This is a genomic window from Clostridium sp. E02 (assembly GCF_003833015.1).
Classification (GTDB): domain Bacteria; phylum Bacillota; class Clostridia; order Lachnospirales; family Lachnospiraceae; genus Lacrimispora.
On record NZ_RJLQ01000016.1, the window covers coordinates 1 to 115,343 of the forward strand.

The 115,343-nt window shown below is 40.6% G+C and carries 122 protein-coding genes and 1 pseudogene (1 of these 123 running past the window's edge); 20 read left to right on the plus strand and 103 right to left on the minus strand.

Features of this window, described 5'->3' with window-relative positions; genetic code table 11:
* Positions 1 to 224: 224 nt before the first annotated feature.
* The 9 genes from EFT72_RS12725 to EFT72_RS12765 form a co-directional block, all read right to left on the minus strand.
* Positions 225 to 2,429: a DNA topoisomerase III gene (locus EFT72_RS12725; protein ID WP_124067304.1), complete on the minus strand. Its 2,205-nt coding sequence runs from the start codon at positions 2,427 to 2,429 to the stop codon at positions 225 to 227.
* Positions 2,430 to 2,460: 31 nt separating this feature from the next.
* A complete protein-coding gene (locus tag EFT72_RS12730) occupies positions 2,461 to 3,435 on the minus strand; it encodes a M14 family metallopeptidase (RefSeq protein WP_124067305.1) in 975 nt (324 codons plus the stop codon).
* 20 nt (positions 3,436 to 3,455) lie between these two features.
* Positions 3,456 to 4,241, minus strand: coding sequence for a dipeptide/oligopeptide/nickel ABC transporter ATP-binding protein (locus EFT72_RS12735; protein ID WP_124067306.1), 786 nt, complete (start codon positions 4,239 to 4,241; stop codon positions 3,456 to 3,458).
* Entirely contained in the window at positions 4,238 to 5,068 is an 831-nt protein-coding gene (locus EFT72_RS12740) for an ABC transporter ATP-binding protein (RefSeq protein ID WP_124067307.1), read from the minus strand. The genes EFT72_RS12735 and EFT72_RS12740 overlap by 4 nt, the downstream gene beginning before the upstream one ends.
* Complete coding sequence (opp1C, locus tag EFT72_RS12745; RefSeq protein WP_124067308.1) at positions 5,065 to 5,892, minus strand: nickel/cobalt ABC transporter permease; 828 nt, start codon at positions 5,890 to 5,892, stop codon at positions 5,065 to 5,067. The genes EFT72_RS12740 and opp1C overlap by 4 nt, the downstream gene beginning before the upstream one ends.
* Before the next feature lies 1 nt (position 5,893).
* Positions 5,894 to 6,835, minus strand: a complete 942-nt coding sequence (opp1B, locus tag EFT72_RS12750) for a nickel/cobalt ABC transporter permease (RefSeq protein ID WP_124067309.1) — start codon at positions 6,833 to 6,835, stop codon at positions 5,894 to 5,896.
* A gap of 109 nt (positions 6,836 to 6,944) precedes the next feature.
* Positions 6,945 to 8,582 (minus strand): nickel ABC transporter substrate-binding protein, encoded by a 1,638-nt coding sequence (gene nikA / locus EFT72_RS12755; RefSeq protein WP_243110010.1) that lies wholly within the window; start codon positions 8,580 to 8,582, stop codon positions 6,945 to 6,947.
* A 79-nt stretch (positions 8,583 to 8,661) separates the two neighbouring features.
* Positions 8,662 to 9,588, minus strand: coding sequence for a LysR family transcriptional regulator (locus EFT72_RS12760; RefSeq protein ID WP_124067310.1), 927 nt, complete (start codon positions 9,586 to 9,588; stop codon positions 8,662 to 8,664).
* 258 nt (positions 9,589 to 9,846) lie between these two features.
* On the minus strand, positions 9,847 to 10,647 hold the full coding sequence (locus EFT72_RS12765) for an alpha/beta hydrolase family protein (RefSeq protein ID WP_124067311.1): 801 nt from the start codon (positions 10,645 to 10,647) through the stop codon (positions 9,847 to 9,849).
* A gap of 293 nt (positions 10,648 to 10,940) precedes the next feature.
* Here EFT72_RS12765 and EFT72_RS19910 point away from each other — a divergent pair, with 293 nt between their 5' ends.
* The 3 genes and pseudogenes from EFT72_RS19910 to EFT72_RS19920 all read left to right on the plus strand — a co-directional run bounded on the left by EFT72_RS19910 (position 10,941) and on the right by EFT72_RS19920 (position 13,097).
* Positions 10,941 to 11,912, plus strand: coding sequence for a hypothetical protein (locus EFT72_RS19910; RefSeq protein WP_347561882.1), 972 nt, complete (start codon positions 10,941 to 10,943; stop codon positions 11,910 to 11,912).
* Positions 11,833 to 12,647: pseudogene (locus tag EFT72_RS19915) on the plus strand (TIM-barrel domain-containing protein); the annotation flags it as partial. The gene EFT72_RS19910 and the pseudogene EFT72_RS19915, both read left to right, overlap by 80 nt.
* 102 nt (positions 12,648 to 12,749) lie before the next feature.
* Positions 12,750 to 13,097: a hypothetical protein gene (locus EFT72_RS19920; protein ID WP_347561885.1), complete on the plus strand. Its 348-nt coding sequence runs from the start codon at positions 12,750 to 12,752 to the stop codon at positions 13,095 to 13,097.
* A 49-nt stretch (positions 13,098 to 13,146) separates the two neighbouring features.
* On the opposite strand, the gene gltS is transcribed toward EFT72_RS19920, so the two are convergent.
* Together gltS and EFT72_RS12780 are read right to left on the minus strand one after the other, a co-directional pair.
* Positions 13,147 to 14,328, minus strand: a complete 1,182-nt coding sequence (gene gltS, locus EFT72_RS12775) for a sodium/glutamate symporter (protein ID WP_124067312.1) — start codon at positions 14,326 to 14,328, stop codon at positions 13,147 to 13,149.
* A gap of 12 nt (positions 14,329 to 14,340) precedes the next feature.
* The gene (locus EFT72_RS12780; protein ID WP_124067313.1) at positions 14,341 to 15,030 is read right to left on the minus strand and encodes an RraA family protein; all 690 of its coding nucleotides are present in this window, start codon (positions 15,028 to 15,030) and stop codon (positions 14,341 to 14,343) included.
* A gap of 138 nt (positions 15,031 to 15,168) precedes the next feature.
* On the opposite strand from EFT72_RS12780, the gene EFT72_RS12785 reads away from it, so the two are divergent.
* Positions 15,169 to 16,089 (plus strand): LysR family transcriptional regulator, encoded by a 921-nt coding sequence (locus tag EFT72_RS12785; RefSeq protein ID WP_124067314.1) that lies wholly within the window; start codon positions 15,169 to 15,171, stop codon positions 16,087 to 16,089.
* Positions 16,090 to 16,350: 261 nt separating this feature from the next.
* Here the strand turns inward: EFT72_RS12785 and EFT72_RS12790 are convergent, their stop codons facing one another.
* The 12 genes from EFT72_RS12790 to EFT72_RS12845 all read right to left on the minus strand — a co-directional run bounded on the left by EFT72_RS12790 (position 16,351) and on the right by EFT72_RS12845 (position 32,438).
* Entirely contained in the window at positions 16,351 to 17,385 is a 1,035-nt protein-coding gene (locus EFT72_RS12790) for a sugar ABC transporter permease YjfF (protein WP_124067315.1), read from the minus strand.
* Complete coding sequence (locus EFT72_RS12795) at positions 17,386 to 18,441, minus strand: ABC transporter permease (protein ID WP_124067316.1); 1,056 nt, start codon at positions 18,439 to 18,441, stop codon at positions 17,386 to 17,388.
* Complete coding sequence (locus EFT72_RS12800; RefSeq protein ID WP_124067317.1) at positions 18,434 to 19,954, minus strand: sugar ABC transporter ATP-binding protein; 1,521 nt, start codon at positions 19,952 to 19,954, stop codon at positions 18,434 to 18,436. Before EFT72_RS12800 ends, EFT72_RS12795 begins: the two co-directional genes overlap by 8 nt.
* Positions 19,955 to 20,105: 151 nt before the next feature.
* Positions 20,106 to 21,191 carry an ABC transporter substrate-binding protein gene (locus EFT72_RS12805; RefSeq protein WP_124067318.1) on the minus strand — a complete coding sequence of 362 codons (1,086 nt, stop codon included), beginning with the start codon at positions 21,189 to 21,191 and terminating at the stop codon, positions 20,106 to 20,108.
* Positions 21,192 to 21,361: 170 nt separating this feature from the next.
* Complete coding sequence (locus EFT72_RS12810) at positions 21,362 to 22,804, minus strand: sensor histidine kinase (protein WP_243110011.1); 1,443 nt, start codon at positions 22,802 to 22,804, stop codon at positions 21,362 to 21,364.
* Positions 22,788 to 24,416: a response regulator gene (locus EFT72_RS12815; RefSeq protein ID WP_164473154.1), complete on the minus strand. Its 1,629-nt coding sequence runs from the start codon at positions 24,414 to 24,416 to the stop codon at positions 22,788 to 22,790. The genes EFT72_RS12810 and EFT72_RS12815 overlap by 17 nt, the downstream gene beginning before the upstream one ends.
* A 190-nt stretch (positions 24,417 to 24,606) precedes the next feature.
* Positions 24,607 to 25,899, minus strand: coding sequence for a prolyl oligopeptidase family serine peptidase (locus EFT72_RS12820; RefSeq protein WP_124067320.1), 1,293 nt, complete (start codon positions 25,897 to 25,899; stop codon positions 24,607 to 24,609).
* 46 nt (positions 25,900 to 25,945) lie between these two features.
* A complete protein-coding gene (locus EFT72_RS12825) occupies positions 25,946 to 27,391 on the minus strand; it encodes a glycoside hydrolase family 1 protein (RefSeq protein WP_124067321.1) in 1,446 nt (481 codons plus the stop codon).
* Between the two features lie 19 nt (positions 27,392 to 27,410).
* Positions 27,411 to 29,288 (minus strand): beta-glucoside-specific PTS transporter subunit IIABC, encoded by a 1,878-nt coding sequence (locus EFT72_RS12830; protein ID WP_124067322.1) that lies wholly within the window; start codon positions 29,286 to 29,288, stop codon positions 27,411 to 27,413.
* 210 nt (positions 29,289 to 29,498) lie between these two features.
* Positions 29,499 to 30,338 (minus strand): PRD domain-containing protein, encoded by an 840-nt coding sequence (locus EFT72_RS12835; protein ID WP_124067323.1) that lies wholly within the window; start codon positions 30,336 to 30,338, stop codon positions 29,499 to 29,501.
* A gap of 225 nt (positions 30,339 to 30,563) precedes the next feature.
* A complete protein-coding gene (locus EFT72_RS12840; RefSeq protein WP_124067324.1) occupies positions 30,564 to 31,016 on the minus strand; it encodes a GNAT family N-acetyltransferase in 453 nt (150 codons plus the stop codon).
* A gap of 63 nt (positions 31,017 to 31,079) precedes the next feature.
* Positions 31,080 to 32,438 carry a PTS transporter subunit EIIC gene (locus EFT72_RS12845; RefSeq protein ID WP_124067325.1) on the minus strand — a complete coding sequence of 453 codons (1,359 nt, stop codon included), beginning with the start codon at positions 32,436 to 32,438 and terminating at the stop codon, positions 31,080 to 31,082.
* A gap of 284 nt (positions 32,439 to 32,722) precedes the next feature.
* Here EFT72_RS12845 and EFT72_RS12850 point away from each other — a divergent pair, with 284 nt between their 5' ends.
* Complete coding sequence (locus EFT72_RS12850; protein ID WP_124067326.1) at positions 32,723 to 33,922, plus strand: enolase C-terminal domain-like protein; 1,200 nt, start codon at positions 32,723 to 32,725, stop codon at positions 33,920 to 33,922.
* A gap of 36 nt (positions 33,923 to 33,958) precedes the next feature.
* A complete protein-coding gene (locus EFT72_RS12855; protein ID WP_124067327.1) occupies positions 33,959 to 34,696 on the plus strand; it encodes a GntR family transcriptional regulator in 738 nt (245 codons plus the stop codon).
* A 14-nt stretch (positions 34,697 to 34,710) separates the two neighbouring features.
* On the opposite strand, the gene EFT72_RS12860 is transcribed toward EFT72_RS12855, so the two are convergent.
* The 10 genes from EFT72_RS12860 to EFT72_RS12905 form a co-directional block, all read right to left on the minus strand.
* Positions 34,711 to 35,469, minus strand: coding sequence for a ChbG/HpnK family deacetylase (locus EFT72_RS12860; RefSeq protein WP_124067328.1), 759 nt, complete (start codon positions 35,467 to 35,469; stop codon positions 34,711 to 34,713).
* Positions 35,470 to 35,489: 20 nt separating this feature from the next.
* Positions 35,490 to 36,905 (minus strand): PTS transporter subunit EIIC, encoded by a 1,416-nt coding sequence (locus EFT72_RS12865; protein WP_206426651.1) that lies wholly within the window; start codon positions 36,903 to 36,905, stop codon positions 35,490 to 35,492.
* A gap of 2 nt (positions 36,906 to 36,907) precedes the next feature.
* Positions 36,908 to 37,750, minus strand: coding sequence for a PRD domain-containing protein (locus EFT72_RS12870; RefSeq protein ID WP_124067330.1), 843 nt, complete (start codon positions 37,748 to 37,750; stop codon positions 36,908 to 36,910).
* A 14-nt stretch (positions 37,751 to 37,764) separates the two neighbouring features.
* Positions 37,765 to 38,292: a PTS glucose transporter subunit IIA gene (locus EFT72_RS12875; RefSeq protein ID WP_206426652.1), complete on the minus strand. Its 528-nt coding sequence runs from the start codon at positions 38,290 to 38,292 to the stop codon at positions 37,765 to 37,767.
* A gap of 136 nt (positions 38,293 to 38,428) precedes the next feature.
* On the minus strand, positions 38,429 to 39,163 hold the full coding sequence (locus EFT72_RS12880; protein ID WP_124067331.1) for a KDGP aldolase: 735 nt from the start codon (positions 39,161 to 39,163) through the stop codon (positions 38,429 to 38,431).
* Positions 39,160 to 40,296 carry a DgaE family pyridoxal phosphate-dependent ammonia lyase gene (locus tag EFT72_RS12885; protein ID WP_124067332.1) on the minus strand — a complete coding sequence of 379 codons (1,137 nt, stop codon included), beginning with the start codon at positions 40,294 to 40,296 and terminating at the stop codon, positions 39,160 to 39,162. Before EFT72_RS12885 ends, EFT72_RS12880 begins: the two co-directional genes overlap by 4 nt.
* 15 nt (positions 40,297 to 40,311) lie before the next feature.
* A complete protein-coding gene (locus EFT72_RS12890) occupies positions 40,312 to 41,139 on the minus strand; it encodes a PTS system mannose/fructose/sorbose family transporter subunit IID (RefSeq protein WP_124067333.1) in 828 nt (275 codons plus the stop codon).
* A 1-nt stretch (position 41,140) separates the two neighbouring features.
* Positions 41,141 to 41,890, minus strand: coding sequence for a PTS sugar transporter subunit IIC (locus tag EFT72_RS12895; RefSeq protein WP_124067334.1), 750 nt, complete (start codon positions 41,888 to 41,890; stop codon positions 41,141 to 41,143).
* Positions 41,891 to 41,901: 11 nt separating this feature from the next.
* Entirely contained in the window at positions 41,902 to 42,393 is a 492-nt protein-coding gene (locus tag EFT72_RS12900; protein WP_124067335.1) for a PTS sugar transporter subunit IIB, read from the minus strand.
* Positions 42,394 to 42,405: 12 nt separating this feature from the next.
* Positions 42,406 to 42,813 carry a PTS fructose transporter subunit IIA gene (locus EFT72_RS12905; protein ID WP_124067336.1) on the minus strand — a complete coding sequence of 136 codons (408 nt, stop codon included), beginning with the start codon at positions 42,811 to 42,813 and terminating at the stop codon, positions 42,406 to 42,408.
* 266 nt (positions 42,814 to 43,079) lie between these two features.
* On the opposite strand from EFT72_RS12905, the gene EFT72_RS12910 reads away from it, so the two are divergent.
* The gene (locus EFT72_RS12910) at positions 43,080 to 43,952 is read left to right on the plus strand and encodes a MurR/RpiR family transcriptional regulator (RefSeq protein WP_124067337.1); all 873 of its coding nucleotides are present in this window, start codon (positions 43,080 to 43,082) and stop codon (positions 43,950 to 43,952) included.
* Positions 43,953 to 44,159: 207 nt separating this feature from the next.
* A complete protein-coding gene (locus tag EFT72_RS19800; RefSeq protein ID WP_279221997.1) occupies positions 44,160 to 44,285 on the plus strand; it encodes a hypothetical protein in 126 nt (41 codons plus the stop codon).
* 18 nt (positions 44,286 to 44,303) lie between these two features.
* Here EFT72_RS19800 and EFT72_RS12915 read toward each other — a convergent pair whose 3' ends face one another.
* The 14 genes from EFT72_RS12915 to EFT72_RS12985 form a co-directional block, all read right to left on the minus strand.
* Positions 44,304 to 44,819 (minus strand): GNAT family N-acetyltransferase, encoded by a 516-nt coding sequence (locus EFT72_RS12915; RefSeq protein ID WP_124067338.1) that lies wholly within the window; start codon positions 44,817 to 44,819, stop codon positions 44,304 to 44,306.
* Complete coding sequence (locus EFT72_RS12920; RefSeq protein ID WP_124067339.1) at positions 44,803 to 45,585, minus strand: sugar phosphate isomerase/epimerase family protein; 783 nt, start codon at positions 45,583 to 45,585, stop codon at positions 44,803 to 44,805. Before EFT72_RS12920 ends, EFT72_RS12915 begins: the two co-directional genes overlap by 17 nt.
* Before the next feature lie 510 nt (positions 45,586 to 46,095).
* The gene (locus EFT72_RS12925; protein WP_124067340.1) at positions 46,096 to 46,560 is read right to left on the minus strand and encodes a hypothetical protein; all 465 of its coding nucleotides are present in this window, start codon (positions 46,558 to 46,560) and stop codon (positions 46,096 to 46,098) included.
* Between the two features lie 362 nt (positions 46,561 to 46,922).
* Positions 46,923 to 47,729 (minus strand): hypothetical protein, encoded by an 807-nt coding sequence (locus EFT72_RS12935; protein WP_124067341.1) that lies wholly within the window; start codon positions 47,727 to 47,729, stop codon positions 46,923 to 46,925.
* 208 nt (positions 47,730 to 47,937) lie between these two features.
* Positions 47,938 to 48,204 carry a 30S ribosomal protein S18 gene (gene rpsR / locus EFT72_RS12940; protein ID WP_124067342.1) on the minus strand — a complete coding sequence of 89 codons (267 nt, stop codon included), beginning with the start codon at positions 48,202 to 48,204 and terminating at the stop codon, positions 47,938 to 47,940.
* 21 nt (positions 48,205 to 48,225) lie between these two features.
* Positions 48,226 to 48,678: a single-stranded DNA-binding protein gene (locus EFT72_RS12945; RefSeq protein ID WP_124067343.1), complete on the minus strand. Its 453-nt coding sequence runs from the start codon at positions 48,676 to 48,678 to the stop codon at positions 48,226 to 48,228.
* A 25-nt stretch (positions 48,679 to 48,703) separates the two neighbouring features.
* Positions 48,704 to 48,991 carry a 30S ribosomal protein S6 gene (gene rpsF, locus EFT72_RS12950; RefSeq protein WP_124067344.1) on the minus strand — a complete coding sequence of 96 codons (288 nt, stop codon included), beginning with the start codon at positions 48,989 to 48,991 and terminating at the stop codon, positions 48,704 to 48,706.
* A 151-nt stretch (positions 48,992 to 49,142) separates the two neighbouring features.
* Positions 49,143 to 49,340, minus strand: coding sequence for a DUF951 domain-containing protein (locus EFT72_RS12955; RefSeq protein ID WP_124067345.1), 198 nt, complete (start codon positions 49,338 to 49,340; stop codon positions 49,143 to 49,145).
* A 37-nt stretch (positions 49,341 to 49,377) separates the two neighbouring features.
* Positions 49,378 to 50,370 (minus strand): aldo/keto reductase, encoded by a 993-nt coding sequence (locus EFT72_RS12960; protein ID WP_124067346.1) that lies wholly within the window; start codon positions 50,368 to 50,370, stop codon positions 49,378 to 49,380.
* Between the two features lie 42 nt (positions 50,371 to 50,412).
* Complete coding sequence (locus tag EFT72_RS12965) at positions 50,413 to 51,150, minus strand: NAD-dependent protein deacylase (protein ID WP_124067347.1); 738 nt, start codon at positions 51,148 to 51,150, stop codon at positions 50,413 to 50,415.
* A gap of 53 nt (positions 51,151 to 51,203) precedes the next feature.
* A complete protein-coding gene (locus EFT72_RS12970) occupies positions 51,204 to 52,250 on the minus strand; it encodes a GNAT family N-acetyltransferase (protein ID WP_124067348.1) in 1,047 nt (348 codons plus the stop codon).
* A 2-nt stretch (positions 52,251 to 52,252) separates the two neighbouring features.
* Entirely contained in the window at positions 52,253 to 53,173 is a 921-nt protein-coding gene (locus tag EFT72_RS12975; RefSeq protein WP_124067349.1) for a phosphatidylglycerol lysyltransferase domain-containing protein, read from the minus strand.
* Positions 53,174 to 53,193: 20 nt separating this feature from the next.
* A complete protein-coding gene (locus EFT72_RS12980) occupies positions 53,194 to 53,598 on the minus strand; it encodes a hypothetical protein (protein WP_124067350.1) in 405 nt (134 codons plus the stop codon).
* A 94-nt stretch (positions 53,599 to 53,692) separates the two neighbouring features.
* On the minus strand, positions 53,693 to 54,628 hold the full coding sequence (locus EFT72_RS12985; RefSeq protein WP_124067351.1) for an AraC family transcriptional regulator: 936 nt from the start codon (positions 54,626 to 54,628) through the stop codon (positions 53,693 to 53,695).
* Between the two features lie 186 nt (positions 54,629 to 54,814).
* Here EFT72_RS12985 and EFT72_RS12990 point away from each other — a divergent pair, with 186 nt between their 5' ends.
* Positions 54,815 to 55,057, plus strand: coding sequence for an HPr family phosphocarrier protein (locus EFT72_RS12990; protein ID WP_164473155.1), 243 nt, complete (start codon positions 54,815 to 54,817; stop codon positions 55,055 to 55,057).
* Positions 55,058 to 55,124: 67 nt separating this feature from the next.
* Here EFT72_RS12990 and dapA read toward each other — a convergent pair whose 3' ends face one another.
* Complete coding sequence (gene dapA / locus EFT72_RS12995) at positions 55,125 to 56,021, minus strand: 4-hydroxy-tetrahydrodipicolinate synthase (RefSeq protein ID WP_124067353.1); 897 nt, start codon at positions 56,019 to 56,021, stop codon at positions 55,125 to 55,127.
* Between the two features lie 118 nt (positions 56,022 to 56,139).
* Between dapA and dpsA the strand changes: the two genes are divergently transcribed.
* Together dpsA and EFT72_RS13005 are read left to right on the plus strand one after the other, a co-directional pair.
* Positions 56,140 to 56,982 carry a dipicolinate synthase subunit DpsA gene (dpsA, locus tag EFT72_RS13000; protein ID WP_124067354.1) on the plus strand — a complete coding sequence of 281 codons (843 nt, stop codon included), beginning with the start codon at positions 56,140 to 56,142 and terminating at the stop codon, positions 56,980 to 56,982.
* Positions 56,983 to 56,999: 17 nt separating this feature from the next.
* Positions 57,000 to 57,578, plus strand: a complete 579-nt coding sequence (locus tag EFT72_RS13005; protein WP_124067355.1) for a dipicolinate synthase subunit B — start codon at positions 57,000 to 57,002, stop codon at positions 57,576 to 57,578.
* Positions 57,579 to 57,629: 51 nt separating this feature from the next.
* Here the strand turns inward: EFT72_RS13005 and EFT72_RS13010 are convergent, their stop codons facing one another.
* From EFT72_RS13010 to EFT72_RS13035, 6 genes are all read right to left on the minus strand, one after another.
* A complete protein-coding gene (locus tag EFT72_RS13010) occupies positions 57,630 to 58,163 on the minus strand; it encodes a hypothetical protein (protein WP_124067356.1) in 534 nt (177 codons plus the stop codon).
* 120 nt (positions 58,164 to 58,283) lie between these two features.
* Positions 58,284 to 59,132, minus strand: a complete 849-nt coding sequence (locus tag EFT72_RS13015; protein WP_124067357.1) for a class II fructose-bisphosphate aldolase — start codon at positions 59,130 to 59,132, stop codon at positions 58,284 to 58,286.
* A 9-nt stretch (positions 59,133 to 59,141) separates the two neighbouring features.
* Positions 59,142 to 60,989 carry a fructose-specific PTS transporter subunit EIIC gene (locus tag EFT72_RS13020; RefSeq protein WP_243110012.1) on the minus strand — a complete coding sequence of 616 codons (1,848 nt, stop codon included), beginning with the start codon at positions 60,987 to 60,989 and terminating at the stop codon, positions 59,142 to 59,144.
* Between the two features lie 2 nt (positions 60,990 to 60,991).
* A complete protein-coding gene (locus tag EFT72_RS13025; protein ID WP_124067359.1) occupies positions 60,992 to 61,912 on the minus strand; it encodes a 1-phosphofructokinase family hexose kinase in 921 nt (306 codons plus the stop codon).
* 167 nt (positions 61,913 to 62,079) lie between these two features.
* A complete protein-coding gene (locus EFT72_RS13030; protein ID WP_124067360.1) occupies positions 62,080 to 62,820 on the minus strand; it encodes a MurR/RpiR family transcriptional regulator in 741 nt (246 codons plus the stop codon).
* Between the two features lie 48 nt (positions 62,821 to 62,868).
* Entirely contained in the window at positions 62,869 to 63,075 is a 207-nt protein-coding gene (locus tag EFT72_RS13035) for an XRE family transcriptional regulator (RefSeq protein WP_206426653.1), read from the minus strand.
* A 151-nt stretch (positions 63,076 to 63,226) separates the two neighbouring features.
* Here EFT72_RS13035 and EFT72_RS13040 point away from each other — a divergent pair, with 151 nt between their 5' ends.
* From EFT72_RS13040 to EFT72_RS13055, 4 genes are all read left to right on the plus strand, one after another.
* Complete coding sequence (locus EFT72_RS13040) at positions 63,227 to 63,685, plus strand: helix-turn-helix transcriptional regulator (RefSeq protein WP_206426654.1); 459 nt, start codon at positions 63,227 to 63,229, stop codon at positions 63,683 to 63,685.
* Positions 63,686 to 63,744: 59 nt separating this feature from the next.
* Positions 63,745 to 64,224, plus strand: coding sequence for a helix-turn-helix transcriptional regulator (locus tag EFT72_RS13045; RefSeq protein ID WP_124067361.1), 480 nt, complete (start codon positions 63,745 to 63,747; stop codon positions 64,222 to 64,224).
* 178 nt (positions 64,225 to 64,402) lie between these two features.
* Entirely contained in the window at positions 64,403 to 64,603 is a 201-nt protein-coding gene (locus EFT72_RS13050; protein ID WP_124067362.1) for a cold-shock protein, read from the plus strand.
* A gap of 201 nt (positions 64,604 to 64,804) precedes the next feature.
* Complete coding sequence (locus EFT72_RS13055) at positions 64,805 to 66,148, plus strand: amino acid permease (RefSeq protein WP_124067363.1); 1,344 nt, start codon at positions 64,805 to 64,807, stop codon at positions 66,146 to 66,148.
* A 329-nt stretch (positions 66,149 to 66,477) separates the two neighbouring features.
* On the opposite strand, the gene EFT72_RS19805 is transcribed toward EFT72_RS13055, so the two are convergent.
* Positions 66,478 to 66,600, minus strand: coding sequence for a hypothetical protein (locus EFT72_RS19805; protein ID WP_279221998.1), 123 nt, complete (start codon positions 66,598 to 66,600; stop codon positions 66,478 to 66,480).
* A 391-nt stretch (positions 66,601 to 66,991) separates the two neighbouring features.
* Here EFT72_RS19805 and EFT72_RS13065 point away from each other — a divergent pair, with 391 nt between their 5' ends.
* Both EFT72_RS13065 and EFT72_RS13070 read left to right on the plus strand, forming a co-directional pair.
* Entirely contained in the window at positions 66,992 to 71,782 is a 4,791-nt protein-coding gene (locus EFT72_RS13065; protein WP_124067364.1) for an S-layer homology domain-containing protein, read from the plus strand.
* A gap of 333 nt (positions 71,783 to 72,115) precedes the next feature.
* The gene (locus EFT72_RS13070; RefSeq protein ID WP_124067365.1) at positions 72,116 to 72,748 is read left to right on the plus strand and encodes an HDIG domain-containing metalloprotein; all 633 of its coding nucleotides are present in this window, start codon (positions 72,116 to 72,118) and stop codon (positions 72,746 to 72,748) included.
* Here the strand turns inward: EFT72_RS13070 and EFT72_RS13075 are convergent.
* The 7 genes from EFT72_RS13075 to nuoE form a co-directional block, all read right to left on the minus strand.
* Positions 72,729 to 73,502: a radical SAM protein gene (locus tag EFT72_RS13075; RefSeq protein WP_124067366.1), complete on the minus strand. Its 774-nt coding sequence runs from the start codon at positions 73,500 to 73,502 to the stop codon at positions 72,729 to 72,731. The two genes, EFT72_RS13070 and EFT72_RS13075, sit on opposite strands and share 20 nt — an antisense overlap.
* A 223-nt stretch (positions 73,503 to 73,725) precedes the next feature.
* On the minus strand, positions 73,726 to 75,432 hold the full coding sequence (locus tag EFT72_RS13080; protein WP_124067367.1) for a S8 family peptidase: 1,707 nt from the start codon (positions 75,430 to 75,432) through the stop codon (positions 73,726 to 73,728).
* A gap of 21 nt (positions 75,433 to 75,453) precedes the next feature.
* Positions 75,454 to 77,148: a S8 family peptidase gene (locus EFT72_RS13085; RefSeq protein ID WP_124067368.1), complete on the minus strand. Its 1,695-nt coding sequence runs from the start codon at positions 77,146 to 77,148 to the stop codon at positions 75,454 to 75,456.
* 63 nt (positions 77,149 to 77,211) lie between these two features.
* Positions 77,212 to 78,954 (minus strand): NADH-dependent [FeFe] hydrogenase, group A6, encoded by a 1,743-nt coding sequence (locus EFT72_RS13090; RefSeq protein ID WP_124067369.1) that lies wholly within the window; start codon positions 78,952 to 78,954, stop codon positions 77,212 to 77,214.
* A gap of 15 nt (positions 78,955 to 78,969) precedes the next feature.
* Positions 78,970 to 80,763 carry an NADH-quinone oxidoreductase subunit NuoF gene (locus EFT72_RS13095; RefSeq protein ID WP_124067370.1) on the minus strand — a complete coding sequence of 598 codons (1,794 nt, stop codon included), beginning with the start codon at positions 80,761 to 80,763 and terminating at the stop codon, positions 78,970 to 78,972.
* A 13-nt stretch (positions 80,764 to 80,776) separates the two neighbouring features.
* Positions 80,777 to 81,172: a (2Fe-2S) ferredoxin domain-containing protein gene (locus EFT72_RS13100; RefSeq protein ID WP_124067371.1), complete on the minus strand. Its 396-nt coding sequence runs from the start codon at positions 81,170 to 81,172 to the stop codon at positions 80,777 to 80,779.
* Entirely contained in the window at positions 81,172 to 81,657 is a 486-nt protein-coding gene (gene nuoE, locus EFT72_RS13105) for an NADH-quinone oxidoreductase subunit NuoE (RefSeq protein WP_124067372.1), read from the minus strand. Before nuoE ends, EFT72_RS13100 begins: the two co-directional genes overlap by 1 nt.
* 244 nt (positions 81,658 to 81,901) lie before the next feature.
* On the opposite strand from nuoE, the gene EFT72_RS13110 reads away from it, so the two are divergent.
* Positions 81,902 to 82,441, plus strand: a complete 540-nt coding sequence (locus EFT72_RS13110) for a rubredoxin-like domain-containing protein (protein ID WP_124067373.1) — start codon at positions 81,902 to 81,904, stop codon at positions 82,439 to 82,441.
* A 1,063-nt stretch (positions 82,442 to 83,504) separates the two neighbouring features.
* On the opposite strand, the gene EFT72_RS19490 is transcribed toward EFT72_RS13110, so the two are convergent.
* The 30 genes from EFT72_RS19490 to EFT72_RS13260 all read right to left on the minus strand — a co-directional run bounded on the left by EFT72_RS19490 (position 83,505) and on the right by EFT72_RS13260 (position 106,586).
* Positions 83,505 to 84,602: a LamG-like jellyroll fold domain-containing protein gene (locus tag EFT72_RS19490; protein WP_124067374.1), complete on the minus strand. Its 1,098-nt coding sequence runs from the start codon at positions 84,600 to 84,602 to the stop codon at positions 83,505 to 83,507.
* 212 nt (positions 84,603 to 84,814) lie between these two features.
* The gene (locus EFT72_RS13120; protein WP_124067375.1) at positions 84,815 to 85,660 is read right to left on the minus strand and encodes a peptidoglycan recognition family protein; all 846 of its coding nucleotides are present in this window, start codon (positions 85,658 to 85,660) and stop codon (positions 84,815 to 84,817) included.
* Positions 85,661 to 85,729: 69 nt separating this feature from the next.
* Positions 85,730 to 86,149 (minus strand): phage holin family protein, encoded by a 420-nt coding sequence (locus EFT72_RS13125; RefSeq protein ID WP_124067376.1) that lies wholly within the window; start codon positions 86,147 to 86,149, stop codon positions 85,730 to 85,732.
* A gap of 11 nt (positions 86,150 to 86,160) precedes the next feature.
* Positions 86,161 to 86,304 carry an XkdX family protein gene (locus tag EFT72_RS13130; protein ID WP_124067377.1) on the minus strand — a complete coding sequence of 48 codons (144 nt, stop codon included), beginning with the start codon at positions 86,302 to 86,304 and terminating at the stop codon, positions 86,161 to 86,163.
* Positions 86,297 to 86,617, minus strand: a complete 321-nt coding sequence (locus tag EFT72_RS13135; protein WP_124067378.1) for a hypothetical protein — start codon at positions 86,615 to 86,617, stop codon at positions 86,297 to 86,299. Before EFT72_RS13135 ends, EFT72_RS13130 begins: the two co-directional genes overlap by 8 nt.
* A 10-nt stretch (positions 86,618 to 86,627) precedes the next feature.
* Complete coding sequence (locus tag EFT72_RS13140; protein ID WP_124067379.1) at positions 86,628 to 87,959, minus strand: glycine-rich domain-containing protein; 1,332 nt, start codon at positions 87,957 to 87,959, stop codon at positions 86,628 to 86,630.
* Positions 87,960 to 87,962: 3 nt separating this feature from the next.
* Positions 87,963 to 88,412, minus strand: a complete 450-nt coding sequence (locus tag EFT72_RS13145; RefSeq protein WP_124067380.1) for a hypothetical protein — start codon at positions 88,410 to 88,412, stop codon at positions 87,963 to 87,965.
* On the minus strand, positions 88,413 to 88,811 hold the full coding sequence (locus tag EFT72_RS13150) for a hypothetical protein (protein ID WP_124067381.1): 399 nt from the start codon (positions 88,809 to 88,811) through the stop codon (positions 88,413 to 88,415).
* The gene (locus EFT72_RS13155) at positions 88,789 to 91,035 is read right to left on the minus strand and encodes a hypothetical protein (RefSeq protein ID WP_124067382.1); all 2,247 of its coding nucleotides are present in this window, start codon (positions 91,033 to 91,035) and stop codon (positions 88,789 to 88,791) included. Before EFT72_RS13155 ends, EFT72_RS13150 begins: the two co-directional genes overlap by 23 nt.
* On the minus strand, positions 91,035 to 91,412 hold the full coding sequence (locus tag EFT72_RS13160; RefSeq protein ID WP_124067383.1) for a hypothetical protein: 378 nt from the start codon (positions 91,410 to 91,412) through the stop codon (positions 91,035 to 91,037). The genes EFT72_RS13155 and EFT72_RS13160 overlap by 1 nt, the downstream gene beginning before the upstream one ends.
* Positions 91,413 to 91,424: 12 nt before the next feature.
* A complete protein-coding gene (locus EFT72_RS13165) occupies positions 91,425 to 94,685 on the minus strand; it encodes a hypothetical protein (protein ID WP_124067384.1) in 3,261 nt (1,086 codons plus the stop codon).
* Between the two features lie 14 nt (positions 94,686 to 94,699).
* On the minus strand, positions 94,700 to 94,978 hold the full coding sequence (locus EFT72_RS13170) for a hypothetical protein (RefSeq protein ID WP_243110013.1): 279 nt from the start codon (positions 94,976 to 94,978) through the stop codon (positions 94,700 to 94,702).
* Positions 94,979 to 95,027: 49 nt separating this feature from the next.
* Entirely contained in the window at positions 95,028 to 95,327 is a 300-nt protein-coding gene (locus tag EFT72_RS13175; RefSeq protein WP_124067386.1) for a hypothetical protein, read from the minus strand.
* A 14-nt stretch (positions 95,328 to 95,341) separates the two neighbouring features.
* Entirely contained in the window at positions 95,342 to 95,809 is a 468-nt protein-coding gene (locus tag EFT72_RS13180) for a hypothetical protein (protein WP_124067387.1), read from the minus strand.
* A gap of 5 nt (positions 95,810 to 95,814) precedes the next feature.
* Positions 95,815 to 96,222 carry a minor capsid protein gene (locus EFT72_RS13185; protein WP_124067388.1) on the minus strand — a complete coding sequence of 136 codons (408 nt, stop codon included), beginning with the start codon at positions 96,220 to 96,222 and terminating at the stop codon, positions 95,815 to 95,817.
* Positions 96,222 to 96,602: a hypothetical protein gene (locus EFT72_RS13190; RefSeq protein ID WP_124067389.1), complete on the minus strand. Its 381-nt coding sequence runs from the start codon at positions 96,600 to 96,602 to the stop codon at positions 96,222 to 96,224. The genes EFT72_RS13185 and EFT72_RS13190 overlap by 1 nt, the downstream gene beginning before the upstream one ends.
* Positions 96,602 to 96,844 (minus strand): hypothetical protein, encoded by a 243-nt coding sequence (locus tag EFT72_RS13195; protein WP_243110014.1) that lies wholly within the window; start codon positions 96,842 to 96,844, stop codon positions 96,602 to 96,604. Before EFT72_RS13195 ends, EFT72_RS13190 begins: the two co-directional genes overlap by 1 nt.
* Before the next feature lie 95 nt (positions 96,845 to 96,939).
* Entirely contained in the window at positions 96,940 to 97,332 is a 393-nt protein-coding gene (locus tag EFT72_RS13200) for a hypothetical protein (RefSeq protein WP_124067391.1), read from the minus strand.
* Position 97,333: 1 nt separating this feature from the next.
* Entirely contained in the window at positions 97,334 to 97,612 is a 279-nt protein-coding gene (locus EFT72_RS13205) for a hypothetical protein (RefSeq protein ID WP_124067392.1), read from the minus strand.
* A gap of 11 nt (positions 97,613 to 97,623) precedes the next feature.
* Positions 97,624 to 98,583, minus strand: coding sequence for a major capsid protein (locus EFT72_RS13210; RefSeq protein ID WP_124067393.1), 960 nt, complete (start codon positions 98,581 to 98,583; stop codon positions 97,624 to 97,626).
* A 19-nt stretch (positions 98,584 to 98,602) separates the two neighbouring features.
* Positions 98,603 to 99,205 carry a phage scaffolding protein gene (locus tag EFT72_RS13215; RefSeq protein WP_124067394.1) on the minus strand — a complete coding sequence of 201 codons (603 nt, stop codon included), beginning with the start codon at positions 99,203 to 99,205 and terminating at the stop codon, positions 98,603 to 98,605.
* A 191-nt stretch (positions 99,206 to 99,396) separates the two neighbouring features.
* On the minus strand, positions 99,397 to 99,528 hold the full coding sequence (locus EFT72_RS19700; RefSeq protein ID WP_243110015.1) for a tRNA (adenine(58)-N(1))-methyltransferase non-catalytic subunit TRM6: 132 nt from the start codon (positions 99,526 to 99,528) through the stop codon (positions 99,397 to 99,399).
* Complete coding sequence (locus EFT72_RS13220) at positions 99,525 to 101,165, minus strand: phage minor capsid protein (RefSeq protein ID WP_124067395.1); 1,641 nt, start codon at positions 101,163 to 101,165, stop codon at positions 99,525 to 99,527. Before EFT72_RS13220 ends, EFT72_RS19700 begins: the two co-directional genes overlap by 4 nt.
* 152 nt (positions 101,166 to 101,317) lie before the next feature.
* Positions 101,318 to 102,874: a capsid protein gene (locus tag EFT72_RS13230; RefSeq protein WP_243110016.1), complete on the minus strand. Its 1,557-nt coding sequence runs from the start codon at positions 102,872 to 102,874 to the stop codon at positions 101,318 to 101,320.
* On the minus strand, positions 102,871 to 104,112 hold the full coding sequence (locus EFT72_RS13235; protein WP_347561884.1) for a terminase: 1,242 nt from the start codon (positions 104,110 to 104,112) through the stop codon (positions 102,871 to 102,873). The genes EFT72_RS13230 and EFT72_RS13235 overlap by 4 nt, the downstream gene beginning before the upstream one ends.
* Before the next feature lie 150 nt (positions 104,113 to 104,262).
* Complete coding sequence (locus EFT72_RS13240) at positions 104,263 to 104,715, minus strand: terminase small subunit (protein ID WP_124067397.1); 453 nt, start codon at positions 104,713 to 104,715, stop codon at positions 104,263 to 104,265.
* 83 nt (positions 104,716 to 104,798) lie between these two features.
* Positions 104,799 to 105,230 (minus strand): DUF5684 domain-containing protein, encoded by a 432-nt coding sequence (locus EFT72_RS13245; protein ID WP_124067398.1) that lies wholly within the window; start codon positions 105,228 to 105,230, stop codon positions 104,799 to 104,801.
* Positions 105,231 to 105,437: 207 nt separating this feature from the next.
* Positions 105,438 to 105,914 carry a hypothetical protein gene (locus EFT72_RS13250; RefSeq protein ID WP_206426655.1) on the minus strand — a complete coding sequence of 159 codons (477 nt, stop codon included), beginning with the start codon at positions 105,912 to 105,914 and terminating at the stop codon, positions 105,438 to 105,440.
* A gap of 6 nt (positions 105,915 to 105,920) precedes the next feature.
* A complete protein-coding gene (locus EFT72_RS13255) occupies positions 105,921 to 106,373 on the minus strand; it encodes a hypothetical protein (protein WP_124067399.1) in 453 nt (150 codons plus the stop codon).
* A gap of 3 nt (positions 106,374 to 106,376) precedes the next feature.
* Complete coding sequence (locus EFT72_RS13260; RefSeq protein ID WP_124067400.1) at positions 106,377 to 106,586, minus strand: hypothetical protein; 210 nt, start codon at positions 106,584 to 106,586, stop codon at positions 106,377 to 106,379.
* 89 nt (positions 106,587 to 106,675) lie between these two features.
* Here EFT72_RS13260 and EFT72_RS13265 point away from each other — a divergent pair, with 89 nt between their 5' ends.
* Complete coding sequence (locus EFT72_RS13265) at positions 106,676 to 107,176, plus strand: SHOCT domain-containing protein (RefSeq protein WP_124067401.1); 501 nt, start codon at positions 106,676 to 106,678, stop codon at positions 107,174 to 107,176.
* Between the two features lie 192 nt (positions 107,177 to 107,368).
* Here EFT72_RS13265 and EFT72_RS13270 read toward each other — a convergent pair whose 3' ends face one another.
* On the minus strand, positions 107,369 to 108,757 hold the full coding sequence (locus tag EFT72_RS13270) for a DNA cytosine methyltransferase (RefSeq protein WP_124067402.1): 1,389 nt from the start codon (positions 108,755 to 108,757) through the stop codon (positions 107,369 to 107,371).
* 120 nt (positions 108,758 to 108,877) lie between these two features.
* Between EFT72_RS13270 and EFT72_RS19295 the strand changes: the two genes are divergently transcribed.
* Positions 108,878 to 109,042 (plus strand): hypothetical protein, encoded by a 165-nt coding sequence (locus EFT72_RS19295; RefSeq protein WP_164473156.1) that lies wholly within the window; start codon positions 108,878 to 108,880, stop codon positions 109,040 to 109,042.
* 30 nt (positions 109,043 to 109,072) lie between these two features.
* Here the strand turns inward: EFT72_RS19295 and EFT72_RS19300 are convergent, their stop codons facing one another.
* The 10 genes from EFT72_RS19300 to EFT72_RS13310 form a co-directional block, all read right to left on the minus strand.
* A complete protein-coding gene (locus EFT72_RS19300) occupies positions 109,073 to 109,219 on the minus strand; it encodes a hypothetical protein (RefSeq protein ID WP_164473157.1) in 147 nt (48 codons plus the stop codon).
* Between the two features lie 20 nt (positions 109,220 to 109,239).
* Positions 109,240 to 109,413 carry a hypothetical protein gene (locus EFT72_RS19305; protein WP_164473158.1) on the minus strand — a complete coding sequence of 58 codons (174 nt, stop codon included), beginning with the start codon at positions 109,411 to 109,413 and terminating at the stop codon, positions 109,240 to 109,242.
* A gap of 194 nt (positions 109,414 to 109,607) precedes the next feature.
* Positions 109,608 to 109,979 carry a hypothetical protein gene (locus EFT72_RS13275; RefSeq protein WP_124067403.1) on the minus strand — a complete coding sequence of 124 codons (372 nt, stop codon included), beginning with the start codon at positions 109,977 to 109,979 and terminating at the stop codon, positions 109,608 to 109,610.
* A gap of 313 nt (positions 109,980 to 110,292) precedes the next feature.
* Entirely contained in the window at positions 110,293 to 112,125 is a 1,833-nt protein-coding gene (locus tag EFT72_RS13280) for a DUF927 domain-containing protein (RefSeq protein ID WP_124067404.1), read from the minus strand.
* Positions 112,122 to 112,643, minus strand: a complete 522-nt coding sequence (locus EFT72_RS13285; RefSeq protein ID WP_124067405.1) for a CHC2 zinc finger domain-containing protein — start codon at positions 112,641 to 112,643, stop codon at positions 112,122 to 112,124. Before EFT72_RS13285 ends, EFT72_RS13280 begins: the two co-directional genes overlap by 4 nt.
* Complete coding sequence (locus EFT72_RS13290) at positions 112,630 to 113,109, minus strand: ERCC4 domain-containing protein (RefSeq protein ID WP_124067406.1); 480 nt, start codon at positions 113,107 to 113,109, stop codon at positions 112,630 to 112,632. Before EFT72_RS13290 ends, EFT72_RS13285 begins: the two co-directional genes overlap by 14 nt.
* Positions 113,106 to 113,552 (minus strand): hypothetical protein, encoded by a 447-nt coding sequence (locus EFT72_RS13295; protein ID WP_124067407.1) that lies wholly within the window; start codon positions 113,550 to 113,552, stop codon positions 113,106 to 113,108. The genes EFT72_RS13290 and EFT72_RS13295 overlap by 4 nt, the downstream gene beginning before the upstream one ends.
* A 15-nt stretch (positions 113,553 to 113,567) precedes the next feature.
* Positions 113,568 to 113,990, minus strand: coding sequence for a single-stranded DNA-binding protein (locus tag EFT72_RS13300; protein WP_124067408.1), 423 nt, complete (start codon positions 113,988 to 113,990; stop codon positions 113,568 to 113,570).
* A 14-nt stretch (positions 113,991 to 114,004) separates the two neighbouring features.
* A complete protein-coding gene (locus tag EFT72_RS13305; protein ID WP_164473159.1) occupies positions 114,005 to 114,679 on the minus strand; it encodes an MBL fold metallo-hydrolase in 675 nt (224 codons plus the stop codon).
* Positions 114,676 to 115,343: the 3' portion of a recombinase RecT gene (locus tag EFT72_RS13310; protein ID WP_124067410.1), read on the minus strand. The gene runs 250 nt beyond the window's last position; the window shows 668 of its 918 coding nt (coding positions 251–918); the start codon falls outside the window, past its right edge; its stop codon occupies positions 114,676 to 114,678. Before EFT72_RS13310 ends, EFT72_RS13305 begins: the two co-directional genes overlap by 4 nt.

The following is a 115,343-nucleotide window of genomic DNA, read 5'->3' on the forward strand; positions in this document are numbered from 1 at the left end:
AACCATCCATGGAGGCAGGCATCATTTGAAAAATATGCAAAAGGACAACGACACAGAAAAGAAATAGCCTAATTTACAAGCAGGTAACTGTAGTTTTATTAAAGTTACCCAAAAACTAATAGTACCTGGTTAAATCAAGCACCAGAAAACTGGTGCTTATGTTAAAACTTTTTCGGGACATTTTCAAAAACGGTTGACAGTTATTTATTATGCTCCATTAAGGTTTATTCCTCGTTATTTTTAAAATTCAGCTTCGCAAGTGCATCTGCAAATGGAGAATTAATGGGTTCATCGGCCTCCTTTTTCTGCTTGTTTAAATATTTTGCCACATCTTTTTTGGAGACCCCTGCCCCTTCTTTTGCCCGACGTTCTTTAAAGGCCGACAGCTTTTCTTTATATCCGCATCTGCAGACAAAAATTTGACCGTCTCCTTTTCCTTTCAACTCCAGTTTTTTGTGACAGACTGGGCATCTGGCGTTACTGGTTCTTGAAACCACCTCGCGGTGTCCACATTCTCGGTCCTGACAAACTAACATCTCACTGGTTTTCCCCTTGACCGAAAGCATCTTTTTCCCACATACCGGGCAAGGAGTATTGGTAAGATTGTCATGCCGGAATTTCCCATTGGAGGTTTTGATCTCCCGGATTAAACCCTCTGAATAGGATCGGATCTCTTTCATAAATGCGCCGCGTTTTAGCTTTCCCTCTGCTATGGCGGATAACTGCATCTCCCAATTCGCCGTCAGCTCCGGTTTCTTTAAATCCTCAGGAACCAGGTTTAACAACTGTTTTGCTTTGGAAGTAAGGTAGATATCCTTCCCCTTCTTTTCAAGGAGAAAACTAGAGAAAAGCTTTTCAATGATATCGGCTCTTGTGGCAACCGTTCCAAGTCCCCCCGTCTCTCCAAGAGCCTTTTTCATATTCCGGTCCTTGGTCTCCATATAAGAGACTGGATTTTCCATAGCAGACAAAAGCGTTGCTTCATTAAATGGAGCAGGTGGCTTTGTTTTTCCTTCGGTCATAGAAATTAAAAGCCCCGTCAGAATATCGCCTTTTTTAAGATCGGGAAGCGTTTGTTCCTTTAACTCCTCGTCTCCTTCCTCCTCATCAAACGTCTCATACACCTCTTTCCATCCAGGAGTCTTTACCGTCTTTCCTCTGGCAAGCAACGTCTCTCCGGAAACAGATATGGTTAGTTCCGTCTGATCATATTCATAAGGCGGATAAAGAACTGCAATAAATCGGCGAACCACAAGATCATAGATTCTTCTTTCCTCAACACTCATGTGATCGAGTTGGACAAACTGCTCCGTAGGAATGATGGCATGATGATCTGTCACCTTCTTATTATCTACAAAATACGGTTTTCCTTCTATGGTTTTGTTGCTTAACTTTCCAGCTGGCTTTCGGTATGGCCCCACACCACAGGCTTCTAGTCTTTCTTTCAAAGACGGAACGATATCCGTACTCAAATACCTGGAATCTGTTCTTGGATAGGTTAACACCTTATGATTTTCATATAATCGCTGCATAATATTAAGCGTCTCTTTCGCCGAATAATTAAATCGTCGGTTGGCATCTCTTTGTAGTTCTGTCAAATCATAAAGCTGGGGGGAGTATGATTTTTTTGGCGTGCGTTTTACTTCTAAAACCTCTCCCTTTGGCTCTGCCTTTAATTGATTTAGCAAACGTTCCACCCGTTTTTTATCAAAAGAACGGTAACTTTTAGAGGTTTCCTCTCTCCAGGTAAAACGAAGCACCGGATCCGCCGAAGTTGCTATGATCCCATAATAGGATTTTGGCACAAAGCTTTTGATCTCTTCTTCCCTTGTGGCAATGATTGCAACCGTTGGTGTTTGAACTCTCCCACAGCTTAACTGGGCGTTGTATTTACAAGTCAAGGCTCTGGTTGCATTGATTCCCACCAACCAGTCGGCTTCCGCCCGGCACATTGCTGCATCGTATAAGGTATCATACGCATGACCGTCTTTTAAATTCGCAAATCCTTCTTTGATTGCTTTATCCGTAACCGAAGAAATCCAGAGTCTTTTTATGGGTTTCTGATTTCCGGCCTTTAGAAGGATCAATCTGGCAACCAGTTCTCCTTCACGTCCAGCATCGGTTGCAATGATGATTTCTCCTACATCTTTTCGATGAATCTGGGACTTTACCTCACGGTACTGCTTCCCTGTCTGTTTGATCACTTCCAGTTTAAATTGCTCCGGCATCATAGGAAGGTTTTCCATCTTCCATTCTTTATATTTGGGATCATAATCCTCTGGATCCGCCAGAGTTACTAAGTGTCCCAGCCCCCAGGTAACCACGTAGGAACTTCCTTCCAAACTTCCTCCCTGTCCCTTTTTGCAATGAAGAACCCGGGCGATATCCCGGGCCACTGACGGTTTTTCCGCTATAATTAAAGATTTCATGTTATTCCTCCAAATTACAATTCTTCTTTTATTATAGCGTATTGATGGAGGTATGACAACTAGATAGATCCCCATAAGCAATCAGACTATCGCCTTGGCTCACTCCCATCACAACCGTTTCATATAGAACAATACCGTCAAATTCTCCATAACACTCCTGAATCCGATTTCCCCAAACGTCTTCTATAACACCTAGAAGCTCACCTTCTAAAAATGTTTCTCCCGGTTCTTTTTGGGGATACCAAAATCCCTCTGTTTCAGAATCCACATAGACGGCTTTTTTCACTTCTTTTTGACTGTCTCCTTCTTCTGCGTGATCCATTGTTTTTATGAATCCCAGATAAGACAATACCCGCTTTACTTCTATCTTATAATTTATTATTTCCTCTTTGGAAAAGATTCCTCCGCCTCCCCGTTCCATAAGAATCGAAGGGGTGCCTTGTATGGCTGCATAGCTATAAGAACCAGTGGTAGCAGAAGATTCCGCCCGCACCTGCATACCGGTGGCGATTGCCATTTCCTCTGATTTCTTTCTCACCTCTTCTTTGGCTACCCCTGAATAGTACACAAAAGGCATAACCCGTTCATGGGTATCCCCCCCATGCAGATCTAGATAATAATCTGCCTGATTTTGAAGTTCATGCTCTATGGTATATGCGATCTTCTGGGAAAGGCTTCCTTCCTTTTCCCCTGGAAATACGCGGTTTAAATTTTTCCCATCTTCTGGCACAAACAGTCTGGTATAAGAATAAGACGCCTGAGGATTTGCCATCAGTAAAAATACAATGGTTCCTGTTACGTCACATGGTTCTAATTCTCTGGAAAGTTCCAACACCGTCTGTATCCCGATATATTCTGCTCCATGTATTCCTGCGGTGATCAAGGTAACTTCTCCCTCCTCCTCCCCACATATGGCGGTGTAGGGAAGTTTTAGATTGTGATTTTTCACTCCCAGCATTCCACTTGTCCTTCCCTGTTCCAGTTTGACATTTTCTAGTTGCAACATATGTATCTCTCCTCTATTCATTAAGAAACCGCTTGCTCTGGTTTCGTTTTTAAATTTACATCTCCCAAATCAAAAATTGAGTGTAATAGCTTTAAGGCATAGGGATGTTCTACCTCACTGATATCCCCCACCGATTTCCATTCTACCACAGATCCCTTGTAAAGAAACAGGACATGGCTGCATAAATAAGTAACCGAAGTTAAATCATGCGTAATAAACACATAGGTAAGCTCCCTTTCCTTTTGCAGCCTTTTTAACAGGTCCATTACTTGTACCTGGGTATGGGCATCCAAAGAACTGATCGCTTCATCAAATAATATCACATCAGGGTTTACTGCCAAGGCACGAGCAATACAAACCCGTTGCAGCTGACCGCCACTTAATTCATGGGGCAGACGGTCCTTATATCCCTCATCTAACCCGACCAGATGCAAAAGTTCATCGATCCGCTCTTCCCTGTTTCTTTTGGTTCGTTCTCTTCTTTCCCTTGCACGCAGCCCCTCGCTGATTAGATTTCGTACGGTAAACCTAGGATTGGCTGACGTGGTATAATCTTGGAACACCACACTAATCACTGGTTTTTTCTTTCCTTCAAACGAGATGGTTCCACGATCTGGCTTTAACAAGCCACAAAGCACCCGGCCAAGCGTACTCTTGCCACTCCCACTTTCCCCCAAAATCCCCAGACATTCCCCTTTTTTCACCTGAAAGGAAACATCAAAAAGCACCTGCTGACGTTCCGTACCAAATAGCCGGGTCTGGTTTTCCTTTCGAAAACTCACATCCATATGTTCTGCCTTTATCATACATAACTCCCTTCCTTTTTTTCTATGGCTTTGTGATATTGTTCCATGACTGCTTTTTTCTTTTCTACCAAAAGCTTGGTAAACGAATCCACCGGATGATCGTAAATTTGACGGAAGGTTCCACGGTCTACAATATGTCCTTCATTCATAATCAGAACTTCATCCGAGATGGCTGATATTACCCCTAGATCATGGCTGATAAATATCATAGCGGTATTGGACTCTTTTTTGATTCTCATAAATTCCTTCATGATCTCATACTGGGTAATGGCATCTATGGCCGTTGTCGGTTCATCGGCAATGATCAAATCCGGTTCCATGGAGACCGCTAGCCCAATCATAATCCGTTGCAGCATTCCTCCGCTTAATTGATGAGGATACTTTTTAAGTACCTCCTCACTCTCACGAATCTGCATCGTATTAAGAACATTGACTGATTTTTCATAAATTTCCTGCCTGGTTAAGTCTGTATGTTCTCTTAATGTCTCAAATAACTGGTCCCCAATCCGGTACAAGGGATCAAAGCAGGTCATGGGATTTTGAAGAATCATGGAGATCTTTTTTCCTCGGATTACCCGTAACTGCTCTTTGGATTTTTCAATCAGATTTTCTCCTTGATAACAGGCTTCTCCACTGACTGAAAAGTCCCTTCCAAGCAGGCCCATAATCGCTTTTAGTGTCATGCTCTTTCCACTCCCGCTTTCCCCTAAGATCCCAAGGCATTTTCCTTGATATACTTGAAAATTAATCCCTTCTACGATCGTCCGTGTCCTGTTTTTGACACAATGTTTCACGCATAAGTTGTTCACTTCTAAGACAGGTTTCATTCCCCCTGCACCTCCTTTGGATCCAGTGTATCTCTTAACGCATCACCTAAAAGATGAAAGGCAGCAACCACCACAACGATCGCCAGTCCTGGAGCTATCATCTGAACTGGGTTGGTGGTCATTACATTCTTCGCTTCATTTAACATGGCTCCCCATTCCGGGATAGGGGCCTGTACCCCAAGTCCCAGAAATGAAAGGGTTGATATATTTAAGATGGCCCAGCCAATATCCAACGTTGCCAAAACTGCCATCTCGGATGCAATGCTAGGAAGCATGTGACGGAGCAGGATAAATGGTTCCCCACTCCCAATGCATCTGGAAAAGAGAACAAAGTTTTTATCCCTGTATTTCATAACATTGGTCCGGATCATCCGGGCATACCAGGCCCATTTAATGAATATATTGGCTAGAATCACATTCCGCACATCAATTCCAAGAAGTGCGACCACTGCAAATACCATAATCTGACTGGGAAATGACATCATTACATCAACTGCACGCATGATGATTTCTTCCACCACTCCCCGAAAATAACCAGCCAAAAGTCCCATCGTACAGCCTAGCCCAATGGTACCAATCATGGTAATGAGAGAAAGAAACAAAGTAGGACGGATCCCGTAGATCATTCTGGATAGAATGCAACGTCCAAGCTGATCTGTCCCAAGAGGATACGTTAGGCTAAATCCTGCAAATTTATGAAAGATGTCATTTTCATAGGGATCATTGGGTGCCAAAAGGGGAGCAAATATACCAATGAGTGCAATGGTGATTAATAATCCCATGGTAAGGACTGCCATTTTATTTTTCAAAAAACGCTTCCACATATTACGATGTCTCCCTTCGAAGTCTAGGATCTGCAATGCTTTGAATGATATCAAATAAAAGATTGAACACCACAAATAACGTGCCGATTAAAAGAACATAAGTCTGGATTACCGGATAATCCCGATTAAAAATAGAAGCAATGCAAAGCTTCCCAAGCCCAGGCCAGGCAAACACATTCTCCACTACAATGGTTCCTGCCATTAGTTGGGGAATGCTCATCCCAATGGCAACGATACAGGTATGCAGGGAATTCTTTAAAATATGCCTTACCAGAATGGTTCTCTGCTTTAACCCCCGTACGTTAGCATAGAGCACGTAATCTTCCTTCATGTTCTCTAGCATATTGTTACGGATCAGTCGGATATAGGTGGATATGTAAGTAAGAGATACCGTAAAAGCTGGAAGAATCAGGTGTTTGACACTTCCGCTTCCACTAGTGGGAAGCAAATCCCATTTAATACTGACCAGCCAGATTAACAACAGTCCGATCCAATACGCCGGCATGGCTGTCGTCATAAATACAATTCCTCTGACCATACGATCAAACAGACTATCCTTATAGACTGCGCAAAAAAAACCAATGGGTAGACTTAGTAAAATTACAAACACTAAGGATGCCATAGAGAGAACGAATGTTGCTGGAAGACAGCGGGTAATTTCTCCAAGTACGGTTCTTTGCGGATTGGTGTAACTGACTCCGAAATCCAGATGCAGACAGTCTATCACCCAATTTACATACCGAACGAGGTAGGGATCATTTAGCCCCATTTCTTCCCGCATATCTGCAATCGCCTGTTCTGTAATCACAGGCGTCTGGCGAACCCGAAGAGCCACTTCCGCCGGATCCGATGGTATGATGTTGATAAATACAAAACATAAAAATGAAATCATTAAAAGCAACGGAATTGCTGACAAGGTACGTTTTAAAATATACGTTTTCATTGTTTCCTCCCTATGAAACAGTTTATAAATAAAAGGCTTAAAACGTGGGAAAGCGTCGGCTTGCTAAGCCCACGCCATTTATTTTCCCTGTTTTTTCCTCTCTATGCTATTATTCAAAATACATTTGCAAAAAAGGTACTTCATATTGGGTCTGAGTAAATGTAACTCCCTTTAAATTTGATGTGTAGATAGCTTTGTTGCATTCATAGGTAAGTGGTATGTATACAGCATCTTCGTGAAGTCTTGTTAAAACAAACTGATACAACTCTTTTCTCCTTATTTCATCTGTAGATACCAGAACCTCTGTAATTGCTTCATCTATTTCTGCCTTATCCAAAAGACCAAGCTGTGCTGCATAATCGCCGTATACCCTTTGTCTCATTGCAGATAGGGAGGACTGTGGATCATACGGAGTTCCCCAGCAGATATTAAATACCATATCAAAATTTCCTGCCTTCATATTGTCCCGATAAGACTGTTCCTCTTCTCCTTTGATCTCCAGACGTATTCCTATTTTTAAAAACTCAGACTGAAGATACTCGGCAATTGTCTTTTCAGTTACACTGTCACTGTTATAAAGCAAAGATAACTCCATAACTTTTCCGTCTTTTTCTCTTATATCGGAATCTCCAAGCGTCCAACCGGCCTGCTCAAGCATGTCTACGGCTGTGTCGAGGCTAAACTCATACGGAGTTAAACCAATGTTACAGTAGGGCGTGGATTCTGAAAACAATGTTTCCGCCGGAGCTTCCATACCATAAAATACACCATCGGAGATTGCCTGACGGTTCGTGGCATGCTGAAGTGCCTGACGCACTGTTTTTTCTTTTAGAATTTCGTTTGTAGTGTTTAATACAATCTGTCTTGTGGAGGTTGGATCTGACAGGGAAACCGAGAATTTATCACTGTCTTTATATTTCGTTACCGCCTCTGCATCTATCATATTTTTTCCAAAAATTAGATCAATTTCTCCCTTTTCCATTGCCAGAATTCTTGTCTGATTATCCGGAATTACTTTAACGGTTATTTTTTTCACCGATGGCTTATCTCCCCAATACGTTTCATTGGCTTCAAACACTGCATACTCATCCGTTACCGATTCCGTAAGTACATAAGGACCTGTCCCAACATAGGACTCCACCCCGTCCTTTGTACTTCCATTCTTCATGGATTTAGGCGATATCATGGCAAATGGCCTTGTCACTCCAAGCTCTGTTAACATGGGGTAATACGGTTTTTTCATTTTAATTACAAATGTTTCATCATCTGGCGCAGACACGCTTTCCATAAGATTCATCATCTCAAGCCAGGTGTGACGCTCCTTATTCTCTATAATTGCATCGAAGTTTGCCTTCACTGCATTGGCGTCGCAAACCTCTCCGTCGGAAAAGGTGACTCCTTTTCTAATCTTAAACGTATAAACTTTCCCATCTTCGCTGATTTTCCAGCTTTCCGCAAGGCATGGCTCATATCCATCTTCTGTAATGGTAACCAACGTTTCATAAAGCATCTCCTGGGCATACATCTCCCCAGCATAAAGGTGTGGATTTAAATCCCTGATATCCCGGTAATTGACAAAGACCAATTCAGCCTTTGCCTTTCCTTCTGTATCATTCTCCTGATTTGCCTGGGAATGACTGGTAACTTCAGTTGTCTTTTGTTCTTCCCCGGCGTTAGAACAACCTGCGAGCAAAGTTATGCTCATCATACCTGCCATACAGGTATATAATAAACGTTTTTTCATCATACGTTCCTCCTCTTGTGCTATATTTTCTAATATAACACAGTTAGTCGAGACTTACTAATGCCGATTCAGACAGGTCTGGTTATAACAAATCGTGATAAGCGGTTATTTGTTTTTTCAGTTCTTCTATATAAATGCAGGCTTCTTGAGACATTTCCTTTTTCTTCTGTTTCACATAACCAAGCGATAAAAACGATTCCGTGTCCCGCACCTTTAAAGCCCGTATTTTCTGAGCTTCGTACTCTTTGGATACAAAATCAATTCCCATACAGCAGACATCGGTGTGTTTTAGCATGCTGTTTACCAAGTAATCACTGTTTGATGAGACCACATAGTTTAACGGCCCCACCTCCTTTGCCGCCACAATCACTTTCCGAATATGTTGCTCCATGGCAAAAAAATCTCTGGTACCCTCCATAAATTTCAATTGGGGCAATTCGGAAAGTTCGATCCATTCCCGATGAAACCAGGGATGATGGCAGCCCAAATAAACGCAGATTCCAAGATCAGAAAGCGGTACAAACTCCAATTTCTTATGCCATATTATATGATGAAAGCAAGAAAGCTGGGTTTTGGCCAGATAGACTATACCAATTTCCGAGGTATGCTCTGACACATCATCGGTAATCTCTTCTACCGTTCCTTCCCGAAACCCAAACTTTATATCCTTATCTCTATATGTTTTATAGACATCTGCCATAAGCTTTGCCAGGATGCTGCTCTGGTATCCAGACACCAAAAATTGATTGTCCTGCTTTTTCTGAACCAATGATTGAATCAAATTGGCATTGGTAAGAATGGTATGGGCATGACCATAAAGCATGTTTCCCTGTTCTGTCATACGAATTCCACGGCTGCTTCGCTCAAACAAAAGAACTCCCAGTTCTTTTTCCAGGTTAGCAATCACTTTGCTCACATTGGGCTGAGACGTGTATAGATGTTCCGCTGCCTTATTCAGACTTCCATGATCCGCTGTTGTTACAAAATATTCCAGTTGCTTGATTTCCATTTGTTTTCCTCCGATTTACGGCATTCACTTTCTAATGGTATCATTCGCCTGCCTATAAAATAAAAAAACCGCCCTGTCATGCGGTACAGGAACGGTTTTTTTATAGGAGTCATGATCCTTCACGGGTCAAATGAAGGATAAAATCAGAGAGTTATTCTGATGTTAGTATATTCACACGCAGTTAGCATCAACTAACTATCTATAGTTTAACATAATGATTGAGAAAAAACAAGCTATCTTATTGAAAAGAATTCTCAACTATACCGGAAGCATCCACTGGAGTACATCCTGAATGTATTTGTCCCAGAAATCCCAATTGTGCCCGCCTTTCCCTTCTATATAAGTAATATTGGCACCCTTTTCTTTCATCTTATCTCTCACTTTAACGTTCATCTCATATAAGAAGTCTTCCGTACCACAAGCCTGATAAAGATCCGGAACAACTCCTTCTTTTACGCATCTGTCATAGAGAACCATAAGATCTGCATCGCTCCCAGCTAATTTTTCTGGATCCTGAAACACTGCATTCCACGGAAATGGCCCGTCAATGGTTTCACTTTTGATTCCCTCATAGGTCTCTGCAATATTCACAGCTCCAGATAAACTTGCCGCCTTACTATACTGTTCTGGTTTGGATAGACCAAGAAACCATGCACCATATCCCCCCATAGAAAGTCCGGCTATATAAGTGTCTTCTCTTTTCTTTGATACCGGATATAGACTTTTTACCAGTTCTGGAAGTTCTTCTGTGAAGAAGGTAAAAAATTTGTTCCCCTGGTACATGTCCTGATACAAGCTGTTTTCAGCAGAAGCCATCACAACCGCACAACGATGTTTTTGTGCATATCGTTCAATATTAGAAAACCGCATCCAAGAACTGTAATCCCCAAATGCACCATGGAGTAAGTAAAGTACGGGGAGCCCTTCTTCATAGGGATAAGCCTCTTTTGATGATGTACTGGTAATCTGCTCATTTCCTTCCGGAGTTGGGATAATTACATTGATATCAACGGTGTGCTTTAAACAAAAGCTATAATAATGACAATTCATACTGGCCATACTATGGACCTCCTCTTTCTTTGGTGGAAAGTAATATGCACTTCCTTTGTCCTTCATTATACGGATTTTACAGATTGAGGACTAGACAAAAATTGCACTATTTTTATTTATCTTATACTTATTTTGCTATTTTATACCCATTATTTTGTCTAAATCCAGCATATTTAATATTGAAAGAGTGCAAGATATGTATAGTTTTAGCAATCAGACTGCAATTTTTGTCTAGTTTTTTATTGCAGTTTTCATTATGATAATATAACGACTTTTTTTATTCAATAAAGGAGAATGAACGTATGAAACTATGTACAAGCGTAAATGAAGTAACACAAAACAATCATTCCTTCCGCATTATGACCAATTCCATTGAAATTCGGATCCAGTTTCTTACCGATACCATTTTGCGTATCCGGGCTGGTTTTGACGGTGATTTTGCAGAAGAATCTTATAGTCTTGTTATGACTGCTTGGGAAGACCGAATGGATGAACTGATGAAAGGATTCCGCAGACGGATTGAGCCTGCTGCCGCATCTCTTTCTCAAACAGAGGATCAGGCAATTCTAAAAGGAGCGCAGCTTAAGGTCGTTGTGGAAAAGAATCCATTCCGAATCTGTGTTTATGATCAGGAAGGAACCTGCATCCATTCCGATATTGTGGATCTAGGATACATGGAAGATAGCAATCATAGACGGATTCACACCAGTGAGATTGCCCCTGATGACTGCTTCTATGGGTTTGGTGAAAAGACCGGGGAGTGGAACAAAGCCCAGAAGTTTTTAACCATGAGCCCGAAAGATGCCATGGGTTATAACCCAAAGGAAACCGACTCTCTATATAAGCACATTCCTTTTTATGTTAAGTTAAACCGAGGGACAAAAAAGGCAGTCGGTTACTTCTATCACAATACCTATGAATGTGATTTCGATATGGGAAGAGAAAAGAGTAATTATTGGAAACCTCACAGCCGATACCGGTCCGACGGTGGAGATATCGACTTATTTTTGATTGCAGGTCCTTCCATTCGTGAAGTGGTAACCCGGTATACAGACCTTACCGGTAAATCAGCGATGCTTCCCCGTTATGCACTTGGATATCTTGGTTCCTCCATGTACTATCCTGAGCTGGAATCAGACTGTGACGATACCATCGTTGAATTTGTTGATACCACGATTGAGGAAGAAATCCCCGTTGACGGGTTCCAGCTTTCCTCCGGTTACGTCTCAGGAAACAGTAGAAGGCATCAAGCGTTGTGTCTTTACCTGGAATAAGAAACGGTTTAAGAATCCAAAAGATTTCTTCCAGAAGATGAAAGACAGAGGAATTACCGTTTCTCCAAACGTGAAACCTGGCATTTTACTGTCTCATCCCGATCTTGAGACGATGAAAGCAAAAGAAATTTTTGTAAAAGACAGCCAAAGCGAAGAACCGGGTGTGGGAACCTGGTGAGGTGGCAAAGGCGTTTTTGCTGACTTTACAAAACCAGAAACCCGAAAAGTCTGGAAGGAAATGTTAAAGAAAAACGTTTTGGAGATGGGAACCAGTTCCATCTGGAATGACAACTGTGAGTATGACAGTATGGTAGACAAGGACTGCCGCTGCGATTACGAAGGAAAAGGCGGTACCATTGGCCAGTTGAAATCTGTAATGTCAAACATTATGTGTCACATTACGGACGAAGCCATCCATGAAACCTATAAAAGCACCCGTCCATTTATCGTATGCCGTTCCGGTCACAGCGGAATTCAACGTTATTCCAGACCTGGGCCGGTGATAATTTAACCTGTTGGGATGCATTAAAATATAACATTTCCACCATTTTGGGCATGAGTCTATCTGGAGTTGCCAACCAAGGATGCGACATTGGAGGTTTTTATGGACCTTCCCCAGAAGCAGAATTAATGGTCCGCTGGATTCAAAACGGAATCTTCCAGCCTCGTTTCTCTATTCACTCGGTAAACATTGACAATACAGTTACCGAACCCTGGATGTATGGAACTTGCACCGAATATATCCGTAATGCCATGAAATTCCGTTATCGTTTGATCCCTTATTATTATTCCTTAATGGAACGGGCACACGAAACTGGGCTCCCCATTATGGAACCCATGTGCAGTGTATTCCAAAACGATCCAAACTGCTACGAAGAAGGCGTTGATTTTATGATTGGAGACTCTCTTTTGGTTGCTAATGTGGTGGAAAAAGGAGCAAAAACCAGAACGGTTTATCTGCCAGAAGGTGATGTTTTCTACGATTTCTACACAAGAGAAGCCTATGAGGGCGGACAGACCATTGAAATTCCAGTGACTTTAGAAAGCATTCCCTTGTTTGTCCGCAGTGGCTGCATCCTCCCTATGGCTTCCAATCAGATGAACAATTTAACAACCGAAGAAACCATGGCCTGTGATGCAGTCAGCAGAGCAAAATTACGAAAAAAATTTCATAACTCAGCATAAAAAAACAGGGGATTTAGTAATCTCCCTGTTTTTTTATAAGACCAGTTTTCTATTTTACTAAATTGATAAAAGCAGTAATTACAATAGGATTAAAGATATTTATAAATACCACTGTAATAACTGGCAGTACAAACCAAGCATTGGGTGCCGGACCATTTTCCTCGATAACGGAAGACATATTCGCAATCGCATTGGGAGTTTGACCCAATCCTACCCCACAATGTCCTGCAGCCATAACTGCGGCATCATAATTTCCTCCCATAGATTTGAATGTAACTGTTGAAGCATAGATAGCCATAACAATTGTCTGCGCTAATAGTATTACCAACATAGGAAGGGCAAGTCCCACTAACTTTGCTATATTAAGGGACATCAATGTCATAGAAAGGAAAAGGTTAAGGGATATATTTCCAAAAATATCAACTTCCTCCATCCGAAATTCTTTATGACATGCTTCCGCAATATTCCGGAATATTGTACCCGCAAACAAACAGCCCACATAATAAGGAAATGTAAGACCAGTGGAATTAAGCCCCCAGGAAATAACAGATCCCACACCAGCTGCAAGAAGTACGTACAATACAGTATTCAAAAGATTTTTTTCGATAAGCGGTATATGACTCTTCTCTTTTGTTACCATCTTTGTATTGGTATCCGCTTTTAAATGGTGCTTATCAATCAGTCGCTTTGCAACTGGGCCTCCAACCAGACTTCCTGCCAACAGGCCAAATGTCGCTGCCGCAACTCCTACTGTTGTTCCTCCATCTGCCCCAAGCATTTCCAATGTTGGTCCAAAGGCTGCTCCTGATCCTACTCCTCCTGACATGGATATAGAGCTCATCGCAACCCCAAGCAGTTTATTTATCCCCAGAAGCTGAGCAAGACTAATTCCTACCAGATTCTGTATTACAAGAAAGAATACTGCGATTACTGCAAGGATGGCACCTTGCTTCCCGCTTTTTTTTATGACAGGTATACTGACAGTGAAACCAGTGCATGTAAAGAAAATATTCATAAAGAAATTCTGAAGGGTGTTCGTCATCTTAATTTCCACAAGATTTGCCTTTAATAAAGCGAAAACTAAAAAGCTGCAGAGCAGACCCCCTATCACCGGTGCTGGTATAAAATACTTCTGAAATAACGGAACGCGGTTTTTAATATTCCCCCCAATAACATATACAATTGCCCCTAAAGCAACGGTTTGTATTACATCAAGCGTTACTGTAAACATAGAGAACCCCCCTTATTTTTGTGCATGAATTATCTGACAATGATCCTCTTCCAGTTTCCGATATAACCAGCTTAAATCCAGAGTCCCCTTCTCCTCAATGGATTTCATCATTTCTGCTTCTTTTTCTTTTACTTTTAGTGACTTTTCATATAATGCTTCTGCATCCTCAGGTCTAATAGCAACGATACCCGTATCATCACCCAAAATAATATCTCCTGGAAATATAACCTGATTTCCTATACTGACCGGAATATTTACACTGCCCGGTCCATTTTTATAAGGTCCATTGCAGATGGAACTGACCGCATACACTGGAAAATCCAACTCTGAAAGCTGTTTTTTATCCCGGATAGCGCCATCAACCACGAAGCCCGCTATTCCTCTTTTTTTTGCATAGGCAGCCATGATTTCACCGCAAAGTGCTCGTTCCGTATACCCACCTCCTGCAACCACAATTACATCTCCTGGCTTTGCATTATCGATGGCATAATAAAATAAAAGGTTGTCTCCTCCCGCAGCTGTTAAGGTGTATGCAGTCCCAAGAAGAATACTGTCATTCACCGGCTCCAATGCAGATGACAGAGAAGCCGTCCGGTTCATGCAATCATCTATATTTGCTACCGGAATACTACGGAATTTTTCTACCAAAGTCTTTGATGGTCTTTTAAAGTTCTGATAAATTCTATAACCTACATTATCCATGTTTTAAAACCTCCAATTACCGGATGGTCATGCGCATGTACCTAATCCTATTATTATCATAACAAGTAATATAATCATTGTAAAACAAATATTTTTTATATATAATATTCATAATCATAATATTTCGAAAGGAGAGGCATGACAATAGAAGAAATCAAAGCCTTTATGGCAGTTGTAGAATATAAAACCTTAACACAGGCTGCAGAAAAGCTATATATCAGTCAGAGCACTATAAGCCAACGTATTAAGCGTCTGGAGAATGAGTTGGGGGTAAAACTCTTTATGAGACAGCCCGGACAGCGGACAGCAGAACTTACCTCTCACGGCTCTAATCTGGTACCGATTGCCCAGCAGTGGGCCAGCCTTTGGGGAGACATGTATTCTCTTCATACATCTTCAGTAAAAACTCTGATCTCCATTGGGAGCGTAGATTTGATAAACAACTTCACTTTTGTACCTTTATATAAAAAAATACTTCAAAACTTTCCAAATATTGAACTCTCAATTCAGACATTCCACTCCCCGGAAATACACAGTCTGCTGGAAAACCGCATTGTTGACATCGGATTCGTCTTCAGTCAGATTAAATATCCTGATATCATATCTAGACCTGTATACCGTGAAAAGATGTATCTGATCACTCATGCTGAAAGTAATTACCATAGCGGAATCAGCACTTCACAGCTAGATCCGAGCAAAGAGGCATATCTACGCTGGGGGGCAGACTATGACTTATGGCATAGCAGCAATTGGAGCAATTGGAGCAGTTCACAGCATATGGTAACAGTCAACACTGGGTCTACTCTAACCCATTATCTGGATAAACCGGGAAACTGGGCAATTGGTCCGATCTCATTAATACGTTCCATGCAGAAAACGGACAAAATCACCTGCTATGAGTTAAAAGAATCACCACCTCCAAGAATATGCCACCAATTAACACACCGATACCCAAAACCCAGTAAACTGAATGCCCTGAAATTAATCGAGCAGCAAGTGGAGGTTTTTGTATCGTCGAACGAAAACATATGCAGGTTTGAGCCTTGGATGCTTGAATAGAAAGAATGTAATTTCTTATGAGACAAAAAACGTCCCTGTCATGCGGTAACAGGGGCGTTTTTTATAGGAGTCATGATCCTTCTCGGGTCAAAGAAGGATATCTCAGAGGGTTAGTCTGATGTATAGAATATTCACAAGCAGTTAGTGTAAGCTAACTAAGCATATAATACCATAAGGACAAAAAAAGCACAAGGGAAATAATTGATACGATTTCTCATTTTTTTATGAATCCAATATTACAAATGCTTTAAATTCTATTACTTATCGACCCGAATTATTTGATTTTTTCTCTTTGGCCTTTGCAAACAAACTCTGAAGAATGATGAAAAATGCGAGAAGTGCTGCAATGGTAATTTTCGTCCACCAGGAAGAAAGAGTTCCCTGAAAGGTGATAAATGTTTCAATGGTTCCTTTGATTAGTACGCCAAACAGACTGCCAAATACATTGCCGACTCCTCCGGTCAGGAGGGTACCGCCGATGACTGCCGATGCAATAGCCTCCATCTCAAATCCTTTTGCCTGTTCCACGAATCCGGCACAAGTATTGAGACAGAATAAAAATCCTCCCAGTGCACACAAAAATCCATTGATCACATAAACTAGAAGTTTGGTTCTCCTTACATTTAGTCCCATCATCAATGCAGACTGTTCATTCCCCCCTACCGCATAGATGGACCGCCCAAACTTACTGTACTTCAGCAAGATAAATACAAGAATCAGAGTTGTAAGCGCAATCAATACACTTGGATATAGAAATGGATAATTGATAATTCCCTTTTTATTCACTGCGCCCCCCAGAAACGGAAGGTTAATCTTACTCTTTGCCCAGGATAAAAACATCTCATTTTTTACACTGATCATTTCCTGGCTTATGATTGCCGTCATCCCCCTTGCAAAAAACATCCCCGCCAATGTAACGATAAACGGCTGAAGTTTTAAATACGCAATCAAATACCCCTGCACAAGTCCAAACACGATTCCCATCATAAGAACAATAATCAGTGCCGGAACAGCCCCAATCCCCTTGTTCTCCATCATCCAGGCAAGCATCATACAGGTTAACGCTACAACCGATCCTACCGAGATATCGATTCCACCAGTGATCATGACCATTGTCATCCCAGCTGCAATTACAATCAGACCTGCATTGGAGATAAACAAGTTCAAAAATACCTGAGGTTTTGCAAACCCTCTGCTTTTAAAAACAAGGATTCCCACCACATACATCACCACAAAAAGAACGATGGTAATCATCAACAAATACGTTTTTCCATCTATTTTTCCTCTGTTTTTCATCTATGCCACCTTCTTTCCGGCTTCACGGGATGCCAACAGCTTATTCCCCATCTTCTTAAGTTCCGGAGACTGCAATGCAACAATGACGATAACCACAATTGCCTTGTAAACCGGAATCTGATCCGGAGATACGCCCATGGCATACAAGGTGGTACTAAGTGCCTGTATGGTATAGGCTCCGATCACACTTCCCAAAAGAGAAAATTTACCTCCTGCCAAGCTATTCCCCCCAAGTGCCACTGCCAAAATCGCATCCAGCTCCAGATTCAGACCAATATTATTGGCATCGGCAGAGTAGATTCTTGAGGATGCAACAAGTCCCGAAATCCCAGCACAAAGTCCGCAAAAAACATAAGATAAAAATATGATCCAGGTTGCTTTAATTCCCATTAATCTAGAAGCCTTTGCATTAATTCCAACTGTTTGGAGATAGACACCAAGTGTGGTTTTTTTTAGAAGAAGATACGTCAGTAACACCACAAAGAGAGCAACAAACACAGGGGTCGGAATCGGTATTCCCGGAATACTTGCACCTAACATCTTATACGAATCCACCCGAATATAAGTGATCTGTCCCTTGGTGAATAACTGTGCGATTCCTCTCCCCGCTGTAAATAAGATAAGCGTCGCTACCATGGGCTGAATGTTTAACTTTGCTACCAAAAATCCGTTAAAACAGCCACAAAGAATTCCTACGATAATTGCAGCCAGTACCCCTACAATATAGGGATTCTGAAATGCATTCACAGTCTGCTGTCCTCCTGCTAGAATGTAGCAGCATGCAGCGCCTGCAACTGACATTACGGCACCCACGGAGATATCCGTCCCCCCGGAAGCAGCAACCACCAGTGTCATTCCCACAGACAGAATAACCAAATCACTGGCACGGTTGATTACATCAATGATATATCCGTACAATACCCCATTTTTTATGGTCACCTCAAAAAACCCGGGTGTCTTGATTAAATTGGAAAACAGAACCAAAACCAAGCAGAATATAGGGAGAAACAAACGGTAGCTGGTTATTTTTTTAGTAAATACCGTAATCTTATTCATTCTTCTCACCTCCTGCAATGGCTTTCATGATGTGATTCTGATCCAAATCCTGTTCCGTAAGCTCCGCTACCTTTTCCCCGTCTCTTAGCACTGCCATACGGCTGCAGGTACGGATCATCTCTTCGATTTCCGAAGAGATGAACATAATTGCCATCCCATCTTTTGCTAGTTTTACCACAAGTTTCTGAATCTCTGTCTTGGTCCCCACATCAATCCCTCTGGTGGGTTCATCAAGTATCAGAAAATCGGGATTGGTTAACAGCCATCTTGCTAAGACTACTTTCTGTTGGTTACCACCACTTAAACTTTTGATTGGTGTTTCCCGACTTGCCGTTTTTATCTGCAGGAGCTTGATATACTCATCCGTCAGTGCCTCCTGTTCCTTTCTGCTAATTGGATGAAAGGTACCTTTTTTTGCCTGAAGGGCCAGAATGATATTCTCCCGAACCGATAAATCTCCCACAATTCCTTCTTCCTTCCTGTTTTCTGGAAGATAGGCCATTCCTGCCATCATTGCATCCAAGGGGGTATGAACCGTAACCTGCTGGTCTTTCACCCTTAATACCCCACAATCAGGCTTATCCGCCGCATAAAGACTTCTTGCCAGTTCGGAACGACCAGAACCCAAAAGCCCAGTTAATCCTATCACCTCTCCTTTTTGTATCTGTAAATCAAACGGTTTTATGGTTCCATGCTTTCCAATCCCTTTCGCATCAATGATTACCTCGTCAGATGCTTTTTTTGATCCCTCATCTTTTTTAATGGCTGCCAGATCATCAAAATCTTTTCCCATCATTTTGGCAACCAATTGGACCCTTGGAAGTTTTTCCGTCTCATACTCTCCCACAAGCGCCCCATTTCTTAACACGGTGATTCTGTCACAAACCTCATATACCTGTTCCAAAAAATGAGTAACAAAGATAATGCCCACGCCCTCTGCTTTTAACTTCCTCATTAGCTTAAATAGCTTTTCTACTTCTAGATCATCAAGAGATGACGTCGGTTCATCAAGAATCAGAACCTGAGCAGACATATCAACCGCCCTTGCAATGGCAAACATCTGCTGCAGGGCAATGGAATAATTCTCAAGTGCCTTTGTAACGTCAATTTGTATATTTAAACTTTCTAACAGTTCCTTTGCTTTGCGGTTCATGGTCTTCCAGTCTATAAATCCAGCCTTCTTTGGTTCTCTTCCTATGTATAGGTTTTCTGCTACGGATAAGTTGGGGCAAAGATTTACTTCCTGATACACAGTACTGATTCCATGTTCCTGCGCCTCCTGTGGAGAATGATTGATCATCGGATCTTTTCCCTCTCCCATGCGGATTTCCCCTGTTTCAAACTCTTCTACTCCGGTTAAAACTTTGATAAGTGTTGATTTTCCTGCACCATTTTCTCCCATTAATGCATGAATCTCTCCCTTTCTCAAAGTAAAGTCCACATGATCCAAGGCGCGCACACCTGGAAATGTCTTTGATATATTACCCATCGTCAATACGGTCTCAATCGACATAGCTGCCCCTCCTTTTTCATTTCCCCAAATGCCTTTTTTTGACATAGAAGGGATTAAAAAAGGTGCCTAGGGAGGAGGACATACCCCGTCCTCCCTTCCCTGCACCTGTTTATGGATTCTGTTTATACATCACATCTTGGAATCCAAACCATTAATATGCCCGTTTGGGTTTCTCTTCTTCTGCTGTGTCTGCCGGGAATACACCTTCCTTAACATAGGCAATCTTATCTACACTTTCGTCTTTTTCAAGTTTCTGAATAATCTCAGCCACTCTAGGTCCATGAAGAGGATTACACTCGATAGAAACGTTCATATCACCAGCGATCATGGAATCAAAAGCTGCAGAAACAGCATCAAATGAAATAATCACGATATCGCCTTTTGGACCACAAGTCTTACCTGCTGCCTTGATGGCATCAATGGCACCAAATGCCATATTGTCATTCTCTGCAATTACTACATCAATTTTATCATAAGTTTTTAAGAAGGATTCCATTACCTCCTGCCCTCTCGCCTGAGTAAATTCTCCTGTCTGACGCTCTAACATCTTCCAATTGGAATGATCCTTCATCTTCTCTTCTACGCCTTCGGTACGACCGATCTGAGCAGAGGAACCAATGGTACCCTGTAATGTTACAATATTAACTTCATCTTTATCTCTATTATTACTCTTTAAGTACTCATCAAGCCATGAAACTGCATCATACCCTTCCTGAAGGAAGTTTGATCCAACCCATGCTGTATATAAAGAATCATCGGATACATCAATCATACGGTCAACGATAATTACAGGAATCCCTGCATCTTTTGCTTCCTGTAACACGGTATCCCAGCCTGTCTCCGTAACTGGTGCAATTACAATATAATCCACATCCTGCTGAATAAAGTTTCTAACTGCCTTTAACTGGTTTTCCTGTTTCTGCTGCGCATCATCAAAGATCAGCTTATAACCATTCTCTGCTGTAAAAGTAGATTTCATGGATTCTGTATTGGCAGTTCTCCAATCTGATTCCGCACCAACCTGTGAAAATCCCACTACAATTTCACCCTTTGCATCCTCTGTCTTGGCTTCCGTTGTATCTGCATCGCTCTTTGCTTCTGCTGTTGTCTCTGCTTTCGTCTCCCCACTGTCCGGTGCCCCTGTTGTCACAGCCGTCTGCGATCCACCACAACCAGTTAAAACCATTGCTGCTGTCATAAAAGCAGCTGCCATAACACTTACGAATCTTTTTTTCATTACATACCCTCCAATTAGAATATTGACTTGCTACAAATACCTTCCCTTGTATCATAGCGATTTCTCAGAGATTTCTCAATGCATTATCTTTTGCAAACAGTTAAGTTTCTTACGGATTGTTCGTTTATACCAGTACAAAGTTGGTTTTTTTTGGAAAAAAGTTGATTTTTTTATTTATTTTCTTTGAGTACTGCTGGAATTCGGATGGTCACCGAAGTTCCCACCCCGTACGTACTTTGTATCAAAAGACCATATTCCGTACCAAAATTTAGCCGGATGCGCTCCGCTACATTCCCAATCCCAAACCCGTCTCTATGTTTGGCATCTTCTCCTTCTCCCTGTTGCACCAGTGTCTGCATCTGTATTAAATCTTCTGGTTTCATTCCAATCCCATTGTCTTCTACTTTTAAGAAAATCTCATCTTTTTCCTTCCAGCCACTGATTTTTAAAATGCCTTTCTTTCTACAATTTTTTATCCCATGATACAGCGCATTCTCCACAATCGGCTGAAGGGTTAGTTTTAATATGGAATATTCCTTAATGTCCTCGTCAAAATTAATCTCGTAGTCCATGATATCCTCATATCGAAAATGCTGAATCATAAGATAGCTCCTTACATGTTCTGCCTCTCCCCGTATGGTTATAAAATCCTTTCCATTGTTTAAACCAATCCGCAGAAACGAAGAAAGAGCCGTAATCATATCCACCACTTCCTGATGCCGTTTTCCTTCTGCCAGCCAGACGATGGTATCTAATGTGTTATATAGAAAATGAGGATTGATTTGTGCCTGGAGAAGCTTTAGTTCTGTTTTTCTCTTTAATTCCTGCTCCTCTTTGATATGTTCAATCAACTCGCTGATCCGAATTACCATCTGGTCATACTGATCTCCAAGCATCTGTATTTCTGTGATGTTGCTTTTGGGACTCTGCATCTTTAAATTCCCGTCAGCCAGCTTTTTGGTGTACCTGCATAATGCTTCGATTGGTTCTGTAATTTTCTTACCAAAAGAAGTAAAAGAAGCCATTAAAAATAAAATGATAAAGACAGATACCACCACGCAAAGGGCTATGAGCTGTCTGGTCTTTGCATCCAGCTTCTGCCGCGTTATTTCCAGGGTCTTCGTCTCATTGTAGATGTAATCTGACATGGCTTCCTCTATCAGATCTGTAATTACATAAATATCATTGTTTAACCGACTCATATTCTTATCATAATCTCCGATGATATTACTGGTCTGAATGTCCCCAATTCTTTTTTCAAGCATTCCAAGCAAAATCAAAAGACCATCAAGCCCCTTGTTTCCAGCCTTCTGAGGTGTGGAATTTTTAAGTTCTGTAAATATCTTTCTGGACTTATTAAGATCTTCATATGGACTCAAAGATTCAAAGGTATCCGCACCAATCACAATCCGATACATCTTATAATCAATATTTGATTTAAAGTCAAAGTTAAATTCCGTGGCCATGGTTAGATTGCGAATGCTTTGCCGGTACTGACTATTCTGCCACACCATCATATACAGCAATATCCCAATCATAATAATGACCGGGATAAATACAACCGCCTGCATGGTACGGATCTTTGCCTTAATGGAATCACTTTTGTACTTCATGTTCCCCTCCTGCCCGAAATGCCCTTGGTGTAATTCCGTGAAGTTTCTTAAACAGATAACTAAAATAATGAGGATCCTTATATCCCACTTGATAACCAATCTCAGAAGTCCTTAGATCAGTTTTTAAAATTAGCTCTTTGGCCGCTTCCATCCGCACTTTTGTTAGATATTCCACAAATGTAATGCCCATCTCCTGACTAAATATAGTGCTGAAATGATTTGGGCTTATGTTAACCTCTGAGGAAACAGTATTGAGAGAAATCTCCTCATCCTTATAATGATTCCCAATAAATTCCACCGCTTTTTCAAGTACCAGTCGGTATTTTTTCTGAGAACATGTCGTTCGAAAGGAGATGGCTTTTGTCAGAATATCTCTGGCATACCGGACCGCTTCTTCCATGGTGGCAACACAGGGCTGAAGCGTCTTGGCATCCCCGAACTCCTTTAATACATGATCCGGTTCAAACCCAAGCTGAGTAACGAATCCAATTACCGCCAGATATACATCCATTAAAATATACTGGCGAAAAATAAGTGAGTTGAAGTTGTTCCCACAAGCCTCGAAATATTCGTCTACAAAATAGTTTACCTCTGAAACGGAACCATTCTTAAGAAAATTCGGGACAATCTCCCGGCTTAATTTGGTAAGATCCATTCCCTCCAGTGTGATATTCCCACCATCATCATGCATCCGAACCGCCTCTTGTGAGGTAACAATCTGGTTGTGTTTCATCATATAACGGCAGGCAAAAGCCCTGCTAGCTGCCTGAAATGATATTTTCAGTTCACTAAGACGCTGCACCGGGACCCCAATTCCACCAAAATACTCCATTTCACAGAAGGATTTGGAAATTTGAACCAGCAATTGAGAATATTCGGCAACCTTTTGCTTCATATCGGAACTATCATTGCCCATAATCAAAACTGCGTACCCCTCAGACAATCGATTGAATCCTATTATGTCTGTTTTTCCTTCCAGTTCCTCCTTTAGCTTTCGGTCAAACTGAACATTTTCATCGGAATAATGGTTTTTTTGATCCCCTGCTTTTATCTGAAACAGAATCAGATTATACAGGGGGGCCGATAACGTTAAGTGATGCTCTCTTCCCTTTTTTAGTACCTCTTTTAACGTCATCTTTCCTGATACCATGATGTCGAATAACCGATCCCTTTCCATCTGCATTCTTTCTTCCTGAAGTTTTAAAAACTCACTCTTATAATCCTTCTCACTTCTTTCCTGCAATATGGTTTCACTCATATGTTCCAGTGCCGTCAAAAGCTGACTGCTGTTAACTGGTTTTAGCAAATAGTCCGAAGCCCCAATCTTAATCGCACGTTTTGCATATTCAAAATCATCATAGCCACTAAAAAACATGATATGGATATTTGGAAGTTCCCGCTTTGTCATCTCCGCAAGCTCCAATCCATCCATAAAAGGCATTCGAATATCCGTCAGCAGAATATCCGGCTTTGATTCTATAATAAGCGGATAGGCCAGTTCCCCATCCGGTGCCTCTCCGGCAAACTCAAATCCATACTTTTCCCATGAAATTCCATTCTTAATTCCTTCTCGTACTATTTTTTCATCCTCTGCAAGAAATATTTTAATCATGTCTGCCCCCCCTGACCATAATACTTGTCTGATTTGATTATATAAAATTTTAGGGGAAAATATAAGAGAATAATTTCCGTTTCTGGTATTTCTTTCGTAAAAAATTGTACCTGCCTTATAAAATAAGCAAAAAGACTTCTCAACTTCGGTTCGAAACATCGAACCGAAATCAAAAAGTCTTGTCATCTCTTTATTTGTTTTGGCTATAGATCCAGTCCATCATTTCCTTGTCCTTTAAAGCAAGAACCCAGGAAGAATGATAAATTGTTTGACCAGCTGCTTTCATTTCCTCATCTGTGTATAAGGTCAGTTTATTGTTTTTTGCCCCCATTTCCTTTAACACTTGATCAAGAATTTTAGAGGTATAGCTGGTACAGATCGGATCATTCTCTGCCTGAACAAACCAAATGGGTACCTGCGTGATATCATTCTCTTTCATTAGGCTTTTTGTGCCTTCATAGCATTTTTGATACTCTTCCTCACTGATTTCCAATGATCCCTCCAACTTATAGGCCAGATTGTAAGGCTTAGAAATTGGAATTAACGTATCTTTGGCACAGATCGGAAATGCCGCCGCAAAAAGATCGGGATACTGCATCAAAAAACGTAAGGTAGCTCCGCCGCCAGAAGAAGCCCCTGAGATATAAACCCGGCTGGCATCTATCTGACCTTTTTTTATCAAATCTTGAATGCATTCATAAATAACATCATTATAATCCTGCATCATTTTTAATTGTTCTGGATTTTCTGAAATTCCAAACTCATAGTTTTCTGGAAATTGAAAGGAGAGTACAGCAGTATCGTAACCATTCTCAATCCAGGTCACAGCGCCTCTATTATTCATAATGTTGGCACCTTCAAAGGAAGTGCTTAATACCTCGCCTCCCCCATGCTCCCATAACATAAGGGGCAGATTGGAAGCGTTTTCCGGCATATAAAGCCAATACGGCAGTTCTATTCCATTGCTCCCCGTAAATTTCCCCTTAATGAAGTCATCCGCGGTTTTTGTCTGAACCGTTGAATCTGTGGATTTATCAAAATCCAAAGCATCTTCCGTACAATCCACAGAAAAATCATAATGGGTCGACTTCATATCCTTTCCATACACATTTTTTCCAAGAAAGCGGAATGGTTCTGTTTTTAATATCAAACGATGATTCTCTGTTTTCATGTCTAATACCTTATAAATTTCCTTTTCCAGAGTAATCGTAAAATCCTTTGGGGTAATTTGATCCAGATCTGGAAGTTCATCAAATTCATACTCGATGGATTCCACCATCTGACCATCATCTCCAACAAACGTATTTAAGGTAATGTTTTTCACATTAATATTTTGTAAAGATGAGTCAGCCGTAATACTTTCTGAAACCGTCGTCTGCTGAGCCTCTGAGTTTTTCACATGATCAGGCTCTTTTTTAGAACACCCCATCAGTGCAACTGCACTCGCAAATAGAACCATAAATGCTACCATACTTTTTTTCATATGAAGCCCCCTCCTAAATCCAATTATATCCCACTATCTTATTCTTTTATTCATTCTCCAGTTTTTCTCCGTTCGACTGGATCACGCTTTTGTACCACTCAAACGATTTCTTTTTCTTTCTGGTTAAATCTCCGGTTCCATCATCGTACTTTTCTACATAGATAAACCCATATCTCTTTGCCATCTCACCAGTAGAAGCACTCACTAGATCAATGCATCCCCATGGAGTATATCCCATTAACTCCACACCATCTTCTACTGCTTCCCTCATCTGTTCTATGTGCTTTTTCAGATAATCAATGCGGTAATTATCCTGTATACTTCCATCTTCTTCTTTCTTATCATAAGCACCCAGGCCATTTTCAACCACCATAAGAGGGATCTGGTAACGTCCATAAAGTTCATTTAAGGTGTAGCGAAGTCCTTTTGGATCAATCTGCCAGCCCCAATCACTGGATTCCAAATATGGATTCTTCGTTCCTCCCATTAGGTTACCTGAGGATGTTGCCTGATCTGGGGATGCTGTCACACAATTAGACATGTAGTAGCTAAACGTATAGTAATCCACACACCCCTCTTTGATTGTCTCAAGATCACCTGGTTTCATCTCTATGTTGATCCCATTCTCCTTGAAATACCGTTCCATAAAGCTTGGATATTCTCCCCTAACCTGTACATCCCCACAGAACTGATTTAAGATCTGATTCTGACTCTGAGCTTTTAAGACATCATCTGGATTGCAGGTCAATGGATACGTGGTAATGTGGCAGATCATACAGCCAATTTTACAATCCGGATCAATTTCATGCCCCGCCTTAACAGCCATGGCACTGGCTACAAATTGATGGTGCAGTCCCTGAAAACGAAGTTCTGGAATGTCCACCTGATTCATAAAATCAGTGGTTCCTTCATTTAAGATGCCCAAGGATAGAAATCCTCCCATTGGCATAGCTCCTGCATTGATTTCATTAAACGTAAGCCAGTATTTTACCTTTCCCTTATAGCGTTTGAATAGTACCTTCGCATAATTTACAAACAAATCAACGCATTCTCTAGATGCCCAGCCGTTATATTTCTCCGTGAGTGCAAAAGGCATTTCATAGTGGGATATTGTAATCAGTGGCTCAATGTTGTGGTTTCGGCATTCCTCAATCACCTGATCATAAAACTTAAGTCCAGCTTCATTTGGTTCTGTCTCCATGCCTGTTGGGAAAATCCTGGTCCAGGCTATGGAAAAACGAAATACTTTAAATCCCATTTCCGCAAACAAAGCAATATCTTCCTTATAGTGATGATAGAAATCAATGGCTTCGTGACTTGGATAAAACGTATCTGATTCTATCGTTCTTGTAATCCGCTTGGATTTGGTATGGGAGCCTCCCGTACATACATCAGAAGCAGAGACCCCTTTTCCATCTTTGTTCCAAGCACCCTCGCATTGGTTTGCAGCGACTGCACCGCCCCACAAAAAATTCTCAGAAAATATTGACATACCGCACCTCTTTCTAGTCTTATACAATTGTTAATAAGTTATCTCCTACTAAAACCTGACTTATATCACATACTTTTAGACTCACAAAATGATTCATGTTAGATATCAACACTGGAGTGGTTAATGATAATCCAGCTTTCTTTAATTTATCCTGATCAAATTCCAACAATAAGCTTCCTTCTTTGACCTTATCTCCCTCTTTGCAATGAAGGGTAAACCCTTCTCCACCTAACTTTACGGTATCCATACCCACATGGATCAGGACTTCCGCTCCTGTATCTGTTTTCATACCAATGGCATGTTTTGTATCTGCAACTGCGCTGATGATCCCATCCGCTGGCGCATATACTTTTCCTTCGGTTGGAATGATCGCAGCCCCTTCTCCCAATACTCCGCCTGAAAAAACAGCATCCTCTACCTGAGATAAGGGAATCACCGCACCTTTTATCGGGCTCTTTATAGAAATAGTCGTTACAAGTGGTTGATCCGATTCTAATTCATCCTGTGACTGGGAAAGAGATTCTTTCTCATCTGGAGTCGGCTTATTCTTATAAAGAACTAGGGTCATAACAAAAGATACCCCAAGGGAAATAACCATAGCAATAGCACCATTGATAATATTCCCAAATCCCTCTCCTCCAATCATCTGGATCAGGGAAAGTCCAGAGGGAGAACCGCCCATGGTATAAGCGACGATATGGGTAATTCCTGCATAAAGACCGGAAGCTCCTGCACCAATCACCGCTGCAATCATAGGGGTTTTATATTTAAGCGTAACTCCGTACATTGCCGGTTCCGTTACCCCTGCCACAATGGCAGAGACCCCGGAAGCAAATGCCGTTGATTTTACTTCTTTCTCTTTGTTTTTAAATCCAACAGCCATTGCTGCACCACCCTGAGCCAAATTGGAACAGAACATGGCAATCACTACGATGGCATCAAATCCCAAACTTGCCAATCCAATGGTAGCAAGTGGCACAAGTGCATAATGCATTCCGGTCATAACGATAAACGGCATGCCTGCAGATAAGATCATGATCGTCAGCCATCCTGCTTTGCTATATAAGAAATTAATTCCGTCTGCCAGTAAATTACCCATGATACTGCCAATTGGGCCTACCACGATTAAAGCAATTGGAATCGAAATAAAAATAACAATCAGTGGTTTTAAGAATATTTTCACCATATTCGGACAAATTTTATCCGCAAATTTCTCAATGTACTTCATAATCGGTACCATAAGCATAACCGGAAGTACGGAAGAGGAATAAACTGCTTTGGTTACCGGCAATCCAAAATAACTGCTGTTTCCCGGTAAAAGAAGAGCTGTAATTTCCGGATGAATTAAAAATGCAGCCATTACCATAGCAAGATAAATATTAGATCCAAGTCTCTTTGCCGTTGTCATTGCTAATAAAACCGGTAAGAAGTAGAAGAATGCATCCCCTGCTGCATTTAAAATCACATAGGTACTTCCACTTGTTTCAACAAGTTGAAACGTAGTCAATAGAGTAAGAACCACTTTAATCATACCACATCCAAGCATAGCTGGAAGCAACGGCGTCATACAACCGGCAATAAATCCTGCTAAGCGAGAAAATAGATTCTCATGTTCCCCGCTGCTGCCATTCCCAGTGCTCTCTTCAAAGTGACCAAGCTTTAACAGTTCATTATATACATTGGACACCTCATTTCCAATTACCACCTGATACTGTCCGCCCTGACGAACCACCCGGATTACACCTGGTATTTTCTCAATCTCAGATGCGTTTGGAATGCTCTCATCTTTTAACACGAAACGCAGTCTTGTAATACAATGGGTAAGACCTGATACATTCTTTTCACCGCCAACTTTATCTAACACGGTTTCCGCAGTCTTTTTATAATCAAATGCCATCTCTTTTTCCTCCTTAAAACAATATTTATTTTATCTATCTGATCAGGCGTCTGCCGGCCGGCATTAAAAACGCCTCTCATTCAAACAAAAAGACCCTGCAAAAAAAGCCGCCTGCAATCAAATCCATTGCGGCATACTCTCTATGCAGGGTCTTGCCCAGATTTTATTCATCTGGTAACAATCCCAGTCCTCAGTTTTAAATGATTCAGGTTATAACAAATCTCTCGTTACTTTTTCTATGTGAATCATCAGATACATCATCTCTTCCCGGTCAACCTCGTAGTGATACCGGTCATGGATGTAGTCTGCGATTTTAACGATACAGTTGTAAGCTCTGCGATACTTGTCCTTTAATATCTGATACCACTCATTCTCTGACGCTTCATACTGTTTCCCTTGAAGCATGCGCTGAGCAAAAAAGCGGATATGCGTCACGAACCGTCGGTAATCCCAGGACTCTGCGTTAAGCCTTACTTGGAAAGAGGTTTCCACAATCTCAACAATATCTTTGATAATACCAGTAATCGTTTCCAAATCCTCTGTCTCTTTTCGATTTAACTGCCCATAGACAAAATGAAACGCGATAAACATGGCTTCATCTTCTTCCATGGATACTTTAAGCCTTTTTTGTATTAATTCTATGGCATAAAGACCTACTTTAAACTCATCGGGATAAAACCGTTTTCCTTCCCATAGCATGGCATTATGAAGAATGGTACCGCTCTGGTAGCGATCCATCGCTCCTGCAATATGATCACATATCGTTAAAATGGTTCTGGGTTCCAACTGCATCCCGTATTCATTTTTCGCATAATCCACAGTCTGTTCGCTGATTTCCCAATATTCCTGGGGAAGCTTTGCAAAATATTCTTCAAAATGGCGGGCATCTTTTTTATCATTCTGGATAAATACCCGTTCCACCAGACCCCGATCCACCAAATCACCCTTTTTCCTGCCAAAACCTATGGCCTTACCTTTTAGAATGATTTCTTTTCCTTCGGTATTATGCGTTAATACCATATTATTATTCAATACCTTCTCAATCTTCATAATCCCTTTCAATGTAACAAAATAAGCAAGGTACAGGAGCCATCACATAATAATGATACGTGACGACTATACTGTAGACCTTGCCTGCTTTACCAGTCACAAACTACAAATCTATTATGCTACTAGTATAGCATATGGATTTTCTTAAATCTATTTGCAAATGCGATGATTTTTTTCATTATTTTTGTATATATTGCACAATTTTTCTTCCTTAATCAGACTCATTTATAAACCTATCTCATAGATTCTTGACTTATGCCCCCAGGGATGGTGTCCATCTCCTATGTATTTAAAATCATACCGTTCATAAAAAGCGATGTGATCGGTACAAAGGTAAAGATTGCTATATCCAAATTTTCTTGCATCGGTTTTGATTCGCTCCATTAAAAAAGAGCCATAGGAATGTCCCCGGTAATCCTTTTCAATGTACAGCGCACAAAGCCAGGGATATAAATCCATCCGACTGATAAAATCATTGGTAATAAGTCCCGCGCCACCTATAATTTTATCCTCATCAAAAAGCAGATACCATTGAGGAAGTGGGGAACCAGAATGCAGACAGCTCATAATACAATCTTCATAGACCATTTTACTATCCTCATTCGCCCAATGCTTTTGAAAATACAAGATTGCCTGTTGCGCGTAGTCCGGAAACTCTCGAATCGAAATAATTGTCATATAATTTCCCCCTTTGTTTGCTTTCTTTTATCATAACACTTAAGATCATTCCACTCAATCTTTTTATTTTTTGTCCATCTTCACCACAAACAAATAGGATAATAGAAAAGACAGTCCAAATGCAATGATCCACCCCATTGCCGCATAGATAAAATATGGTCCAATATAAGCCGGGATGCTAAATACACTGGAAGTAATATAACCATAAAGTTTTACGCCGAATGCTCCAATGAATGCACTTCCCACACAGCTTGCAATGGTCGCAGCCAGAAAGCCTTTTTTATACTTGGTCAAAACACCAAACAAAGCTGGCTCTGTGATTCCAAGGATACCAGATAAAACGGCTGAAAGAACAATTGCTTTATCCCTTTGTGTCTTTTCTTTAAAATAGCAACCGCAAGCAGCACCTACAATGGAGAGATTTGCAATAAACATCATCGGCATTAACATATCCCAGCCTTTGGTAGCAAAATTTTCCAAAGCAATGGGCGTCATTGCGTGGTGCATACCTACCAGAATAGACACTGGGCGTATGAGACCCATTACAAAACCGGCAAAAATTGGAGAAATTCCAAATAAAAAATCCAACATGCCTGCAAGCCCTTTGCCCATGTAGATGCCAACAGGACCAATCACAGTCAGTGTAAAAAATCCTGATATCAGCAACGTCAAGGTTGGGGTAACAACGGTCCTTGCTGCTTCCGGTACCGTCTTATCTACCCATTTATAGATATAGCTTAAAGCAAACACACCAAATATAATTGGTATGACCGAACCAGAATAATTAAATACCGGAATCGGAATTACGCCACCAAATAAAAAGCTGCTGATTTCCTTTGCCTTGGCTGCTTCAACCATGGTTGGATACATAATAATAGAAGCAATTGCCGTCGCCAAATATTCATTTGTTTTAAATTTCTTTGCTGCAGACACTGCAATAAAGAAAGGAAGAAACGTAAATACACCACTCGCCAACATATCAATAATTTTGTATGTGTCCGTTGTATTTGTGATAACCCCCAATGCCACCAGACCACCGATTAATCCCTTAATCATACCCGCTCCGGCAATGGCAGGAACGATTGGTCCAAATACACCAGAAACCATATCCATAAACCAGGTAATAAAGTCTTTCTTCTGGTTTTCCTCTTTCTTCGTTGCTGTTTTGTTCTCATTCAGATCTAACATCCCCATCAAGATCTCATAATACTTATGCACACTGGTTCCTATCACAACCTGAAGCTGATCCTTGGCAAACTGGACTCCCATCACTCCCTCTAACTGCTTTATTTCTTCCACCTGAATCATATTTTTGTTTTTTAAATCAAACCGAAGTCTAGTCATACAATGCCATGCATTTACTATGTTGTCTTTCCCGCCGACATATTCCACTATTTTAGTTACTACTTCCCGCTTTTCCACTTTTCAATGTTACCTCCTTCATTTTTACTCTTCTAGGCACGTGCTTTGCAGTCTCAATATAGCATAGGCATATTTTTTTGTAAACTGGTCCATTTTTAAATTGTTTTTTGTTAAAACCCTTGTAAACACGTGGTTTTTTAAACATAAATCATAAAATTGGACTGTTTATTATAGCATTTTTCCAAATCAAAAAAGCTATATTGACATCGCTCTCCGCCTATGTTTAAATTAGGTTTATCAAGTTATACTTAAAACACGCAACAAGGAACAAAGGAGTATTTGACATGAAACAAGTTCTTATTACAGACGTTCGCTGCTATATTACGAATCCAGAGCGGCATAATCTGGTAGCGGTAAAGGTTTTTACGAATAAAGGGATTTATGGTGTGGGCTGTGCAACATTTCAACAGCGTCCATTGGCAGTAAAATCTGCGATAGACGATTACTTAAAGCCTATCCTCATTGGCCGCGATGCGAGTGACATCGAAGATCTATGGAATCTAATGATGGTGAATTCCTACTGGAGAAACGGACCTGTCATTAACAATGCGGTATCCGGTGTTGACATGGCTCTTTGGGATATTAAGGGGAAGCTTGCTGATATGCCATTGTATCAGCTGTTGGGAGGTAAATCCCGTACTGCGGTACCGGCATATACCCATGCAGTGGCCGATTCTATGGAAGATCTCTATCAGGAAATTGACCAAATACTAAAGGAAGGTTATCACCACATTCGCTGCCAACTTGGATTTTACGGGGGGATTCCAGATCAATTGACAACACCTGAAAACCCAGTTTTAGGAACCTATTTTGACCAGGATGACTATATGCGCAATACCGTTAACATGTTTTCTAAAATCCGAAAAAAATATGGCAGTAAATTCCACATTCTTCACGACGTACATGAACGTTTATTTCCCAATCAAGCCATTCAGTTTGCCAAAGATCTGGAGCAATACAAGCCTTACTTTATCGAAGATCTTCTTCCTCCTGATCAAAACGAATGGTTATCCCAATTACGCAGTCAGTGTTCCGCTCCCATTGCAACCGGTGAACTGTTTAACAATCCAATGGAATGGAAACACTTGATTGTAAATCGGCAGATTGACTTCTTACGCTGCCACGTGTCACAGATTGGCGGAATCACACCTGCAATCAAAATCGCAGCACTGTGTGAATCATTTGGAATTCGGATTGCCTGGCATACCCCATCGGATATCACTCCCATCGGGATTGCAGTCAATACCCACCTAAATATTCATCTGCATAATGCTGCCATTCAGGAAGACATCGAACTGAAGGATAAAATCAAACTCATATTTCCTGGATATAATGAATCGAAAGGGGGGTACTTTTATCCAATTGACCGCCCCGGAATCGGTGTTGATATTAATGAAGAAGAAATCGTCAAATATCCGGTAATCTACCGCCCCCATGAGTGGACTCAAAGCCGGATTCCAGATGGTACAATTATCACCCCTTAAATCACTTTCTAATACAGACCAATGGAGGTGGCAACTATGAGTTCAAAAAAAACTGAATTTATTGTAATTGATTTAATTAGTAAAATCTTTCAACAAAAATTCTGGGATAACAAACTTCCAACCCAAAGAGACTTAGCTTGTGCCTATCAAGTCTCCCGTTTTACCATACAAAAAGCATTAAAGCGCCTGCAAAACATCGGACTTATCTCCGCCACTCAGGGAGATGGGAATTATATTCGCGCTCGTGCTCTTGGCAATCCCCTTGTCTATAATTCTTTGATTGAAGTTCCATATGAGGATCTTCAATCAAAGATGCTTTACTTAAAACGCGTCCGCCCCGAGCCGAACCTAATCAGTATTTTCAACTTAAACAAAGACGAAGAAGTCTGGGAATATAAACGGATTCGAATTGTATGTTACGAAATCACTCAAATCGAGACAGGCTGGATTCCTTTCCGTCTTTTTCCGGAACTCAGTCCGGAAATTATCGAGGATTCCATCCAGAATTATGCATTGAAAAATAAGTATCACATCTCTCATTTCATGACCAATTACCGAACAAAATCTTTAACGAGGGAAGAAGCGGAATTAATCGGATGCAAAAAAGGAACTCCCGCGATGGAAATCACATCACGTGGAGTTTTAAAGGATGGCACTATATTTGTCTACAGCAAGATCAGTGCAATTCATTACGAATGCACCTATATCATTCCATTTAACAAAGAAGTTTATATGTCACGAAGGAAACGGTTGAAAAAAAATAAAAAGCAGTAATCAAAAGGGACGGTTTACACCTCATCATAGGTATAAAGCTTGATTTGATTTTCAGTTAAATAATCTTTTAAGCGTTTGCTTGAGGCATATTCAACCTCTTTTGTTCTCGGAATCGTTAGGGATGAATGCGTTAAAATATAATCATCTAAATATCCTGGATGAAAAATCAATACATCAAATCCGTCATCATGACTGTTCTCCACCATGTTGAGAAACGATTTTTCGGGATCGTAATTTTCCGATGTACTGTCCATCCACATATACATCTTCTTGCTATTTGCCACAACCGGTGTTCCATCAAAGGATGTATCGATGAATTTAAGATTATGTCTGTCTGCAACAATTTCTAATCCCTTCATAAAGTTTACACTTTCAACTGCATGCCCTTCAAAATACTGGGGCTGTCTTCCTGTGATTGCCACAAACCGCTCATATTGTGCCTCAATTTCAAGTATCACCTCATCTAATACAACAAAGTCTTCCTTTTTTTTAAATGCTTCACGATATTCTCTGGAAGATTTAAACCCTCCATTTTCCTGTACGATACTTGGTATCAGCTTTGGATCCATGATTGGATCTCCCACACAAATATTGGTATGCTGTCCAAGACAGGTATCTTCATTTTTTATCAAATCAAATCCATGTTGGCTTGCTGGCATATTTACCATAAATCCAATATTTCGAACTACACCTTCCTTTACAGTTTTTTCAATTCCATAATTGATGCCTTCACTATAACCCAAATCATCTGCACGAACCATCAAACGTTTCATTGTTGTAAACCTCACTTTCCTTATACTGCCATTTTATCGTTCTTATCCAATCCAATCACGTAAGTTGCAACCGCTGCCACGACAAATGCAATTACACCCGAAATTATTGCATTTACAAAGTTCATGGTAGAACCGCCTGAATACCCCAATACACAAAGAAAGCTGGCTACTGGCACGATATTATAAGCAGTTAGCCCAACTATTGCACCGTATAAGGCACCTGCAAATCCACCGATTGCCATACCAATGAATGGTCTTTTATAGCGAAATCCAATCCCATATAAACCCGGCTCTGTGACACCACCAATTACCTGCGCTACAACATAGCTAATGGAAACTGACTTATCCCCAGCTTTCTTTTGGCGAAGAGCCGCTCCGAAACACATTCCACCAACGGAAAAACTTGCTGCTACAACTGCAGCAGATACTACACTTTCCTGTCCAGATGATGAAATGACAACTATCATAGTAGAAATTAATACCCAGTGCATACCGCTCATAACTAAGAACTCCCACAAGGCACCAATAAGCGCAATCGCCAGAAACGTAGCCACACCGCCAAAATTACCCATTGCTAATAGTCCATCACAGATATATTTCCCAACGAAAGCTCCTGCAGGTCCTAACACACATAATGTAATTGGAAGCATAACTAAAATCGTCAAAAATGGAGCGAATACAATCTTTAACATGGAAGGAATCACTTTATTAAAAAACTTCTCAACATAGGATAGCACCCATACGGATAAAAATATGGGAATAATGGTTGCAGTATAGCTTTGTACACTGCTAGGAATCCCAAAAACAGTAAATTTAGTCCCCTCTGTTGCCATATTTACAAGCGTAGGATGAATTAAAATTGCACCTAGAAACATGCTAAGAATAGGACTACAATTTAATTTCTTTGCCGCTGTATATCCGATAATAACAGGGAAGAAATAAAAAGCTGCATCTCCAACAAATGTAAATAACGTATAGAGATCACTAGTTTTACTTAATAAACCAAACATATCCGGGCCAAGAACTGCTGCCAAAGTTTTAAAAAGGGCTGCTGTAATCAATGCCGGGATCAATGGAGTTAAGCTTCCTGCCATGTAATCCAATATCCCATTTCCAATAGATTTTAATGTAACTTTTTTCTTTCCCTTTGTATTTTCCTCCAATGCAGACTCTGTACTAGAAAATCCTCCAACCTTGCAAAGTTCGTCATATACCTGATCCACCGCCTGTCCAATCACAACCTGATACTGTCCAGCGCTGTGCATGATACCAACGACACCACTAATTAATTCAACTTCCTTATCCTTTGGTATACTTTGATCTTTAAGGATAAATCTTAATCTTGTTATACAATGTGTAACGCTTAATACATTTTCTTTGCCGCCAACGGCATCTAATACGTTTTTTGCTAATTTATTATAATCTTGTTTATCCATCTCTATTCCTCCTTATTTCCTTCCCAATTTTCCCTTGAACACAAACGATTGATATGAAGCATAAAGTAAAGCAATTCTTCGTCGCTAGAATCCCAGTCGATCTCTCGTTTCAAATAATCCTTAATTTGTAATACACAGTTATAGGTTTTGGGATACTCGTCCTTCATGGTCGTAAACAATCGTACATTGCCACTTAGTAATCCCTGATCAATCTTCTGCCGTTGCAATAAATACTGCATATGAGAGACAAATCTGGAATTATTAAACCCATTTCGATCAATTGTAATTTGAAAAAAGTCTTCGATAATCGCTGTTACATCTTCAATCAATTCATGAGAGGAATCCTTTGCTTTCCTGGTAACGCTCTCCGCATTAATAAAATGCATGGCAATACTGGCTGCTTCTTCCTTCGCCAATCGAATTTTTTTGCAATCGTTAATGTACTGAAGTGCATGTTCGCCTATCTGCATCTCCTTTGGATACAAATGTTGAATATCATACATAATCGGCATATTCACAAACATTTTTTTCTGATATCTGATCATTGCAAAATGAATGTGATCTGCGAGTGTAAATACGATATTCCCATTTAACTCTGCGCATAGAATTGTTTTCGCATATTCAACTATTTTCGCAGATATTTCAAATATATCTTCTGGTATTTCATTTAACAAATCAAAATATCCCGCATCAACTCCATAAAACGTACGAGAAATTCTCCCCATATCCTGAATTTCATATGGAGTTTCAGGAAAACCGATTCCTTTACCGAAGGCAATTAATTCTTTGCCATTTCCATCGATGCAAATCGCAACATTATTATTGATTTTTTTTATTACCTCCATAAGAAATCACCCTCCTAATGAAAACGAATCACCTCGTCTTCGCCACTTTTTAACCCAGCTGTAGGTTCTTTAATCGTAAATGAATAGTCACCTCCATTTAATAGTATCATAGGTGTTGTAAGATCAACTCCCGATTCTACCAACACAGTACGATCTAACTCGATAATCGGCGTGCCTTTTTTCACTTTTTCGTTTACATCTACAAGCTTTTTAAATCCTTTCCCCTCTAATGCAACGGTATTCATTCCAATGTGAATCATAATCTCCGCACCATTATCTGCTTTGATTCCAAAAGCATGTAAGGTATCTGCAATCATAATCACAGTGCCATCGCAAGGGGAACAAACCATACTCCCCTCATAAGAAAATGCAATTCCATCTCCCAACATTTTTTCAGCGAACATTTTATCTTTAACGGTATCCAGTGAAATACTGTCCCCATCGACTGGAGCATATAAAATCACTTCTTTTTTATCTTTTTTTAAGAAACCTAACATCTCATCTCTCCTTATATCATATTGAAGGATTCTAACTGCGCACATTAAAAAACTCCTTCGTTGCAATACACAAAAAAACAGTTAAACTGTTCTTAAGGTAATGCCTCCGAAGGAGTTACAAGCCTTTTTATATCTATATTATACACTTTATTTCAATTATTAGCAATAGTTTTCGTCATTTTTATTTCACAACTTCCTCTATGATTTCATACAAACTCTTTACATCTTCAATTCTGGTACAACCAGAATCTGGATCAATAATGGATGAATAGACATGAGGGATGACGTGCTTAACGCCTGCAGATACCGCAATTTCAAGGATTTCCTTAAAATTCTCCAGATTGATCCCACCCGTTGGCTCTAATCCAAAATCCGCTTCAGCACAGGCCATTGCGACCACTTCATATTCACCCCGAACATCAAGCCCTCCCATAGGGAAGTACTTTAAAGAATCAGCTCCCTGTTCCCTTGCCATAGCGATCGCAGTTTTCACCGGCACCACCGCTGGCTCTAGTTCTTTGCTCAAAGGGCCTGTTGAAATTTTCACAAAACCCGGATACCCAGAAGGTGCAACCATGGAATTTAGAAATGGTCCTTCCCCGGTTCTGGCTCTGGTATACCCTCCAGCCGTAAATGTTTGATTGATATGCTTTGGCTTAATCTCACCGGAAATTTCCGCTACGGCCTTCCACTGTTTGGGATTTCCACCACCAAGTCCAACTGAAATGTTGTTATCCACAGCTTCCTGAAATTTTTTCATTTCTCGGACTGCGCTTTCTACATCTTTATAATTTGCTGATAAGATTCCAACCGCCACATGGCAATTTGCTGTCTCATAGATAGCTTTTGCATTTTCAATAGTATTGGTCAGACAGTTTAAGCAAACTCTTCCCTTATAAAAATTTAATCCATTCATTCTCTCATTCCCCCATCTGCTGATCTATGGATTTCTAAAACCCTTTGGTATATTTGATCCAGCTCATCCACGCATTTTAACGGCCTTGGATCGATTGCAAGCGATCCTATGTTCGCTTGATAGTCTCTGGTGAATATAGAGACCTCTCCCTCTTGCAATTTCTTCCCTACCTCATTTGCATCAAATCCATATTGCTCAGGAGAAAAACTGATTTTACAACGATAGATCTCTCTTCCAGCCTCATCTTTTATGATCGAAGTTTTACACCCTGGTATTTCTCCCACTCGCGCTGCAAACGTTTCTAGATCCTCCTTTGTTACAACCTCCTTTTTTTCTCCCATCATGTATTCTTCCAGTGCCCTTAAAAGTCCCATGGTGCATTCTTTTCCCACCTTCATGGCACGCCCAATCCCCTTATACTGCATCCGCATATGATCTGCCAGTTTACTCGTCTTGCAGGCTACAAACCCACTGGTAGGACCCTCAACTGCCTTTGCCCCACTGTAGCATACAAAATCTGCTCCCATGGAGGAATATATCTTTAAATCTTCTTCGGCTGCGGCATCTACAATGCATGGAATTCCCAATTGGTTCGCCAGTTGAATCACTGATTTTGCATCCACCATATCCTTTTGCACGCAGTGATGGGATTTGACGTAAAAAATCGCCAGCGTATGTGCTGTCACCGCCCGGCTTATGTCCTCTAGTGTGGATCCATTGGCATAACCGGCCTCTACGATTTTCCCACCTCCTAACTGGATCATCTCAGCAACCGGTGCACCAAAATCCACATGGTGCCCTTTCAAAAGGATGACTTCTCTCTTGGTGATTTCAGGAAGAATCTCATAGAGATGCTTTACCTTTTGTAAGTTCCCCTCACAGATTAAAGCAGCTACAGACAAAGCGATTCCAGCAGAAGCACTGCTTGTCACACATGCATCCTCTGTGCCTATCATACGACCTATTTTTTTTCCAGCAAAAGCATATAAATGATCAACCACCACATAGTTTTCTGCTGCTTCTACCAGAGTTTTTCCAACTCCTTCTGATATGGTTGATACCCCTAATTTTGTCATTCTACCAGACGCATTGATTACGGTTTTTAATCCATTTTTTCGATATATATTATCCATATTTTTCCTCTCGACTTATAAGATTCCCAACAGTGAAGTGATAATGGAGACTGCCACTACGGTCAGCAGGATACGGTTATAATATGGTCCCTTCTTTCTCATATAATAATAAATGATAAATACAGCCGCCAACGGAAGGAGCCCAGGTGCTATGGTATTTAATATGTCCTGTATCACGATTTCCGTCCCACTGGAAAAACCAAATTTTAATGGTGTCGTTATGGTTACATAGCTTGCCGACAATGCCCCCATCATGGTAAGTCCAATTACATTCGCCGTGAAGATGATGGACTTCATCTTTCCACCATGAAGCAGAGATACCACTGATTTTTTTCCAAGCGTATATCCGTTATGGATCAGCCCATAGGCAATTGCAATAGTAATTGCAGGATACAGAATCAGTGGTAGAATTCCTCCTAATGCAGAACCATTGCTTGCAAATGGAAGGAAAATAGAAATAATAATGGGCATAATTGCCGCCCAGACGATGGCATCCCCCATACCTGCGATAGGCCCCATCAGTCCGGTCTTAATTCCCGTGATGGCCTCATCGGTTACATTTTCCCCATTGGCTTTCTGCTCTTCCATGGATATGGCAATTCCCTGAATGATGGCACCAAAGACTCCTTCCGTATTAAAGAAAACCAGGTGACGTTTTAAAGCTGTACTTAATTCTTCATCTGTATCATAAAGTTTTTTTAGGACTGGTGTCATGGATGCGCAAAACACAAGACTCTGCAAACGCTCATAAGAGTTTGAAAGTTCTGCACCTGCGTAGTAAATCCACATGGATTTTGTAATGTCTTTTTTGTTTAACTTCTTTAACGGTGTCTGATCTGCCATCTTATATCGCCTCCTCTTTTAACTGGAACAAACCCAAAAGCAATGCCACACAGGTTGCAAAAATAGCGACTGCCATGGTGTCAAGTTTCAAATACATCACTGCAAAGAATCCCATGATGAAAAATGGAATCAGATTCTTTTTCCCGATCACGGATAGCGTAATCGCAAAACCAAGAGCAGGTAAAATTCCACCCATAATCTCAAAGGAATGCATCAGCCACTGGGGTAAAATTTTCATAAGTTTCTCTACTGCTGTGACACCAAAAAAATCAATGGCAAATACAATGGGAAACCGGATTACAAGACCTGCAATTGCTGGATATAAAAACGCCGCACGGAGAATTCCTTTCGTATCTGCATTTTCAGCGTATCGGTCAGCCATATGGACCCAAACTGCGTTGGTACTTCTTCTTAACTGATCAACAAATACTCCAAGGACACCAAACGGAATGGCAAGTGCGATGGCAACCTCCGGAGCCATATGCGACATGACACCCAAAGGAATGGCAATACAGCCAGCTAAGGCCGGATCACTGGGGACATTGCCGCCAGGTGTAGAGGTTACTCCCAGATAGACCAGCTGCAGCCCCGCTCCGATTTTCATAGCCAGTACCATATTTCCTGTTAAAAGTCCTACAAAAACCCCAATCACTACCGGTTGCAGTAACATGGCTGAAAATGTATATCCAAGCCGCAAACGGCAAAACCAATAATAAACCCCCATACATAATGATAACAACAACACGCTCATAAAAAACCTCCCTAATTATTGTATTTTTTTAGAATGGTATTTAATTCTTGAGGAACATCCTCCGGAATCGTCTGAAAAATCACCTTAACCCCTGAATTTTGTAAATAATTTAACACTTCTACATCCAAGTCATCTAACGTAATGTTTTGAAATACAACCTTACGGTTCGGTGCTCCACCCAGTCCTCCAACCTGTATGTCTGACACCTTGATTCCTTTGTCGTATACTTCTTTCATACTTTCTAGGTCAGGAAGCAGCAGAAGAACACGTCCGTCTCCAAACTGATTTTCTTTGAAGTTTAGAGCTGCTCCTTCTTTGCTATAACATTCTACTTTCACTCCTGCCGGCGCTGCCATTAAGTAGATTTCCAACATAAATTCATCTGCCGCCAGGCTGTCACTTACCACGACGATCTTGTTCGCCTGAGACTGATTGACCCACTTTGTCATTACCTGTCCATGAATCAGTCTGCTGTCAACTCTGCATAATACGATATCTGCCATTGTTTCCTCCTCCTATTGTTCCATAGAATTTAAGACTTCCTTAACTACGTCTATGATTGATTCTTGCCCCTGCTGTAATACCACATCAAAGTTACAATCCCCCGTATATTTTATCTGAGTACAAGCTTCAATCAGAAGGGGGGCATTTAGCCCTGATATCACTTTTAAATTTTGTTCTTTCCCGATTTTAGCACCTACATTGGTTGTTGTCCCTCCAAATACATCAGTCATAATCAGCGATTGCTTTGGCATACCTTTTGCATACGCATTAACAAGCGTGTAATACTCAGTTAAGGTCTGTTCTGGTGTTAGTGGAATTTCATAGACAAAATCCACACTTCCCATTATCATCTTTAAACTCTCTGTTAGTGCCTGTCCCCAGCCCCCATGGGTCAAAAGTAAAATTTGCGGTTTGCTCATTTTTTCTACCTCCTTTTTTCCTTATTCGAATCCCTATATTTCGAATTGTAGCATACTACATTTTAAGTGTCAATGTTGTATTTATACTATTTTCACAATTTTTATTATGTATTTTACTACTTTGTCTATCATAACAACCTATTTTATTCAAGGTTATTGAACTAAAGCAGAGAAACATGTTATACTGAATTGAAATTCACTACAAAAGTACTACAAAAACACGGCTTCCCCTTTTTGGGAAGAATGAAAGGAAGGCTGTACTGCACATGGCAGATCATTATGAACTATTTACACTCATGGCACGTATTGAAGGAATGTCAAACCAGTTTACCAAGACTGACTGGAAAATTGTTCAATACATTAAAAAAAATACGGAGAATTTTATTGAGATGAGTGCTCAAGAATTGGCAAAAGAAATTGGAACTTCCGATGCCAGCGTGATCCGCTTTGCCCAAAAAGTAGGGTATTCTGGGCTTAACGAGTTAAAATATACCATGCAAAAGGAGATGGATAAAAATTCATCATCCATTAATCACTCCGACTATTCCACTCTATTAAATGACAACAAAATGCTTCTAGACAGCTTGTTTCACTTAACAAATCCATCGGATATTAATCATGCCCGAAAGCTTATGCTTCGATCTCGGCGTATTTTTATCATTGGCTTAAACTTCAATCAGAATGTAGCCGAAATAATTGCTCATAAATTTATGATACTTGGTCTTACCGTTCAGGCTCTTACAAATTACGATACTTTAAAGTTGTATCAAAGCCTGTCCAAAGAAAGCGATCTTTTTATTACCATATCTCTTTCTGGCAACCATAAGCAATTGTCCACCATCTTATCCGATTTTAAAAAAAATGACAGCAGCGTACTTTTGATCTCCAATTATGAAAAGTCCCTTTGCTCTCCCTATGTAGATTTGACCCTATTGATTCCCAAAACTGATTTTCTTCACAGCAGCAACACCATATCCAGGGAAATCTTAATCTTAGTTCTTTTCGATATGCTGTTTCACAACTTTTTATGTGAAGATATGGGGGTCTTTCAAAATTTCCAAAAAGCTGCCTCTTATTCAAAACTCAGCGATCAAGATGATACCAGAGATAAACTGGACCGTCTGATGGACTTACTTTAATTTACAACCCAAAAGGGACTGGTCGCTAAGCGACCAGTCCCTTTTGGGTTTTCTATTTATTTCAATTACTACAAATGTTTTCATTTTTTATATAAAAATATCCGCACTTCATTATCCATGATAGCATAATAAATATTACAAGTCTACCATTTATTTGTTTTTTTGTTATACTTAAGAAACTGGTAATTAAAAAGGAGGAGACAAAGAATGAAAGTTAAAAATGCTGACTGGTATAAAACAATATGGAGCCTAGATATTAAAAATCAATCCTGGGTTGAAGATACAGATCCACCTTTTACGGAAAGGAAGCAAGCCCCAAAGAGATGCAGCTGATTGTTTATTCAGAAAAACTCACTTCATAGTCTCCTTTTTAAAAACTTTCTTCATGATGTCGCAGGATAAGCTCATCCCGTATTCTTCCACCTGGAAGACTTTAGTCTTTGTGAATCCATGAGATAAGTAAAACTGTATGGCACGTTTATTGGACGATAGCACTTCCAGTTCACAATACTCACACCCTCTTCCAATCATCTCTTTCTCAATTTGTTGATAAAAAGCATGTCCAACCCCGATTCCAATAAAATGAGGCAGTAGATAAAATGCATGCCACTGTGCATAGGTCTCCTGTCCATTGCAGTCGACACCAAACACAGTACTTCCGATTATGACTCCATCGCCTTCTGCAATAAGACAAATATCTCCATTATTTATACTCTCCTGCAAAATCGGTACCCAATGGTCCGACTTTAAGGAGGACAAATACTCATGGTCCATCTGTCCTTCATACGCTGCTACATAACTGACTACGATTTGTACGCTTACCTTCTCCAATTCATCCAATGATGGAACCCTATATACAATCCCCATTTTTTACTCCTTGTAATGACTCTAGCCTTTTTGCCCGTTGAAATGCTTCTTTTAGATATTCTTCTGCCGAAAGATGGTTATAATTCCAATTCATCGCCTCAATTGCCGTTGGACCGGAATAACCAGTTTTCGTAATTTTTTTCATCGCTTCAGACCAATTGATTGTACCGTCAAAGGGGAATCGGTGTATGCTATTTCCATCAAAGTCGTGTAAATGCAATGCCATCAACCGGGAACCATACATGGATAGCAAATCATAGTTAGGATAATAGTGGTAGTGATGGCAGCAATCGTAGCAGAATCCCACGCGCCGAGAATCCACTTGATCCAGCATATAAGTTAAATTGGTAAAGTTATGTAAATTCTCCAATGCAACATTGACTCCAAGCTGTTCCGCTGTTTCAGCGATTTTCTTGATTCGATTCAATCCCAATGTATTATAAGGTTTGTCATCATCTGGAAGATGCACCACCATGGTGGGAATCTCGTATTCTGCACAGTCCTTAACGCATTGCAAATAGCAATCAATGGAGGCTTCCCCGTCTAGAGTATCAAGCCAGATATTGTCCTGAACTTGGAACGGCGTATGAATATTTTCTATAACAAGACCTGCTTCCCGAGCTATTTGTGGACCATTGCGATAATCCTCTCGCCCTAACCATTCACTCCACCATAATAAAACTCCGTCAAACCCCGCTTCTTTTATCAGCCGATAACGTTCCTTTATCGGCAATTCATAGCCAAACCAATCATAAATTGTAAGCATGATCCTCTCCCCCTATGTTCAAGCGTTCCTAATCAAAAATTCAATTACTTTTCTAATTTTTAATTATAAAGTAAGTTAAAGATAAATTCCAGCCTTAGGTAGTTGTTTTTAATATATAAGTTGATTTACAACCCAAAATGGGAGTGTTGCAAAATGACTATTTTTAGTCATGGAGCAACGCCCCTTTTTCTGTTTACTGAGGAGAAGTCAAGTACTTGATTCGAAGAATTGTAGTGAACGAATACAAAGTAGTCAATCGAGAACCGATATGAATAGAGACCCTCCTGGTTGTCTCTATTATTTCATAGTTAGAGGAATTTGTGGAACGGCAGGTTATTCATCGCTTACGTTTCACCACACAAGAATATTCAAATAGTGCAAATAATAGGTGTCTTGATATACGACAAAAAGGAGCCGGATTAACCGACCCCCTATTAAGGATATTTTATCTAACTACTACTTTTATTTTTTACTTTTGCATGTAAACTTCAGTTATAAAATTCTGGAATCTCAATTATGTTTTTTTAAAAACAGTCCTTCTTGTTGAACCAACTGATTAAGTAATTGAACCACTTTATCAGGTACATTATAAATTGTTACGGCAAATTCTCCCTCAATAGTAATAAGAAAAGCAAGCTCAGTAAAAAGAATATTGATAGAGGAAAAATCTTTTAATATAATCTGACGAATAATATATGATAACTTTTTAGGTGTATTTTTTCTAATATTCTCTTCGAATGGAAAATCAAACTTTTTTGGAATTTTTTTAGTGGGTTCTATCAAATATATCTCACATTGATAATAGTATATAAGTTTTAGAATTATCCTTGAAATTTTTTTTGAAAATGACTTAAGTTCACTTTGCTCAAAATATTCTTCTAATTCTAAAAAATTTGGATTGTCAGTATTATACGGAATATAATCAATATAATAATAATTTTCAGTTTCCTGTAAAGAATTTATTAACTCATACATATTATTAACCACCTTCTATTTCGCTAATACTTCTCCATTCTCACCCAGAGATGCAACTCTTTTATTGGATTTGTCTTTTAACTTCCATTTTCTATTTCCATGACTAGCTTTATCCTGATCAATTGTCCAGCCACCTTTTTCTTTATAAGCCGTTTTACGATTAACTCTTTGATCAAATTTACCTAAATCTACATTTCCATCATCATCTAATAACCTAGAGGGAATTTTAGCTCTTATTTTTGCTATTTTACGATTATCAGAGTTTTCTAAATAATCGGATATAGTATCATAGAGCCACGTACCTGCTTTAACAGCACCATATCCTGCAATAACAATTTGTCAAACAAACTTTTTTTAAAAGGTCAGACAAACGGATTACCTTTGTTTTTAATTGAATCCAGTAATAATGCTAAGTTATCAGCAGTATTTGTGTAAGGAAGTTGGGAGTTATCAGGAGGGGATACGGTTTGATGCCTATTATACATCGTATCCCCATATCCTCTTCTCTCAAGAATATCATGAATTCGGTTAATTCCCTCATTAAGGGTTTGTGTTACATCCCTTGTTGATTTAATGACCTTGTCTATTTCAGCATAAATATCGGAAGTATTCATATCAATTTTCCAGTTTCCGCTGCTTTCAGTGAATATATTTTCACCAAATGCTGAATGAATTGTTCGATTAAAAAAATCACTCTTATATAAATCCCACTTATTTATTTTCTTTAATCCTTCCTCTAAGTATTTTTCCCGACTTTGTTTTGTTTCGGTTAATAGGCTGTTAATATCATTACTGGTAATACCCTCCGGCAGACTTACCTTCCCATCTGCAATATCCTGATAGGACTGAATTTGTTTATCATAAGAAATAAGCCGATCCTTAAAAGAACTTAGTGCTTTTTCCTGATCAGTGGATATATTAGAAAGAACTTTAAGACTCGCAGAATAATATTTTAGAACCTCCGCAGGCAATTCTTCTAACTCCCCTGTATATTGTATTTTTGAGTAAGTGTCTATATCAAAATTGTATCTATTTTTCTTCCCTTCAATTGCTTTATTCGCAACTTCATTTAATACATTATTTTTTAAAGGTAATTGTAACCCAAGTTTTCTATTAAATGGATTCTGTTTATTTAATTGAAATAAATTTGAATTTTGTAAAATATTCATCCTGTTAAACGCTCCTCTCTATTCACCAGTAAAATCATGCTCTTTCCTTTAGTATAACACAAAATATACATTTTTCAATTAACACCCCATTACTATACACATTGAATCCCACCCCAACGATTGACAAAGAGCCATTTATTTCAACAGCAAAAAAGACCCCACACTCTCATGTGAAGTCTTTCCATATCACGAAACCCTTAAAAAGGATTTAGTCCATTGTGTAAGGCATAAGAGCGATATGTCTAGCTCTCTTGATTGCAACAGTCAGTGCTCTCTGGTGCTTTGCACAGTTTCCTGTAATACGTCTCGGAAGAATTTTTCCTCTTTCAGAAACATATCTTTTTAACTTATTAACATCTTTATAATCGATAACTCCGTTCTTTTCGCCACAGAATACACAAACTTTTTTCCTTCTACGCATTCCGCCTCTTCTGAACTTTGAGCCATCTGCTCTATCATTCCTGTTATATGCCATTGGTATTACCTCCTGTCCAATTTAGTTGAATGGAAGTCCTTCGTCTTCGACTCCATCCGGAATATTCATGAATCCATCGCCGATTGCACTGGAAGGTGCAGGTCTGGAGGTCGGCTGATAACCACCGCCACCTTCGCCTGAAGATCCTTTACTGTCAGCAAATTCCTGATCTTCAATAATCACATCAGTTGTATAAACTTTAATGCCTTCTTTATTCGTATAATTTCCAGTCTGGATCCTTCCGGAAATCAGTACTCTCATACCCTGACGGAAATACTTCTCCGCAAATTCTCCTGACTTGTCAAATGCAACACAGTTGATGAAATCTGCAGTCTGTTCATTGCCGTCCTGATTCCTGCGGCCTCTTCGGTCAACAGCAAGGGTATACCTTGCTATAGCCATCGTACGCTCGCCCTGGGAATATCTTACTTCTGGATCACGGGTTAATCTACCCATAAGGATTACTTTATTCATACGATCACGCTTTCTTTATCTACTATTATGCCTCTTGTCTTACGCATAAGTATCGAATAACGGACTCCATAATACGAATGTTTTGTTCTAACTCATTCGGTGTATTGGATTCGCCATCAAATTTGATGAAGTAGTAGAATCCTTCTTTCATTTTCTGAATTTCGTAAGCTAATCTTTTCTTACCCCATTCATCAATATTGGTTACAGCTCCGCCGAAACGAGTGATATAACCAGTCACTTTTTCGATCTCTGCCGCTCTCTCTTCATCTTCGAGTTTAGCGTTAAGAACAACAGTTAACTCATATTTGTTCATGCCTTCATTACCTCCTTGTGGTCTCTGGCCCCTGCTTTCAGTTTCAGGAGCAAGGATATTATATGTCACGGAGTAGTATTATACCGGAAAAACGAGATAAAAGCAAGTCCTTTTCATCATTTTCCTCGCATTTTCCTGAAATAACCGTCCTTTATGCCTTGGGTTGTCCATTTTCTCCCTTTAAACCTCTGGTATTTTTCTCCACAAGCTTTCTAGGAACCATAATCTGGTGACCACAACCCATGCATTTTAATCGAAAATCCGCTCCAACTCTTAAAATTTCCCACTCCTGACTTCCACAAGGATGAGGCTTTTTCAGTTTCACAACATCTCCAACTTCATAATTCATTCTATACACCCATCTATCCGTTCTTTTCTTATTCCGGTCAATCTTTCTTTAAGATTGCATCCACTTCATCCAGTTCTTCCTGCGTAAAATCAAGATGATCCAAGCAGGCTATATTGTCCTCAAGCTGTTTGATACTGCTGGCTCCTACCAAAACCGAAGTAACTGCTGATTGCCGAAGGACCCAGGATAGTGCCATCTGTGCCAGCGTTTGACCTCTCTTGCCTGCCATTACGTGAAGCTTTTTAATCTGATCTAAATTGCCATTCAGATAACGTTCCTGTAACGTAGCACCTTCTCTTGCTGCCCTGGAGTCAGAGGGAATTCCCTTTAGATATCGATCTGTCAGTGCTCCCTGTGCCAGTGGGCTATAACAGATGCAGCCCACACCCATTTCCTCCATAGCAGAAAGCAATCCTTCTTCTGGTGTCCTCTCAAGCATGTTATATCTTGGCTGTTCAATGAGGCAATGAACGCCCAAATCATTTAAGACCTTTACCGCTTCCACGGCTTCATCCTTGCTATAATTGGAAATCCCCACATAAAGAGCTTTCCCCTGCTTCACAAAGTCTGCCAATGTACCCATTGTTTCAAGAAGTGGTGTATTGGGGTCTGGTCTATGGTGGTAGAATATATCCACATAGGATATCCCCATCCGCTTTAGACTCTGATCCAAACTAGCTGTGAGATATTTCCTTGATCCCCAATTCCCATAAGGTCCTGGCCACATATCAAACCCTGCTTTTGTAGAAATCAACAACTCATCCCGATATCTTCCCAGATCACTTTTTAGTATTGTTCCAAAATTCACCTCTGCCTTCCCCGCTGCTGGAGCCCCATAGTTATTGGCAAGATCAAAATGAGTGATTCCTAGATCAAAAGCTTTTAAAAGAATCTTTTGTTGTTCGTCCAACGATTTTTCCATTCCAAAATTCTGCCATAATCCCAAGGATACTCTAGGTAACATAATTCCGCTTTTCCCACAACGTTTGTACTCCATCTTGTCATATCTGTCCTTCGCTGCCTGATACATCGATGCATCCTCCTCTTTCTAAGTCAATTCTAGTTCGGATATTCATTCTAGTTCTGCAAATGCGTTTGAAAGCACCGCACCAATGCTGCCACTGATCACCAGATCTGCTCTGTGATCCATGGGAGTAACAGTCTTATTAATCAGCACCATCCGATTCCCCCTGTATTCGTTAATCAGTCCTGCTGCCGGATAGACGGTTAGAGACGTTCCTCCCACAATCAATAGATCCGCTTCCGAGATAGAAGAAATCGCCTGGCTTAATACCGTCTCATTCAGGCTCTCTTCATAAAGGACCACATCCGGTTTGATGATCCCCCCACAGCTGCACTTCGGCACTGCTTCTTTCTCCATCATCAAACAGACCTCACTTAGATTCCAGGATTTTAAACAACGCGTACAGAAATTCCTATGTACCGAACCATGAAGCTCCAGTACATTCCTGCTTCCAGCTGCTTGGTGCAAACCATCAATATTCTGGGTGACGACTGCTTTTAATTTTCCCATCTCTTCTAATTTTGCCAAAACAAGATGTGCCTGATTGGGCTGTGCATGAGGAAACAGCATCTTATTTTTATAAAACCGGTAAAATTCTTCTGGATTTTTCTTATAAAAGCTATGACTTATGATTGTCTCTGGTGGATATTTATATTGTTCCCGGTAAAGCCCCCCGACTCCTCTAAAGTCCGGTATGTCACTTTCCGTAGAGACACCAGCCCCGCCAAAGAATACAATACGACTGCTCTCCCCAATCCATTCTGCCAATTGTTTGATTTCTTCCATATGACCAGCCCATCCTTTCTTAAACCCAACTAGCAATCGATACCAGACGGACATTAAGTAATTTCATCAAAAAATACGCCTTGTAGTGAATGAATACGATCCACCATGGAGATTCTATCTTCTGGCACAGAAGGTTTCCGGTATCCAAACAACCAGTAAGTCAGCTCACCTATCCCCATGGATAGATGGGGTTTGATCCCTTCTAGCCCATCTATCGGAATCAGTTTTGATGTTTCCCGGTTAAGCTTCCATAGAAATACACCTGAATTTTGCCGGATCAAGTCATCCTTCACCTCAATAAAAAGCTCCATCTCACTGACCGGGCAGTCTTCTTCTAACCGAATTACAGAAACGAACTGCTCCAGATGAATGATACGCCCCATAACCGATGGCTTTGGCGTCCCGATTTCCTTCTCATATCCCGGCAGGCAGATCAACTCTCTTTGTGTCTCCGCTTTTTCTCCGTAATAGGCTAAGATACAACACAGACGTTCCTTCTCCTCTCTGGAAGAAAGTAAAACCATATCTCCTTTGTCGCTTCTTACTTCTCTGCACAAATTTTTGTAATACTCTTCATCTCTGTGGGCATAGACCTCATACCTTTTTTCCAGCTCTCTCCCTGCAAATCTTGCTGCTTCTCTGGCATCAGACCGTTCCATAAAAGCCCGACGGCTTAAGGAAAGTCTGCCCTTTTCACTCAGAACAACTTGGGGAAGATCGCAGATATAAGTAAAATCAAAGGGATGGTAAATTGCCGGGTCCGCAGGAACCAAAAACGTAAATCCCATCCGCTCCCTGTACATATCGGTAAAGCAGCGATCCAAAAGCCGTCTCATATATCCCTGATGCCGATGGGACGGATCTGTGGCGACTCCGGCAATATAATCCACCTTCCAGATACGGTCTTTTACCACAACCTCGTAGGGATTTCGGTGAAGCATTGCTGCCACCTTGTCCTTATCCCATGCAGTCAAAATCTTATTTTTTCGTACCCGATCTGAATAATAATAATCGAGAAAACTCTGGGTGTCCTCTGAAAAAACCATCTCCCACAGCCCCCGGCTCTGACTCTTTTCATCTTGTTTCAAATAACGTATCATCCTTACATACCCTTCTGGACCACACTATATTTCCGAGCAAAGTCAACTGGATAATAAGACATCTTTGCTCTGCGTAATCCCTCCATCCCCACATCATCTTCCCGGTTTACAAGTACCAGCTCTTCCGGATAAGCATGAATCAAAAACTGCTGATTGATAAATTGATAGAGGCCCTTAACCGTTGGGTCCGCTTTTTCTATGTGAATCACCGCCATTTTCTCAAGCGGATTGTAGGAACCAATGGTAAATGCCCTTAGTTTTCCATCAATAAAAACACCTGCCATACGAACATTTAATACCGAACAGTTTTTTAAGATCTCATGAATCCCCATCACCTCATAATCAAGCTGACGAACAAATTCAGCGGCTTCCACCTTATTCTCCCACCATTCATTTAAAAATTCCACCACACCATCCCGATCCGAACAGCAAAGAGTCCGATATTCATAACGACCTTCATATTGCTTTAAAAAAGAGTTTAAGTGGTTCTTTTTTTTGTGTAATTTCTTTCCAGAAAGTGATTTCATTTTATCTGCATCATAAAGATAATCCCTTAAATCCTCCACCTCTTTGATCTCAAATTCTTCCGGATCCAGATTTAAGTACTGAATCGCCGCCTCGTCTGCCAGATTAATACACAAAGGTTCTTTTAACACCTGATTAAAATATTGTGTAATTTCCTTGAAACAACGAGACAAATCCTCCTCTTTGCACATAGGCATCGCGGTAAAAGGTTTCCCATCCTTTTCCATTAAAAACTGCAGTGCGTTGTTGTCGCTGATGGCGTACTTCACATGATAATATTCCCTCCAGATAAAGCTGTCTAAATATACACTATCACATGTTTTATTGGGCCGTAAGGCATAAAATGGTCTCATCTTGTCAACATCAATTGCCTCAATCGGCTTAAATTGTAAATTCATAATAATTCCCTTCTATTTCACTAGCTTTTCTTTATAAAATCAGTCTTGCACTTTGGACAATGAATGCTTAATTTTCCCTTTCCTCTGGGAATCCTGATTTTCTGCCCACATTTCGGGCACTTGTATATATGATATTTTTTAAATTGTTGGAATTTAAACCGCCATTTCTTATATTTCTCCTGTCCATTAAATAAAATCCGTTCAAATCTCTGGTTTTCCCCCAGACGTTTTCCAATATTCTTAGAAAACATACGAATATAACTAACAGTCAGAACGAAAAAGGCAGCCAATTCAAACCAGTAAATTCTGGTCAAAAACCCGGCTGCTAATAGTATAAAGGCAGCCCCAATCAAAAACTGTCCCAATTTATCCGTTCCATATCTTCCGATCATAAAACGATAAAGACGCTCTTTTATTCCATTCATTCTCTGTTTATCGCCCCTTTTCTTTTTATTAACTATAATTATCTATCTATACAAAGTCAATGTTTCAAACCGATATTTCATAATCTTTTCAGAATTAATCTTTGCCTCTGTCCCGGTACTGTTTCGGAGTCAACCCGTACCGTTCTTTAAACAGCCTATGGAAGTAGCTGCTGTTTTCATATCCGATTTCTAAAATAATCTGTTCCACTGGTTTGGCGGTGGACATCAAATAATTGGCTGCCCTGCTAAGTCGAATCATTTTAAGACATTCCGTAAACGTCATCTGAAAATAACGTTTGAACAAACGACTGATGTAGTAGGAGGGATGCATTGTCATAATAGAAAATTCCTCCAGCGTGGCAGACGGATAATAATTCTCCAGATATTGAAAAGCCTTGAGTGCAATCTGTTCCTCATATTGAGCCAGATGGTGAAACTCCACATTATCGGCATCCTCAAGCAGTTCCATAATCAGTATTCCCATGGTTGCCTGATTAATCTCCTGTCGGTTCCTTTTTTTTGTCATCAGTGACCAAATCATATTTTCAAGCAGATTCTGTGCAGGCAGAATGTCTTTTAAGTGGAAATGAAGATAATCAGCAACTGAATTATTGCAAACAGCCGCCCCTGCAATGAAGTGACGCAGCACGCTTCCATCTTCCGTCATCAAGGCCGGATGGGTAAAAAATTCAGGCAGTAAAAGAAAATGAACGGCCAGATCATTCTCTCCCGGCGGTTCCATTGCATGATTGGTTCCCTGTCTTAACAACAAAAGATCATTGGTTTCTAGCTTTATCTTTCTGGTGCTGTTAATCGTGTGGACCGATTCCCCACTATACATATAGACAAGTTCTACATAATTATGCCTGTGATTTGGTAAAGCAGTATAAGCCGGCTGGCAATACAGATTCATTAACCTGCCACCTTCAATCACCAGATTTAAAAAATCCTTCTCCGAGGTCAAATGTCGAATCAAACCGTTACTTGCACTTGATGAATCTTTTAGAAACTGAAGTAGTAATTCATTCATTTCTCCCCCTCCATACCGTAATTTTCCTATCTTTTGCTTTCCTTATTCTATCATAATTTTACATCTTTTTGCAAGATAGGACGGTTTTTCTGCAAAATAAGACATAGTTTATGGAACGTCTGGTATCATATAATGAATAAGAAGTGCACAAATATAAATACAATATGTTTTAAAGAGGAGAGGATTATGAAGAAGTACCCCATACGTTTTAACAACCTTGAAGAAGTGACTACATTTGTGAAAACGGTCAGTCGTTATGACTGTGACATGGATCTGTGCAGAGGAAGTATCATCATCGATGCCAAATCAATTCTTGGAATCATGACCATATTTCCAGAAGCAGACTTAGAGCTTGTCATACATACAAACGACCAAGAATCGATTCTTAAATCCTTGTCTGCTTTTTTGATTGATAAAAAGACGGCCTGACAATTTCAATTTGTCTTGTTAATCTGGGAGATGAATCCGCTAAACACGGGCTCATCTCCCTTTTGCGTCAGGTTCTGATTGAAACAAAATAACCTTCCAGTATTTCTTTTAATTTCTTCTTTTCACTCTTATTCATGGGGACCAATGGCAACCTGTAATTTTCTTTGCACAATCCAAGTATGGATAAGGCCGCTTTTACCGGTATGGGATTTACATCCATAAACATGGCATTCATCACCTTTAACAGCTCCAACTGCATATCCCTGCTTTTCTCTATCTCCCCATCAAAAAAATAGTTGCATATCATATGCATTTCAAACGGCATTATGTTGGCAAGTACAGAAATCACACCTTTCCCACCCAGAGATAGAATGGGAACTGTCTGATCGTCATTCCCAGAGTATAGATCCAACCGATCCCCACAAAGTGCCGCCACTTTTGCAATATGGGAAATATTTCCTCCAGCTTCCTTAATTGCTTGTATATTCGGATGTTCTGATAACTTGCGATATGTTTCCGGTTCCACATTTACTCCCGTTCTCGTGGGCACATTGTACAAAATAATTGGAATTTCCACGCTATCAGCAACCTTGGTAAAATGCTCCACCAACCCTTGTTGAGATGTCTTATTATAATAGGGGGTCACCTGTAAAAGAGCGGAAGCACCAAGTGCCTGCGCTTTCCGGGAAAGACTTACTGACCGGGTAGTTGAATTACTTCCAGTTCCTATGAGCACAGGAACTCTATGATTTACATAATGTACAACGAATTCAAATAGCTCCAGCTTCTCTTTTTCTTCCAGCGTAGCAGATTCTCCTGTGGTTCCGTTAACAAGAATGGCATCGGTACCATTCTCAAGTTGAAATTTCAGTAACCGTTCCATAGCCGTAAAGTCTATATTACCCTGATGATCCATTGGCGTAACGATGGCTGCTGCCGAGCCTTTAAATATTGCATCTCTCATAGACAATCATTCCTAAAATAAAGGTTCCTACTAACAAAACTATGACAAACAAATCCGATTGGTACCATACACAAAACATTTTTTTTATCATATAAACATTATAAGGAGTGATAAACGTATGGTTAATTTTCTTCTTTTAGGCGGCGATGAGAGACAGCTTTATTTAAGCCGCATTTTAAAACAAAATGGTTATACCACGACTCTTCATTATGATCAAGAGGAGCCTGACTTTTCTTTGGAAAAAGCTATAGCTGACAGCAGTGTTATTGTATGTCCAGTTCCATTTACCAGAGATAAAATCAATTTGTATTCAAAACAAGGAATAAAAGATTTGGGGATTGGAAATCTGTTGAGTCTTATGTCCAGCAAACAAACATTATTTGGAGGGAATGTCCCAGATTATGTCAAAGAGTATGCCCTAAATCACGACATAATACTCTTTGACTACATGGACCTCTTAGCCGTCCCTTTGAAAAACACCATTGCGACCGCAGAGGGGTCTGTCGCAGAAGCCATCCGTTACAGTCCGATCTGCCTGCACCAAAGCCAGTGTTTGATTACTGGGTTTGGGAGATGTGCAAAAACCCTGGCTCTAAAACTAAAAGGACTGGATGCGCAAGTTACCATATCCGGCAGAAAAGAAAGTCAGCTGGAACTAGCAAAAGCAATGGGCTTTACCGCCCTTTCTCTGGATCATCTTAAAGATAAAATCGTAGATTTTGATTTTATCTTTAATACGGTGCCTGCGCCTATACTAGGAGAAGCACAGATACGATCCATGAATTCTAACGTAACCATTATTGATATTGCATCCGCCCCTGGCGGTGTTGACTTTGAATTTTGCAGACAACAGGGCATACGTGCCAAACTCTGTCCTGGGCTTCCTGGTATCTATGCACCAGAAACCTCTGCTCAGATACTTTATGAAGCAATTGTTACATGTCTGCCCAAAAATGTATAACAAAAAAGGAGTGTTCTATGAAACTGGAAGGAATAAAAGCAGGCCTGGCAATTACCGGGTCCTTTTGTACTTTTGACAAAATAGAAGAACAGATTAAAGCTCTGGTGAGTCTGGGTGCGAATCTCTATCCCATTTTTTCCACCAATGTGCAGACAACGGATTCCCGATTTGGCGATACCGCTCAGTATATTGAACACATTACCTCCATAACAGGCAACAAACCAATTCTTCGTCTGGAAGAGGCAGAACCAATCGGTCCAAAAGGATATCTGGATATTCTATTAATTGCTCCATGTACTGGAAATACTTTGGCAAAGCTGGCACACGGAATCACCGATTCTCCGGTGCTTATGGCAGCAAAAGCCCACTTAAGGAATGAGAAACCTCTGGTAATCTCACTCTCCACTAATGATGCTCTAGGAATTAACTTTAAGAACATTGGTACGTTATACAACATTAAAAATATTTATTTCGTCCCTTTTGGTCAGGATAACCCGATTAAAAAACCAAATTCTATGATAGCTCATACCGATCGGATTCCGGAAACACTAGAATTCGCGCTGGAAGGGAAACAGATTCAACCCGTAATCTTTTAATATCAAACATAGCCTCAGAAACCAGTTTTACGGCTTCTGAGGCTATGTTCTTTATGGATTTCTCCCTGAGTAAATCCGGTTCTTATAATCCCAAAACTCTGCAGGATTCTCCTGGTTATAGCTCATTAGATGATGGGTTCGTGATGTATCATAGATTTTAAATCCATGCTTTAAATAAGAACGAACCATAGAATCCGTTTGATAAACCATCAATAATACAGGCTTTCCTGTTATCTGTGATAAACCAGTAATCCAATCAATCAGGTAATCGATTATTTCTTGATTCTGGTCCGGTTGAAGCATAAGTATCGTAAACTCACTGATCTGATCCGGCTGTTCCTTATAGAACAAAAATCCAATGGTTGTGTCTCCTTTTAATATCTTTTGAAAACTGGCATTCATTTGCAATCTATGAAATAAATCAGTACCAATAATATCCTGAATCTGATCCAGCCAGCCCCCATTATACAAATCAATAACTTGTTTGAAGCTGGCTCTACGAATTCTTTTGAATTCTTCCAGATCCTGCCCTGTAACATTTTGAATAGAATAACCCTGATTTTTTAAGTTATCTGGTAATTCCATGTGCTCTCCTCCTGGTCTACAGCCAGCCGTCTTACAAATCGACTTATGACAGTAATTGAATGAACTGATTCTTACTATCATTCTATTCCAGGCAGATAGATAAATATTACCCCATGTCTTTTATCCCCGTCCATTGCTTTTGCAAATCAAGATTTTATTTGTTACATAACGTTTTACCAACTCTCTTCCCATTTCTCCATAAATTTTAGGATCAATGACAGACCGGTCTTCATCGAGAATCTGTCGAACCCCCTGACTGTATGCAATTCGTAAATCCGTAGCGTAGTTCACCTTACAGATTCCTTCCTCAATACAGGATCGCACCGTCTCATCATTCACCCCACTGGTACCATGAAGCACCAGCGGAACGGTAACTTTCTTTTTAATCTCTTTTAAGAGATCGATTCTTATATCCGGAGTCCCTTTGTAGATTCCATGGGCGGTTCCAATTGATACTGCAAGAGAATCAATTCCAGTTAAAATCACAAAATATTCAGCTTCCTCTGGTGAGGTAAGCCCACTGCTTCCACCTTCTAAGTGATCCTCTTTTCCTCCCACACGTCCAAGTTCCCCTTCCACGGGAATGTGACATTGCCGGCATACGCTTACCACCCGCTTTGTCATTGCCGCATTGACTTCCAGTACTTCCTGAGAGCCATCAATCATAATAGACGTGTAGCCCTCCCGTAATGCCTGAATTGCCAGTTTAAAGCTATTACCATGATCCAAATGAAGCGCCACCGGAACACTTGCCCGTTCTGCTGCTGCTTTCACACTTGCATAATATTGATTCAGCCCACCATAATCCACCGTAGATGGCGTTGTCTGTAATATAACAGGGGAGTGAAGGGTTTCCGCCGCCTCAATAACACCCATAACCATTTCCATATTTTCTACATTAAAAGCGCCAACTCCATAATGCTTTATCTGTGCATCCAGTAACATATCTTTTGTAGTAACCAACGACATAGTTCTCTCCTATTCCTGTGAAAGTAGTTTAACAACTTCTTTTTTCGACGTACATTTCTTTAGGCGCTCATACAACGCAGGTTCCATTAATTTCTGCGACAACTCAGACAATAACTTTAAATGAATCTCTTCTTCCTTTTCACTCGCAGCAATCATAAAAACCGCTGATACCGGTTCCCGATCCACAGAATCAAAGACAATTCCTCTCTTAGACAAGCCAACCGCTACTCCGGATCGAATTACAGACTTAGATTTTGCATGAGGAATGGCGATCCCACCCCCAAATGCAGTGGAAGAAATCGACTCTCGCTCTAAGATGTCTTTTTTAAATGCGGCTCTATCGTTGATGACTCCATCTGTGTAAAGCATTTGGATCATTTCGTCAATTACTTCTTCTTTTTGAGTCTTTTTAAGAGAAAGGCATACGATTTCTTCCCGATACATTGGTTCTGGCAAAGGCAGACTGCCTGCTTTCTCTGCGTTTTCCTCTTCACTTAAAACAACTGGAGTTACCATAAGATATAAGAAAGCTCCTATGAAAGAACCCAGCAGGATACAGGCAACCCATGCAATTGGTTTATTCACCAATCCCAAAATTAAAAATCCCCCATGAGGTGCCGGAACCTCAATTTTTAATAGGTAGGTAGCAACTGCTGATATGGAAGATCCCACCATTAAAATAGGAATTACCTTTAACGGATTCTTGGCTGCAAATGGTATGGCACCTTCCGTGATGTGGGTTGATCCCAGTATGTAATTAATGAGTGCCGCTGTCCGGTCCTCCTTCGAAAATCGATTTTTCTTAAGAGTAGCAGCAATTGCAAATACAAGAGGCGGAGTGATACAGGCAGCTGACACACCAGCCATAAAAAAGGCATTCCCCTGTGAAAGCAAAACTGTCCCGGTTACATAAGCGGCTTTGTTCACTGGACCACCCATATCAAACGCACTCATACAGCCAATTACAATTCCCAAAAGAACCGGACTGGTGTTTTGAATCTTTGATAACCCTGTCATCATAAATTGATTCAATGCCGCACACGGCTGGCTAAATAGCATCATTATGATACCCACCCCACCAACCGTAACAATGGGGACAATAAAAATTGATTTCAGCCCTTCTAGCTGCCTTGGCAGTCCTTTTAGCGCCTGAACTACAAAAAGCGCCAGATAACCAGCAAGAAAACCGGCAATGATTCCTCCCAAAAATCCAGAATCAGTATTTGCTGCAATCATACCACCCACCATTCCAGCGATCAGACCAGGACGTCCCCCAATCGACTGGGCAATAAATGCGCTAAGAACCGGAACCATAAGCCCCATCGAATACCCGCCCACAGATTTTAGCAGCGCCGCAATGCGGTTGTATTGTTCCGATGCCGGATCAAAAGAATAAATTCCCCAGAGAAATGAAATAGCCGTCAAAACACCTCCTGCCACAACAAAGGGCAGCATATGGGACACTCCATTCATCAAATGGGTATAAATCTGATGCACTCCATGAAGATTCTTCTGCTTCCTTTCATTTGTACTTCTAACCCCACCTCGAACCGGCACATTTCCTTCTAAACAGGTTTGAATCAGTTCTTCTGCTTTGCTGACTCCCTGAGAAACCGATACGACTAAAACCGGTTTTCCATTGAATCGGTCTAAATCCACCGATTTGTCACTGGCAACGATAACAGCATCTGCCCCTAAGATGTCCTCCTCTGTCAATGGATGTTCAACCCCTATGGCTCCATTGGTCTCAACTTTAATCTCGCATCCCAGTTTTTTGGCTGCCACCTTTAAGGCTTTTTCTGCCATAAACGTATGGGCAATCCCTGTGGGACACCCCGTTACTCCAAGTATTCTCATACTCATTCCACCTTTCGTACCAATATTTCTTTTTGATATTCATGGACCCGATCCATACGTCCCAGCCCATTGCTTTCTGCTACATTAGCCCCCACTGCAGCGGAACGTTTTAACGCTGCCTCTATGTTATCTGGTTTCTCTAGCCATACGCTTAGAAACCCCGCGAGGGAAGCATCTCCGGCACAGGCAGAGCTAATCTGGATGATTTCTTTGGTCCCTGCACCGTATATGGATTTGCCATTATAAAAATAAGAGCCACGTTCCCCAAGGGTTAAGAGAACATTCTGGGCTCCATTCTCATGGAGAAAATGCAGAGTATCTTTGATATCTTCCTCATCTCTCATAACAATCCCAAAGATATCTTGTATCTCTTCGTCGTTTGGTTTGATGAGAAAGGGACGATACTCCATCAGCTTCTTTAGATAGGAAGAACTAATATCCAAGATAACTTTGGTTTTCTTTGTCTGGCAAATCTCCATTATTTCATCGTAAAACGAATTCTCCATTCCTTTCGAAAGGCTCCCACTGACCACTAACGTATCTAGGTCATCAAGCCCATCTATCATCATACACATATCCCTTTGCTTATTGGGGGGTACATATGCCCCTTCATTTACAAATTTATATTCCTCCTTTCCATCATTTAAAAAAATATTGATTCTGGTTGTATCCTCTACCCAAATGGGATATGTTTTAATATAATTTTCTTTCGTATTCTCGATGATGTACTGTCCCGAAAAGTCTCCGAAAAAGCCTAAAACTGCAGACTCAGTGGCAAAACGTCTCAAGCAATAACTTACATTCAGTCCTTTTCCATTGGGTGTGTAAACCGCATCAAAGGTTCGGTTTACTACTCTTCCATAAATCCCATGGGAATGAAGATTCACATCAATTGCAGGGTTTGTTGTTAACGTATAGATCATGTTCCCACCTCACTTATTCATTTGCTGATTCCTATTGTTCGATTCAATTTCTATTATAGACATCCGCTGAATGAAAATCTTTTCAGAAACTGAAAACAATGGGGGTAAAGATACCTTCTAGCGCTTTTTCATTTTCAAAAAGAAACTGGTTAAGCAAACGAGTGGAGTTAAGACTCTGCTGATATGTAATCGATGATAATTCTGCAAATCATGTAAAGTGCAATTCTTGAGGAAACTTCAAATTCTTTGATGGCATGGTGCGAATGTTTGTATCCAACAAGGGTATGTCTGCTATAGGCAATTAGTTCAGAGTTTGGGTTGCAGCAACAGGTTATGACACAGTTTCCCTTCTGACTGGCAGTGATCGCCGATGTAATGAGTTCCTTCGTTTTTCCATTCAAAGACAGCAAAAACAACACATCCTGTTGTTCTAGCTTTGCCGCTTTAATCTGCATAATATTGGGGTCATCCGTGAAAAAAACATCATAATTAAGCAGCTGTAGCTTTAAAGAAAATTCCTGCCCCACATACGTCGTCAGACCTCTTGCAAAAACAGAGATCTGGCGAGCGGATTTTAAGCAATTAATTATGGTTAGAATATCAGTAAGTGATATTTGCTCCTGAACGGCCTGCGCCTCGATCAAGGTCTTATTAAAAAGTTCGTTCATATTCTGAATTTCTTTGTTCTTTACTTGGTTGCCGCACCGGTATCTTAGTTCATGGAATCCATTGAGCCCACACTTACGTATCGCTCTGGAAACGGTAGAAGGCGAGGAATACGTATCAAATGCAATGTCTACAATTGATAGCTCCGGAAGCATATCCTCATGACTGTTGATAAACTGAATAATTGACCGTTCTGTTTTTGTTAAATTCTCTATCATCTTCGTATTAATGGAAATAATCACGTAAGTCCCCCCAGGTATATGTGATGAAAAGAGTTGCATTATTGCTACTTATGTACGAAAAAAAATATTGATTGCCTCATCCTTGCTTAGTGGAATGGCTTTCACAATATTGTTCATCTCTTCTACCGTAAATGTATTCCCTTTGCGTTTCATCTTCCGATAAAAGGTACATCGGTTCATTCCTATGGCATCTGCGATTGCTTCCTGGGTGGTACCAGCCTCTACAATCTTGCCTTTTAACATTTGTGTATTCAAAGTGCCAACCTCCCGTTAGTTGCATTTATGCTATTTCATAGTATAAGGATAGCCCATGAAGGATGAAATGTCAACACTGGAATCGCAGATACGCACCTTTTGAACGTTGCAAATATGCAACATTAATGCTATGATACAGGTAGGAGGGTTTATGATGTCTAATACTGGTCAAAGAATAAAGGAAAGAAGAAAACAGTTAGCGCTAAGTGCGGATAATGTTGCAGATCTACTGGGTGTCTCTAGATCTACCATATTCCGATATGAAAGCGGACATATAGAGAAAGTCCCTGCAAACGTTTTAGAAAAATTGGCTGAAATTTTGAATACCACCCCTGCTTATCTTATGGGTTGGAAGGATGAATATAACTATCCTCATCAAACCATTTCTTCTAATGAAAGGAACGCAATGTTCTTAAGGGAATCTTTTGACGACAGTTATCACACGAAGGACTGTTTCTGTTTTCAAAACAATACGATGATGCCAAGTGACCGTACGAATATCAATGATATCATTAAACGTTATCTAAGCCTTACGGATATTGGGAAAAAGAAAGCCTCTGATTATATTACCGATTTATCAGAGCAGTCCAAATACAAGCGTCCACACTAACCTCCAATTGGTTGCAAATATGCAACGCCAATGCTATGATAGATACAGGAGGATTCATTATGTCTATTACTGGTCAAAGAATTAAAGAAAGAAGAAAACAACTCGAATTAAGTGCAGACGATGTTGCGGATCTGCTAGGAGTCTCAAGATCCACCATATTCCGATATGAAAGTGGGCATATAGAGAAGGTTCCTGCTAATGTACTAGAACGCTTGGCTGAAATTTTGAATACGACTCCCGCTTATCTTATGGGCTGGAAGGATGATGATACCTACCCTCACCATACTGCGGATTATACAAAGTGGCAGAAGGACTCTTCTGGCGAGAAGAATGGAATATTTATAAGAGAATCTTCTGACGGCTGCTATCACTCCGATGGTTGTGTCTATATCCCCGATGATAAGATGATTCCAAGTGACCGTACGAAGGTCTCTGATATCATCGATCGATACTTAAGTCTCACAGATAAAGGGAAAAAGAAAGCTTATGACTATATTACCGATTTATCGGAGCAGTCGAAATACAAGCGTCAAAATTAACATTTTATTTTCATCTTTTTCTTGACTTTTCATAAGTGTCATGTTATGATCAACTAGTATTTTAATAAAGTTATGATTTCGCATGTATACGTAAGTCATTATTCTATTGATGATTTACATATATATGCGATTTTTAGTTTTAGCATAAATATAATATTATTATTAGGAGGTATCTTTCATGACTAAAGGTACAGTAAAGTGGTTTAATCCACAAAAAGGTTTTGGTTTTATTTGCGACGAGCAGGGCAACGATGTATTCGTACATTTCTCCGGTCTCGCTATGGACGGATTTAAGACATTAGACGAAGGACAATCTGTAACATTTGATGTAACAGAAGGCAACCGCGGATTACAGGCTGTTAACGTTCAGACTGTATAAACCAGCGTTAAGAAAGACTACTTCGGTGGTCTTTTTTTTTGCTTTTTGATTCAAATATTAAACGATCAAGGAAAATTCATGCACCGCATTTGTAAAACCATGCATATGGGAATAAAAATATACTGAATTATCTATTATTCTGTGATAATATAGAATGGATTTTTAGAATAAAAAAAATACCAAAACAGAAATGGATGAACTATGGACGCTAAACTAGAAAAAAAATACGGACTTTTTACAGCCATCGCAATGGTTGTCGGCATCGTGATTGGAAGCGGTGTATTCTTTAAAGCAGAGAAAATCCTAACTGCAACAGGCGGTAATTTAAAGCAAGGCATCCTTGCATGGGTAATCGGAGGTATTATTATGATATCCTGCGCCTATACCTTCTCTGTTATGGCAACAAAATATCAGTATGTCAATGGTATCGTAGATTATGCAGAAGCTACCGTTGGAAAAACGTATGCTTACTATGTGGGCTGGTTTATGGCGATTATTTATTATCCGACGATTACCTCCGTTCTGGCCTGGGTCTCTGCCCGGTATACTTGTGTGATCTTTGGCTTCTCCATCACTGGAGGTGAGTGTATGACCATTGCCTGTTTTTATTTGATCTCCAGCTTTACCATCAACGCATTATCCCCTGTATTGGCAGGGAAATTTCAGGTAAGCACTACGATTATCAAGCTGATTCCCCTCTTTATAATGGCAATCGCAGGGACATTTGTCGGACTTCACAGTGGAATGACCTCCTATAATTTTACGCATTCTGTAACAACTGGCACTTCTTCCGGATTGTTTACGGCTGTCGTAGCCGCCAGCTTTGCCTATGAAGGTTGGATCATTGCTACCTGCATCAATGCGGAACTTAAAAATGCGAAAAAAAATCTTCCACTGGCTCTGATTGCAGGCACATTCATCACTATGGCTGTCTATATCTTTTATTATATTGGATTAGCTGGTACCGTCAAAAATGAGGTCATCATGGCAGGAGGCGAAGCCGGGGCAAAGCTGGCTTTCCAAATGCTTTTTACCTCAGTGGGCGGAAACCTACTGTTTATTTTTGTCATCATCTCCTGTCTGGGCACCTTAAATGGGCTGATGCTTGGATGTACCAGAGGAATCTACTCCCTTTCTGCTAGAGGTCTTGGTCCCAATCCAAGGATATTTAACCAGGTGGATCCTGTAACGAATATGCCTGTCAATTCCGCAATCCTGGGCTTATTCCTATGCGGTACCTGGCTATTTTATTTTTACGGAGCGAACTTAACCGCTAGTTGGTTTGGATTCTTTAGCTTTGATTCTTCTGAACTTCCAATCGTTACGGTGTATGCACTGTATATTCCTATCTTTATTATGTTAATGATAAAAGGAAAGGACCTTAACTTTGTGAATCGTTTTTTCATGCCCCTCCTCTCTCTTGCAGGCTGTGTTTTTATGATTATTGCCGCCTGGTTTGCTCACGGAATGGCTGTGGTTGCTTTTCTTATCGTCTTTTTCTTTGTTATGATATTTGGTGCTGTGCTGTTACGGAAAGCAAAATAGCTCTTCTAAAAACTCTCTTCAAATAATTTTATAGGAAATATTAATAAACCGCCTATCGTTTCTACACGATAAGCGGTTTAAACTAATATCTGTCGTTATAAGTTATTAAGGATTTTCAATTTCGTCAGCATCATAATTAACGAAAAAAATAAGATTATCGTTAAAATTATTGCTAAAGTTGTCGCTAAAGTTATCGCTTAAGTTATCATTAAAGTTTCTACTAAAGTTATCGTTTAAGTTTTTGCTAAAGTTATCGTTTAAGTTTTTGCTAAAGTTATCGTTTAAGTTATCATTTAAGTTATCATTGAAATTTTCGTTGAAGTTATCGTTTAAGTTATCGTTAAAGTTATCGTTGGAAACCGCGACTCTTCGATTACGTGCCCTACAGCAATTATAGTAACCACACTGGTATGCTTCTCTTCTTTCTCTACTGCACCGTTCGCAATTATCATAACAACAAGGCCTACAATTACACCTGCAACAATTACAATTAAAGCAACACATACGTCTCACTCCTTTTCTATTAGCGTTACTATATTTTATGCCAGAGTGAGACAAGTCGTGAAAAACGGGCATGTCTACCTACACAAAATTATATTTAAATCAAAATAAAATATTATTTTGTAACTTTAAAGAATCAGCTTTTCTATTGCAAAAGCATATGATACAATTTAAAAAATAAATTTTCGTCAATTTTTGTCGAATTTTGTTATCTGTCGTAACCATGAAAACGGTAATAATGCCATTCAATTCAGCGATGAAAGGAGTGTAGTAAATCGATTAAGACACCACTACCGGGTCTCTTGCATATTAAAAATGCATAGAAAATAGGGGATTCTACAAATGAAAGAAATGGGGAAACTACAAATGAAAAAACGCATATTAAGCATCTTACTTATCGTATGTATGATGATGGAGCTAATGCCCATATCCGCTGTGGCAGTAGAGACGACTTCATCAAGTACTAAGTCTCACGGGGGAACGTACACTACGGCAACACCGTCTGAAGCAAAGGAGGAATCTACCACTGCACAGGCAGAAGAGGAATCTACCACTGCACAAGCAGAGGAGGCGTCTACCACTGCACAGGCGGAGGAGGAGTCTACCACTGCACAGGCGGAGGAAGAATCAACCACCGCACAGGCAGAAAAAGAATCAACCACTGCAGTATCTACAAAGTATGAAACAGCTACGTCTTCACAAGCACATGGAATGCTCCGTATGGACTCAGGATCACCCTCTATTGAGTTAGTCCCCGGGCCTGAATTAACGTTCAATGACGCTATCGAAGGTTATAAAGCGCAGACTCCCTATAATGTAAGCATTCAGAATACAGGGGATGCCCCTACAGGGAATTTGACTTTAGAATTAAGTGGCTCGGATTCAAACAGTTTTTCTCTCTCAAAAGTCACGATTTCCAATATTGAAGCAAATACAGCAGTTAACTTTACCGTAGCACCAAAAACAGGATTGGCGGCAGGAACTTATGAAGCTGCCATTACAGTATCAGGCAGCAACGTTACGTCTGAAAGCTTTGACGTTCGTTTTACCGTCACTCCTTTGCAATCAAATCCAGATTATAAAATTGGTGAAACCGGCTATCAATGGACCGGCTCTGATCAGTCTATCATACTGTCCGGAAACGACGATACCCTAACAATTCTTAAATCTCCCACCGCAAACCTTAAAATTGATGTTCAATCAGAGCATCTTTCCACCGTTACCATTGAAGGAAATTCCATTTCATGTGACAACACATACATCGAGGTTCATCATAATATTACGTTGAATTTAAAGGATCTTGATATCACTGCGCCCGATAGACCAGGTATGGATTCCTCAGGCATCATACTTCATAAAGGTGATGCAGAAACAGGTCAGATGAAACTTCTTGTAAGCGGAGACTGTACGATAAAAGGTTTCAGCTATGGAAATGCCATTCATTCCATATATGGACAGAATCTTCTCATAGCCGGCGATGGTACGTTAACCGCAAGTGGTGGAAACTCCACGGACAATAATAGTAGTGGCGGGAACGGTATCTATATGGAAACCTTTACTTTAACTCAAGGGACAAAGTTAACGATTGACGGAGGCGTTACCGTAAATGCAAACGGCGGATCCACGCAGAGCCATAACGGTGGAGGCGGAATCCTGCTTGCCTGGGGAGATCTTTTCATTGGAGACGCAACGGTGAATGCATATGGCGGAGAAAACGTCTCTCCCGATTCTGGGAAGGGAGGATCTGCCATCCAAGCATATTTCCTCGGCGCTGACCATTCAAAGGGAGGTAATATTACCATTGAAAGCGGATCTGTAACAGCTGTGGGAGGAGATTCCGTTAAGAAAACCCCTGGCAGCGGACTCTATGCATTTAATGAGCTGAACATAAATGGCGGTATCGTTACTGCTGCAGGTGGCAATAGCCAAAATGGAAATGGAAGTTATGGAGTTTTTGTCTTTGAAAATGATTTAAATATTAGTGGGGGCACCATTACCGCCGCAGGCGGGAATGGCGGGACCAACGGTTCCAGCGGATTGTTCAGCTATTATGGAGATACCAAATTGTCCGGAGGTACGATCATTGCCACAGGCGGAAATAGTGATCTCAATGGTTCCTATGGAGTTTTTGCCTATTACGGCTCCATTTATATTGAAAACGATACAGAAATCACTGCAACCGGTGGCAATGGTAAAACGGGTGTTGGTGGAATCGGCCTCCGAGCATATGGAATGTCCGGGGGAACGAAACTGCATCCAGGAACTGTAAAAATATCAGATGACGCAGGTAACGTCTATATCCAGGGTGGACAAGGTGCAACCGGAGTGAATAAATCAATTACGGGAAAAAACATTTACGTTTCCACTGGGAACATTGGTTCTATTTCCATGGAAGGAAACGTCTCCCGTTCCATTAAAAATGTGGATGGCGATGATGTTTATCTTATGAAAGTATTGGCAAATCCAGCCGAAGAAATAGACTTGTCATCAGATGTCATAGGCACCCATGGAATCTATACCTATAGAGCGGTTACAAAAGCCGATGGTCTGGCCTATATATGGCTGCCCAAAGGTACCCACACCCTGTCAGCACCTGGGTATCTCGATAAAACCGCAGTTGTTTCAGAGAATGACAATTCGGTCCCGGAAGAAACCATCCAGAAAGAAATTTCTGCCAAACTACCAGGGGCACCGACTGATGTTACTGCCGTTTCCGGTGATAAAAAAGCAGTTGTAAGCTTTACTCCACCAAAAGACAACGGCGGCAGCCCAATTCTTAATTATACTGTGACTGTTAACCCAGGCGGCGAGACCTTTACGGGAACCTCCAGCCCCATCATGGTAACGGGACTTACTAATGGTACTTCCTATACCTTCACGATTACAGCTAGGAATGCAATTGGTACAGGAACTTCCTCCTCCCCTTCTAACTCTGTGTCGCCTGCTCCAGCTGAAACTTATTCCGTCTCCGGCATGGTATTGGAAGGTGAGAACAAGAAGCCGGCTGCCGAGACTAAAATGGTGTTAAAGCATGGAATTTTGCAAGTCGGCTCCGCCATTACGGATGTTAATGGGCACTTTACCATAACAGGCATACCAAATGGCTCCTATAATCTAATCATAAGCAAAGGCAACAAGGTTCTCACACTTTTAGTTCATGTTGACCATGAAGATTATGTTTTCAGCGAAGGAATTCATCTTCCTGCTGCCAATACCAACAGTGTCGTAGAGATACAGGACGAGGCACCAAATATTGTTGTTGGAAATTTAGAGAACCAATTTACGGAGAATGACAGAGTCTATGCTCAAACCACCGGAAATCAAGTGGAAATTAAACTTGTCGCCCGCTTAAAGACCAGAGATGAAATCAAGGCGGAAGCAGAGAAAATCACCCATGCAGCCAACGGCAAAAACATAGGATTTTATCTTGACCTGTCAGTCTATAAAACACAGACAGGAAGCAATACGCAGGGCGCACCGGAAAGACTGGAAACTCTGCCTGGCATCCTGAAAATTGTACTCCCTCTTCCAGAAAATCTGCAGGGAAAAACAGGACTTACGGTATACCGGGTACATAATGGCATTGTACAGACACTTCAAAGTGGTTCTGCGGATGAAAACGGCGAACATTTTGTGATCGGATCCGACGCAATCACTATTTATACCAGAAACTTTTCAACCTATGCAATCGGTTACACCGACACAAGTCAGACAGGGGGGTCTAGCCGCAACAGTAGTCACTCAGAAACGGATTCCTCAATTTACGATCAACCGGTGGGGTTGCCTACCATGGGCCAAGAAGAAATCTCTCCTGCTGCCATTGAAAACGGAAAATCATCAGGGATTATTTTAGAAAATACGATTTTAAATGCCATTACGAAGGCATGGGCAGAAGCCAAGGCCAAAGGTAGAACCGCAAATGGCATAGGTGTATCTCTTAAAGTAAAAGAGGAAGCCGGCTCCCAAACCCTTGAATTGGTACTACCTGCGCATATAATGAAACTTTTAACGGATCAGTATGTGAAACGATTTGAAATAAGCTCCAGTCGGATTTCCTTATCTCTTGACTTAGATGCATTAAAAGAAATTCGCAGCCAAAGTACAGGTGATGTGACTCTCAACGTAACACCCGAACAAAATCTTTCGGTACAAGCACGAAACTTAATGCATAACAGACCGGTATATCACGTAACCACCAGCTTTATAAAAAATGGAAAAACGGTCGAAATTTCATCCCTTGGCAATGGCCGAGTAACGATCCTGATCCCTTATAAACCTAGTCGAGATGAAGAAACAGGATATTTATATGGGGTATCATTGGATGAGGAGGGACATGCAGTCCGTATTCCCGACTCCGCCTATGATACAAACAAAAAGGGAATCCTATTCTCCACCAATCATTTTGTTACAAGCGGTGTAGGATATATCGCCCCATCAAGTAGATTCACGGATGTATCTTCTCATTGGGCAAAGGAAGCAATTGACTATGTTACCAGTCGGGGCCTGCTTACCGGAACTTCTGAAACAGTATTTTCACCGGATTCCCCGTTTACTTGGGGAGAATTAATTACCGCCCTTGGTAACCTGGCAAATGTAGACACCAAGTTAAACACCGAATGGGCATACAAAAAAGGCCTTTTGAAAGATACAAAGCAATTCTCCCCAGACCAGGTCGTAACGCGTGGGGAAATGGCGGTAATCCTTAACAATTACACAAAGATTATAGATGGAGGTACTTTGCCTGTTACCAGAGAAGTTAAAATCTATGCGGACAAAAACAGCATTGACCGAACCTATCAAACAGCTGTAAGATCCATGCAGCAAGCTGGTATTATGATGGGAGAAATCAACAATCAATTCAATCCAAACAACAACGTCACCCGAGCACAAGCCAGCATTATACTTTTCCGGTATCGAAAGCTGACCATAGATCCTGCCACCACACAAGGGTGGGTAAGAAACGACAGCGGCCAGTTTCTGTACTACCGGGATGGCAAAGCCATCACAGGATGGTTGAATACTGGCACAACGGAAAACAGCAATTGGTATTACTTCTATGCGGACGGAACCCTCGCTTTTAATACTAGCATTGATGAGTACGAGGTAGACGAAAACGGATTGCTAAAAGAATAAGATCTACCTAAAAGCCCGTATGGGTTATCCTCTTTGATCATCCAGACGGGGCTTTTTCATATCCTAACTGCCATCATAACTTTTTATTTCTTTAACTTCTTCACTATTACGCCACCCAAGGCAACCGCTACTAGAATGTAAAATATTAAATTTACCATTTTCTCTCCCCCTTTTTCATGTTTGTTACATATATTACCATATTTCTACATATTTTTCAACTTTTGTAACAAGCGAAATCACCATTGGGGCTACACTCTTTTCACCTTTTAGTCCGCATAGTTTTTACTAATGTTGAAAGACTATAAATATCTTACATTTAAAAGGAAAAATACTATGAATGCAAAACAATTCTATCAGGAAATAGAACTCCACTTATTACAAGATGAAACTCCCTCTCATTATTTAAATTCCATTTGTGATACTCCTCAATTTAGAGAATATCCATTTCGACTTATCCAGTGTTTGAAAGGGATCCCACAATCGCCCAAATATCATCCGGAAGGAGATGCCTGGGTTCATACAATGCTAGTAGTTAACCAAGCGGCACAAGTGAAACATAAAAGTACAAATCCCAAAGTCTTTATGTGGGCTGCGCTTTTACATGATATTGGAAAAGCAACCACAACAAGTACAAGAAAAGGAAAGATTACATCCTATGATCATGACCGAGCCGGTGCAAAACTTGCAGAAGAATTTCTTGATAAATTAAATCTGGAACAATCCTTTCAACAAACAATCGTCCACCTGATTTATTATCATATGCACATTCTTTATGTAACGAAAAACCTTCCATTTGCTGATATTGAAGGGTTAAAAAGAAATACCAACGTAAACGATGTAGCACTGCTTGGCTGGTGTGACCGAATGGGAAGGACAAATGCAAACCCGGAACAGGAAAGAGAAAACATTGATCAATTCCTTCATCGATTAAAGGTAAAAACCGCTCTCACACTTCCCAAATATTAGTCATAAAATAAATATTACTATCATTTCGGTAACGCTCAAAAAGATTGTTATAATAGGTTTCATCTTTTTCAAATAATATTTTTTTGTAATGGCTGCTATACTGAGGATAGCAGCTATTTATCCAATGATAAACCTTTTTATCCTGTTCTCCTTTCGTCATCACACGCAATTTGTCAAAATACACTGGTATCTTTTTATCTAAGGCTTCTATCATTTCCTCAATGTTCATTACATATGGAAGAACCGGTGTAATAAATACCCAGACATCCAGTCCTTCCATTTTTAAGATATTTGCAACTTTAATATTCATATGATTTTTTCCCTTACCGGCTTGATTTACATTTGATAAACCGAATAATACTGTAACCGGCACTTTAAAGCTTTTCAATAATTCGATGTCCTCTAATATTAATTGGTTATCTGATTTTGTAGTTATAAATACATGGGAATCACAATTCCTTAATGTTTTTAGGCATTTATGAGTAAGCCGATACTGCTTTTCTAAATCCATATAGGGATCACACATACTTCCTATATACAAATCTGATCCATGTTGTTCTTTCACTTGTAATTTTAATAGATCTGCGATATTTGTATTAATAAATATATCTTTGCTCCAATTCCTATTCCCCATTTGAAAACAATAAGGACATTGAATCTGACACCCTGTATAAGGATCAATAATATTTATACTACTTCCATCGGGCTGAATCTCATTTGTAAATGCATTTTTTATTTTTCTTTTTCTGATCATATCCATTCCTCCACCAACCTATTTATAAATATAAGTCTACTATTTTTCACAGAAAATAGTAGACTTATATTATGGATTTTGATATGATGTTGTATAGAGTGCTGAAATCTTTCGGCATTCTTTTTTTGTATAATTAACTTATTCGTTACAAACCGTTTAACCGCCTTCTTCCCTCTTCAACTATCCTTATGATAGATAATATTCGGTGCCACCTGATCAATGTTTATATAATCGATCTGAAGATATTATATGAATTATAAATATCCACTATTCCATAGCCCCAATTCTGATTGGGGTATAAAAGATCACGGTCTCTTTTCGCTCCCCGAAGAAGAAATTTTTTTACTCCTACGGTATCAAGCCTGGGGTAATTATTATTTACAATCCCCCATTCAAATATCATGGCCGCTATTCCAGCCGTATGTGCCGCCGCCGCACCCGTACCCGTTATGGTCGTAAATTCATTGTTTAAAGTCGGACAAACCACGTTAACACCTGGAGCTGTCAGATCCGGGTTTATAATGTTTGATGTTGAAAATCCTTTTCCTGACTGTGGATATAAAGCTCCCGTTGCTGCATCATATGCTGTCACAGTAATTGGTACGAGACTGTTTCCAGGTGATGTTATGGTCGTATAGGGGTTTGAATTAAAGAAAAATGTATCATTCGATATAAAATCACCAGAAGGCAGCCATATGTGGAACTCTCCAGGCAGATCCCCCCTACCGGTTACCCGAAACCTCCAGATCCCCTGTACCGGATTTTCAAAACGTAATATTATAACCTGTTTTCCAGTGTCCTGTTCAATCATAATATAATTTATATAAAGAACTGTCTGGTCAAATATAAAACGTACCACCTTGGTTTCAAACAGCCGCTGAGGAATTGATGGAACGAATTCACCCGAGGGGGATAAAACATCTAATGTATAGATCATGGGAGGATTTCCCCATAGCTCCATCGTAAACCCATATTCATCCGGTGCAACATTTAATTCTACCGTAACTGTTTTCTCAAGATCAAGAATACTATAATAATGTCTTCTTGCTTGTGCTTCATTTCCTGCAGCAACCGTAATTCCCACCTCAGGGCAGTCACCTACTATCCTTAACAATGAGGGCAGCAACCCATTATTACTATGTGAACCCTGAGACGTTCCTACGGCAATACAGACTACCAGCGGCCGTTTTAACTTATCTGCTGTATTGATTAAATACTGAACCCCCCAGGTTATGTCAGTTTCCTGATAACAGATCACATCGGGAGGAATAAAGTAGTAATCCGTTAGATTTTTTTTTGCCTGTTTCAGTTTTACGACTAACAATTCTGCGTCTGGAACAACGCCCTCAAATTGATTCCCCTTATTTTCCGAACCGGCTGCAATTCCAGCCAGCATGGTGCCATGACCATTTACATCCATACTGGGAACAACCGCCAACGGGTCCGTGCTGTTCAATGCCTGGTTAATTTGATCCGCCGTATATTCTGTCCCATAGTATGCAGGAAATCTTAATTCCGGATATGGACCACTCTCTATGGTCTGGTCCCAGATTGCCGCTATTTTTGTCGTTCCATCTTCTTTGAGAAAAACAGGATTCGTATAATCAATGCCGGTATCAACGAACCCTACGAGTACCCCCTCTCCCCTCAAATTAAGTGCTGGTATACTCCGCAAGCTTGTGACACCTGATGCAACCAGGCTTTCATAACTTTGTAGGGAATAGCATTGAGGAATTCCTGAATATCCATAATCGCTAATTAGCTGAGGCGTGACCTGAGATATTGGTAAATAAACACCCGCATAATCCGGATTTATAATATGTACAGAATTTTCTTCATGTTGCTTTAGTCTATTAAGATTCCCGTTATATTGAATAATTAAATCCATATAGTCATTGCTGGTTATCTTAAAGCTGTCTTCTGGCATCATCCGAATCACCTCCAATCAACATTAGACAATAAGTGCCCCAAAGATATTAAATACATCAAGTATTCCATACCCCCATTCATAGTTCGGATATACAAGATCCGCTTTTCTTTTGGCCCCACGTATCATAAAAACCTTTAAATCCTCCGTGCTCATTTTCGGATAATTTCCTTTCACGATTCCCCATTCAAACATGAGGGCCGCCGCTCCTGCTGCATGGGCAACTGCAGCACTTGTACCCGTCACCCGGACAAATCCTTGGTTCAATGATGGACTTAATATATTGACTCCAGGAGCGGCAATTTCCGGCTTTACTACATTGATGCGTGTGTACCCTCTCCCGGCGTTTATATAAAGACTATTATCTGCTGTATTATACGCAGTTACGGAAATAGGTGTAATGGCACAAGATAGAGAAAGTAGTGTGACATTCGGATCAGAATTAATAAAAAACGTATCCGGTCCTATAAAATCCCCCATTGGAAGCCACATATTGAAACTAATAGGAAAAATCCCTCTGCTGTATACATTAAATTTCCACCTTCCCTGGGATGGACTTGTAAATCGAAGCAGGATCAGCTGATCACCACTCTGAGATTCCACAAGCTGAGAATCCACATAAATAATTGTAGGATCAAATATAAAAGAAAATTTTCTGGTCTCATCAAACCGGAGAGTAATTGTTGGTATATATTCACCGGAAGGAGTTGTAATATCAATAAAAAAAGTATTCGGTATGGTTCCCCATAGCTCCATGGAAAATCCGCTTTCATCCGGACCAACATTCAATTCCACTGTTTTATGTCCACTCTCCTCTGTAATAATTCCCCCGTAATGCCTCCTTGCAATTCCTTCATTGCCAACTGCAATTAATATTCCTAATCTCGGCCTAGATGAAATGAACGATAACCAATTGCTTGTGGTACCTCTTCCATCATGTGCATACTGTGCCGTATCCACAGCAATACACAAGACAATCGGCTGATCTCTTGAGGCAGCATAATCGTTTAAATACTGGATACCATAAATAAGATCTGTTTCCTGATAGGCGATTGCATCTTCAGGTATCCGGAAAAATTCTTTTAAATAGGGTTTTGCCGGTTTCATTTTTACAATCACTAACTCAGAATCTGGGGCAACGCCGGAAAATCCATTTTGAAAATCTTCGTTTCCTGCTGCAATTCCTGCAAGCATGGTACCATGACCAATCTCATCCCTTGATGGTACAATCCGGTATGGATCATCCGCCTGCAAAGCTTCATTGATCTGTTCTCTCGAATATTCCGTACCATAAGGTACATTATCCTGGCCATTTTTCGGTATGATCGTCTGGTCCCAGATTCTGGCTACCTTTGTTGTTTTATCATTATACTGGAAAACAGGATTTGTATAATCGATACCGGTATCCACAATGCCGATTAATACTCCCCTTCCCCTTAAATTTAAACTGGGATTATTACGAATAGCCGGTATTCCAGATGCCTCTAGACTTATCTGACTGACCAAACCAAACAAAGATGGGATCGAAGCATATCCCATTCTCGATATCACATTATCCGTCATAATACTGACCGGAAGATGTGCAACTGCATATAAAATATTTATTACATGAATGGAACCTATTTCGTATTGTTCCAGGATAGATGTATCTGCGCAAAAATTAACAAAAAAATCTGCATACTCATTGCTGTAAATTTTTTCAATATCTACAGAATTCATGAATTACCTTATTTATTTTCTTATACTTATTGTATTAATACGTTTTCATATAATAGTACTGATTTACATATTCTCTCGTTTTACATAATAAGTATGAAGAAGTTCATGTGCTTTTTCTCCACAGGGTTCCCCAAGAAATTCTTCATAAAGTTTTTTTATAGCGGGATTTTCATGTGACTTTCTGTATTTCTTGCTTTTATCTTCTTTATATATGCCTTCCATTCGTTTTTTCAAAACATCGAAATCCCCAAAATGATAGGGCTGACCGCCGCCGCCAATACAACCTCCTGGACAGGCCATGATCTCAATGGCATGGTAATGGGATTTACCGGCTCTTATATCCTCCAGAATCTTTCTTGCATTGCCAAGACCATGGGCAACTGCAATATTGATATCCTGGTCATTAATCTTAACCACTGCCTCCTTGATTCCATCAAACCCCCTAAGCGCATGAAACTCCACCTTTTCAAGGGTTTCATTGGTAAGCCATTCATATGCAGTTCTTAATGCTGCCTCTATAACACCTCCGGTGGTTCCAAATATAACAGATGCACCCGTCGATTCTCCCAGCGGTTCATCATATTCTTCATCCGTTAAATTCATCAGATCAATATTGGCTTCTTTTAACATATCGCCCAGTTCTCTTGTCGTTAATACCGCATCCACATCCTGTATATCATCATGCATAAGCTCAGGTCTGGCTGCTTCATACTTCTTTGCCAGGCAAGGCATAATAGAGACCACAAACATATCCTTAGGATCGATCCCAATCTTTTGTGCATAATAAGTTTTCGCGATCACACCAAACATCTCATGAGGGGATTTGCAAGTAGACGGTATATCTAAGAGATCACTGAACTGATGTTCAAAAAACTTGACCCAGCCCGGGCAACAGCTTGTGAGTATAGGAAGCCTTCCCCCATGCTGCAGCCGGTGAATGAATTCCGTTGCTTCTTCCATAATGGTAAGATCTGCGGCAAAATCTGTGTCAAAAACTTTATCAAACCCCAACATTCTAAGAGCAGCCACCATTTTTCCTGTGACCACCGTTCCTGGTTCTGCACCAAATTTCTCTCCTAGAGCGACCCGCACTGCAGGTGCTGTCTGAACGATGACGAATTTGTCTTTCGCATTCAATGCTTCCCATACATTGGGAATATCGTTCGCTACGGTTAAAGCAGCGGTGGGGCATACGGAAACACACTGTCCGCAAAAGGTACAGATAGATTCATTCATGGGTAAATTAAGTGCCGGTGCTATGAACGTATCAAATCCCCGGTTTACTGCAGAATACACATTGACCGTCTGTACCTCATTGCACATAGTCTCACATCTTCTGCATAAAATACATTTATCCATATTTCGTATAATTGCCTTACTCGAGATATCCTTTTCATGCGTTGCCCTTACCCCATGAAACTTTATCCGGCGTATATCCAGCTCTGCTGCCAGCGCCTGCAATTCACAGCTTAAATTCTTTTCACAGATCAGACAGTCTGTCGGATGATTGGATAATAATAATTCCACTACCAGTCTTCTTGCTTTAATACATCTTAAGGTGTTTGTTCTGACCACCATGCCCTCTGAAACAGGAGTCGCACAGGAAGGGGCAAGATTTCTCCTTCCCTCCACTTCCACCACACAGACTCGGCAGGAAGCAGAGCCATTTACCGTTTTAACATGTTCCAGATTAAGATAGCAGAGTGTGGGTATCCGAATATCCAGTTTTTTTGCAGCTTCCAGAATGGTTGTTCCTCCCTCTACTGCAATCTTTTGATTATTGATTGTAACGTTGACCAACCCCATAATCTCACTCCTTCCTTACCCTTTTTCTATCGCATTAAATTTACATGTATTATAACATGCACTGCACTTGATACACTTTGACTGATCAATCACATGAACCTTTTTCGGTTCTCCCTCGATGCAGAGCACCGGACAGATTCTTGCACATGCCGTACAGCCTACACACTTTTCCGGTAAAATATGAAAGGAAAAAAGTGACTGGCAAACTCCGGCGGGACATCGTTTCTCCTTTACATGGGCCAGATATTCATCTTTGAAAAAATGCAATGTACTAAGTACAGGATTGGGAGATGTTTGTCCAAGTCCACACAGGGATGTATCCTTAATGACCTCCCCTAACTCTACCAGATCAGCCAAATCCTGTTCCGTACCATTTCCTTTTGTTATTTTTTCAAGTATCTCCAGCATCCTTGTATTTCCGATCCGGCAGGGGGTACATTTTCCGCAAGACTCATCCTTGGTAAATTCAAGATAAAACTTTGCAATGTCTACCATACAGTTTTCCTCATCCATAACAATCATTCCACCGGATCCCATCATAGAACCAACGCTGTTCAGTGACTCATAATCAATGGGAATATCTAAATTTTCGTTTGTGATACAGCCTCCGGAGGGACCTCCTGTCTGCACCGCTTTGAACTTTTTGTTATTCTTTATGCCTCCGCCGATATCAAAGATGACCTCTCTTAAGGTAATGCCCATCGGTACTTCTACCAGCCCCACATTATTTACCTTACCAGCCAAGGCAAAGACTTTTGTGCCTGGTGACTTCTCCGTACCGATCTTCTTAAACCAGTCCGGACCATTTAAAAAGATCGGCGATATATTGGCAAATGTCTCAACATTATTCACGCAGGAGGGTTTATCCCAAACACCTTTTTGAGCCGGAAACGGAGGTTTTGAACTGGGTTCCCCACGTTTTCCTTCGACAGAATGAATGAGGGCCGTCTCTTCTCCGCATACAAACGCACCTGCGCCATACCGTAATTCAATATTAAAATTGAATCCTGTTGAAAAAATATCCGCTCCCAAAAGCCCCAGTTTCCGTGCCTGTTTTATGGCAATTTCAAGCCGACTGATCGCAAGGGGGTATTCCGCTCTGATATAAATGTATCCATACTGGGCTCCTATGGCATAGCCTGCAATTGCCATTGCTTCAAGAACTGAATGCGGATCTCCTTCTAGTATGGACCGGTCCATAAATGCACCTGGATCTCCTTCATCTGCATTACATATAATATATTTTTCATCCGACTGATTCTGGCTTGTATAGCTCCATTTCAGACCGGTTGGGTAGCCACCGCCGCCTCTCCCCCTTAGACCTGACTGAACAACTGTATCAATTACTTCATCAGGGCTCATTTCCGTTAAGCATTTTGCCAATGCCTGGTACCCATCTACCGCAATGTATTCATTGATATCTTCTGGGTTGATAAATCCACAATTCCTAAGTGCTCTCCGGACTTGCTTTTTATAGAAAGGAATGGCGTTTTGTCCTTCTAATCTTTCTTTCGTATTTGGCTCTACATACAAAAGACGTTCCACTTTACGGCCTTTTATCACATGCTCCGTAATAATTTCCTCTGCATCCTCCGGCTTTACCGTGATATAAAATACATTATCCGGATAAACTTTTAAGATCGGACCTTTCTCACAAAACCCAAAGCATCCGGTAACGACAACTTCCACCTCATTGGTAATTTCATGTTTTTTAATGGATTCCTTTAGCATCTTTACAAGTTCCAGACTGTCGGAAGCGGTACATCCGGTCCCTCCGCAGACCAGTAAATGCATTCTGAAGTTACTCATAAGCCCTCCTCCTTCATTTCAGGTTTTCAAATGATTGATTGATGATCGCATTTTGGAGAAGGCGGCCATTCTTTATATGTTCAATCACGATTTCTCGTCCTCTTTTCTCGTCCACTTTTCCATATAGAACAGGCGGCATGCTATTGGAGACCACTTCCACCACCGGTTCCTGGGCACAATACCCCATACAGCCGGTCTGGGTTACGGAAACATTGACAAGTCCCTGTTTAGCAATTTCATCCAGTATGGCCTTCATGGTCGTTCTGGCACCGCTGGCAATCCCGCAGGTGGCCATTCCCACCCGGACTAAAACCTTATCTTCAGATTCAGCAGTGGACCTTAAGTCTAATTGATCAAGAGCTGCCTGTCTGATCTTTTTAAGATCTTCTATCGTCTTTAACTTCGCCATCACTCAGCCTCCTGATATTCTTTAAGAATTGTTTTAACCTGATTCAGTTCTACTCTTCCATAAACCTTATCATTAACCATCACGACTGGAGCAAGTCCGCAGGCACCAATGCATCTTAGTCCTGATAACGTAAATTTCTTGTCTTCGGTTGTTTCACCTGCCTTAATATTCAAGATTTTTTCAAATTCTCTCATTATCGCTTCAGAACCTCTTACAAAACAAGCGGTTCCAAGACATACGTTGATCACGTACTTTCCTCTTGGTACTGTGGTAAAGTAAGAGTAAAAACTAATCACACCGAAAACTTTCGCACTGGGGATTTCAAGTTTTTCTGCAATATAGAAAATCACATCATTTGACAAATATCCATAGAGTTTCTGCGCCTTGTGAAGTACAGCAATTAACGCTCCCCTTCTGTCTTCCATGTTGTCAATAAATATTTGCAGCTGCTTAAATTTCTCTTGGGTATTGCATTTGCTCTCCATATATTCTCTCCTTTGGGCTTGGTGAAATTCTCAAAATATGTAATTTTATCTAAATTACAAAGATTATCTTTCCTGTTTATCTTGTCTAATATACATATAAAATACAAATAGTTACTTTTGTCCACGCTCAAGCGGTTCCTCATCATAACAAGCAAACAAAAATCACTTTAATGTCATAAACAGTAATAATATAAATATTAATTAAATATCTTTTAATATATCTTATACGTGGCTAAGGAGTACAATGGAATTTGAAAAAAGCAGAACTTATACGAATTTAGGCATAGCCTATAATGAGGAAGCTATTGCCAGTACAAGAGACAGAATTTTTGCTGATATTGCAAGACAAGAAGGGTATATCGAGATAGGGAATATCTATGATGCAACCTCTATCAATAATAAAGAACATGCAAGAATCTGGTTAAGGCAACAAAATCAAGGCACACTTCCAAATACTGCGGAAGCACTTATGCAAACCAGAGAGAATGAATTCAATTTGGCAAATAATCAATATCAGGAATTTGCTAGAATTGCACGAGAAGAAGGGTATATGAATATTGCTGCACTATTTGCAGGTGTTGCCAATATAGACTACAATATTAGTAGCAGATTTTCTACCCTGTACGATAACGTCATGCAGAATGAGGTGTTTTGTAAACCAGTCGAAACGCTTTGGACCTGCATGCAGTGCGGTAATGTCATGTCCGGGAACTGTGCCCCGCTAATATGCCCAGTATGCGGTTTTCCTCAAGGCTACTACCGTTTATATAATGAAAACCTGTAAGATTCCGCCTTCATCTGGATCCTAGAGGGAAAAAGCTTGAGCAAATAAATACCAATTCCTTATAGAACAACAATAGCAGATTAGAAAAATGCGATCCGGCATTTTCTTAATCTGCTATTGTTGTTACAATTCTGATAAAGCATTGTATTTATTTCTTTTTTACAGGGATCCAGATTTCATTGATATACTCTTCAATCCTTTTACGTCTGGGAAAATACATATGATTCAGAGCATATAGAGCCTGCAGCAAATGGTCTAAAGAATTTTCCAAAACCTGGTGATAAAATAACACCTCTTTTCTCAATACCACTCGGGTTATAACAGTCTCAACATGACCCACCACTACCTCCGAAGCATCACTTCCTAGGAAAAAACAGCATCAAAAATGAGGGCTATCTTGGATTAACAGCCCTCAAAAGTACCAAAAATGTCCACGCAAACAAGCGCAAACACCAAATACACAAAGCAAAAACCCCAGAAACCCTATTGTAACAGGTTTCTGAGGCTTTATCATAGAGGCGACAACCAGATTTGAACTGGAAAAGTAAAAATCCACAAAATACCAATAAATACCGGAATCCCTTGTAGTTACAGGGTTTTCTGGTGTTTTTATTTTATCCTAAAATACAAATATTAACCCCGAAAACGAACTATTTATCTTGCTATGCAACACGAAATGCAACACGAAATGCTAAAAAAAGAGACAGGTCATTTCTTCCTCTCTCGTCTCCATTGGCGCAATATGTCTTCGACCTTTTTACCTTCTTCTCGCATTAACTGATTACTAAAGTGCTTAAAACCTTTATCTGTTAAATTCATAATCCTCTTGACCTTATCCAATACTTTTACTTCAATCTTTTCTTTCGTTGTAAATCCTATTGGCTTTATGTAGTCTACTGAAGCAACCTTTTCATTGTCCCCTACTACCCTATCCTTACTTCCTCCTCGACGTTCTGTTTTCTTTTAAGTACTCTATGTTTAAATCAGCTATGAGAACGCATGTTCTTTTTTCCATTTACATTTTATATAAAAGAAAAAGCCCCGGTTTCCCAGGGCTATTTCGTTACTCATTGTATTCGTTTACTTCAACACTTGATATCTGATCGTATGATATGTAATCTTTACGGCTTATGAATGAAGCTCTGTTGTAATCCTTATTAATCACATACGTAGGTCTTGATGTTGGTTTGTCATTATACCATGTTATGAAGTCATTAATCTTATCCATTGACATATTATACTCTTTTCTCACTCCATTTTCCATATTAATAACAAGAAGGGCTTGATTTCCAGTAGTATCTCCTGGATTCGTTGGGTCTCCTGGATTCGTTGGGTCCCCTGGATTCGTTGGGTCCCCTGGATTCGTTGGGTCCCCTGGATTTGTTGGGTCCCCTGGATTTGTTGGGTCTGTTGTATTTGGCTCTATAGCTAAATCATAAATCTGAATGTTATCTATATCTCCAATTAGCGTTTCTTTCACATTTTCAGTATAAGTGCAACAACCAATATGGGGAGATGAACCACATCTATCATATGAATAAAGAGCTGTTGTTTGCGCAACTGGAGTTGTCATATCATCTACAAACAATCTAACTGAATTAGTGTTTTTCGTTCCGTCCCAAGTAAATAAAATATCATGCCATTGTCCATCACAAATGCTTTCAGGTGATTGAATTTCAAAAGTTTTAATACTATTACCTAAATCCGAACGAACATAAAGGCTACCTTGTATTTTATTATTTGTTAGGCTTCCTATCCCCATATAAAATCCTCTTCCGTTAGAACTCATACTATTTATGATTGGTTCAGATTTACTTGAAACTGTTGAAGAATTCTTTCTAAATTTAAGCCTAATTGATTTTGCTCGATCTGATATTTTTCCGGACTTCGTAATTCGAATCCCGTCACCATTCTCAATAAAGTGTTTTGCTTTTCCCTTTCCATTATAACCAGTAATGAATTGATATTCATTGTCGTTTCCATAAGTGCCGCCTTCTTTTTCACTAGCTGAGTCATATATGATCCCACCCTTATCATTATCAAAAGTATACTCATACACAGGTTTAACTTCATCTGCGAAAACAGTAACCTGCCCTAAAAACATTACACTAATCATAAAACATATAACCATTGTTATTTGAATCAATGACCTCTTTTTCATACTATGTACCTCCAAATTTTATCTTACGTAATTATAGTTGTTATAAGCATTCTAAATAAATTATGTACCAGTAAAGAAAGCCATCTAGAAATGGCTTGATGCTGTTTATATAACCGGTTATACTTCTGGAATTATTTTCCATTTAGAATGATAGTATATTATCATCCTGTATTTATTAAAACAATTGGTAACCTTACCAAACAAATTTAGTACTATTTCACTAACCCCGGATATTGCAGCGCACCGTCCTGATCTGGAATAAGATTCACCGGCTCTGTTATCACCCTGCCTTCAGCGTCTACCGCATAGATCTTTCCGGAATTCTCTACAAGCTGTGATTTACAAATACTCCCGTCAGCATTCAGATAATACCAAGCCTGTTTATACTTGTACCAGGTATTAGTGATCATCATTCCAGCGCCATTAAACCAGTACCACAAGTCCTTTTCCTTATCATGGTACCAGTCATTTCTTATACATTCCCCCGTGTCGCCATTATAGAACCGCCAGCCCCCGTCCTCTTCCTTCCAGCCGGATTTCTTTACTTCTGTTTCTGTTAGCGCCGTTTTGAATGCTTCCCATGTATGCTGCGTATGGTTATAAACATAAGGGTTTGGGCAGATCTTTCCCGTTACATCATAATGCCGAATCACATGATCTGCAGGTATGTTATACTTTCCCATAAGCTTCTTGGTTAGTTCGGTTGCCGTCTGCACCGTTGCGTCCTCAAAGTACCAGTCCCGGCTTGTATCTGCTTTATTGCCTTTATTCCGAACACACATTTCAATACCAATGCTATTCGCATTCCTACACTCAGGATGTACATACTTCTTTGCTCCACAATGCCATGCAATGTTATTATCTTCTACGGACTGCCAGACTGATCCATCAAAATCAACGTAATAATGCGCACTGGCTCTCCGGTCAGCTCCGGCGTACCATTTGCAGTTTGCCTCAGCTCCCCCTGTTGCTCCGACATAATGAATCACAATATACTTGATACGGTCTGCTATTCCCTTATTGTGGTTATAAGGTGTGAGTCGTTTATTGATTTGCATATTATTTCCTCCAATTAAAAAAAAACCAAGATTGTCCTGGGCTTTAAGAGTTACGACGGTCGCAACTTATTATTTGGTTACTTCTGCTTTCTTTGTTAGAATGTCGATTGCTTTGGATAAAATGGCAGGAAGGGGAAGGCCCATAAGCCCAGCATTCTCCACGATGGAGATTAACTCATTTGCGATAAATCCGATAATTACTGCATTTCTTATGTAATCCGTACCAATGATCAGATCCAGTCGATAAGCAATAAGAACAAATAAAAGGGTCATGCCTTTTTTGCATAGCCCTCTCCAGCCGGCCCCGGAAGCCAACGCTCCGGAATTAGTCTTCTTGCTTTTCTTGAATACTCCTGCAACCACAAGACCTGATAAAAAATCAATGGCCATAAAAAGGACCAGAGTACCGATTCCCGTATCCCAGCCCCCAAATAAAGACGCTATAATACTTCCGACAACACCTGCGGTTGTACATAGTATATTCTTCATTTTTATTCACCTCATTCCTTCTTCTCATATTCTTTCCCGGTAATTTCCAGAAATTCGTCTGCTGTGATCCAGCGATCTACTGCGTTTTTTACCATATACTCAGACCATAACTGGCAATTGTAAAAGTCTTTTACCATTTCAAATTGTTTATTCATTGCTTACCTCCGTTTTAACTCCTGTCATCATAGAAAGATACTCTATTTTTGCAGTAAGTTCCTTTACATCATCTTCTGTTGTACTTACTTGTTCTATTGCTATCTCTGCTCCATCGTCAGAAATTGTAAAAAATTGATTGTCATGGAATTTATCTCCAATACCTACTGAATAATCATCAATACATATTGCAGTAGCAGTGTCACCATGTGTAGCCCTAGCTATTCTATTAGCCAACTCATAATCATTACATACCATTATATCAACTATTGTATTATCTACTACTTTCGCATAAACTGAATGAATATTTGCCATTATATCCTCCTTAATATCCCCATCTTACAATACATATACCAGAACCTCCATCAGAGCCATGTATCCCGTTCTCATCTCGCCAGCCACACCAGCCTCCGCCTCCGCCTCCGCCAGTATGCGCTGCACCTGGTGAGCCTGCATTCCATCCATCTCTGCCATTGCCACCACCACCGGCGCCGCCGACTCCTCTATAATTTCCTCCATTTGAACCATTGCCACCGCCTCCGCCGCCACCAGCATACAGTGTACCACTTGATTGTCCAAAAGCTCTAGTAGTTGTGTGCTGTCCTATTCCTCCCGGATAGCCGGCGCTTCCACCGTCACTACCATTAGAACCCCCAATACCACCCGGGTAGCCGGCATCTCCAGAAGTACCTCTACCACCTCCAGAACCTCCACCAGAGATGTTTTGTGCAGGCCAATACCCCCCACGCTTACCTCCTTGTGCTAAATAACTACCAAAGTTTGTATTTCCTCCATCACTAGAAGGACTATCTCCTGCAGGACCACCTGCTCCTATAGATACTGCAATTGTTTGCCCAGGGCTCACTCCTACATTCCAATATGTTTTAGTGAATCCACCACCGCCACCATCACCCGCGTGACTACTCTTATATGCGCTGCCACCGGCACCGCCTCCGCCTCCACCTACCAGAAAGACGTTAACAGCATATACTTTTGCTGGTACTGTAAATATTCCAGAACTAATAAAAGTTTGTGTACCTGTAATAGGAATATTATTAATTGCTGTTTGCACATATCCGCCGTAAAATCTGCCAGAACTCGTAGTAATGTAGTTCCACGCTCTAAAGTACCATATACCAGTTCCTAATGTGCCTATATGATATGTCCCAGAGCCTTCATAAAATAGGGTACCATCGTTTGCATTAGTAGGATAACTACCTTGTTTACACATAACACGTATACCAGACCAAGGTCCTACTGATGGTAATGCCCAGGATGCAATAATCTGCTGAGTTGCATACTGGGCTAAATTAAAAGACACAACACTTTGAATTGCTAACGTTCCATCAACCTTAATGCCATTAACATAAGCCGAGTATCCCGATATAATTCTATTAGCAGAAGCTGTTGCTGGTGTCTGGCTTGCCAGACTGTTGGCTGTCACCTTACCGCCACCGTTATGATACCCAGCAGGGATAGCATAACTTCCTCCTGCGTTTAGATTTGGTTTTACCGCTCCACGATTTGGCATGGTACCCGTCAAAGGTTCCCCTTCTTTATCAACAGTCACCTTACCAGTTAACACATCAGGTGCAGTTGCATTTATTACATCCAAATCTGCCCCTCCAACGCCTCCCGGCATCCATATCTTTCCCATTTCTTACACTCCTTTCAGTCCAATTTTTATATCTGTTGCTGGCTTTTTGTAGACCTTGAAAGTAGCCGTACCAGTTCCCAAGGAAGCCGTACCGCTGACCACCAGCCCAAAGGCTTTGCTGTAGGCTTTCTGGGCAGTTGCTGTGGCTCCGTCCTCCAAAGCACTTAGAACTATGGCTTCTGAATCTTTCGTTGCATCTTCAACCGTTACGGTCTGGTAATAGGGAGCAGAACTTCCTTTCCACTCGGAGACGGTCAAGGTTACCTCTGTTACATGGATTAGTTGGTTTACGGCTTCATTGGTTGAGTTGATGTCATTGGCCCCAAATTTATCCCCCTTCTGAGTATAGTTGGTTTCATCTGGTAAGCTGTAAGTTCCGTCCTCGTTTGGAATCAGGCGGTACCTGCGTTGCCCATCATACATGGCATCCTTATAATCTGTTTTTAAACTCATTTAAAAAGCACCTCCATTCAATATTAAAGATAATGTTTTCCTTCCACTGTACCGACTCTGGATATTACTGTAGATCAGGCGGCTGGCCGCTTCGATTCGATTCAGTTCTTTCCAGTCAATAAATGACTGATTATCATAAAAAGTCTGTCTCTCTCCAACTGGAAACGGATAGGTTCCACTGCAGATATGTTCCACATTAACTTCGAACCGGTTGATTTCATCCGCATAAAAACCATAGTCCTCATAGGTCTTATCGGATCCCATCTCTTCAAATTCAAAATCCGGCCAGAGCAAAAGTGCCTGTGACCGGATCTCATTTAAGTTTCCTTTTATGCGATTGTAATCTTCTATATTAAAGAAATCACCGGCCTGCCAGTTAGTCTTTGGCTGTTGCCACATTGCTCATATCCCTCCTTGCCTTTATGGTGCCACTTAAAGCACCGTTGAATTTTAACGTATGATCATACACCCGAAGCAGTAGATCTGGGACATACTTATTTTCCAGAAATGCAATATCATTGGCATCAAGCCGTGGTTCCCCACGATATTGCAGATCATACTCCCGGTCTGCCTTCATATAATCGCCAATCCAGTCCGCCAGATTAGCCCCATGGACCGTATCAGATACCAGGGGATTTTCCCATACTTCAAGTTTGCCAGTCGGGTTTAACTGCCTGCTTACTTTGGTCTGTACCGTAGTGTATTCCCGGCCAGTTATCGACACTTCCACGATCCCTGTAACCCCTATAAATTCCACCGTAGCAAAATAGTTACTGCTGTCTACAATGGTAGCCGTCTGTCCCTCTCCTGTCTCTGTTAGCTCACAGGATAAGTCATAGGAGGGATTGCTAAAGTAAAAGGTATACCGGTTATCAGAAGCCGTTACCGCAATCGTTTCTTTCGCCAGTTCCTTTTTCTCTCCTGCCTGATTGTAAAGCGTTCTAATTACCTGAAATTCTCTTACCTTTGGTAACTGGGTTCCCTTTGGAGTCTTGGTTAATTCATTGCCATATTCAAAAACGTAATCTGTGCGATCCCCAAAGGCGATATTGTTTAGTACCACCCTGTTATTGGGATATCCCTTGGTAAACTCTACGACCAGCTTGTCAAACTCCTCAAATTCATGGCTAATAATCGTTGTTGCGGTAAGATCTGTTAGTTTGTAATCTTCCACCAGTTCCCCATCATGATAGACGTGAAAAACCATCTGTGCAGGATTGTTGCTCCCAAATTCAAGCGTCAATCCAAAGCACTTGAACGAAGCTTCCAGGTTGATTTCCAATGCAGGATTTACGGCAAAGAATCCATCACTCCCTGCCACTGACTCTGATACATACCCAACATTTAGATACGACTCTCCTTCTCCCTGCCTTGGCAGGAAATACTGAGTAGGAGCTACGCTTGTATAGTCTTGTGTGGTCATAGCGTAAGCCTTCTTAACCGCCTTATCCAAAACGGATCCTGCATGACTGAAATAAGCCTCATTATCTGAACTGGATTCCATATCCGGAATAAAGCTGGATTTCAGAAAGATATTCCCCTCCCGATCCTGATAGAGAATACACCGGCCAGCATTGGCTATCAGCTGCAGAGCTTCTTTGTGTGCGACAACCGGCATTGGATTGGTAACCTTCACAGACTTTAAATAACTGTCGATCCAGTAAGTTCTTTTATCAACTCCAGCATCGGAAAACACATCAATCGCCAGATCATAAAGGCTGATTCCATCTGGCCGGTACAATCCCTTATGATAGGTTCCATCCATATATTCAAAACGATCAGAGGCTGAAAAGTTCATCTGCTCATCATCGGCGGACCATTCCTTTAACCGTACCTTTGCGCCCGGAAGCCATTCCACAGAACCGTCATCTAACTCCTGCCCATACAGGACTGAAATACCCTGTCCAATCTCCAAAAAGTTTACGGAGCTTTCTTCGTTTTCTATATCGAAAGCCCGATCCTTATTATTTACGGTCAGACTAAAATCAATGGTCGGCAACTCTTCCATGACCGGACTGATATGCTCCTTTTTTGTAGCAGATAGGATCCGCTGATTGTCAAAATAGATCCCGATCCCCATAGTGATCTTGTGGATCCGGAACCGGCTCTTACCGTTGACCATGACCGATGGGACGAACCTTAGAAAGGTAGCACCTTCAAATATCTCCTCTGTAACAAAATGCTCCTTTGTGTTCCCCGTGACTGATACTACGTTATTGTTGGATTCTATAATAAAATCAACCGGATAGGCTTTCCCAAATTCAATGGTCAAGCCCTTGATATCGTACTGAACCGGAAACCGTATTTCAACCGGTCCCATAAGTTCCTCTGACACAATCCCCTGATTAAGTACCACATCCTCCCTAGTTCTTGGAAGAAAATACATCTTGCTGTTTAAGGTCGTGTAATCCTGATCGCAGGTTGCATAAAGCTCCTTGACCTCGTAATTATCCAGTGGCCATTTTAAATTGCTATAATAAGTACACTGTTCGGACTTTGGAACAAAGGCACTGGACTGGGCCTGCTGATTAATCAAACCGATGGTCACTCGGATATAGGTCTGATTGCGAAGTCTGCCACTTGTTTTCATGTGCTCTTTGTATTGGCTACTTGCTGTCAGCATTATTCCATCACCCCACAGTCTATGATATTTACTTTACAATCCCTGTATAGAATGGGTAGCTCGCCGTTATTAAGTTCTACAGGGGTTGCTGTCCGATTCCCTGGATATACACGAATTGTCATCATCTGATTATGTACCATATCTGGTATTTTTGCGGTTACCACAAATTTATCAAACTCCTGTAGCATAGCTGCCCATGTAGCTGCATCTAAAAACTTCCATTGCAGGTTCTCAAACTTATATTGATCTCTCCCTACTCTCTGGCCAATAAATTCACCCAGCGCATTTTTCCCATCACTTACATTTGTTGCAACAACTAAATTTCCACCAATGTCAGGAGACGGAAACTCCCGACCATTGATTGTTAATACTGCCATAGCACCGCCTCCTTATGTTGTCTTAAGCGTATATCCGCTTCTTTTTTCTAAATCTGATAACTTACTTTTAATCTCACGAATATCAATGTTTACAGTCAAATCCATTGCTTCTATCGCATCAATAATCTTCTGAAGCAGATCGACCATAAGAGCCAGATAATGGTCTGACATATTTTCCGTTGGCATAGACATCGCTTGATTAGCCATAGTCTGTATCTGGTCTGTCGTCCCATTGCTACGTCCCGAAGTTCCGATCAGGGACAGCTGCGGTGTTGCATTGCCTACAATGGCGCTCATACTGGAAGCTAGTGGAGCAATGGCTGATCTCATTCCATACTGTACAGCCCTGGTAATTCCTTCTGTGATCTGCATATTATTGGCAACGGCCGCCTTACCTCCCCAGTTTCCAACCATTTCTGGATTGCCGTTTTCATTCGCAACAAACAAACTTCCGGAAGTAGGGAATCCTCCGGTTGCATGGCCCTTCACACCTGGTCCACTATTTACGTGCACCTTTCTTCTTCCAGGACCAGAAGAATCTTTTTTGTTCTCTTTTTCCTCATCTTCCTCTGCATCTTCTTGAGCTTTGCTAAACACATTTTTCACTCCGTCAACCACATCATCAAAAACTTTTCCAACAATACCAGCTATTTTACCTAACCAATCAGTGATATCTGTCCAGATTGCTTTCATGCCATCCCATAGTTTATTCATGACACTCTTGCCGATTTCCAGCATTTCATCCAACTTAAATACGTCTTTGATTTTCTGCCAAATTTCATCAAACCAAGTCTTAATTGAATTCCACTTTTCTTCAATGGTGGATTTAACACTATCCCAGATCTCAGATAGCTTATCCCGGAGGGCTTCAAAGATTTCAGAAGCTTTGCTTTTAATTGAATCCCATATGTTTGACGCAAACGTCTTAATGCCATTCCATACTACTTCCCAAATACCTTTTATTACATCAAGAACAGTCTTTATAATTGAACTTATTACGTTTATTGCTATGGAAATTATGCCCTTCATAGCGTCCCAAATGCTGTTAAAGAAGGTTTTGATCCCCTCCCATGCCTTATGCCAATCGCCAGTGAACACACCGACAATAAAATCTATAAGGCCACCAAGAGCCGTTAAAATATCTCCTATAACTTTACTTACCCCCTCAAAAAACAGAAAAAAGCCATCAATGACATTTTGAATAAACTTAGCAATGATAGGCGCTGCAGTATCCATAAACCATAAGATAAAGGGCAATAAAATCGTTTTCCACAGGGTTGTAATGGCGTCTGCAACTTTACTCCCAAACTCCATGAACTTGTCAATTAAAGGCGATAGGTACTGTTCTCTAAACTCTTGAAAGCGCTCAGACAATTCTGTCAATATGGGAAGGAAGTAAGTGTTATAAATTTCTAAAAATTTTGTTGCCATCTCTGTAAATCCCTCTTTAAAAGAATCAATCATGGGTTTTACATGAGCGTCGTAAGTCTCGTTTAACTTTGTAAAAACTTCTTCTACGATAGACTTTATTTCAGTGAAAATAGGTTCCACTGCTGAAAAAGTGTCTTCGAGCGTCCGCTTAATTAATTCCTTGTTTTCAATAAAAGGGGCTGTAATAACATCAATTAAATCTCGGGCTAGCTTACCAACGAGCTCCGTAGCTCCCATAAAGGCACTTGTGAATATTCCTATAATATCTGCTGTGATCTGCTTTGCGCTATCGCTTTGAAACGCTGAGAAGATAGTGGCAAGAGCGGTATTGGCATTCCCGTAAATGTCAGCAATTTCACCGCCAATATCAAACATGGAAATCATGAACTTCTTTATGCGATCACCGTTTTGCTCTAAGTACTTATCAATTCCTCCTAACAGGTTATCCGCAATGGTAGCCCCTATGGAAGCCATGCTCCCCGCTGTCTTTCCCATGCTTAGTGCAACTCGATTTCCAAAGTCCTCTGCGGAAGCCAGAACTGTCTGATCCGTAAAAATATCTTTTAAACTTTGTCCAATGCCCTGTACTGATTGTTTGATATTATCCAGTACTGAGGTATCTCCAAAGCCAATATTAAAACCACCTTTAAAATGACTTTCCAATTCCCTGACTTTATCAATCAAGGATTTATACTTGTTCTCTAACTCTTCCGGCTTGGTGGCATCCTGCTCTCCCATATCAAACTCATCCGTTGCATAATCACCGGTACCTCCTCCACCGGAACTACCACTGTCAGAACCCGTATCAGGGTTAATGACATTCAATTCATCAATCCCAGTGGACATTCCCTTGATATCTTTAGCTGCCTTTTTAGCTGCTCCACCCGTTCCGCTGACTGCTCCAGAAGCTTTATCCGCAGAATCGGTAACAGCTTCCATGCCTGAAACAGCTGCAGCCGATGCGCCACCGGAACCTTTCTTTCCAGATACCAGTTCCGTAAACGATTTAAATGCATTCGCAAGGCTCATCAGCTTTCCAATAATTGTATTAATCACTTTAATGACTGGAGTAAGAACATTGATGAGTCCCTGTCCGATAGTTGCCTTTAGGGAGTCAAACTGTAGCTTTAAAATACGCACCTGATTGGCCCATTGATCACTGGTCCGGATAAAATCCCCGGAAGCCAGGGTCAGTCGATCTTGCACAAATTGATATCGCAAGGCTACTTTTTCGGCTTCCGACATCTTGGCCGTTACTTTTCCGTAGCCATTGGCCATAGCATAAGCATCTAAGGCATTCTGGGTCATGACAATGCCCAGATCTTTTAACGTTTCTGTTTCCCCAGTATATACGGATTTTAACTTTGTATATGCCTCGTCTTGAGAAATGTTATAAAAAGATGCCACATCGCCAGACAGGCCAGTTAGAGTTGTGGACATGTCATAAGCCGCCTTTTCTGAAAAACCGAAGGCTTTCGACATGGCTCCAAATGTACCTGTGAATTTCTTGGCCATAGTTTCGGACAGACCAAAAGACTGTGCGGCATTTTGAGCAAAATCATTTACCTGCTTTTTCATATGGGGAAATGTTACATCAACTACATTTTGTACCTCTGTCAGATCAGATCCCAGTTTAATGCAGGAAGCACCAAAATCTACTATTTTCTTAACCGCAAAAGCAGCCGCCAGGGCTCCCCCTATTTTCGTGGCAAACCCTGACATTTGGTTGGCTAAGGAATTCCCTGCCCTCCCTGCGGTTCCCTGAATGCCAGCCATTTGTCTATTGAAACTATTTTGATTAACAACCAGGTCAAGTCCTATCTGACCCACGCTTTCAGCCATTACTTACTCACCTCCTATCCACACAGCTGCGCAAACATCTGTTCCAATGCTTCCATCTCCTGCTCATATGTTACTGAAGACATATTTTCCGCCTTCCGGTTCCTCCAGGCATCATAAATGCGCTTTTGATCTTTGTTAAAGTTCTTGATCACACTTTTATCCGTCTCTGATCGAATAGCAACCATACGCCCAATAGGGGTTTCAGGAGCCATTCCGGAGAGCAAGGTCTTAAACTCGTCCCAGCTTACGGTTTCAAAATCTTTGGTACGAATACGCAACCCGTACTGCGTCATAAAACTGGAAACAATTAAGTCCCAGTCTTCAAATAGATCGTAGTACGGGTCACTGCTCTCCCTGGCTAATGTCCTCCCCTGTAATTAAACCGACTGCTTCCTGAACCACCACAATCAGATCATTAAAGTTAAGCCCCAGTTTTTCAATTTCCTTTTTTGACTTTTCCGGAAACATCATGTCGTAGGTTTTTAAAATCTCATTTACTCCCGGATCTTTTGCACCCATGACTCCCATAACCTTTAACATTGTAGGGGCATCTGCGTTTACTTCCAGTTTCTTTCCCTTGATCATCAATGAAGGGTTTCCTTCAAATGTGAGTTTATCCGTAATATCAACCACTTTTGCCATAGCTTATTTCCTCCTTATTTTGTTGACACTGTTGTTTTAGCTATTGTTTTAGCTGCTTCTGTAAATGTTGGCTTACCTTTACACTTCACTTCAAATTCCAAAGCGTCTACTGCCGTACTATCTCCACCTGCGGGAGTGGTTACGTTAATGATCGCATCAAAAGACACGATCGCACCGGAAGGCATTTCCCATTCAAATGGCGCCATCACGTCATTCCCGGATTTCCATGCAAGACCTGCCACGTAATCATTGCCCGGATCTCCGTAAGTACGCTTACCCTGGAAGGAGAATGACAGTTTTTTACTGGTCATCATAGCATTGCCCCAGCCTTCGTGCTCCATGGCATTCCACTCTTCTACACCCCCCTCAATGCTGGGAGCAAAATTCGTCAGATTTGCGATCATGATCATAGTGTCCTTTAGTCCGTTTAAGCCGACTTTAAACTTGTTGTTATTTACCGGATATACCTTAGCTTCTGACATAAATATCACCTGTTCCTTTCATAAATAAAATCCAGCCAAATAACATATTCATACACCCCTGTATCATCTGACCCAACGTCTTGCGGTTCGGGAACCATCAGACGCAGATAGTTAATATGGATATCTCCTATGGTAAGGCTGGATACACTTCTTAGTTTCTCAAATAAATTATAGGCCGTTTTTTCTGTCTCATCTTTGCTTTTGCTCCAATGGATCAGGAGTGATACGGGCTTCGTGTCGTAGGTGGTACATTCTAGACCGCCTATAGCAATGTTTGCAGGACCGGAAATCGGCCGGCTGTAAACCCCGATAGACTTTTGCTTTTTGTTATCCAGCTTTCCAATGTAAACATTATCATCTGCCACAATCTCCAAACCAGATATATACTGGCGGATATCTTTTAAGGCCAGCATCACACACCACCTACTCTCTTATAAAATTTCTTAAATGCCTTAGGAGCAAAATCTTCTTTGCTTCCTCCAGGTTCCCAGTCTTCATACCAATGTCCCTTTGCGTTGGGGTTCTCGTCAGTTTGGAACTTATATTCCGGGTGAAAGTACAAACGTCTCGCATAAGGGGTACTGGTCACAAGCTGAACCTTTCCTTTGGAGGAATCCGAATAATCAGCAAAGAAACTTTCACCCTGCAAATTACCGGTATCAAATGGTACCACCTGAGCTTGTATAACTTCAGTATGCAGTGCTTCCGCTGTCATTTCTAAAACTGTAACAGCCGCCTGTGTTAACTTCCTAATACGTGGCATATTCATTTTTACCGTTGACCTCACCTGCATCAGATCACCTCCAGGGTGCAAAAGTTCACTGTTCCATCTGGATTCCGGTTCTTTGTTCCTTGCTCAATCCGTCGATCTTCCCCAAATATAGTAACGGTACCCCCGCTTAGGGTTGGGAAGTCTGGCGCAATATCACCGGGGAACATAGCCCTTCCGGTTATCTGTATCAACTTTTTCTCTGCAGTAAAGATTGTCTTTGTTTTATCTTGGAAGTTACATTTTAAGTCTGGAAGATCTGCCATGTACTTTGGCTCTCCTAGGTTGTTGAGCTCCTCACTTTCCAGATGGACATGGATATCTGTCTTGCAGAGCCTTTTTGGTACAAGACAAGGGTATTTCATAGACACCTCGCAATCCTGCAACACAAGCCTGTCTGGGATAACTGGGCATATACATCTCGTTTCATAGCCACACCTTTATCCATGAATACATTCCAGGAGCTCCCAAACTGAGCTGATACCCCATTAATACTATAGCTGGACAGGATTGTGTTAATCTCATCCGAATTTTCGTATTCGAAATCTGCTTGCTGACAGATCACTTCCTGAATGACTTCCTGCTGGAACTCAGTTAAACTAGAAATTCCCCGGCCCACAATGCGGTTGTAGGTCAGGGAATCAATATGCCGGCTGGCTTGTCGAAGTACTTTTTCCAGATCTTCATCTGGTACAATATCACCTTTGTATATATCTTTGTAATATTCCGGAGTTGCGTAAGGCTGATATGCCATCTTATTCACCTGCTTTCTGGCTTCTAGTTCTTCCTTTCTTTGTCTCCTTATCAGGTTCTTTTTCCGCATTTACTTCCGGGGCTTCGGGATTCTCCTCTTGAGGTTCCCTTAGATCTTTTGCAGGATCAGGATCTCCTGATTCCGGTAAATCCCCTGCTTCATACCCATGGCTTTTGAACCAATGTAACAGGCGCGGATCCTCTGTCTCTCCCACGCCATTGCAAAATGGTACGCTGGCAGACGTACCTGTGTACTGTTTATTGGGTGAAAATACTTTCATAGAATACCTCCTTATTTCACTTTAATGCCACGGAACACACCTGCAGCTTTGGAAGCTTTTAATGCGATTGCAGCATTCATTTCTACTTCACCAGTCTTTACAGCTCCCGCGGTAGAGAAATCAGGCAACCATGTTTGTACTGGTGCTACTCCTGCAAAAGATACACCATGAAGTCCGTCCAGAGCTAACCTTGCTGCATAAAGAGATGTGATTCCTTTTGTTCCATCAATCGATACAACATCATCATTGGTTCCTGGCTTTGTTCTTAAGTCTACGAAGGGAATATTTCCATAGGACTCTACATTGGTTCCCCAATCAGTCTTAGTTACCTGATACATAGAGGCACGTCTTGCACAAGCCCGAAGTTTGGAAATCAGCTTCGTATTCCCGGCAATGAACGACGGTTCTCCGTCCAGCCCTCTAAGGAATTCATCTAACATATCTAAAAAGTACTGGAAATTGTCAGTCACCAATTTTGAAGTGGACAGGTCGATGGCGGTCTCACCGGTGTTGTATTCTGTAGAACTACCGGTTAAAGCTTTGTCCAGTCCGTCAAAAGCGTCACTGTCCACCGCACTGTCACCGTTAATAAATGTATCATTAAATAATGCCTGTGCTGCTTTAATCTTCTGGGTTTGCTGCAGCTCTAACTCCGATACGATACCGCCCATATTTGCAATGACACGGTCAATCTGATAAGAACCCCCAAATACCTTAATGTCCACGGAATGACGTTCCTTGGTAACTTCACTCGGTGTGTATTCCTTATTGATCTCACGGAACTGTGCGGTAGGTTGCGTTTTCAACCTTGTATAAGAATAAGTCGGGGTTGCTCCGCCACCGGTAGGGGATACGGTATCATCAAAAGTAAGGTGATCCAGAATCCAGTTGGATTTACGGAATTCATCAATAACTCCCATTTGCAGGTCGTCCTGCACATTTTTTCTTGCTTCTGCTAACGTAATAGCCATAATTCATTCATCTCCTTAATTATGTATTTGAAGGTATTTGTGATTGAAGCTTGGCTTCAATTGCCGACTTCATATCAACTTTACCTTCATCGGTTTTTAGTTGCTGTTGGGTCCGTTGTCCAGGAGCACCCAATGGTCGAAACCCTGGCTTCGGATCTGTATCTGGTTTAACCTCTTTAAACAGGAATGGCTTTGACTCTTTGATAGACTTAATCTGCTCTTCCAGACCAGTAACTTTACCGTCATCACCCAGAATAAGCTTAGATTTATCGAATAAACCGGTTACCAATTCCGTGTCTTGAGCTGTATCTCCCAGAGTAAACTTAATAGCAGCATTCATTTTCAGTTCCTTAACCTCTCCCTCATAAGTCTCTTTGGCTTTTTGATTTTCTTTCTGCAGGTCATCAATCTGTTTTTTCAGTTCTTCGTTGTCTCCGCTGGATTTTTTTATATCTTCCAGTTGAGTGTCGCGCTCGGTCAACTGACCTTTCGTCTGTTTCAGTTCTTCCTTTACCTGTTCTAGGTTTCCTTTGGAATCTTCAATGTCTTTGCCGTTCTCTGCCATGATTTTGTCCACGGTCTCCTTGTCCAGCCCCATGTCTTCTAAGTATTTACGTTTCATATGTGTTACTCCTTTCTCGCTACGCTTTTTACGGGGTTGCTTCCCTGCGTTGATAGTTTTACGTCATTCCGGACAATTTTAGGTACAAAAATAACACCCAGGGATTCCTGCGTGCTTAGTAGCTTGCCTCTCATTGCGATATCGCAACTTGTATCTAAAAATACCACCAGCCAATTTACTGACTAGCGGTATTAAATCCTACCTTGTTTTTTCAATTCTTCAATTTCTTCTCTTGTGAGTTTTTTGGGTTTCAATGGCTCTGACATTTTTTCTTCCCAATTTTTTCTTTCTTCTTCATTCATTTCTTTCAAATATGAACTCATGGCAATACCTCCAACTCAATTTTGTCTTCTTGATTTAATATTACTCTGTATATACAGTCCTTGTCAAGGAGCAGCTCTCTTTGCTTGGGAAATTCACTGATTTTTTCAATATATGCCCCGGCTGTTCCTTTTGGTGCAAATATAGCAATTTGGCACTTCTTTTTTAATGCTCTTCCCGGTATTACCGAAGTACTTATAAATTGTTGCCAGGCAAATATATCTCCTTCTATAAAATCTGTTAACGGATTGATATCCATGTTTCTATAACAAATTACATCTTGTTTAAGCCTACGCTTCTTCAATGCTCTTGATATCACATCTGAATACCTCATGATTTCAGGATCTTTTTTCAGATCTCCTCTTAGCATTGCATTAAGCTTTAAATAAAATTTGTTATTATCAGGCTCAAAGGAATTATAGGTATACTTCCTTATTGCATGGGATTCCTCATCTGTAAGAATTCCTATCCACTCATCATATTCTTCTCTAAGAACGTTTACCACTGTATCCTGTGGAACTGCCATAAAATTCCCCAACGGTTGTTTCGATTCCATATACTCATTACTATCTAAAGGACCAGTTTTAAACCTGACACGATTCCACTGTTTAACTTTCCTTTGATTGTGTTGTTGATTTTCTTGATCCAAAGAATACTCTGCAAGTCTACCAAATCTTTCAGCCTGTCTCTTTGCATATTGCTGTTTAATTTCTCGTTTATGTGACTTATCTATCTTATCAATCTCTTCCCTTGTCCAAACATCGTCTGCTGTTGAGATCCCTGGGAAGTAGGTGCTGTGACTATCCTTACACCTTGGATGATAAAGCCCTTTTTTAATGGCTGTACTCATAAGATGATATTTTCCATCGGAAGCCTTTCCATTCGACCACACATCGTCAATCAAAACTTTTCCCACAAAAGGGAGACACTTGGGGCAGGGATTTCCCCGCTTGTTCACTATAACGGTACTGATTCCCCACTCCTGCTTCTTTTCCCCTTCTCCTTGCAAATATGCACGTTTGCTGCCGGTTCGAATTGCCATGTCTGCATAATCTGAAAGGGTATGTCTTGCACCATTTTTATACTCTACACAGTTAAGACCTGCAGAGAGCATATTCTTAGTAGCCATATCAACAGCTTTTTCATAAGTACCGGCTCCGGTGTTAGCATATACCTGGGCGTTAAAAATAGCCTTACGATACTGGTCGTTTGCCATTCGTAAGACTGCTGTCTCTGCTTTACTCATATCGTTGCTGGTTGCTTTAGTAAGTGCCTCCAACTTTCTTGTATTCAACTTGAAAAACTCAGCCTGTACACTGTTTGAAGCGTGCTTATAATTCTTGAATCCATTCTTGATGGCTCTAAGGATTTGTGCCTCCTGTTTCATGCCTCCCTTTTGTCTAGCCTGCCAGATAAGTCCTTCCATTTGTCTATTGATGTCCTTAAACCGCTTGCTGTATTTCTTTTGGTTCTCATGCTTATACTTTTCCAGTGCCTTAAGCTGTTCCGTCTGCCACATGGACCAATCATAACCTTCTTTGGTTTCTTCTGCCCGATGACGACCCATGTTCCGAATCATGGAAGAGATTAGTTCCTGCTCTATGGCTTCAAAGGCAGCACCGATGTCATACTCTTTCATATAATCACCTACCGTTTGAGTACACTTTGTACCCCTGTCCTTTAAATTGCCGGGTCAGTTTTTTTAGCTTGGTAACACTTTCGCATTTATCACATCGAAGCTCCGCATAGCTCTTTTTTTCAACTGCATAAATACCAAAGGGCACCTGCTCACTAGCTACTTCCAGAATCCCTTGGTACTCCTTCTGGTTCATCTCGTACAGGCGGTTCTTTACCTTTACCTTCATCTACCTCCACCCCTTCTGTATTTAGTCCAGGTTCTTCTGTTTCAAAGATTCCCTGCTCAATCTTGATCCGTTTGACTTCCTCTGCCTTTTCATCTTCTGACAAAGTATCGCCATACATTTCATCTACAGATTTTTCTATACTCATAACTCCGCAAGTTCGTGCTTTGCTGACTGTTTCCACTACGGAATCAAATCCAGGTGCTGCATACTCTCCAAATTTAACCGACACCTCATATTCATCTGGGGAAGTTCCTTTCATAAGGTCATAACTCATCATAACCTTGCTGATCAGCTCTGGCAGAACCTTATTCAGCACTTTAACCAGCGTTCCTCTGGTATGAGAGGTTATCTTTTCTTTCTCCCTTTGGCTCTCTGCATTATCTGTTTTTTTCAGGTCAATCCCCAGTGTAGCTGGCGAAATAATTCCCTGCAGAACCAGATCCATGAAAGCGGAGTAACTGCCTAAGTACGCTTCATAAGATATCTGGGGCTGAGACACCTCAATCTTATCGCTGTACCCTTCTTTCTTAACTGCTCCGATTGCTATGTAGTCATTGTCAAACTCGTTAGGCTCAAATAGTTCGCCTGTAGCTGGATCTCTTGGTATCATATCTTCGGGAATATATCGGTTTACACGACCTTTCCTTACTGCATCAAGCCACTGACTAATTACTTCGTCCAAAGCGTCTAGGTCATCGGTCTTTCCCTCAAATAAAGCCTTACCTCGTCCCTTCCACTTACTGGACGTAAAGAATATGAGTGGTACTCCCATAATGTAATCACCATCAAAGGCTGTATCCTCATAAATAACTGTATCTGGCAAAGTATCCAAGGGTACTTCTTTCCCTCCATCATCAAAGAGTTTATAAGTGACATATCCCTTGCCATAGGTTTCTTCCAATCTGTATTCCTTGGTCTTGTTATCTGAATACTGGTATTGCGTAGAAAAAACCATCTCAAACAATCTACCTCGGTTATACTTGTACTCAACCCGATCCGCTTCGCAAAATTCAATAACAGGATAATTACTCACCTCATCAAGACTGATTTTAAAAGCCCCATCTCCTATTGTTAGAACAGAGGAAACGGCTTCTCCTAACAGGTTCTCAAAGCTGTTATCCTCGGCAATCTCATTCCATAGTTCTTTAAGTGGTTGCGCCTTTCCCTCTTCTCCAAAACTAATATCATTTAAATCAGCTGTTATAATATCTTTAAATCGGTCTACCACAATTCCTACAATACCAGAATGTATCTTTCTTACTTTTCGGAATGGTACAGAAGCCCAGAATCTTGCTTTAAACACATCGCAATACGCAGTCTGCTTAAAGTATTGTTCCAGTTCTGACGGGTCTCCACGATACCATATCTTATTTTTCAGTACGTTACCTTGGAATGATAAAGGTTCTTTGATGACAACCTTCTGCTCCGTGGCAGGTTCTATTTTTAGCAGCTTGAAAAACATATCCTTAAACCACCCCATCATGTATTCCTCCTTCCTATTCCGATTTTCACCTCGTATGGCAGCCACGCATACTGCACACTATTAATCATGTGGTCGTTCCTGTCCTCTGGTGTATTATCTTTCTCTTCCAACCAGCTGTATACCTCTAATTCACGAATATAGTTAGTGCAAGTATCCACAATATAGAAACACGGCTTCGCTCCAGCATCTGCAAACCAGTTAAGCTGATTTGTAATACGGTCAATAATCTTCTCTTTCTTCCAGGCATCATTGAAATTGTAAATACAGCCATTCAGACGTTTGTATTTTAAGAACTCCGTAATTGTTGCCTGATCAGCGGAATCAATAAAGGTATCTCTGGAAAATCCCCACTCTTTACGATTTCTTTCAAGAAAGTCAATGTAATTTCGAACCGTATCCGTAGGAGCCAGTGGCGTTCCAACTTCTGCATTGTTGTAAACCTTTTCAGCCAAAACGTAGCAGTTTCCTTTATTTGTAATCCCAATAAAACTCATTGAAATGGTATCCGGAGACTTCTGTGAATAAGACGTATCCAAACCGCCTGAGAAGTGCACGAACCATTCTGTCTGGTGCCGGTCGTTTGGATCTCTGACATATTGCTTTGCATAAGCCTTGGTGACCACATGCTTCTTACGGTCAAAGTTACTAAATACCAGACCCGTGGCCTTTCCTCTAAGCCCTTGGATTTTGTTCTTGTATATCTTGGTCCCTATTGGTGTATTGCGAATAATGTTTTCAATCTTTTCCTTGGGTAGACCCAAATTATGGGTAAAAGAAAAGAACCAATGCACCCAGCCGGACTTTGGTTCCTCTCGTAACTCATCTCGTATTTCTCTTGGTGTTTCTTCTTCCCACTCTGGAAGTGGTCTGGAACAGTTAATATACTCCTTATAGACTGGTAGATTCGGATCATCTGGGTTAAGCGTCCCCATTAGGTAATCACACCGCATGGCTGACTCTCTTACAAACTCAATATCAGCGGTATTGATCTCATCTATGTATAAGCAGCCATACTGACCGCCCAAAGCCTTCTGCCATTTCTTCTTGTCTCCGTAGCCCATGACATAGACAACCTTATCTCCTCCGGAAGTATGAAAGAGAATATGCGGAATTTTATCGTCCTTGGTACCGTTCCCGTTGTACTCTGCCAGAATACCAAAATCATCTACAATTCCTAAATCCTTATTGATGATATTTTTCTCGGCGGTTCCGGTATCCTTAGCAGCTATAATGTGCAACTTCTTGGGGCTCTCTGCAACCTTAAGCATGAACTTAAACAGGCCAACCGTTGTCTTTCCTGCAGCTGTGGTTAAGTTCCCTCAAGGAATTCAGCAGGTGCATTGCATTTTAGAAAGGCTTTGTACTTCTCTGACAGAAGCAGACGTTCATCACTCATGAGGTTGATCACCTCCTCGCATTTGCTTGACCAGGTCATCAAGTTTAGTCCTTTCTGTATCCAAAGTTCCAGATACATTGTTTTCCACCTTAGTTGTATACCCGTATTTACTCATCCAAAGTCCAGCCAACTGTGAAGGGATTACCTGCAATTCAAACTTCTTACGTGCATCAACCTCGCATTCCTCACGTATGCGTGTAACGATGTCCGAATACCTCTTCTTGATCGAATATGTATCATAAAACAACGACCTTGGAATTCCCACAAAAACACAGAACCCCTCAATCGTATATGTGATACTGCGCTGCAGCTTAGCGCTGACAAATTCACTATTCTTGGAACTGAAATCATGGGTAAGAACCTCCTGATTGTCACAATCAGCTTTATAAGCATCCCATAACTGTTCCATTTCCTCTGGTGTTTTTATTTTTAACGGCCTTCCCATTCTCTCACCTCACCTTCCAATCTGGCTAATTTTTATATCAAAAAAGAGACGGGTTGACCGCCTCTGTACTTGGTTGCAAAATATCAATTAATTTTTTTTTGTGGACCTATGTATTCGACATTACCAAATGCAAGTATCGGGAAAAAGATTAATGGTAATAGCACTAGACCAACAGCAAAACCACCACTTTTACCAAAAGCCTTGGAAATCTTAAAACAGTAAATAATACATAAAACCACTGAAGCCAATCTTACGAGAGTACTTAAAATTCCAATTCCTCTCCCGATAGAACCTATTACCCACAAAAACATAACCGCAATAAAATAATTTGCATTTCCAAAAGCTATTTCAGACATTATATATGCATTGTAAAAAGGCACCAATATCGCCCAACCAGGTTTACCCGCTTTGGAAAAAATCCTCCAATTTGTAACCAAAAGAAAAATGAAAAATGCTAAAACAAATATTAAGAAAATATTACCAAATACAGCAGATACATGATACAGATTATACATACTTAGTCCCCTTTATATATTTTCTTTCATCATACACCAAAATTTACCAAAAGAAAACACCCATCGGCTAAAAATCGACAGGCATTTTCAAAAAGGAGAATATCAGGAATCAATCAGTCACCGGGCTGTTACACCCGGCAACCGCAGGGGGATTACCTAAATGTAGGTATGCAAAGCTTTTCTGTCTGGCTCCTGCATGGTATCATACTAACATATTTCTTTGGGACATTGAGGGACATTTTCAAAAAATCTCAAATTTCTTTTCTTACAACTATCTTCTGTAAATCTTACCCCCCGCTTCGGAAACATTCGATTCATAGCTTGCGCTACCTTCCACCAAGGAAGTCCATCTATGTAATACAGTCGAAACATGGTCCTTACCTCACTCTTGGGAATAGACTCAATATATTCCTCTGCCCGCGTCATAAGTTCCAGTAACTCCGCCTCTTTGATATCCAGTACTTTCTGAAGTCTTTCGATAGCTGCCTTTTTCCGGTAATGCTCCGGTGTAGGATATCCGGTAATCTTAATGCTTCCATAAGTACCATCAGATCTGGTCCCCTTCACAGAATCCGAAACGATACCCAGATTTCTGATCTGCTTTTCCAGCTGCTCCTTGCGCCGGCGAATATCCTTGATTTCCTCTCTCATCTCACAATACTGGACCAGTATTTCTTTGTCCAAATCATGTCACCTCCCTGTTGTCAATTTCTTCTTTCTGCGCTTCTTTTGCATATACAAATCTGCGTAATTCATGGTTTCTGTCCTGTTTGGATCCTTAAGGCTTGTCACCTGAACGATATGCTTAAACTTTCTTACAACTTTCATCTTCTCTGACTCAACCTGTACACCACGAACAAAATCTTTTCGATAGCTCACATAAGTAAACTTGTCCCCAACTTTTACATACTTCTTAAATTCTTGCAATTCACGAATTGTTATACCTAGATCTTTCTGATCGGTTTCCTTGTTAACACTTTTTCCTGCTATCTTAAATTTATACCGTTTCCCGTAGGTCCTTCCTTCACGGGCATAATCTCTTACGGCTTGTCTAGGTACGGAAAGTAAATCCTCCCACTCCTTGGAGGTATGCTCTCCTAGAAGCTTTCCGTTATCGTACACAGCATATATTATTTCATGCATCAACTATTCCCCCTCCTTCCTTCGTCTGGCTTCTGCACAAGCCGGACCTGTCCTACGCTTCGGATCCGAACACAGACTTGTATATGTATAAGCTGGCATTGTTGCACTAAAGGTCATAACCGGCGGTGCTTTTATAGCTGTAGCGAGTTCTGCCTGCAAAGCTTTTTCCCGTTTTGTCTTTTCTTCTCGCTGCTCTTTTGATGATTTTTTCAATTTATTAGCTCCCTTCTTGTTTGTTCTTTAGTAGATTAATTTTAATTTTTATGATAGAATTAATTCAAAATTATACGGAGGATAAATGAATGAATAATTTTTATAGTGGAGATACTTTAAAGGAAAAAGCACCAAAAAAACTAATAGCTATAGCTAAAAAAACCAAAGCAATAAGTGATGAAAATGATGTCCTAGCTGTTTTATGCTCTGTACTTATGCCAGCTTCTACCAATTTTGCAATATGTACGAGTAAAGAAATTATTTATTTTAAAACTAGTTTCACTTATAAAACAAACAAATATCCATTAACTTCAATTACCGGAATAACCAAAGAAAGTTATTCGTCAGCAAAAAATTATGTAACTTTTATTATTGGCGGTAGCGAAAAGATAGTTTTAGATATCACTGCTACTCCACAAGGCGCTGTGAATTTCACTGATTTTGTAAATGATTTAATCAATCAAAAATCGTCTAATAATAGCTCACTTTCCCCTGCTGATGAACTGAAAAAATTCAAGGAGTTGCTTGATATGGACGTAATTACTCAGGAAGAATTTGATACTAAAAAGAAACAACTCTTAGAACTCTAATTTATTTGACCAACAGTCTTTATTGCTGTTGGTCTTTTTGCCTTTCACAGTCTCTTCACATATCCCTCAAATTCCTGTCACAATTTCCTGGTATATTAATACTTGTAAAGAGGCAAACAACCTTTTAATATAAATACTTTTTTTCATACTTTAGCCGGTAGGATTCCCCGATCTTACCGGCTCCTCCCTTTTTCAAGCAAATCTAAGCTGTGCATGACTATCATCTATATTCATATTAGGAATTCTCTCTCCTACTTTCAAATAAGGACACGCTGTATAACAAAGTTTTTCTGCCATCAGAGGAACAACACTGTTACCAATCTTCTCAACTTGCAGAGTCTTGGGATAAAGCTTTCCGTTTGGCATCTTAAATTCAATAACGTAATCTTTCGGAAACCCCTGTCCCAGTTTCAACTCTTCAGGTTTCAGCATTCGAAACCAGATATCAACGATCTGATATGTAACTCCGTCTATTGCCACAAGGACAAGTCCAAACCGGTCCTTTGTAACAATGGTGCCTATGGGTTCATTCAGGCTTTGACCGATTCCATGACCGTAATACTTGATCAGAAAAGCTGATACCAGCGCAAAATGTCCATGGGAAGTAGTGATTGTATGTATTGGTTCATTTACACTCTGACCGGTTCCCGTTTTATAAAACTTTGATAGAAAGCAGGTTACAAGCGCATAACGATTCGACGTATCAATCGTCTGTATTGGTTCTTTCAAACTCTGTCCCCGTACCTCACCTTTCGCTGTTTCGGAATGATACTGTATCAGGAATGGAGCTGCCAGTTTGTCCGGAAGAATAAACCGGTTTGGATCATCAACTACAAACTTTTTAATACCTGCAGCTATACGGCTGAGTGTTTTATCTTTTAAGGGTCGCTTCCTTGTAAATATGGAATTGCCTAAATCAGTAAAGTCAATATCCTGACTGATTGGCTCCCAAGGCTTCATTCCATTTATGCCAGCCTTAGCATGAGTTTGTTCCGGCCAGACAATCGGCCTTCCATCAGATCGAAACTGTCCGTACCAGCGCTCTCTGGTTGTATGCGCTCCATAGTCCGCAGCAACTAAGACCCGACACTCAAACTTATAACCAAACTCTTTCATAAGGCGAATAAATTCATTGTAATACTCTCCTTCTTTGGCTTTAATCGGCTTATTGTTTTTATCCAATGGTCCCCATTTTCGTATCTCCTTAACGTTCTCCATCATGATAACTTCCGGTACTTTTCCCGTTGCTTTTAAAATCAGCTTACACTGTTTCCATACCCCCATTGGAAGTATCCGTAAGCCCCGCTCAATCGGTTTGGATCCTTTTGCGTTTGAATGTGAAGTGCAGTCAGGACTCGCCCATACAAAGCTTACTTTTTGTCCCCATGTAAGGAACTTGTTAATTTTGACTTTCATAATATCTTCCGTGAAATGGTGAGTGTATGGGTGATTGTATTTGTGCATCGCTATTGCAGCGGCATTATGATTAATTGCATAATCAAAGCACCTGCCCCATGCCATTGTGCCGCCTACGCTCACCCCTCCACCGCCACAGAAATAATCTATAATTACATCTCTCATTTTGAAAGGAGCCAGGATATCCTGTTACGGTGGCCACCGCTCCAGCCTCCTTTCAGTTGATAATAAATTCTTCTTGTGCTATAGTTTTTGTATCATTTGTTTAGGCGGACAGGTGTCCGGGTGAGAGGAAAATGGTTGGCAGTCATTATACTTGTAATTAAAATCTTTGCAACCATTATTGATGTTTCGGAAGCAACGGAGGCATTTATGACTAATACCCAACTTACATTTTCACAAAACTTAACTACCCAGGTCTACACTACTGCCGGCCACCCCTCTCCCTAAACAAATGATGATTTAATATTCTGTTAAATCCTAATTTCCTGGAATCCAATTCTGTCCACGGGTACATTCTCGACAATCATCAGCCTGCTGATGACACTCTACTCCATCATAAAATTTGCATTCATCGCACAAGGAATTACATCTGTTACCGCATGTCTCACATGTTTCTTCTTCCACGGTTTAACCTCCATTTAGTCCTAATCTACTACAGTAAGGCCATCTACTGCATAACCGCCCCGAAATCCTTCAAGCAATACGCACTCCGTACCACACAGATCCCATGGCTCGCTTCGAACTTCAAATATTTTACCGTTATTACTCTCTGCGACCCTATATTTATCATTCATGACAACTCTATCTCCAATTTTCATACCTCCACCTTTCTCCCTGCACTTCGGGAAGCCCTAAAGTTTATTATTGTGACTTACCTGCCTTTCCTGGCACACACTCAAAATGCATATGCAGCTTACTCCGCCTCTTGGTTGTTATTCGAACATGGTCCCCGTGGATCTCTTTCCCACAGATATAGCAGATATATATTTCATGTTGGGGAACGGTTTTTGATTTAGCCGGCATTCTTTTCACTTCCTTTCACAATTCCGTGAACAATTTCCCTTAGCTGCCTTGCATATTCAAGGACCAGATCTGCATCCTGTTGCATGAAAGCTGCCTGGCTTGCCTTTTTCATGATTCCAGATTCCCTTATTGCTGTATTAATCTCCAGATATCTCTCTTCAGCATGAGAGCGTTCTATCTTTAATCTATCAAGTACTACAGCCTGAAGGATCTCTTTGGTCATACTCCCAATCTTTTCTCTTAATTGGTCATATGACTTCCCATACTTCGTTGTCAAAACCTCCAGAGGTACATTTTCTTTATTCCGTTTTAGACTTTCTAGCAAGGACTGATATTTATTTATATCCACATTGCCTGTCATATTTCCTCCTAACACACCGTCACAACCAGTCACAACACTTTGTAACCTTTTTATACCTTGCAAACCCTTGATTTTACTACGTTTTTCACACTAGGTTACAAAGTTACAAGGTTACAAACTTTTTTCCTTATGCGTGCGTTGTATGTAAATTATCTATTTTGCAGAAATATATATGTGCCTACGTGTATAGTATAAAATTCGTGTAACTTCTGTAACTTTGTAACTTCACCCCTCAAACCCGCATAAACACTACATTCTTGGGTTACAAAACCGCCTTTTAAAATGTAACTCTGATTAAAATAGTGTAACGTTTTTACTTAAATGGCAGTTCTACATCACCTACAGGCTCAAATTCTGTCTGTTTTTCAGCCAAGTCAATACAGGCACAACGTACAGATTTCCCATTCACTTTGGATGATTTATATAAATTCCCCTTATTATCTTTAAATAATCTTCCTTTTTGATCTAGCCAGGATAACAACGCTTTTCCATTGAAACCACCCTCGTCGCATATTTTTTCAAAATTAGCCCGAATAATACGGACTTCATCTCCTTTGATTGTTCCATAACAAGGATCTGCATCTCGTTCAAACTTTGCTTGATTGCTTACACAGAAATCTTGTATATACTCAAACCCACGAACTCCAACATCAACTGCCTCTTTGCTATGTAGGGACTTTTCTATATCTTTCACGGTTAAAGCTCTGCCATCACAAAATATCCACTCTGTTGCTAGAGCATCAGCGGCCAGAATCGCTGCACCAGCCATGGTTTGCTTTTCTGTAGAAGCAGTTCCTAATTCTTGATAGAACTGGTTATAATACCTCTTAGCCTTGTCCCTTGCCTCTTCTACAGACAGGAATCCCATAAATATCCGCCCTGCGTGTCCATAGTTGGTTCTTATAGCGTCCAGAAGCCCATGAACATCTTTGAATAGCTTCTCACGGCATTCAACCTCTATAATACGGTTTACGGCTCCACCACCAGATGCATTGTGCGTTATAGGGGATTCTCCTGAAGTAATGGTGCAGTTTTTCCATGTAGGGGTATTCTGCAATCCTCCTGTCTTTGCTCCTCGTGTCTTTCCTATTCCTTCACACAGCATATAAACCGCTTGCTCAAAGGATTTCTTATCTTTAACCAACTGAAACTCGTCCAGAATCAAAGGAAGGTTATTCACAAAACTTGCTTGCTGTTCCAGACCTACCACGGTACCATTAAACGTCTGCATATAACTGGCATCATCGTTCGGATCCGCCCACACAGACACGGCTAAAAGCTGGGCTACTGTTTTTCCTGTCTCTGAACCACCCCACAAATGCACAATAAAGTTCAGCTTTCCTATCGTCTTCAATATGGCTGACGCAAAGCTTGCAGCCAGTGCAATCCGAGCTGGCGAATCTGTCTCTCTCACCTTCCTAACAACCTTTACCCATTCTTCTAGCTTGCCCTCTGAATGAACAGAATCAAAGATCATCTTAAAATTATCTTGCCCATCAAATTCCAAACCTCCTGTGTATGGACAAAAAAGTCCGTTCTTAGTCCACCCCAAATGGCTTACAGATTGCACTCTTGGTATAACGTTATGGTTTAAATCATCTATATTTTGAAGATATTCAACCAAATAAGAAGCATTTTTATCTGACACAGAGATATCTTTATTTGCCAGATCCTTGATACCATTTGCTGTAAACAATGTCTTTTTCTCAGCCACTACACTTTCCCACCTCTCAAAATTTCTGCGGTACATTATACGGAGTCTGACATTGCCATCTTCAACATTTATTAGTCTTTGCACTGGTAGAATAGGATGTGTACAAGCTATATCAAGTCCCTGATTATCGTTTCTCCTTGTAATTCCTTCATCATCAGCATTCCAGTTACCTGTATAAAGTTCTATTGGTTGATCCTTAAAATTGGTCACATTATTGACAACACTGTTTATGCCTTTCTTTTCCCCATGTTGATCAAGGTATGCCTTTACCATTGTTCCAAAACGCCGGAATCCTACTTTCTCCGCATTGCTGGACAGGTCATTAAACATCTGCATGTATTGAAAGCCATCGTCCCTGTGGGAATAAAGGAGTTCATAAGGCACTTCTGTATTAAATTCTTCTTTCGTATACTCCCTTAAAGGTTCGTTCATTCTGAGTTCCTCATTTCCTCCTGCTCTTCCCGGATGCCAAATACCAAAATTCTATACTCTTCTTCCAATCGTTGCTTTTTATTAACCACCACTGTCCATTCATCAGACAGCGGCTCATATATTCTTTCCAGCGCATCATACAAACGTAGCAACCGACATACTTCATCCAACTTACCTAATTTCCATGACTTAAATACTTCCTCTTTCCTCCGTTTAACTTCCCTTTCTCTTTTTCTCTTTAGTATCTGAGACTTATACATCTTCCCATCTGATTGATAAGTTCCACCAAGTTCCATGAAAGCCTCCCTGAATGTAAGGTTATCCATCATTTGAATGAATGAGAATATATCCCCGTTGGCTCCGCAAGCATGACAGTGAAAGTCTTTGTCATATACTTTTAAAGAAGGGCTTCTATCACCAGTGTGAAACGGGCAGGAAATAAACCCCCTCCTGTTTGGTTGAAAGCCGTAGCGTTCCACAACATCCTTCATGCTGTATGTATCTTTAATCTCTTCCACTGTCAGAGGGAACACCTCCTAATAAATCAATTATCTTTTTGCCCGTATGTAATTTGTCGCAAAATAAGAACTGGGTATCATATTTACACTCCATAGTCTTTAAGATCTTTTCCAGTTTCTCTCCGGTAACCGCTTTCGGAGACGTTTTCAGGCGCGGATTGTTCCATTCATGGACATCGTCAATGCTTTTGATCTGGTTGCTGTGCTCTACGAGAATAATCACCTTCACGCCTATTTCCTGCGCTCGTTTCAGTTCGTCCGTAAATCTCTTGTGATCCTGACATACATTGGAGGCAACCTCAGTTAAGTTTTGTTTTCGGTCTATGATTAGTCGGGGATTATCCAGGTTCATATAATCCCCGACATACAACTTTGACACATAATAATCCACGCCCCGGTCTTCAAATTCTGCTAGGATCTTCTTTATTGCCTTCGCCTTTTCACGGCTGTCTATCTGTATATTCAATCAATATCACCTCGCAAGGCCCTATCAACTGACACGCCTTCTTTAATACGCTTTGCAAAACGTTTATAATTCAGCCTCTCTTTTCTGCAAAATTCCGCCATAGTATAAGCCTCCCCATCATAATGGATTATTTTATTGCTGGTTTTGTTGTTTGCCTGAACTAAGGAATCTACCCACCTACAATTAGATGGACTATACCCTTTATTAACATCAATCCTATCAATGCTTAAGTCATCACCATAGCCATGTTGAGTAGCCCATTCCCGAAAAGCGACAAAATCACTCCAGTCGTTGCATATTAAAATTCCTCTGGCGCCATATTGTTTGAATTTTTGATTTTTGGGATTATAACAGCGCTGTCTCATTGACTTCCAAATGGTATATAAGCGAGTCCCAGTGCCCCCGTGTTTTAAATGGTTATGATTTCCGCAAGGAGCGCCCATTTCCATCACCTCCAGTTAATTAAATGGCAAAGCTTCGTCTTCGACTCCATCAGGGATATTCATAAATCCATCGCCAATCGCATTGTCAGGGGAAGGCCTTTCCTCATTAGTCGCATTGTTAGGGTTTTTGGATTCGCCGAATTCTACTTGTTCTGCGATTACATCTGTTGTATATACTTTCTGGTCCTCTTTGTTTGTATATGATCCTGTTTGAATACGGCCTTCAATTACGATCTTGTTTCCCTTGCAAAAGTATTTTTCGATGAACTCCGCTGTCTTTCCAAATGCTACTATATTTATAAAGTCCGCTGTTTGTTCACCATCTTTTTTAAATCTCCGGTCAACAGCAATTCCAAAACGTGCAACTGTATGACCATTATCTGAATACCGAACCTCTGGATCTCTGGTTAGTCTGCCTATTAAAATCACCTTATTGATATGTCATTCCTCCTCTATAATTCATATTCCAGCCCTTTATTTGCTACATAGACCGGACACTTTACTAACTCATTGACCTCCTTCTGAAACATTCTTTCGTCACTGGTTTGGTCTGATAAATGCATAAGACAGACTGTTTTTAAAACTTCATTCCTATTTGCTACTATGAAATCCTTACAGGTCTCAAACTCCATATGCGTCAGCTTAATTCGTTCTTGCAGTCCTTCATGATATGCTTTATTTAATAGTTCCAGACTGTAGTTGCACTCTATCATTATGTGGTTCACGTCTCTAAATCGGTACTTTATGTACTCCGTATCTGTTGCAAACAACAAACGTCCTATGTCTCTATGTTCAATCAGAAAGCCAACACATGGAGCATCGTGAACGCATTCAAACGGCTTGATATAAAATCCACCTAAACGGCTATCCATTAACGGCTGGTTGCTGCTCAGGCTGTTAAAATGCCTGATAACTGGAATACCTGCCTTATAATATTCATCCGCATATTTTCCATGGTCTAAATGCACATGCGAGTAGATAAGTCCTACAATCTTGCTAATATTGAAATCAAGGACTTTCTTGACCTCTTTGAATGGAATCCCTGCTTCAATCACCAAACACTCAGTCTCATTGTGGAGCAGATAGCAGTTCCCTGCCGATCCACTCCCTAAACAGGTCAATTTCAAAATGGATCACCGCCGTTTTCCTGAACAATATCATTGCTGCCTGTCTCTGACACTTCTTCAAAATCAACCGTGTTGGCCTGTCCCAAATCGTTCTCCAACTGATCTGAATTTTCATTGTCAACATATTGGGGAGTTCCGTTTTCATTTATGACCGCCATATCCCGTTCGTATGCGTCAGACATTTCAATGCTCATGATGCCCCACTTACTGATCAATTGACGGATCATAGTCTTTTCTGCCATTTCGTCAAAGCTTTTGTACCAGAAAGAAGAATATTTCCAGAGATCCTTTTTGGGAATCTTCCCTTCCAGAAGCAAATGGTAACTATCAAGGTGAAACGCTTGTGAATATCGGTCTGCGTGTTTCTCCATCTTGGCTTTGGTCCAATAGATCTGTTTTCTGAAACCATTGAGAAGTTCAAAATATGCCAGATATCCAATGACTGGAAGTTCTTCTCTAATTGCATCATCTTCTATGAATTCAAATTGATGCTTTCCAGTCGTCCGTTCACGCCCCTTGTGTTCACCTTCACGGATGTAAATAACATCCAGATCTTTGTATTGGCCAGTTCTCATTGCTAACTGCTTGTAACCCTTAGCCCCTAGTTGAAATTGAGCATCTACCGAAACAACTTGTCCATTCCGGTCTTTTTTCTTATAAGGGA

What these genes read in the sequence shown, in the direction of transcription:
- EFT72_RS12725 (WP_124067304.1), bottom strand. Translation starts at nt 2,429, where the DNA reads ATGAAATCTTTAATTATAGCGGAAAAACCGTCAGTGGCCCGGGATATC.
- EFT72_RS12730 (WP_124067305.1), bottom strand. Translation starts at nt 3,435, where the DNA reads ATGTTGCAACTAGAAAATGTCAAACTGGAACAGGGAAGGACAAGTGGA.
- EFT72_RS12735 (WP_124067306.1), bottom strand. Translation starts at nt 4,241, where the DNA reads ATGATAAAGGCAGAACATATGGATGTGAGTTTTCGAAAGGAAAACCAG.
- EFT72_RS12740 (WP_124067307.1), bottom strand. Translation starts at nt 5,068, where the DNA reads ATGAAACCTGTCTTAGAAGTGAACAACTTATGCGTGAAACATTGTGTC.
- opp1C (WP_124067308.1), bottom strand. Translation starts at nt 5,892, where the DNA reads ATGTGGAAGCGTTTTTTGAAAAATAAAATGGCAGTCCTTACCATGGGA.
- opp1B (WP_124067309.1), bottom strand. Translation starts at nt 6,835, where the DNA reads ATGAAAACGTATATTTTAAAACGTACCTTGTCAGCAATTCCGTTGCTT.
- nikA (WP_243110010.1), bottom strand. Translation starts at nt 8,582, where the DNA reads ATGATGAAAAAACGTTTATTATATACCTGTATGGCAGGTATGATGAGC.
- EFT72_RS12760 (WP_124067310.1), bottom strand. Translation starts at nt 9,588, where the DNA reads ATGGAAATCAAGCAACTGGAATATTTTGTAACAACAGCGGATCATGGA.
- EFT72_RS12765 (WP_124067311.1), bottom strand. Translation starts at nt 10,647, where the DNA reads ATGGCCAGTATGAATTGTCATTATTATAGCTTTTGTTTAAAGCACACC.
- EFT72_RS19910 (WP_347561882.1), top strand. Translation starts at nt 10,941, where the DNA reads ATGAAACTATGTACAAGCGTAAATGAAGTAACACAAAACAATCATTCC.
- EFT72_RS19920 (WP_347561885.1), top strand. Translation starts at nt 12,750, where the DNA reads ATGTGCAGTGTATTCCAAAACGATCCAAACTGCTACGAAGAAGGCGTT.
- gltS (WP_124067312.1), bottom strand. Translation starts at nt 14,328, where the DNA reads ATGTTTACAGTAACGCTTGATGTAATACAAACCGTTGCTTTAGGGGCA.
- EFT72_RS12780 (WP_124067313.1), bottom strand. Translation starts at nt 15,030, where the DNA reads ATGGATAATGTAGGTTATAGAATTTATCAGAACTTTAAAAGACCATCA.
- EFT72_RS12785 (WP_124067314.1), top strand. Translation starts at nt 15,169, where the DNA reads ATGACAATAGAAGAAATCAAAGCCTTTATGGCAGTTGTAGAATATAAA.
- EFT72_RS12790 (WP_124067315.1), bottom strand. Translation starts at nt 17,385, where the DNA reads ATGAAAAACAGAGGAAAAATAGATGGAAAAACGTATTTGTTGATGATT.
- EFT72_RS12795 (WP_124067316.1), bottom strand. Translation starts at nt 18,441, where the DNA reads ATGAATAAGATTACGGTATTTACTAAAAAAATAACCAGCTACCGTTTG.
- EFT72_RS12800 (WP_124067317.1), bottom strand. Translation starts at nt 19,954, where the DNA reads ATGTCGATTGAGACCGTATTGACGATGGGTAATATATCAAAGACATTT.
- EFT72_RS12805 (WP_124067318.1), bottom strand. Translation starts at nt 21,191, where the DNA reads ATGAAAAAAAGATTCGTAAGTGTTATGGCAGCTGCTTTTATGACAGCA.
- EFT72_RS12810 (WP_243110011.1), bottom strand. Translation starts at nt 22,804, where the DNA reads ATGAAGTACAAAAGTGATTCCATTAAGGCAAAGATCCGTACCATGCAG.
- EFT72_RS12815 (WP_164473154.1), bottom strand. Translation starts at nt 24,416, where the DNA reads ATGATTAAAATATTTCTTGCAGAGGATGAAAAAATAGTACGAGAAGGA.
- EFT72_RS12820 (WP_124067320.1), bottom strand. Translation starts at nt 25,899, where the DNA reads ATGAAAAAAAGTATGGTAGCATTTATGGTTCTATTTGCGAGTGCAGTT.
- EFT72_RS12825 (WP_124067321.1), bottom strand. Translation starts at nt 27,391, where the DNA reads ATGTCAATATTTTCTGAGAATTTTTTGTGGGGCGGTGCAGTCGCTGCA.
- EFT72_RS12830 (WP_124067322.1), bottom strand. Translation starts at nt 29,288, where the DNA reads ATGGCATTTGATTATAAAAAGACTGCGGAAACCGTGTTAGATAAAGTT.
- EFT72_RS12835 (WP_124067323.1), bottom strand. Translation starts at nt 30,338, where the DNA reads ATGAAGATTGAGAAGGTATTGAATAATAATATGGTATTAACGCATAAT.
- EFT72_RS12840 (WP_124067324.1), bottom strand. Translation starts at nt 31,016, where the DNA reads ATGACAATTATTTCGATTCGAGAGTTTCCGGACTACGCGCAACAGGCA.
- EFT72_RS12850 (WP_124067326.1), top strand. Translation starts at nt 32,723, where the DNA reads ATGAAACAAGTTCTTATTACAGACGTTCGCTGCTATATTACGAATCCA.
- EFT72_RS12855 (WP_124067327.1), top strand. Translation starts at nt 33,959, where the DNA reads ATGAGTTCAAAAAAAACTGAATTTATTGTAATTGATTTAATTAGTAAA.
- EFT72_RS12860 (WP_124067328.1), bottom strand. Translation starts at nt 35,469, where the DNA reads ATGAAACGTTTGATGGTTCGTGCAGATGATTTGGGTTATAGTGAAGGC.
- EFT72_RS12865 (WP_206426651.1), bottom strand. Translation starts at nt 36,905, where the DNA reads ATGGATAAACAAGATTATAATAAATTAGCAAAAAACGTATTAGATGCC.
- EFT72_RS12870 (WP_124067330.1), bottom strand. Translation starts at nt 37,750, where the DNA reads ATGGAGGTAATAAAAAAAATCAATAATAATGTTGCGATTTGCATCGAT.
- EFT72_RS12875 (WP_206426652.1), bottom strand. Translation starts at nt 38,292, where the DNA reads ATGTGCGCAGTTAGAATCCTTCAATATGATATAAGGAGAGATGAGATG.
- EFT72_RS12880 (WP_124067331.1), bottom strand. Translation starts at nt 39,163, where the DNA reads ATGAATGGATTAAATTTTTATAAGGGAAGAGTTTGCTTAAACTGTCTG.
- EFT72_RS12885 (WP_124067332.1), bottom strand. Translation starts at nt 40,296, where the DNA reads ATGGATAATATATATCGAAAAAATGGATTAAAAACCGTAATCAATGCG.
- EFT72_RS12890 (WP_124067333.1), bottom strand. Translation starts at nt 41,139, where the DNA reads ATGGCAGATCAGACACCGTTAAAGAAGTTAAACAAAAAAGACATTACA.
- EFT72_RS12895 (WP_124067334.1), bottom strand. Translation starts at nt 41,890, where the DNA reads ATGAGCGTGTTGTTGTTATCATTATGTATGGGGGTTTATTATTGGTTT.
- EFT72_RS12900 (WP_124067335.1), bottom strand. Translation starts at nt 42,393, where the DNA reads ATGGCAGATATCGTATTATGCAGAGTTGACAGCAGACTGATTCATGGA.
- EFT72_RS12905 (WP_124067336.1), bottom strand. Translation starts at nt 42,813, where the DNA reads ATGAGCAAACCGCAAATTTTACTTTTGACCCATGGGGGCTGGGGACAG.
- EFT72_RS12910 (WP_124067337.1), top strand. Translation starts at nt 43,080, where the DNA reads ATGGCAGATCATTATGAACTATTTACACTCATGGCACGTATTGAAGGA.
- EFT72_RS19800 (WP_279221997.1), top strand. Translation starts at nt 44,160, where the DNA reads ATGAAAGTTAAAAATGCTGACTGGTATAAAACAATATGGAGCCTAGAT.
- EFT72_RS12915 (WP_124067338.1), bottom strand. Translation starts at nt 44,819, where the DNA reads ATGGGGATTGTATATAGGGTTCCATCATTGGATGAATTGGAGAAGGTA.
- EFT72_RS12920 (WP_124067339.1), bottom strand. Translation starts at nt 45,585, where the DNA reads ATGCTTACAATTTATGATTGGTTTGGCTATGAATTGCCGATAAAGGAA.
- EFT72_RS12925 (WP_124067340.1), bottom strand. Translation starts at nt 46,560, where the DNA reads ATGTATGAGTTAATAAATTCTTTACAGGAAACTGAAAATTATTATTAT.
- EFT72_RS12935 (WP_124067341.1), bottom strand. Translation starts at nt 47,729, where the DNA reads ATGAATATTTTACAAAATTCAAATTTATTTCAATTAAATAAACAGAAT.
- rpsR (WP_124067342.1), bottom strand. Translation starts at nt 48,204, where the DNA reads ATGGCATATAACAGGAATGATAGAGCAGATGGCTCAAAGTTCAGAAGA.
- EFT72_RS12945 (WP_124067343.1), bottom strand. Translation starts at nt 48,678, where the DNA reads ATGAATAAAGTAATCCTTATGGGTAGATTAACCCGTGATCCAGAAGTA.
- rpsF (WP_124067344.1), bottom strand. Translation starts at nt 48,991, where the DNA reads ATGAACAAATATGAGTTAACTGTTGTTCTTAACGCTAAACTCGAAGAT.
- EFT72_RS12955 (WP_124067345.1), bottom strand. Translation starts at nt 49,340, where the DNA reads ATGAATTATGAAGTTGGAGATGTTGTGAAACTGAAAAAGCCTCATCCT.
- EFT72_RS12960 (WP_124067346.1), bottom strand. Translation starts at nt 50,370, where the DNA reads ATGTATCAGGCAGCGAAGGACAGATATGACAAGATGGAGTACAAACGT.
- EFT72_RS12965 (WP_124067347.1), bottom strand. Translation starts at nt 51,150, where the DNA reads ATGGAAGAAATCAAACAATTGGCAGAATGGATTGGGGAGAGCAGTCGT.
- EFT72_RS12970 (WP_124067348.1), bottom strand. Translation starts at nt 52,250, where the DNA reads ATGATACGTTATTTGAAACAAGATGAAAAGAGTCAGAGCCGGGGGCTG.
- EFT72_RS12975 (WP_124067349.1), bottom strand. Translation starts at nt 53,173, where the DNA reads ATGAATTTACAATTTAAGCCGATTGAGGCAATTGATGTTGACAAGATG.
- EFT72_RS12980 (WP_124067350.1), bottom strand. Translation starts at nt 53,598, where the DNA reads ATGAATGGAATAAAAGAGCGTCTTTATCGTTTTATGATCGGAAGATAT.
- EFT72_RS12985 (WP_124067351.1), bottom strand. Translation starts at nt 54,628, where the DNA reads ATGAATGAATTACTACTTCAGTTTCTAAAAGATTCATCAAGTGCAAGT.
- EFT72_RS12990 (WP_164473155.1), top strand. Translation starts at nt 54,815, where the DNA reads ATGAAGAAGTACCCCATACGTTTTAACAACCTTGAAGAAGTGACTACA.
- dapA (WP_124067353.1), bottom strand. Translation starts at nt 56,021, where the DNA reads ATGAGAGATGCAATATTTAAAGGCTCGGCAGCAGCCATCGTTACGCCA.
- dpsA (WP_124067354.1), top strand. Translation starts at nt 56,140, where the DNA reads ATGGTTAATTTTCTTCTTTTAGGCGGCGATGAGAGACAGCTTTATTTA.
- EFT72_RS13005 (WP_124067355.1), top strand. Translation starts at nt 57,000, where the DNA reads ATGAAACTGGAAGGAATAAAAGCAGGCCTGGCAATTACCGGGTCCTTT.
- EFT72_RS13010 (WP_124067356.1), bottom strand. Translation starts at nt 58,163, where the DNA reads ATGGAATTACCAGATAACTTAAAAAATCAGGGTTATTCTATTCAAAAT.
- EFT72_RS13015 (WP_124067357.1), bottom strand. Translation starts at nt 59,132, where the DNA reads ATGTCGTTGGTTACTACAAAAGATATGTTACTGGATGCACAGATAAAG.
- EFT72_RS13020 (WP_243110012.1), bottom strand. Translation starts at nt 60,989, where the DNA reads ATGAGAATACTTGGAGTAACGGGGTGTCCCACAGGGATTGCCCATACG.
- EFT72_RS13025 (WP_124067359.1), bottom strand. Translation starts at nt 61,912, where the DNA reads ATGATCTATACGTTAACAACAAACCCTGCAATTGATGTGAATCTTCAT.
- EFT72_RS13040 (WP_206426654.1), top strand. Translation starts at nt 63,227, where the DNA reads ATGATGTCTAATACTGGTCAAAGAATAAAGGAAAGAAGAAAACAGTTA.
- EFT72_RS13045 (WP_124067361.1), top strand. Translation starts at nt 63,745, where the DNA reads ATGTCTATTACTGGTCAAAGAATTAAAGAAAGAAGAAAACAACTCGAA.
- EFT72_RS13050 (WP_124067362.1), top strand. Translation starts at nt 64,403, where the DNA reads ATGACTAAAGGTACAGTAAAGTGGTTTAATCCACAAAAAGGTTTTGGT.
- EFT72_RS13055 (WP_124067363.1), top strand. Translation starts at nt 64,805, where the DNA reads ATGGACGCTAAACTAGAAAAAAAATACGGACTTTTTACAGCCATCGCA.
- EFT72_RS19805 (WP_279221998.1), bottom strand. Translation starts at nt 66,600, where the DNA reads ATGATAATTGCGAACGGTGCAGTAGAGAAAGAAGAGAAGCATACCAGT.
- EFT72_RS13065 (WP_124067364.1), top strand. Translation starts at nt 66,992, where the DNA reads ATGAAAGAAATGGGGAAACTACAAATGAAAAAACGCATATTAAGCATC.
- EFT72_RS13070 (WP_124067365.1), top strand. Translation starts at nt 72,116, where the DNA reads ATGAATGCAAAACAATTCTATCAGGAAATAGAACTCCACTTATTACAA.
- EFT72_RS13075 (WP_124067366.1), bottom strand. Translation starts at nt 73,502, where the DNA reads ATGATCAGAAAAAGAAAAATAAAAAATGCATTTACAAATGAGATTCAG.
- EFT72_RS13080 (WP_124067367.1), bottom strand. Translation starts at nt 75,432, where the DNA reads ATGATGCCAGAAGACAGCTTTAAGATAACCAGCAATGACTATATGGAT.
- EFT72_RS13085 (WP_124067368.1), bottom strand. Translation starts at nt 77,148, where the DNA reads ATGAATTCTGTAGATATTGAAAAAATTTACAGCAATGAGTATGCAGAT.
- EFT72_RS13090 (WP_124067369.1), bottom strand. Translation starts at nt 78,954, where the DNA reads ATGGGGTTGGTCAACGTTACAATCAATAATCAAAAGATTGCAGTAGAG.
- EFT72_RS13095 (WP_124067370.1), bottom strand. Translation starts at nt 80,763, where the DNA reads ATGAGTAACTTCAGAATGCATTTACTGGTCTGCGGAGGGACCGGATGT.
- EFT72_RS13100 (WP_124067371.1), bottom strand. Translation starts at nt 81,172, where the DNA reads ATGGCGAAGTTAAAGACGATAGAAGATCTTAAAAAGATCAGACAGGCA.
- nuoE (WP_124067372.1), bottom strand. Translation starts at nt 81,657, where the DNA reads ATGGAGAGCAAATGCAATACCCAAGAGAAATTTAAGCAGCTGCAAATA.
- EFT72_RS13110 (WP_124067373.1), top strand. Translation starts at nt 81,902, where the DNA reads ATGGAATTTGAAAAAAGCAGAACTTATACGAATTTAGGCATAGCCTAT.
- EFT72_RS19490 (WP_124067374.1), bottom strand. Translation starts at nt 84,602, where the DNA reads ATGAAAAAGAGGTCATTGATTCAAATAACAATGGTTATATGTTTTATG.
- EFT72_RS13120 (WP_124067375.1), bottom strand. Translation starts at nt 85,660, where the DNA reads ATGCAAATCAATAAACGACTCACACCTTATAACCACAATAAGGGAATA.
- EFT72_RS13125 (WP_124067376.1), bottom strand. Translation starts at nt 86,149, where the DNA reads ATGAAGAATATACTATGTACAACCGCAGGTGTTGTCGGAAGTATTATA.
- EFT72_RS13130 (WP_124067377.1), bottom strand. Translation starts at nt 86,304, where the DNA reads ATGAATAAACAATTTGAAATGGTAAAAGACTTTTACAATTGCCAGTTA.
- EFT72_RS13135 (WP_124067378.1), bottom strand. Translation starts at nt 86,617, where the DNA reads ATGGCAAATATTCATTCAGTTTATGCGAAAGTAGTAGATAATACAATA.
- EFT72_RS13140 (WP_124067379.1), bottom strand. Translation starts at nt 87,959, where the DNA reads ATGGGAAAGATATGGATGCCGGGAGGCGTTGGAGGGGCAGATTTGGAT.
- EFT72_RS13145 (WP_124067380.1), bottom strand. Translation starts at nt 88,412, where the DNA reads ATGAGTTTAAAAACAGATTATAAGGATGCCATGTATGATGGGCAACGC.
- EFT72_RS13150 (WP_124067381.1), bottom strand. Translation starts at nt 88,811, where the DNA reads ATGTGGCAACAGCCAAAGACTAACTGGCAGGCCGGTGATTTCTTTAAT.
- EFT72_RS13155 (WP_124067382.1), bottom strand. Translation starts at nt 91,035, where the DNA reads ATGCTGACAGCAAGTAGCCAATACAAAGAGCACATGAAAACAAGTGGC.
- EFT72_RS13160 (WP_124067383.1), bottom strand. Translation starts at nt 91,412, where the DNA reads ATGGCAGTATTAACAATCAATGGTCGGGAGTTTCCGTCTCCTGACATT.
- EFT72_RS13165 (WP_124067384.1), bottom strand. Translation starts at nt 94,685, where the DNA reads ATGGCTGAAAGCGTGGGTCAGATAGGACTTGACCTGGTTGTTAATCAA.
- EFT72_RS13170 (WP_243110013.1), bottom strand. Translation starts at nt 94,978, where the DNA reads ATGACGCAGTACGGGTTGCGTATTCGTACCAAAGATTTTGAAACCGTA.
- EFT72_RS13175 (WP_124067386.1), bottom strand. Translation starts at nt 95,327, where the DNA reads ATGGCAAAAGTGGTTGATATTACGGATAAACTCACATTTGAAGGAAAC.
- EFT72_RS13180 (WP_124067387.1), bottom strand. Translation starts at nt 95,809, where the DNA reads ATGTCAGAAGCTAAGGTATATCCGGTAAATAACAACAAGTTTAAAGTC.
- EFT72_RS13185 (WP_124067388.1), bottom strand. Translation starts at nt 96,222, where the DNA reads ATGCTGGCCTTAAAAGATATCCGCCAGTATATATCTGGTTTGGAGATT.
- EFT72_RS13190 (WP_124067389.1), bottom strand. Translation starts at nt 96,602, where the DNA reads ATGCAGGTGAGGTCAACGGTAAAAATGAATATGCCACGTATTAGGAAG.
- EFT72_RS13195 (WP_243110014.1), bottom strand. Translation starts at nt 96,844, where the DNA reads ATGGCAGATCTTCCAGACTTAAAATGTAACTTCCAAGATAAAACAAAG.
- EFT72_RS13200 (WP_124067391.1), bottom strand. Translation starts at nt 97,332, where the DNA reads ATGGCATATCAGCCTTACGCAACTCCGGAATATTACAAAGATATATAC.
- EFT72_RS13205 (WP_124067392.1), bottom strand. Translation starts at nt 97,612, where the DNA reads ATGAAAGTATTTTCACCCAATAAACAGTACACAGGTACGTCTGCCAGC.
- EFT72_RS13210 (WP_124067393.1), bottom strand. Translation starts at nt 98,583, where the DNA reads ATGGCTATTACGTTAGCAGAAGCAAGAAAAAATGTGCAGGACGACCTG.
- EFT72_RS13215 (WP_124067394.1), bottom strand. Translation starts at nt 99,205, where the DNA reads ATGAAACGTAAATACTTAGAAGACATGGGGCTGGACAAGGAGACCGTG.
- EFT72_RS19700 (WP_243110015.1), bottom strand. Translation starts at nt 99,528, where the DNA reads ATGAGTTCATATTTGAAAGAAATGAATGAAGAAGAAAGAAAAAATTGG.
- EFT72_RS13220 (WP_124067395.1), bottom strand. Translation starts at nt 101,165, where the DNA reads ATGAAAGAGTATGACATCGGTGCTGCCTTTGAAGCCATAGAGCAGGAA.
- EFT72_RS13230 (WP_243110016.1), bottom strand. Translation starts at nt 102,874, where the DNA reads ATGATGGGGTGGTTTAAGGATATGTTTTTCAAGCTGCTAAAAATAGAA.
- EFT72_RS13240 (WP_124067397.1), bottom strand. Translation starts at nt 104,715, where the DNA reads ATGGGAAGGCCGTTAAAAATAAAAACACCAGAGGAAATGGAACAGTTA.
- EFT72_RS13245 (WP_124067398.1), bottom strand. Translation starts at nt 105,230, where the DNA reads ATGTATAATCTGTATCATGTATCTGCTGTATTTGGTAATATTTTCTTA.
- EFT72_RS13255 (WP_124067399.1), bottom strand. Translation starts at nt 106,373, where the DNA reads ATGCATGAAATAATATATGCTGTGTACGATAACGGAAAGCTTCTAGGA.
- EFT72_RS13265 (WP_124067401.1), top strand. Translation starts at nt 106,676, where the DNA reads ATGAATAATTTTTATAGTGGAGATACTTTAAAGGAAAAAGCACCAAAA.
- EFT72_RS13270 (WP_124067402.1), bottom strand. Translation starts at nt 108,757, where the DNA reads ATGAGAGATGTAATTATAGATTATTTCTGTGGCGGTGGAGGGGTGAGC.
- EFT72_RS19305 (WP_164473158.1), bottom strand. Translation starts at nt 109,413, where the DNA reads ATGAAAATTGGAGATAGAGTTGTCATGAATGATAAATATAGGGTCGCA.
- EFT72_RS13275 (WP_124067403.1), bottom strand. Translation starts at nt 109,979, where the DNA reads ATGACAGGCAATGTGGATATAAATAAATATCAGTCCTTGCTAGAAAGT.
- EFT72_RS13280 (WP_124067404.1), bottom strand. Translation starts at nt 112,125, where the DNA reads ATGAACGAACCTTTAAGGGAGTATACGAAAGAAGAATTTAATACAGAA.
- EFT72_RS13295 (WP_124067407.1), bottom strand. Translation starts at nt 113,552, where the DNA reads ATGGGCGCTCCTTGCGGAAATCATAACCATTTAAAACACGGGGGCACT.